Source organism: Mesorhizobium sp. M6A.T.Cr.TU.016.01.1.1 (genome assembly GCF_003952585.1).
Taxonomy (GTDB): Bacteria; Pseudomonadota; Alphaproteobacteria; order Rhizobiales; family Rhizobiaceae; genus Mesorhizobium; species Mesorhizobium mediterraneum.
Genome location: NZ_CP034452.1, coordinates 2,338,011 through 2,452,355, shown reverse-complemented (window position 1 = coordinate 2,452,355; position 114,345 = coordinate 2,338,011). Strand labels below are relative to the sequence as shown.

Annotated in this window: 107 protein-coding genes, 1 tRNA gene and 3 pseudogenes (2 of these 111 running past the window's edge); 63 read left to right on the top strand and 48 right to left on the bottom strand. The window is 63.4% G+C overall.

The annotated features are described in order from the left end of the window. A protein-coding gene (locus EJ075_RS11685) for a LemA family protein (RefSeq protein ID WP_126104448.1) crosses the window boundary here: on the bottom strand, positions 1-210 show its 5' portion. The gene continues 429 nt to the left of window position 1, outside the view; only the first 210 of its 639 coding nucleotides appear in the window; its start codon is at positions 208-210; the stop codon falls past the left edge of the window. A gap of 163 nt (positions 211-373) precedes the next feature. On the opposite strand from EJ075_RS11685, the gene EJ075_RS11680 reads away from it, so the two are divergent. The 6 genes from EJ075_RS11680 (at position 374) to EJ075_RS11655 (ending at position 5,681) form a co-directional block, all read left to right on the top strand. Further along, positions 374-622: a hypothetical protein gene (locus tag EJ075_RS11680; RefSeq protein WP_126107318.1), complete on the top strand. Its 249-nt coding sequence runs from the start codon at positions 374-376 to the stop codon at positions 620-622. A gap of 7 nt (positions 623-629) precedes the next feature. Then, entirely contained in the window at positions 630-1,514 is an 885-nt protein-coding gene (gene pdxY, locus EJ075_RS11675) for a pyridoxal kinase PdxY (protein WP_126104447.1), read from the top strand. After that, the gene (locus EJ075_RS11670; protein WP_126104446.1) at positions 1,511-2,305 is read left to right on the top strand and encodes a DUF429 domain-containing protein; all 795 of its coding nucleotides are present in this window, start codon (positions 1,511-1,513) and stop codon (positions 2,303-2,305) included. The genes pdxY and EJ075_RS11670 overlap by 4 nt, the downstream gene beginning before the upstream one ends. Before the next feature lie 137 nt (positions 2,306-2,442). Next, positions 2,443-3,087 (top strand): carbonic anhydrase, encoded by a 645-nt coding sequence (locus tag EJ075_RS11665; protein WP_126104445.1) that lies wholly within the window; start codon positions 2,443-2,445, stop codon positions 3,085-3,087. A 9-nt stretch (positions 3,088-3,096) separates the two neighbouring features. Continuing rightward, positions 3,097-3,507: a nuclear transport factor 2 family protein gene (locus EJ075_RS11660; protein ID WP_126104444.1), complete on the top strand. Its 411-nt coding sequence runs from the start codon at positions 3,097-3,099 to the stop codon at positions 3,505-3,507. A gap of 119 nt (positions 3,508-3,626) precedes the next feature. Next, positions 3,627-5,681 (top strand): M3 family metallopeptidase, encoded by a 2,055-nt coding sequence (locus EJ075_RS11655; protein WP_126104443.1) that lies wholly within the window; start codon positions 3,627-3,629, stop codon positions 5,679-5,681. 130 nt (positions 5,682-5,811) lie between these two features. Here the strand turns inward: EJ075_RS11655 and EJ075_RS11650 are convergent, their stop codons facing one another. Then, on the bottom strand, positions 5,812-6,126 hold the full coding sequence (locus EJ075_RS11650; protein WP_126104442.1) for a DUF167 family protein: 315 nt from the start codon (positions 6,124-6,126) through the stop codon (positions 5,812-5,814). Between the two features lie 11 nt (positions 6,127-6,137). Further along, positions 6,138-6,428: a YggT family protein gene (locus tag EJ075_RS11645; protein ID WP_023800489.1), complete on the bottom strand. Its 291-nt coding sequence runs from the start codon at positions 6,426-6,428 to the stop codon at positions 6,138-6,140. Between the two features lie 163 nt (positions 6,429-6,591). Here EJ075_RS11645 and EJ075_RS11640 point away from each other — a divergent pair. The 14 genes from EJ075_RS11640 (at position 6,592) to EJ075_RS11570 (ending at position 22,531) form a co-directional block, all read left to right on the top strand. Further along, positions 6,592-6,667 (top strand) — tRNA-Ala (locus EJ075_RS11640). A gap of 36 nt (positions 6,668-6,703) precedes the next feature. Beyond that, entirely contained in the window at positions 6,704-7,375 is a 672-nt protein-coding gene (locus EJ075_RS11635; protein ID WP_126104441.1) for a hypothetical protein, read from the top strand. A 500-nt stretch (positions 7,376-7,875) separates the two neighbouring features. Further along, positions 7,876-9,321 (top strand): carotenoid oxygenase family protein, encoded by a 1,446-nt coding sequence (locus EJ075_RS11630; RefSeq protein WP_126104440.1) that lies wholly within the window; start codon positions 7,876-7,878, stop codon positions 9,319-9,321. Between the two features lie 494 nt (positions 9,322-9,815). Beyond that, positions 9,816-10,754 (top strand): hypothetical protein, encoded by a 939-nt coding sequence (locus EJ075_RS11625; protein ID WP_126104439.1) that lies wholly within the window; start codon positions 9,816-9,818, stop codon positions 10,752-10,754. A gap of 60 nt (positions 10,755-10,814) precedes the next feature. Continuing rightward, a complete protein-coding gene (locus EJ075_RS33520; protein ID WP_126104438.1) occupies positions 10,815-11,561 on the top strand; it encodes a hypothetical protein in 747 nt (248 codons plus the stop codon). Positions 11,562-11,868: 307 nt separating this feature from the next. Further along, the gene (locus EJ075_RS11615) at positions 11,869-12,780 is read left to right on the top strand and encodes a MurR/RpiR family transcriptional regulator (protein ID WP_126107317.1); all 912 of its coding nucleotides are present in this window, start codon (positions 11,869-11,871) and stop codon (positions 12,778-12,780) included. Between the two features lie 73 nt (positions 12,781-12,853). Continuing rightward, positions 12,854-13,636, top strand: coding sequence for an SDR family oxidoreductase (locus tag EJ075_RS11610; RefSeq protein WP_126104437.1), 783 nt, complete (start codon positions 12,854-12,856; stop codon positions 13,634-13,636). Continuing rightward, positions 13,612-15,171, top strand: a complete 1,560-nt coding sequence (locus EJ075_RS11605) for a mannitol dehydrogenase family protein (protein ID WP_126104436.1) — start codon at positions 13,612-13,614, stop codon at positions 15,169-15,171. Before EJ075_RS11610 ends, EJ075_RS11605 begins: the two co-directional genes overlap by 25 nt. 19 nt (positions 15,172-15,190) lie before the next feature. After that, positions 15,191-16,105 carry a sugar phosphate isomerase/epimerase gene (locus EJ075_RS11600; RefSeq protein WP_126104435.1) on the top strand — a complete coding sequence of 305 codons (915 nt, stop codon included), beginning with the start codon at positions 15,191-15,193 and terminating at the stop codon, positions 16,103-16,105. A gap of 84 nt (positions 16,106-16,189) precedes the next feature. Next, complete coding sequence (locus EJ075_RS11595) at positions 16,190-17,224, top strand: ABC transporter substrate-binding protein (protein WP_126104434.1); 1,035 nt, start codon at positions 16,190-16,192, stop codon at positions 17,222-17,224. A 285-nt stretch (positions 17,225-17,509) separates the two neighbouring features. Beyond that, entirely contained in the window at positions 17,510-19,048 is a 1,539-nt protein-coding gene (locus tag EJ075_RS11585) for a sugar ABC transporter ATP-binding protein (RefSeq protein ID WP_126104433.1), read from the top strand. After that, positions 19,045-20,016: an ABC transporter permease gene (locus tag EJ075_RS11580; RefSeq protein WP_126104432.1), complete on the top strand. Its 972-nt coding sequence runs from the start codon at positions 19,045-19,047 to the stop codon at positions 20,014-20,016. Before EJ075_RS11585 ends, EJ075_RS11580 begins: the two co-directional genes overlap by 4 nt. A 168-nt stretch (positions 20,017-20,184) precedes the next feature. Further along, complete coding sequence (locus tag EJ075_RS11575; RefSeq protein ID WP_126104210.1) at positions 20,185-21,315, top strand: IS481 family transposase; 1,131 nt, start codon at positions 20,185-20,187, stop codon at positions 21,313-21,315. A 235-nt stretch (positions 21,316-21,550) separates the two neighbouring features. Next, complete coding sequence (locus EJ075_RS11570) at positions 21,551-22,531, top strand: ABC transporter permease (protein ID WP_126104431.1); 981 nt, start codon at positions 21,551-21,553, stop codon at positions 22,529-22,531. Positions 22,532-22,794: 263 nt separating this feature from the next. Here the strand turns inward: EJ075_RS11570 and EJ075_RS11565 are convergent, their stop codons facing one another. Next, a complete protein-coding gene (locus EJ075_RS11565) occupies positions 22,795-23,529 on the bottom strand; it encodes a class I SAM-dependent methyltransferase (protein WP_126104430.1) in 735 nt (244 codons plus the stop codon). Between the two features lie 43 nt (positions 23,530-23,572). Next, complete coding sequence (locus tag EJ075_RS11560) at positions 23,573-23,944, bottom strand: DUF1127 domain-containing protein (RefSeq protein WP_126104429.1); 372 nt, start codon at positions 23,942-23,944, stop codon at positions 23,573-23,575. A gap of 95 nt (positions 23,945-24,039) precedes the next feature. On the opposite strand from EJ075_RS11560, the gene EJ075_RS11555 reads away from it, so the two are divergent. Beyond that, on the top strand, positions 24,040-24,846 hold the full coding sequence (locus tag EJ075_RS11555) for a helix-turn-helix transcriptional regulator (RefSeq protein WP_126104428.1): 807 nt from the start codon (positions 24,040-24,042) through the stop codon (positions 24,844-24,846). Between the two features lie 356 nt (positions 24,847-25,202). On the opposite strand, the gene EJ075_RS11550 is transcribed toward EJ075_RS11555, so the two are convergent. Beyond that, on the bottom strand, positions 25,203-25,637 hold the full coding sequence (locus EJ075_RS11550; RefSeq protein WP_126104427.1) for a peptidylprolyl isomerase: 435 nt from the start codon (positions 25,635-25,637) through the stop codon (positions 25,203-25,205). Positions 25,638-25,959: 322 nt separating this feature from the next. After that, a pseudogene (locus EJ075_RS11545) lies at positions 25,960-26,151 on the bottom strand (ATP-binding protein); the annotation flags it as partial. Between EJ075_RS11545 and EJ075_RS11540 the strand changes: the two are divergent. After that, positions 26,147-26,574, top strand: a pseudogene (locus EJ075_RS11540) (LysR substrate-binding domain-containing protein); the annotation flags it as partial. The pseudogenes EJ075_RS11545 and EJ075_RS11540 sit on opposite strands and share 5 nt — an antisense overlap. A gap of 94 nt (positions 26,575-26,668) precedes the next feature. On the opposite strand, the gene EJ075_RS11535 reads toward EJ075_RS11540, so the two are convergent. Then, positions 26,669-27,586, bottom strand: coding sequence for a LysR family transcriptional regulator (locus tag EJ075_RS11535; protein ID WP_126104426.1), 918 nt, complete (start codon positions 27,584-27,586; stop codon positions 26,669-26,671). A 103-nt stretch (positions 27,587-27,689) separates the two neighbouring features. On the opposite strand from EJ075_RS11535, the gene EJ075_RS11530 reads away from it, so the two are divergent. Then, entirely contained in the window at positions 27,690-29,150 is a 1,461-nt protein-coding gene (locus EJ075_RS11530) for a hypothetical protein (protein ID WP_206437543.1), read from the top strand. 13 nt (positions 29,151-29,163) lie between these two features. Here the strand turns inward: EJ075_RS11530 and ampH are convergent, their stop codons facing one another. The 3 genes from ampH to betI form a co-directional block, all read right to left on the bottom strand. After that, a complete protein-coding gene (gene ampH / locus EJ075_RS11525) occupies positions 29,164-30,288 on the bottom strand; it encodes a D-alanyl-D-alanine-carboxypeptidase/endopeptidase AmpH (RefSeq protein ID WP_245458142.1) in 1,125 nt (374 codons plus the stop codon). Positions 30,289-30,602: 314 nt separating this feature from the next. Beyond that, complete coding sequence (locus tag EJ075_RS11520; RefSeq protein ID WP_126104424.1) at positions 30,603-32,102, bottom strand: ATP-binding protein; 1,500 nt, start codon at positions 32,100-32,102, stop codon at positions 30,603-30,605. A gap of 138 nt (positions 32,103-32,240) precedes the next feature. After that, entirely contained in the window at positions 32,241-32,861 is a 621-nt protein-coding gene (gene betI, locus EJ075_RS11515) for a transcriptional regulator BetI (protein ID WP_095485011.1), read from the bottom strand. A 105-nt stretch (positions 32,862-32,966) separates the two neighbouring features. On the opposite strand from betI, the gene choX reads away from it, so the two are divergent. From choX to EJ075_RS11500, 3 genes are read left to right on the top strand one after another with little or no spacing between them, the layout of a single operon-like run. Continuing rightward, positions 32,967-33,905: a choline ABC transporter substrate-binding protein gene (gene choX, locus EJ075_RS11510; RefSeq protein ID WP_126104423.1), complete on the top strand. Its 939-nt coding sequence runs from the start codon at positions 32,967-32,969 to the stop codon at positions 33,903-33,905. An 8-nt stretch (positions 33,906-33,913) separates the two neighbouring features. After that, entirely contained in the window at positions 33,914-34,741 is an 828-nt protein-coding gene (locus EJ075_RS11505; RefSeq protein WP_126104422.1) for an alpha/beta hydrolase, read from the top strand. Further along, positions 34,738-36,180 carry an amidase gene (locus tag EJ075_RS11500; RefSeq protein WP_126104421.1) on the top strand — a complete coding sequence of 481 codons (1,443 nt, stop codon included), beginning with the start codon at positions 34,738-34,740 and terminating at the stop codon, positions 36,178-36,180. The genes EJ075_RS11505 and EJ075_RS11500 overlap by 4 nt, the downstream gene beginning before the upstream one ends. 2 nt (positions 36,181-36,182) lie before the next feature. Here the strand turns inward: EJ075_RS11500 and arsK are convergent, their stop codons facing one another. The 12 genes from arsK to EJ075_RS11440 all read right to left on the bottom strand — a co-directional run bounded on the left by arsK (position 36,183) and on the right by EJ075_RS11440 (position 45,434). Next, positions 36,183-37,418 (bottom strand): arsenite efflux MFS transporter ArsK, encoded by a 1,236-nt coding sequence (gene arsK, locus EJ075_RS11495; protein WP_126104420.1) that lies wholly within the window; start codon positions 37,416-37,418, stop codon positions 36,183-36,185. Further along, positions 37,415-38,851, bottom strand: coding sequence for an NAD(P)-binding domain-containing protein (locus EJ075_RS11490; protein ID WP_126104419.1), 1,437 nt, complete (start codon positions 38,849-38,851; stop codon positions 37,415-37,417). Before EJ075_RS11490 ends, arsK begins: the two co-directional genes overlap by 4 nt. Positions 38,852-38,901: 50 nt before the next feature. Further along, positions 38,902-39,222, bottom strand: coding sequence for a metalloregulator ArsR/SmtB family transcription factor (locus EJ075_RS11485; RefSeq protein ID WP_095485005.1), 321 nt, complete (start codon positions 39,220-39,222; stop codon positions 38,902-38,904). Between the two features lie 149 nt (positions 39,223-39,371). Beyond that, a complete protein-coding gene (gene arsH, locus EJ075_RS11480) occupies positions 39,372-40,064 on the bottom strand; it encodes an arsenical resistance protein ArsH (protein ID WP_164547274.1) in 693 nt (230 codons plus the stop codon). Positions 40,065-40,092: 28 nt separating this feature from the next. Beyond that, on the bottom strand, positions 40,093-40,515 hold the full coding sequence (arsC, locus tag EJ075_RS11475; RefSeq protein ID WP_095485004.1) for an arsenate reductase (glutaredoxin): 423 nt from the start codon (positions 40,513-40,515) through the stop codon (positions 40,093-40,095). After that, the gene (locus EJ075_RS11470; protein ID WP_095485003.1) at positions 40,512-41,201 is read right to left on the bottom strand and encodes an MIP/aquaporin family protein; all 690 of its coding nucleotides are present in this window, start codon (positions 41,199-41,201) and stop codon (positions 40,512-40,514) included. Before EJ075_RS11470 ends, arsC begins: the two co-directional genes overlap by 4 nt. A 2-nt stretch (positions 41,202-41,203) precedes the next feature. After that, positions 41,204-41,710 (bottom strand): arsenate reductase ArsC, encoded by a 507-nt coding sequence (locus EJ075_RS11465; protein WP_095485002.1) that lies wholly within the window; start codon positions 41,708-41,710, stop codon positions 41,204-41,206. A gap of 9 nt (positions 41,711-41,719) precedes the next feature. Beyond that, a complete protein-coding gene (locus EJ075_RS11460; protein WP_095485001.1) occupies positions 41,720-42,052 on the bottom strand; it encodes a helix-turn-helix transcriptional regulator in 333 nt (110 codons plus the stop codon). A 151-nt stretch (positions 42,053-42,203) separates the two neighbouring features. Beyond that, positions 42,204-43,178: an energy transducer TonB gene (locus tag EJ075_RS11455; RefSeq protein ID WP_095485000.1), complete on the bottom strand. Its 975-nt coding sequence runs from the start codon at positions 43,176-43,178 to the stop codon at positions 42,204-42,206. Beyond that, positions 43,178-43,636 carry a TonB system transport protein ExbD gene (gene exbD, locus EJ075_RS11450; protein ID WP_095484999.1) on the bottom strand — a complete coding sequence of 153 codons (459 nt, stop codon included), beginning with the start codon at positions 43,634-43,636 and terminating at the stop codon, positions 43,178-43,180. The genes EJ075_RS11455 and exbD overlap by 1 nt, the downstream gene beginning before the upstream one ends. A gap of 15 nt (positions 43,637-43,651) precedes the next feature. Continuing rightward, a complete protein-coding gene (gene exbB, locus EJ075_RS11445) occupies positions 43,652-44,614 on the bottom strand; it encodes a tonB-system energizer ExbB (protein ID WP_095485132.1) in 963 nt (320 codons plus the stop codon). A 28-nt stretch (positions 44,615-44,642) separates the two neighbouring features. Next, positions 44,643-45,434, bottom strand: coding sequence for an ATP-binding cassette domain-containing protein (locus tag EJ075_RS11440; RefSeq protein WP_164547083.1), 792 nt, complete (start codon positions 45,432-45,434; stop codon positions 44,643-44,645). A gap of 231 nt (positions 45,435-45,665) precedes the next feature. Between EJ075_RS11440 and EJ075_RS11435 the strand changes: the two genes are divergently transcribed. From EJ075_RS11435 to EJ075_RS11385, 11 genes are all read left to right on the top strand, one after another. Further along, entirely contained in the window at positions 45,666-47,825 is a 2,160-nt protein-coding gene (locus tag EJ075_RS11435; protein WP_245458141.1) for a TonB-dependent siderophore receptor, read from the top strand. 7 nt (positions 47,826-47,832) lie between these two features. Further along, positions 47,833-48,714 (top strand): ABC transporter substrate-binding protein, encoded by an 882-nt coding sequence (locus EJ075_RS11430; protein WP_245329836.1) that lies wholly within the window; start codon positions 47,833-47,835, stop codon positions 48,712-48,714. A 53-nt stretch (positions 48,715-48,767) separates the two neighbouring features. After that, entirely contained in the window at positions 48,768-50,723 is a 1,956-nt protein-coding gene (gene fhuB, locus EJ075_RS11425; RefSeq protein WP_164547082.1) for a Fe(3+)-hydroxamate ABC transporter permease FhuB, read from the top strand. 286 nt (positions 50,724-51,009) lie between these two features. Further along, positions 51,010-52,089: a LacI family DNA-binding transcriptional regulator gene (locus EJ075_RS11420; RefSeq protein ID WP_126104417.1), complete on the top strand. Its 1,080-nt coding sequence runs from the start codon at positions 51,010-51,012 to the stop codon at positions 52,087-52,089. A 96-nt stretch (positions 52,090-52,185) separates the two neighbouring features. Further along, positions 52,186-53,292, top strand: coding sequence for an ABC transporter substrate-binding protein (locus EJ075_RS11415; RefSeq protein WP_095484994.1), 1,107 nt, complete (start codon positions 52,186-52,188; stop codon positions 53,290-53,292). 70 nt (positions 53,293-53,362) lie between these two features. Next, positions 53,363-54,205, top strand: coding sequence for an ABC transporter permease (locus EJ075_RS11410; protein WP_095484993.1), 843 nt, complete (start codon positions 53,363-53,365; stop codon positions 54,203-54,205). Then, entirely contained in the window at positions 54,202-55,005 is an 804-nt protein-coding gene (locus tag EJ075_RS11405; RefSeq protein ID WP_095484992.1) for an ABC transporter permease subunit, read from the top strand. Before EJ075_RS11410 ends, EJ075_RS11405 begins: the two co-directional genes overlap by 4 nt. Before the next feature lie 42 nt (positions 55,006-55,047). Continuing rightward, positions 55,048-56,055: an arginine deiminase family protein gene (locus tag EJ075_RS11400; protein ID WP_006327249.1), complete on the top strand. Its 1,008-nt coding sequence runs from the start codon at positions 55,048-55,050 to the stop codon at positions 56,053-56,055. Between the two features lie 15 nt (positions 56,056-56,070). Further along, entirely contained in the window at positions 56,071-57,150 is a 1,080-nt protein-coding gene (locus tag EJ075_RS11395) for an ABC transporter ATP-binding protein (protein WP_095484990.1), read from the top strand. 36 nt (positions 57,151-57,186) lie between these two features. After that, entirely contained in the window at positions 57,187-57,861 is a 675-nt protein-coding gene (locus EJ075_RS11390) for an isochorismatase family cysteine hydrolase (RefSeq protein WP_126104416.1), read from the top strand. A gap of 1 nt (position 57,862) precedes the next feature. Beyond that, a complete protein-coding gene (locus EJ075_RS11385) occupies positions 57,863-58,201 on the top strand; it encodes a GYD domain-containing protein (protein ID WP_126104415.1) in 339 nt (112 codons plus the stop codon). Between the two features lie 7 nt (positions 58,202-58,208). Here EJ075_RS11385 and EJ075_RS11380 read toward each other — a convergent pair whose 3' ends face one another. From EJ075_RS11380 to EJ075_RS11370, 3 genes are all read right to left on the bottom strand, one after another. After that, a complete protein-coding gene (locus tag EJ075_RS11380; protein ID WP_126104414.1) occupies positions 58,209-59,156 on the bottom strand; it encodes an LLM class flavin-dependent oxidoreductase in 948 nt (315 codons plus the stop codon). 137 nt (positions 59,157-59,293) lie between these two features. Next, positions 59,294-59,449, bottom strand: coding sequence for a hypothetical protein (locus tag EJ075_RS11375; RefSeq protein ID WP_082982575.1), 156 nt, complete (start codon positions 59,447-59,449; stop codon positions 59,294-59,296). 207 nt (positions 59,450-59,656) lie between these two features. Continuing rightward, positions 59,657-60,001: a hypothetical protein gene (locus EJ075_RS11370; protein WP_245458140.1), complete on the bottom strand. Its 345-nt coding sequence runs from the start codon at positions 59,999-60,001 to the stop codon at positions 59,657-59,659. A 370-nt stretch (positions 60,002-60,371) separates the two neighbouring features. Here EJ075_RS11370 and EJ075_RS11365 point away from each other — a divergent pair, with 370 nt between their 5' ends. Both EJ075_RS11365 and EJ075_RS11360 read left to right on the top strand, forming a co-directional pair. Continuing rightward, positions 60,372-61,625 carry an NAD(P)/FAD-dependent oxidoreductase gene (locus EJ075_RS11365; RefSeq protein ID WP_164547081.1) on the top strand — a complete coding sequence of 418 codons (1,254 nt, stop codon included), beginning with the start codon at positions 60,372-60,374 and terminating at the stop codon, positions 61,623-61,625. 438 nt (positions 61,626-62,063) lie between these two features. Further along, complete coding sequence (locus EJ075_RS11360) at positions 62,064-64,193, top strand: DUF294 nucleotidyltransferase-like domain-containing protein (RefSeq protein WP_245458139.1); 2,130 nt, start codon at positions 62,064-62,066, stop codon at positions 64,191-64,193. Between the two features lie 62 nt (positions 64,194-64,255). Here EJ075_RS11360 and EJ075_RS11355 read toward each other — a convergent pair whose 3' ends face one another. Beyond that, entirely contained in the window at positions 64,256-64,888 is a 633-nt protein-coding gene (locus EJ075_RS11355; protein ID WP_126104411.1) for a hypothetical protein, read from the bottom strand. Positions 64,889-65,190: 302 nt separating this feature from the next. Here EJ075_RS11355 and EJ075_RS11350 point away from each other — a divergent pair, with 302 nt between their 5' ends. The 4 genes from EJ075_RS11350 (at position 65,191) to EJ075_RS11335 (ending at position 68,066) form a co-directional block, all read left to right on the top strand. Continuing rightward, positions 65,191-65,445: a DUF4212 domain-containing protein gene (locus EJ075_RS11350; protein WP_095484984.1), complete on the top strand. Its 255-nt coding sequence runs from the start codon at positions 65,191-65,193 to the stop codon at positions 65,443-65,445. Between the two features lie 14 nt (positions 65,446-65,459). Continuing rightward, a complete protein-coding gene (locus EJ075_RS11345) occupies positions 65,460-67,325 on the top strand; it encodes a sodium:solute symporter family protein (protein ID WP_126104410.1) in 1,866 nt (621 codons plus the stop codon). 107 nt (positions 67,326-67,432) lie between these two features. Further along, positions 67,433-67,741, top strand: coding sequence for a YggT family protein (locus tag EJ075_RS11340; protein WP_095484982.1), 309 nt, complete (start codon positions 67,433-67,435; stop codon positions 67,739-67,741). Positions 67,742-67,745: 4 nt separating this feature from the next. Beyond that, a complete protein-coding gene (locus EJ075_RS11335; RefSeq protein ID WP_126104409.1) occupies positions 67,746-68,066 on the top strand; it encodes a hypothetical protein in 321 nt (106 codons plus the stop codon). A gap of 24 nt (positions 68,067-68,090) precedes the next feature. On the opposite strand, the gene EJ075_RS11330 is transcribed toward EJ075_RS11335, so the two are convergent. Beyond that, a complete protein-coding gene (locus EJ075_RS11330; RefSeq protein ID WP_126104408.1) occupies positions 68,091-69,071 on the bottom strand; it encodes an AraC family transcriptional regulator in 981 nt (326 codons plus the stop codon). Positions 69,072-69,303: 232 nt separating this feature from the next. Here EJ075_RS11330 and EJ075_RS11325 point away from each other — a divergent pair, with 232 nt between their 5' ends. The 3 genes from EJ075_RS11325 (at position 69,304) to EJ075_RS11315 (ending at position 73,006) form a co-directional block, all read left to right on the top strand. Beyond that, the gene (locus EJ075_RS11325) at positions 69,304-69,756 is read left to right on the top strand and encodes a (2Fe-2S)-binding protein (protein WP_095484979.1); all 453 of its coding nucleotides are present in this window, start codon (positions 69,304-69,306) and stop codon (positions 69,754-69,756) included. Positions 69,757-69,759: 3 nt separating this feature from the next. Then, positions 69,760-71,979 carry a molybdopterin cofactor-binding domain-containing protein gene (locus EJ075_RS11320; RefSeq protein WP_126104407.1) on the top strand — a complete coding sequence of 740 codons (2,220 nt, stop codon included), beginning with the start codon at positions 69,760-69,762 and terminating at the stop codon, positions 71,977-71,979. Between the two features lie 142 nt (positions 71,980-72,121). Beyond that, positions 72,122-73,006, top strand: a complete 885-nt coding sequence (locus EJ075_RS11315; RefSeq protein ID WP_126104406.1) for an NmrA family NAD(P)-binding protein — start codon at positions 72,122-72,124, stop codon at positions 73,004-73,006. Between the two features lie 23 nt (positions 73,007-73,029). Here EJ075_RS11315 and EJ075_RS11310 read toward each other — a convergent pair whose 3' ends face one another. The 9 genes from EJ075_RS11310 to EJ075_RS11265 form a co-directional block, all read right to left on the bottom strand. Beyond that, entirely contained in the window at positions 73,030-73,974 is a 945-nt protein-coding gene (locus tag EJ075_RS11310; RefSeq protein WP_126104405.1) for an ABC transporter permease, read from the bottom strand. Then, complete coding sequence (locus tag EJ075_RS11305; RefSeq protein ID WP_126104404.1) at positions 73,971-75,026, bottom strand: ABC transporter permease; 1,056 nt, start codon at positions 75,024-75,026, stop codon at positions 73,971-73,973. Before EJ075_RS11305 ends, EJ075_RS11310 begins: the two co-directional genes overlap by 4 nt. Then, positions 75,026-76,516: an ABC transporter ATP-binding protein gene (locus tag EJ075_RS11300; RefSeq protein WP_126107312.1), complete on the bottom strand. Its 1,491-nt coding sequence runs from the start codon at positions 76,514-76,516 to the stop codon at positions 75,026-75,028. Before EJ075_RS11300 ends, EJ075_RS11305 begins: the two co-directional genes overlap by 1 nt. Positions 76,517-76,792: 276 nt before the next feature. Next, complete coding sequence (locus EJ075_RS11290; protein ID WP_126104403.1) at positions 76,793-77,824, bottom strand: BMP family protein; 1,032 nt, start codon at positions 77,822-77,824, stop codon at positions 76,793-76,795. Positions 77,825-77,985: 161 nt separating this feature from the next. After that, positions 77,986-79,191, bottom strand: coding sequence for a 3-oxoadipyl-CoA thiolase (gene pcaF, locus EJ075_RS11285; protein ID WP_126104402.1), 1,206 nt, complete (start codon positions 79,189-79,191; stop codon positions 77,986-77,988). Between the two features lie 65 nt (positions 79,192-79,256). Beyond that, entirely contained in the window at positions 79,257-80,546 is a 1,290-nt protein-coding gene (locus tag EJ075_RS11280; RefSeq protein WP_126104401.1) for an FAD-binding oxidoreductase, read from the bottom strand. Then, positions 80,546-81,931, bottom strand: a complete 1,386-nt coding sequence (locus EJ075_RS11275) for a glutamine synthetase family protein (protein WP_164547079.1) — start codon at positions 81,929-81,931, stop codon at positions 80,546-80,548. Before EJ075_RS11275 ends, EJ075_RS11280 begins: the two co-directional genes overlap by 1 nt. A 4-nt stretch (positions 81,932-81,935) precedes the next feature. After that, positions 81,936-83,219, bottom strand: a complete 1,284-nt coding sequence (locus EJ075_RS11270) for a glycosyltransferase (RefSeq protein WP_126104400.1) — start codon at positions 83,217-83,219, stop codon at positions 81,936-81,938. Positions 83,220-83,230: 11 nt separating this feature from the next. After that, a complete protein-coding gene (locus tag EJ075_RS11265; RefSeq protein ID WP_126104399.1) occupies positions 83,231-84,169 on the bottom strand; it encodes a GntR family transcriptional regulator in 939 nt (312 codons plus the stop codon). A 240-nt stretch (positions 84,170-84,409) separates the two neighbouring features. Here EJ075_RS11265 and EJ075_RS11260 point away from each other — a divergent pair, with 240 nt between their 5' ends. The 8 genes from EJ075_RS11260 to EJ075_RS11215 all read left to right on the top strand — a co-directional run bounded on the left by EJ075_RS11260 (position 84,410) and on the right by EJ075_RS11215 (position 92,180). After that, positions 84,410-85,474: a spermidine/putrescine ABC transporter substrate-binding protein gene (locus EJ075_RS11260; protein ID WP_126104398.1), complete on the top strand. Its 1,065-nt coding sequence runs from the start codon at positions 84,410-84,412 to the stop codon at positions 85,472-85,474. A gap of 224 nt (positions 85,475-85,698) precedes the next feature. Beyond that, on the top strand, positions 85,699-86,541 hold the full coding sequence (locus tag EJ075_RS11250) for an ABC transporter permease (RefSeq protein WP_126107309.1): 843 nt from the start codon (positions 85,699-85,701) through the stop codon (positions 86,539-86,541). Next, positions 86,534-87,328, top strand: a complete 795-nt coding sequence (locus tag EJ075_RS11245) for an ABC transporter permease (RefSeq protein ID WP_126104397.1) — start codon at positions 86,534-86,536, stop codon at positions 87,326-87,328. Before EJ075_RS11250 ends, EJ075_RS11245 begins: the two co-directional genes overlap by 8 nt. Further along, positions 87,325-88,398: an ABC transporter ATP-binding protein gene (locus EJ075_RS11240; protein WP_126104396.1), complete on the top strand. Its 1,074-nt coding sequence runs from the start codon at positions 87,325-87,327 to the stop codon at positions 88,396-88,398. Before EJ075_RS11245 ends, EJ075_RS11240 begins: the two co-directional genes overlap by 4 nt. Before the next feature lie 17 nt (positions 88,399-88,415). Next, positions 88,416-89,690: a glycosyltransferase gene (locus EJ075_RS11235; RefSeq protein WP_126104395.1), complete on the top strand. Its 1,275-nt coding sequence runs from the start codon at positions 88,416-88,418 to the stop codon at positions 89,688-89,690. Positions 89,691-89,925: 235 nt separating this feature from the next. Further along, a complete protein-coding gene (locus EJ075_RS11225; RefSeq protein WP_126104394.1) occupies positions 89,926-90,276 on the top strand; it encodes a cupin domain-containing protein in 351 nt (116 codons plus the stop codon). Between the two features lie 30 nt (positions 90,277-90,306). After that, positions 90,307-90,651, top strand: a complete 345-nt coding sequence (locus tag EJ075_RS11220) for a cupin domain-containing protein (RefSeq protein WP_126104393.1) — start codon at positions 90,307-90,309, stop codon at positions 90,649-90,651. Positions 90,652-90,671: 20 nt separating this feature from the next. Beyond that, positions 90,672-92,180, top strand: a complete 1,509-nt coding sequence (locus EJ075_RS11215) for an aldehyde dehydrogenase family protein (protein WP_126104392.1) — start codon at positions 90,672-90,674, stop codon at positions 92,178-92,180. Positions 92,181-92,196: 16 nt separating this feature from the next. On the opposite strand, the gene EJ075_RS11210 is transcribed toward EJ075_RS11215, so the two are convergent. The 5 genes and pseudogenes from EJ075_RS11210 to EJ075_RS11190 all read right to left on the bottom strand — a co-directional run bounded on the left by EJ075_RS11210 (position 92,197) and on the right by EJ075_RS11190 (position 96,996). Continuing rightward, positions 92,197-92,958: a glucose 1-dehydrogenase gene (locus tag EJ075_RS11210; protein ID WP_126104391.1), complete on the bottom strand. Its 762-nt coding sequence runs from the start codon at positions 92,956-92,958 to the stop codon at positions 92,197-92,199. A 10-nt stretch (positions 92,959-92,968) separates the two neighbouring features. Next, positions 92,969-93,781 carry an ABC transporter permease gene (locus EJ075_RS11205; protein ID WP_126104390.1) on the bottom strand — a complete coding sequence of 271 codons (813 nt, stop codon included), beginning with the start codon at positions 93,779-93,781 and terminating at the stop codon, positions 92,969-92,971. Continuing rightward, entirely contained in the window at positions 93,781-94,644 is an 864-nt protein-coding gene (locus tag EJ075_RS11200; RefSeq protein WP_126104389.1) for an ABC transporter permease, read from the bottom strand. Before EJ075_RS11200 ends, EJ075_RS11205 begins: the two co-directional genes overlap by 1 nt. A 75-nt stretch (positions 94,645-94,719) precedes the next feature. Beyond that, positions 94,720-95,883 carry a spermidine/putrescine ABC transporter substrate-binding protein gene (locus tag EJ075_RS11195; RefSeq protein ID WP_126104388.1) on the bottom strand — a complete coding sequence of 388 codons (1,164 nt, stop codon included), beginning with the start codon at positions 95,881-95,883 and terminating at the stop codon, positions 94,720-94,722. Continuing rightward, positions 95,864-96,996 (bottom strand): annotated as a pseudogene (locus EJ075_RS11190) (ABC transporter ATP-binding protein). Before EJ075_RS11190 ends, EJ075_RS11195 begins: the two are co-directional and overlap by 20 nt. A 113-nt stretch (positions 96,997-97,109) precedes the next feature. Between EJ075_RS11190 and EJ075_RS11185 the strand changes: the two are divergent. Next, positions 97,110-97,922: a LuxR C-terminal-related transcriptional regulator gene (locus EJ075_RS11185; RefSeq protein WP_126104387.1), complete on the top strand. Its 813-nt coding sequence runs from the start codon at positions 97,110-97,112 to the stop codon at positions 97,920-97,922. Positions 97,923-97,955: 33 nt separating this feature from the next. Here the strand turns inward: EJ075_RS11185 and EJ075_RS11180 are convergent, their stop codons facing one another. The 5 genes from EJ075_RS11180 to EJ075_RS11160 all read right to left on the bottom strand — a co-directional run bounded on the left by EJ075_RS11180 (position 97,956) and on the right by EJ075_RS11160 (position 104,756). Then, the gene (locus tag EJ075_RS11180) at positions 97,956-100,025 is read right to left on the bottom strand and encodes a 3-hydroxyacyl-CoA dehydrogenase NAD-binding domain-containing protein (RefSeq protein WP_126104386.1); all 2,070 of its coding nucleotides are present in this window, start codon (positions 100,023-100,025) and stop codon (positions 97,956-97,958) included. Between the two features lie 265 nt (positions 100,026-100,290). Continuing rightward, on the bottom strand, positions 100,291-101,238 hold the full coding sequence (locus EJ075_RS11175; RefSeq protein WP_126104385.1) for an ABC transporter permease: 948 nt from the start codon (positions 101,236-101,238) through the stop codon (positions 100,291-100,293). A 3-nt stretch (positions 101,239-101,241) separates the two neighbouring features. Next, complete coding sequence (locus tag EJ075_RS11170; RefSeq protein ID WP_095484953.1) at positions 101,242-102,222, bottom strand: ABC transporter permease; 981 nt, start codon at positions 102,220-102,222, stop codon at positions 101,242-101,244. Position 102,223: 1 nt separating this feature from the next. Beyond that, on the bottom strand, positions 102,224-103,693 hold the full coding sequence (locus EJ075_RS11165; RefSeq protein WP_095484952.1) for a sugar ABC transporter ATP-binding protein: 1,470 nt from the start codon (positions 103,691-103,693) through the stop codon (positions 102,224-102,226). 49 nt (positions 103,694-103,742) lie between these two features. Next, on the bottom strand, positions 103,743-104,756 hold the full coding sequence (locus tag EJ075_RS11160; protein ID WP_126104384.1) for an ABC transporter substrate-binding protein: 1,014 nt from the start codon (positions 104,754-104,756) through the stop codon (positions 103,743-103,745). A 208-nt stretch (positions 104,757-104,964) separates the two neighbouring features. On the opposite strand from EJ075_RS11160, the gene EJ075_RS11155 reads away from it, so the two are divergent. From EJ075_RS11155 to EJ075_RS11125, 6 genes are all read left to right on the top strand, one after another. Continuing rightward, positions 104,965-107,376 (top strand): glucan 1,4-alpha-glucosidase, encoded by a 2,412-nt coding sequence (locus tag EJ075_RS11155; RefSeq protein WP_126104383.1) that lies wholly within the window; start codon positions 104,965-104,967, stop codon positions 107,374-107,376. 99 nt (positions 107,377-107,475) lie between these two features. After that, positions 107,476-108,492: a phosphogluconate dehydrogenase (NAD(+)-dependent, decarboxylating) gene (gnd, locus tag EJ075_RS11150; RefSeq protein ID WP_095484949.1), complete on the top strand. Its 1,017-nt coding sequence runs from the start codon at positions 107,476-107,478 to the stop codon at positions 108,490-108,492. 16 nt (positions 108,493-108,508) lie between these two features. Continuing rightward, complete coding sequence (gene zwf, locus EJ075_RS11145; protein ID WP_095484948.1) at positions 108,509-109,885, top strand: glucose-6-phosphate dehydrogenase; 1,377 nt, start codon at positions 108,509-108,511, stop codon at positions 109,883-109,885. A 17-nt stretch (positions 109,886-109,902) separates the two neighbouring features. Then, positions 109,903-110,607, top strand: coding sequence for an ROK family protein (locus tag EJ075_RS11140; protein WP_126104382.1), 705 nt, complete (start codon positions 109,903-109,905; stop codon positions 110,605-110,607). A gap of 148 nt (positions 110,608-110,755) precedes the next feature. Further along, the gene (locus tag EJ075_RS11135) at positions 110,756-111,217 is read left to right on the top strand and encodes a MucR family transcriptional regulator (RefSeq protein WP_095485124.1); all 462 of its coding nucleotides are present in this window, start codon (positions 110,756-110,758) and stop codon (positions 111,215-111,217) included. Positions 111,218-111,490: 273 nt separating this feature from the next. Beyond that, positions 111,491-112,729, top strand: a complete 1,239-nt coding sequence (locus EJ075_RS11125; RefSeq protein WP_126104380.1) for an MFS transporter — start codon at positions 111,491-111,493, stop codon at positions 112,727-112,729. Positions 112,730-112,879: 150 nt separating this feature from the next. Here EJ075_RS11125 and EJ075_RS11120 read toward each other — a convergent pair whose 3' ends face one another. Then, entirely contained in the window at positions 112,880-113,338 is a 459-nt protein-coding gene (locus tag EJ075_RS11120; RefSeq protein ID WP_095484945.1) for a nuclear transport factor 2 family protein, read from the bottom strand. A 208-nt stretch (positions 113,339-113,546) separates the two neighbouring features. Between EJ075_RS11120 and EJ075_RS11115 the strand changes: the two genes are divergently transcribed. Continuing rightward, complete coding sequence (locus EJ075_RS11115; RefSeq protein ID WP_126107308.1) at positions 113,547-114,125, top strand: TetR/AcrR family transcriptional regulator; 579 nt, start codon at positions 113,547-113,549, stop codon at positions 114,123-114,125. A gap of 47 nt (positions 114,126-114,172) precedes the next feature. Next, on the top strand, positions 114,173-114,345 hold the start of the coding sequence (gene fabF, locus EJ075_RS11110) for a beta-ketoacyl-ACP synthase II (protein ID WP_126104379.1). 1,132 nt of this gene lie beyond the right edge of the window; 173 of the gene's 1,305 nt are visible here — the first part of the coding sequence; it begins with the start codon at positions 114,173-114,175; its stop codon lies off the right edge, out of view.

Here is a 114,345-nt window from a genome sequence, read left to right as displayed (position 1 = left end):
GCCCTTGACCGTTTCGACCAGATTGGGAATGAGATCGGCGCGGCGCTGGTACTGGTTCAGCACCTGGCTCCATGCGGCCTTGGCGTATTCCTCCGCCGTCGGGATGGTGTTGTAGCCACAGCCGGCAAGCAGCGGCAGCACGATCGCCATCATCAGCAAGGCTGGCAGGTTGCGGAAGACGAAAGGGGAGGAAAGACGCTGGGCAAGCATGGTAAGATCCCTCAATAAGACTGACAGGCGAAGCATTACCACAATCCGCGCGCAAGAACATGACCTCCGCCCGGAAGCGTTACTGGTTCTTTATCATTCGCTGCAAGGCCCTGTGATTGGCCGGGCGAACGGGTTAAAGTCGCCGCGAAAACAGGACATCGCCATGGCGGGACGCCAGGACAGCGACGACGAATCGCGCCGCATCATCGAGCGCGTGGCACGTGAAACCGACCCGGGCGGCACCTCGTTCATTGCACGGACCGCGAAGGGCGCGCGCGATCACGTCGCAGCAGTGGATGCCGACCAGTCGGACCCGATCGAATATTGGGGCACGCGCATTGGCCGGGCGCTAGGGCTCATTATCGCCATTGGCCTGTTGATCTGGCTCGTGTTTTTCATCACCCAAAGTTAGGAACCTCGTGAGCACCGAAGAACACGACGCGCCGCGCGCGGTCATCGTCATCTCCAGCCATGTCGCGCGCGGCTCGGTCGGCAACCGCGCCGCGGTCTTTGCGCTGGAGACGCTGGGCTTTCCGGTGTGGGCGGTGCCGACCGTTATCCTGCCCTGGCATCCGGGCCATGGACGGGCGACGCGCATCGTGCCGCCGCTCGATCAATTCAAGGCGCTGATGGCCGATCTTGAGCGCGCTCCGTGGCTCGGCGAGGTCGGCGCGGTGCTGTCCGGCTATCTCGGTGAAGGCGGCCAGGCAGAAGCCGTCGCCTCGCTGGTCGGCGCGGTCAAGGCGAAGACGCCGGATGCCGTCTATATCTGCGATCCGGTGATGGGCGATTCGGGCGGGCTCTATGTGCCGGAGGCCACCGCCATTGCCATGCGAGACCGGCTGATGCCGATCGCCGACATCGCCACGCCCAACCGCTACGAGCTGGAATGGATGGCGGGAGCGCCGCTGCCCGACCTGAAAGCGGTGATGACGGCCGCCCTTCATGCCGGGCCACCGACCATGCTGGTCACTTCGGCGCCGGCGATGATGGCCGGCGGCACCGGCAATTTGCTGCTCAACGGCAACCAGGCGCTGCTGGCCGAGCATCGCCTCATCGACAAGCCGCCCAATGGGCTCGGCGACCTGACGGCGGCCGTTTATCTGGCACGCATCCTGTCCGGCCAGCCGGCGATCAAGGCACTGCAGTCGACCACGGCGGCGGTCTACGAGATCCTGGCGCGCACCGCCAAGCGCGGCGGCGACGAATTGCAGCTCGAAACCGACGCTCAGAGCCTGTCGCACCCGATGGCGATGGTGCAGCTTCGCCATCTCCTGCATCCGGGGCGGGACAAAAGAGCGTGACTTCGGACGGCAGCCGCGTCCTTGTCGGTGTCGACGGCTGCAAGGCCGGCTGGATCACCGTCCGCCGCGATCCCGGTTCGACACCTCGTAACCCGGGCGCAGCACCCTCGGTAGCCGTTTTTCCTAGCTTCGCAGCACTGCTCGACGCATTGCCGGCCGATGCGACGGTCGCCGTCGACATGCCGATCGGCCTGCCCGATCTCTCGCAAAAGGGCGGTCGCGGGCCTGAGGCGCTGGTCCGGCCGTTGCTCGGCGCGCGGCAGTCCAGCGTCTTCGCCATTCCGTCGCGTGCGGCGCTTTACGCGCATAGAGATGGCTTCACCACGATCGAGGCCTGGTATGCCGCGCATCGCCAGGCGAGTGAAGTGGCGAAGGCGACCTCCGATCCGCCGCGCGGCGTCTCGATCCAGGCCTTCGGCATCTTTGCCAAGATCCGCGAGATCGATGCCGTGCTGATCGCGCGTCCCGAACTGCGCAGCCGCGTCTTCGAATCGCACCCGGAAGTCGCCTTCTGTCGGCTGAACGGCGATCAGGCGATGCGTTTGCCGAAGAAGATCAAGGGCGCCGTCAACCCGGCCGGCATGGCGGAACGCAAGGCTCTGCTCTGCCGGCACGGCTATATCAGGGGCTTTCTCGACCGGACGCCGCCGCGAGGCGCTTCTGCCGACGACTTTCTCGACGCCGCAGTGATGATGCTGATCGCCGGCCGTATCGCCAACGGTGAGGCAAGGCCGTTTCCGGATCCGCCGCTCGTCGACCGTTTTGGCATCCCTGTGGCGATCTGGGCATGAATTTCCTCGCCCCATCTATCGGCGAGGCAATGCAGCCATCCGCGATTCTGCATTGCTCGCGACCGGCTTTTGCCGCTAGAGCCTTCCTGACTTAAAAAGAGCTGCCGCCTAACCCGGAAAGGCTCCAGACGCCGCCCATGCCTCATCTCCCTGACCATCTGCTCACCGGCTATCGCAATTTCATGAGCGGCCGCTATCTCGCCGAGAGCGGGCGCTATCGCTCGCTCGCCCGCGAGGGCCAGTCCCCCGAAACGATGATCGTTGCTTGCTGCGACTCCCGCGCGGCTCCCGAGGCGATCTTCGACGCTGGCCCCGGCGAGCTCTTCGTGCTGCGCAATGTCGGCAATCTGGTGCCGCCCTATGCGCCCGACGACCAGTTCCATTCGACCTCGGCGGCGCTCGAGTTTGCCGTGCAGAGCCTCAAGGTGAAGAACATCGTGGTGATGGGCCATGGCCGCTGTGGCGGCATCCGCGCAGCACTCGACAGCACCGCCGCGCCCTTGTCGCCCGGCGACTTCATCGGCAAGTGGATGAGCCTGATTGCGCCGGCGGCCGAGACGGTGTCGTCCAGCACCTTCATGACGGCGACGGAGCGCCAGACCGCGCTGGAGCGCATTTCGATCCGCTATTCGATCGCCAATCTCAGGACCTTTCCCTGCGTCTCGATCCTGGAAGGCAAGGGACGGCTGTCGCTGCACGGCGCCTGGTTCGACATCTCGACCGGCGAGCTCTGGGTGATGAACAAGGAGACCGGTGACTTCGAGAGGCCGGAGACGACATAGGAGGATTGCATGGTATGCCGTTCGATCGCTTTGGCCGCAGCGGCGCTGCTGTTTTCAATCGTATCCGCCCGCGCCGACGACGGCGCGCTCATCGGCCGCTGGTATGCGGCGCTGCTGGTCGCCGATCGCACGGAACTGTCGGATCTGCTTGCCGATGACGTCCGGATAAAACTCGACGACCTCGGCGTCGTCCAGACCAAGCAGGAGTTCATCGCCTCGATCGATGAATGGAAAGGCGCTGTCGCCGGAGCCGAAATCCGGCATCGGATCGAGAAGACCGAAGCCGGCGTGACCACGGTGATCGCCTGCTATGATTTTCCCAAAAACGACATGCTGATGCAGGAAACCTTCGCGATCGCCGACAACCGTATCACCGCCAGTTCGCAGGCGGCGATCGCGGAAAACTGCGACGGCTACTGAGCGGGTACTGGCCAGCCGCGATATTGCGTGCGGCAAGCCAGCGCCTTACATCGGTGACGGTCCCGCCCTGCCTCTACAGCCACTCAGCGAAAGCCCTCCCACTCAGCGAAAGATTCTCCATGCCGTCCACAAAAGCCGTCGACCTCGCCGCCCATCCGCTGACCACCTGGCAAGGGCCGCTCGGCCTGCCCGATTTCACCCGCATCGGCGACGGCGATTTTTCTCCGGTTTTCGATGCGGCATTGAAGGCGCATGAGGCGGAGATCGAGGCGATATCGGGCAATGCCGAGACACCGACCGTCGAGAATACACTCGCAGCGCTGGAGCTTGGCGGTGAGGCTCTCGACCATGTATCGTCGATCTTCTGGTGCCGGGCCGGCGCCCATACCAACGAAGCGACCCAGGCGCTGGAGCGCGACATTTCGCCAAAGATGTCGCGGCATTTCTCGGCGATCTCGATGAACGAGAGGCTGTTTGCCCGTATCGACGACCTCTACCAGCGCCGGGAAACCCTGAAGCTCGATGCCGAAACGCTGCGGGTGCTGGAAAAGACCTGGAAAGGTTTCGTCCGCTCCGGCGCCAAGCTCAACGCCGAGGGCAAGAAGCGGCTGGCGGCGATCGACGAGGAACTGTCGTCGCTCGGCACCACTTTCGGCCAAAACCTGCTTGCCGACGAGCGCGACTGGGCGCTGTTCCTCGACGAGGCCGACCTTGCCGGCCTGCCACAATTCCTGAAAAGCGCGATGGCCGAGGCCGCCGAGATGCGCGGTCAGAAGGGCCGCTATGCCGTCACCCTGTCGCGCTCGATCTACGAGCCGTTCTCGACCTTCTCCGAGCGCCGCGACCTGCGCGAGATCGCCTTCCGCGCCTTCACCATGCGTGGCCAGAATGGCGGCGCCACCGACAACAGCGCCGTGGTGCGCGATATGCTGCGCCTGCGCGCCGAGAAGGCGAAGCTGCTCGGCTACGCTTCCTTCGCCGCCCTGAAGCTCGACGACACCATGGCAAAGACGCCGGAGGCGGTGCACACGCTGCTCGACCCGGTCTGGGAAAAAGCCTTGGAAAAGGCCGCAAGCGACCAGACCGAGTTGCAGCGGCTGGCGGCCGAGGCCGGCAGCAACGAGAAATTCGCCGCGTGGGACTGGCGCTTCTATCAGGAGAAGCTGCGCGCCGAGAAATTCGCCTTCGACGAGGCCGAGTTGAAGCCCTATCTGCAGCTCGACCGCATCATCGAAGCCTGCTTCGACGTGGCGACACGATTGTTCGGCATCACCTTCGAGGAAAAGAAGGGCATTGCCACCTGGCATCCGGATGCACGCGTTTTCGTCGTCAGGAATGCCGACGGCAGCGAGCGCGGGCTGTTCCTGGCCGACTATTTCGCGCGACCCTCGAAACGCTCTGGCGCCTGGATGAGCGCGCTGAAATCCGGCTATAAGCTCGGCGATGGCTCCAAGCCTGTCATCTACAACATCATGAATTTCGCCAAGCCGCCGGAAGGCGAGGCCGCGCTGTTGTCGGTCGACGAGGCAAAGACCCTGTTCCACGAATTCGGTCATGCCCTGCATGGCATGCTGACCGACGTCACCTGGCCGTCGGTCGCGGGCACCTCGGTCAGCCGCGATTTCGTAGAGCTGCCCTCGCAGCTCTACGAGCACTGGCTGACCGTGCCGGCGGTGCTGGAAAAGCATGCGCTGCATGTGAAGACCGGCAAGCCGATGCCGAAGGCGCTGGTCGACAAGATGCTGGCGGCGCGCACGTTTGGCGCCGGCTTCGCAACGGTCGAATTCACCGCGTCGGCGCTGGTCGACATGGCCTACCATGCGCGGCCGGATGCGCCGGACGAGCCGCTTCGTTTCGAAGCCGAAACGCTCGAAAAGCTCGATATGCCCGACACCATCGCCATGCGCCATCGCACCCCGCAATTCGGCCACATATTTTCCGGCGACGGCTATTCGGCCGGCTACTATTCCTACATGTGGTCGGAGGTGCTCGACGCAGACGCCTTCGCCGCCTTCGAGGAGACGGGCGACCCGTTCAATCCGGCGCTGGCTGAGCGGCTCAGGAAGAACATCTATGCCGCCGGCGGCTCGAAGGACGCGGAAGAGCTCTACACCGCCTTCCGCGGCAAGATGCCTTCTCCCGAAGCGATGATGGTCAAGCGCGGGCTGGTGTAGAGACGAGTCCGCGACACACGCGGCGCAGACCCTGGGATGACGAAAAGAGGGATGCGTCGCGGAACTAGCCCATCTATCCAGCATTGTCTGGCAGCGTCGTTTTGATGGCTTCAGCGTCGTTCAAGCCAGTTCAAGCGCTGCCGAGCGCCTCGATGCCTTTCGCCAGCGCAGTCGGATCGCCGAGGATACGCAGCGTCTTCAGCCGGGCCGTGCCGCCGGCGACGACCGAAACGGCCGATCGCGGCACTCCCAGCGCCTTGGCGACCAGCCGTTCGAGCGCTTGATTGGCGGCGCCGTTTTCCGGCACGGCGCGGACGCGAGCCTTCAGATGGCTTCGCCCGTCTGCCGAAATCTCGATGCCTTCGAGCTTGTCCATCGCCGCTTTCGGTGTCAGCCGGACGAACAGGTCGACGCCGTCGTTTCGCCAGCGAAACGGCCCAGTCATGGAATGACTGGTCAGACGACCAGCGGCGCCACCGTGGTGAGCAGGAACTGCCGGAGGAAGAACAGGATCAGAAGCAGGATGATCGGCGAAATGTCGATCCCGCCGAGGTCGGGCAAGAAGCGGCGGATCGGCCGCAGCGCCGGCTCGGTCAGCCGGAAGAGCATGTTGCTGACGCTATCGACGAACTGGTTGCGCGAGTTGACGACGTTGAAAGCGTAGAGCCAGGAGAAAATCGCCGAAGCGATGATGATCCACCAATAAATGTCAAGCGCCAGGACAATGGTCTGAATGAGGGCTATCATGCCGGTCTCCGATTGTTGCCGACATGTAGCCATTGCAGGCGAAAGCGGCAAGAGCCGCTGTCCGCGGCAGGCCACGTCGATGGCTCGCCGCGCGACTTTTTTGGGCAAAACGCCGTCTTGACAGGAAACCGCCGCGCCCGATAAATGCGCCCATCCGCTGGACGGGGCTGTAGCTCAGCTGGGAGAGCGCGTCGTTCGCAATGACGAGGTCAGGAGTTCGATCCTCCTCAGCTCCACCAGCGGGATATCCTAACGATCTAAAGATCTGTATTTACTTGCTGCATACCGCTGACGGGAGACACACCGTCACCCTCAGTCGACGGCCCAATTTCCGCGCGAACGAATTCATCCTGCAATTCCATCTCGCGGTGCTCGATGAGACGTGCTTTACAACGATGATGCACATTTTGACACGATTCATCGCCCTTGCCGCCGGTGTGGCGTCGTCTTTGCCTTCCGTGTCTTATGCAGATTTGCGCAACAAGCAGCAGATCGAAGGCGCATGTTACCCCATGGCTGCGGCTAACGAAGCCCTCGCCAAGATGCCCGCTTTTCAGGCGACGTGGAGCCGCGTGATCAAGAGCCATAGACACGTCGTGATCCACAGCGAGTCGGTTTACGAAAATGGCATGATATATCAGCGGAGGGCGCCTTACGCGCCTTGGCGGGGCCGGGCGTATAAGGTCGTTGATGACGCTCGGCGTTCGAATTGTCACCAACTGCGCGAAGAGATGCTGGATGGTGTCAACACGGTGGTTATCTCCTATACGAAGCATCACCCCCCATATGATCCGCGATTCTATCGCTGCACTGTCTGGCTTGAAATTCCAGAGTACAGGAACCGGAAATCGGATTGCGTGAGCGTTGGTCCCGCTGACGTTGCAGAGGTAAAGATACGCTGGTTCTACCGGACGGACATCAAGCCACCAGTAGCGCCACCGGACTGAACGTATGGTTGCCGCCTGGATGACTGCGTAGCTACGCCGCCGCTTAGTTCACCGACATTTGTAGCGATCGGGTCTTGCTCGGGCCTCCGGTTTCCCAACGCTGGGCTTGAGGATTGCCGGCATAGTCGCCAGCAGTGCTGGCCACACGGGTTGCGGAACCTATCCTAACGATCTGAGTTCGACGCCAGCGACCAGTTTCCGTTCGGCTGGGCTGCGGGTCGCACGGCCAGTCATCCCTTGCCCGGTATGGGGGCAGCTTCATAGGGCGGATGACGACGGTCCACGATTGAGGAGACGTGCCGAACCGCATCACAGCGATTCTGCTTCGATCACGGAGCGAATCCGCGACTTGATTCATGGCGAGGCTGATTGATCCCGCTGCGTCAGGAACTTGGCAGGAAGTTGGTCCGGCTCTACGGCTCGGATGCGAAACATCGGCGACGCTGACGCGTTAAACGGCAGGGAGGGCGGAGGCACTAGGCGAAGTGAAGGAGGCTGGAATGCCCGAAGCGGATGGCCGTTACGCACTGGGCTTCACCACACTCGAACAGGAGGTCGATCAACTGCCGTTGCAGGTGGAAGGCGAATTGCCGGCATGGCTGACCGGCAGTCTGATCCGGACCGGGCCTGCGAAATTCGAGGTGGGTCGGCAAGCCTATACGCATTGGTTCGACGGGCTCGCCATGCTCCACGCCTTCGACTTCAGCGATGGCACGGTCCGCTATTCCAACCGCTTCATCCGCTCGCAATCCTATTGCGAGGCGATGGAGAAGGGCCGCATCGCACGCGGCGAATTCATGACTGATCCGTGCCGCACGATCTTTGGCCGCGTCATGGCGATCTTCAATCCGAAGCTGACCGACAATGCGAATGTCAATGTGTCGGTGTTGGCCGGCGAGATCGTGGCGCTGACCGAGACGCCGATGCCGATCCGCTTCGATCCGCACACGCTCAAAACGCACGGACGGCTCCAATTCAGTCGGGCGATCAAGGGGCAGATCTCGACCGCGCATCCGCACAGTGACGGCCAGCGCGGCTACTCCTACGTCATTGAGATGGGGCGCCGCAGCACGTATCGCCTTTTCGTCGACGAGAGCGGCGTGCAGCGTGTCCTGGCCGAATTGCCCGTCGATCGGCCGAGCTACATGCATTCCTTCGGCATGTCGGAACGCTACCTTGTGCTGACGGAGTTTCCGCTTCGGGTGAACCCGCTCAAGCTCGCCTTCTCCGGCAAGCCCTTCATCACGAACTATCGCTGGCAGCCGGAGTTCGGCACCGTATTCACAGTGATCGATAAGTCGACCGGCGCTGTCGCCGCCCGTGCCAGGGCGTCGTCGTGCTTCTGCTTTCACCACGTCAATGCCTTCGAGGCGGACGGCGCGCTGCTGGTGGACCTCCTTGCCTATCCCGATGCGAGGATCATCGACGAGCTGCGCCTCGACCGGCTGCGCGCCGGGGCGCGGGTCAACCCGACCTCGACCTTGGCGCGATACCGCATTCCGCTCGAAGGTAATCCTTCTGCGACTATCGAGATCGAGCCGGAACCGCTCTGCGACACGCGCATCGAGTTGCCGCGCATCGACTATTCCCGCCGCGCAGGCAGACCGTATCGCTGCGTATGGGGAACAGGGCAAAGTGAACCGGACAGTTTCCTCGACACCATAGCCAAGATCGAGCTTGCAGTCGCTGCGCCGGCAACCGTGACGACCTGGGCCGAATCGGGCTGCTATGCTGGCGAGCCTGTTTTTGTGGCGCGGCCAGCGGGCGGAGAGGAAGACGATGGCGTCCTCCTGTCCGTCGTGCTCGATGTCGGCGCCGGCAGGTCGTTCCTGCTTGTGCTAGACGCCGCGACGCTTGCCGAACTCGCCCGGGCCTCAGTCCCGCATCACATCCCCTTTGGCTTTCATGGCAACTATTTTGCGCCCCCGGATCGATCTGCGCGCTGACCGACGCCAAGTGTCGGCCACTGCACAGAACTCCTTCACCGGTGGAATCGGCCGCATCCCGTGTGGCCGTAGATGCGGCTGTATTTATTGACCGTTCTGGGACCTGCATGCTCGGCACACATGGGAACAAAGCAGGCGTCCAGGCCCCTACTTGCGGAATTCGAGGCAACGGCCGCCGCGACGAACTTCACGCCAGGGCGTCGTCGACGACACCGGGCACCTGGCCGCGCGCGGCGCGTCGCTTCATTACAATGAAGGGCGACATTCGCAGGCGTCTACGGGATCATCCTGTCCGGGGGGTAAACAAGGAACATCGCTGATGGCAGCAGTAGGTCTTTACAGATGCTTGGGGAATCCATCTTGGACCCGGTGTGCTGGAAAGGGCGAAAGGCAGCTACTTCGCAGAGAACCTTTACCGCGAAGGTGGCTATCAGCCGGACTTTGACATGTGCCCGTCTCGCTAGGTAAGCGGCGATCTTGAAGAGTCTCTCACCATGAAGATTTCGTCCACATTTCGTTCAGTCGCGGTTGCCGTCATCGCCGCCGCGGGAGTCAGCATTGCCAGCGCCGCGCAACTCAAGGAGGGTGTGCAGACGCCGCCCGGCGAGCATGAAATGGCTTTACGCCGCGAATTGGCCGCAGCACGCGCGGAGCTAGACGTCATGCAGCGCGAGGCACGTGACGCAAGCGCCCATGCACACGCACTGGCGGCTAAGCAAGCACAAATCCTAAAAGAGCAGCAGCAAATAGACGAAGCGCTGGAGACGGCGCAGCGCGTTATCGAAGACTTTAGGGCCGAAGCCATTCTCTGGGACCGCGAGAAGGCCGCCGGAGCGCACCCCTCTATGGAAGCCTCTCAGGTTGCTGCGAAGCAAGCGCTTGATGAGGAGAGGCACAAGGTTGAACTCTTGGAACAAGAACTCACCACGGCTCGCCAAACTATCGACGCTCTTAAGACAGGCGCAAACCTGGCCGCGGTCGAGAAGACCAACGCCATAAAAGACCGATCGGTGGTCGAGACCGCTCTAAAGCAAGCTGGGGAAGCACTCGAACTGGAACGCGAACGAGCAGATTCAGCTGCACGCGACCTCGATATTGTTCGCAAGGAACGCGACGCTTCAAAGCAGATCTCGGCAGAGTTGAGTGCGGTGCTGGAGAAAGAGCGTGAAAGGGCTATCGGTCTAGGCCGCAGCCTCAGTGCCGCGCGTGAGGCGATCGACATCGTCAAGGATAAGCGTCGCACTGCGGCTTTGGCGCGCGCGCCGACATCACGTACCCCACTTGCAAGTACGCTATCGCGTTCGGGCGCCCAACCAGCCCGTAAACCGGGCTTGCCGAAAAAACGGAAAGTGAAGGCAAAAAAGTCACCACATCCTGTTCTGCCGGCAACCATCGCTCTTCCCGCCGCATTGCTCCCGACGCGACCACTGTGAAGCTCGACCTACGCCAGTGAAGACTAGTGAGCGAAATGTATGCCGCAGGGGAGTATGACAATGAAAAAGTACGTCGCAGCCATGTTGACGATCGGGATCGCAATCGGGCCTGCCTCGGCTCTTGACGCAGGTTTAGGCGGTAAGGCCGGCGGTCTCGGGGTCGGTGCTGGAGTGGGCGCCGGTTCGCAAGGCGCATCTGTGGGCGCGAGCGTCGGCGGCCTCGGGGTCGGTGCTGGAGTGAGCGCCAGCTCGCAAGGCGCATCTGTGGGGGTGGGCACGAGCGTCGAAGGTGTGGGTGGAGCAAACATTGGAGCTTCGGTCGGCGCAGGATCACTCGACGCAGGCGTTAGCCCTTCGACGGGTGTCGGCGTGGGCGACGATCCGTCCGCCGAAAACGGAACGAGTACCGCTCCCGGTAGTCCGGCCGCAGTCACGGCAGCCACTGCCTCTGCCAAGACCGGCAAGCAATCGATCGCCCTGCCACCCGCTCTCAGGCCTTCCAAAGCGGGTGAGGGTGACTCCACCAAGGGGTATCCCTTTGGATCTTTGAGACCACTGAAAGCGAAACCCGGTACGCCAGCTGCGGTGGTGCGAGCCTGCCGCGCGGCGATCATATCCGCTGCGACGCCGCTTGGCGCCGTCCGTGTCCACGCGGTAAGCGCAGGCGCCTTGCGTCAACGTCGGGGCGCACTCACGGCGCCGATCGAGGTGCGAATAGACTACGCAAGACAAGGCGGCATCGAAGTTCGGCGGGCGCGGATCGGCTGTCACCTCGATGCGGCGGGCAGGGTCACCGCAGTGAAATAACACCAACAGGCATTTTCGGGTCCGAGAACAATGCGGCGGCAACCAGCGTGATCTGGTCGTCGAGCCGCATGGCCGACCGCCAAGCGTTGGCGCGTCGATCCGTCAGCGATTGCAAAGACCATGATCGAGAACTCCGTTCCGAAGATGTGGAATGCGACTATAAAATTTCCGTCGCCGTTTTCGAACATGATTTCCAATTTTTATTTTGTAAAACGATCGTGCCGCGCTAGCCTAGGAGCCTGTCATGACCTGGGAGGACGGTTCGGGTGACGAGACACAGCTTGTTCGACGCCGCCTTCCCTGTGCCATGAGCGGAGCGCGCAGATCGTCCGACCAAGCTGGCACTGGTGGCAGCGACGTGACCACGACCCGCAAGCGCGGCCGCTCGCTTGCCGCGCTCGGCTATACCAAGCCGCAGACCTACGAAGAACTGCGCGCCGTATTGTCGTCCGGCACCGTCCATTTTCCAAAACGCCTGCGCCAGGTTGCCATCGTCCTGTGGCAGCATCCGAGCGACGTCGCGCTTGGCACGATCGCGCAGGTCGCCGAGCAGGCCGGCGTGCAGCCCTCGACGCTTGTTCGTTTTGCCCAGATCTTCGGCTATGCCGGATTTTCCGATTTCCAGGGTCTCTTTAAGGACCATGTCAAAGGCTCCTGGCCCGAAGGACGGGGGCGCGACGGACAGGAACGGGCGGCCACCGAGCCCAACGCCAATCTGCATTTTCTCAACGGCATGGTCGGCGCCTCGCAGGCTTCGCTCGGCCGCATCGACAATAACTTCGACATTGCCAGCTTCGAGCGCATGGTCGACCTGCTGGCGGCAGCCGACTTGATCTATGTGATCGGCAGCAAACGCGCCTTTCCCGTCACCACCTATCTCTCGCTCACCCTGTCGCAACAGGGCGTGCGCAACGTGCTGGTCGATAATGTCGGTTCCACCGCGCTTGACCAGGTCGGCTGCATCGGCAAGCGCGACGCCGTGCTGGCGGTTTCCTTCAGTCCCTATAACTCGATCACGCCGGACCTTGTCGCTGTCGCCCATGAGCGAAAGGCGCGCATCGTCACCATCACCGACAGCACGTTCAGTCCGCTGGTCAAGCTGTCGGACACATGGCTGGAAGTGGTTGAGTCCGACTTTGCCGGCTTCCGCTCGCTTGCCGCTTCGCTCGCCGTCGGCATGGCCCTTGTCCACGGTGTTGTCGCGCGCCGCACGACCTGAGACGGATACGATTGACTATCGGGAATTGGTGTTCCATATCTAGAAAAATAGAAACTTTATTCCGGGAGGAGGAATGGAGCTTCGGCTAGACGACAAGGTGGTGCTGGTCACCGGTGCGACGCAAGGCATTGGCCGGGCGATCGCCGAGACGCTGGCGCACTCAGGCGCCGGCGGCCTGCTGGTCACCGGCCGCGAGCCGGTGCGTGGCGCCGAAGTCGCCGCAGCGCTTTCAGAGATAGGCACGCCGACCGCTTTCGTCGCAGCCGATCTGGCGGACCCCGAGGCGCCGGCGCAACTGGTGAAGGCGTGCATTTCCCGTTTCGGGCGCATCGACGCGCTGGTCAACGCCGCCGGCCTGACCAGCCGCGCCTCGTTTCTCGATGCCGGCCTCGACGACTGGGCGGCGCTGTTCGCCGTCAACGCGCGGGCGCCATTCTTCCTGATGCAGGCGGCCATCGCGCAGATGATCAAGCAAGGTCAAGGCGGCGCGATCGTCAACATCCTGTCAATCAACGCGCATTGCGGCTCGCCCGAACTGGCGATCTATTCCGCCACCAAGGGCGCGCTCGCCACGCTTACCCGCAACGCCGCCAATGCGCACCGTTTCGACCGCATCCGCGTCAACGGCATCAATGTCGGCTGGACCGACACGCCGGCCGAACGCATCATGCAGGCGCAGACGCTGGGGCATGGCCCGGGCTGGATCGATGCGGCCAACGCGTCGCAACCTTTCGGACGCCTGCTGGCGGCCGACGAAGTGGCAAACCTCGCCGTCTTCCTGCTCTCCGACGCCTCCGGGCCGATGACCGGCGCCCTGATCGACCAGGAGCAATGGGTCGTCGGGGCGAACCGGTGAGCACTTCAACGCCCCCCGAAACGCTCGGCCCAGAACTCATTAGCCGGCTTTCTTCCTCCGTCCAAAAACCATCCTATGATCGGGCCGCACTTGTCCCGGGGATGGCTCATATCGGTGTCGGCGCCTTCCACCGCTGCCACCAGGCGGAATACACCGACGATCTTCTTTCGCGCCGTTTCGATCGCTGGGGCGTGGTCGGCATCAACATCCGCGCACCATACTTGTCGGAAACGTTGGGCAGGCAGGGCGGGCTCTACACGCGCCTCATCCGGCAGGACAGCCAAATCGAGGCGCGAATCATCGGCAGCATTGTCTCGGTCGTTGACAGCCAGGACAGTGCGGCACCAGCGCTCGGCGTGCTGGCTTCCGCCGACATCGACATGGTCACGCTGACCGTCACGGAGAAAGGCTACTGCCACATCCCGTCCAGCGGCGCGTTGGATCTGGCGCACCCGGACGTCGTCCACGATCTCGCCAATCCACTGGAACCGCGAAGCGTGCCGGGCATTCTGGCGCGGGCGCTTGAATTGCGCATGGCCTCGCACAGCCGTCCGGTGACGCTGCTCTCCTGCGACAACATCCCGACCAACGGCATCATCCTGGAGAACGTCGTGCAGGCTTTGGCCAGCCGGCGCGGCAATGGCCTGTCGGACTGGATCGCGGCCAACGTCGCCTTTCCCTCGGCCATGGTCGACCGCATCGCGCCAGCGACCTCTGAGGCCGATATCGAGACCGTGGAGCAGCATTTCGGCTACCGCGATGCCGCTGTCGTCGTCGGCGAGCCGTTCCGGCAATGGGTGATCGAGCAGAAATTCGCCGGCCGCGTGCCGCGATGGGACCTGGTTGGGGCGCGCTTCGTCGACGATGTCACGCCGTTCGAGCACCTCAAGATGCGGGTGCTCAACGGCGCCCAGACCACGCTCGCCTATCTCGGAGTGCCGGCGGGCCTGGAGCACACGTCGGATGCCATCGCCGACCCGCTGCTCGCCGCCTTCGTCCGGCGCATGCTGATCGACGAGACGCTGCCGACCTTGATGCCGATGCCCGGCGTCTCGCCGCTGGCCTATGTCGAGCAAAGCCTCGCTCGTCTGCGCAATACAGCGATCCGCCATCGCAACCACCAGATCGCCACCGACGGCTCGCAAAAGATCGTGCAGCGGCTTCTCAACCCGATCCGCGACCGGTTGCGGCGCGGCGAAAGCATCGCGCTCTTGTCGGTCCCGGTCGCAGGCTGGATGGCCTATCTGATCCGCTCCTCGGCACGCTTCGGCAAGCGCTGGCCGGTGTCCGATCCCTATGCCGACAGAATCGCCCGCATTGCCGACGCGGTCGGCGCCGACACGAGGGCTTTGGCAGCCGCGATCCTCGCCATCGACACGATCTTCGATCCGGAGCTTGCCGCAAATGGCGATTTCCGCAGGGCTATCACATCAGCCCTCGACGGCCTGCTCTCAGACAACCCGATGGCAGTCGTCAGGCGAAGTTTGGAACAACCCGAGGTTGCCCGGTTGAAGCGGCCCGCACAATCGGCATAGTAAGGGGAAGGGAGGCAATATGAAGCTCGGACTGCTCACCGCGCCGTTTGCGGACACCTCGCTTGGCGAGGTTTCCGACTGGGCAAGTTCTGCCGGCTTCGAGGCGCTGGAGATTGCCTGCTGGCCGAAATCCTCCGGCGGCGCCCGGCGCTATGCCGGCACCAGCCATATCGATGCGGCTTCGACGTCAGCCGCGCAGGCCAAGGAGATCGTCGCCTCGTTGGCGGAGAAGAAGCTGTCGATCTCGGGGCTCGGTTTCTACCCCAATCCGCTGCATCCCGATGCCGCCCACCGCAACACCGTCATCGACCATCTGAAGAAGGTGATCGTGCTGGCGAGCCATATGGGCGTGCCTGTCGTCAACACCTTCTGCGGCGGTGACGCTTCAAAAACCATCGACGCCAACTGGCAAGAGGCGCTCAAGATCTGGCCCGCCATAACAGCCCATGCGCGAGACCATGGCGTGAAGCTGGCCTTCGAAAACTGCCCGATGATCTTCAGCTATGACGAGTGGCCGGGCGGGCACAACATCGCCTATTCGCCCTATATCTGGCGCCGCATCCTTGAAGCCTGGGGCGGCGATGTCGGCATGAACTTCGACCCGTCGCATCTGGTCTGGCAGATGATCGACCAGGCACGCTTCATCAGAGAATTCGGTCCGTACGTGCTGCATGTCCATGCCAAGGACCTGATGATCGATCCTGATGGACTTTACGAGCGAGGCATCCTCTCGGCCGGCATAGGCTGGCAGGTGCCGCGCATGCCGGGGCTCGGCGATGTCGACTGGAATGTGATCTTCTCCGGTCTCTATCGCGCAGGGTACGACGGGCCTGTTATCATCGAGCACGAGGACCGGCGGTTTGAGGGGAGCGACGACAAGGTCAAGCGGGGTTTTCTACTCGCCCGCGACGTGCTGCGCCCCTTCGTGAAGTGACGGCGCAAACAGCTTGGCTTTGATCCTGTCTCAGGTCGACAGGATCAGGCCCTGAAACTGAAAACATTGTGGAGGAAGACTGAAATGAAAAAACTTTTGACCATAGTCCCGCTGCTTGCCGGCGCGGCCTTCATGGTTTCGGTGGGCGTCTCGTCCGCTGAAGCCAAATACACGATCGGCATTTCCAACACCGTGCAGGGCAATGGCTGGCGCGAGGAGATGATCTGCGCGATGAAGGCCCAGGCGCTCGCCTCCGGCGAGGTGACCAAGCTGAACATCGCCCACCGCAACACCGACGCTGCCGGTCAGCTCGAGGACATCCGCAACCTGATCAGCGCCAAGGTCAACGCCATCGTCGTCAACCCGGCCGATCCAGCCGGCATCAAGTCCGCCCTTGAGGAAGCCACCAAGGCCGGCATCGTCGTCGTCGCCGTCGACCAGGCGGTCACCGAGCCCTCGGCCTACATCATCTCCAACAACCAGGAGCAATACGCCTATCTCGGCGCCAAATGGCTGTTCCAGCAGATGGGCGGCAAGGGCGACGTGGTCTATATGCGCGGCGCCGCCGGCGCCTCGGCCGACAGCGATCGCGACAAGGGCTTCAAGAAGGCGCTTGCGGAATTCCCCGACGTGAAGGTCGTGCATGAGGTCTTCACCGGCTGGCAGCAGGATCAGGGCAAGCAGCAGATCCTCGACTTCATCGCCACCGGATCGCCGTTCAACGGCATCTGGACCTCGGGCATCGACAATGTGATCGTCGATGCGCTGGTCGAGTCGCAGACGCCGCTGGTGCCGGTGGTCGGCGCCGACAATGCCGGCTTCGTCGGCCAGTTGAACTCGGTCGAAGGGCTTGTCGGGGCGGCGGTGACCAACCCCGGCTCGATCGGCGGCGCCGGCGTGACGCTGGCTCTCCAGATCCTGAACGGCAAGAAGCCGGCGGAACAGACCGTGCTGGTCGAGCCGCAGCTCTGGGAGAATGCCACCGAGGAGGGCAAGGCCAAGCTGAAGGGCGCGGCCGATCCGTCGCTGAGCCCGGAATGGCCGGTCTCGATCTCCATTCCGGACTGGACCACCTACACCAAGGACCAGATCATCGCCTGCAAGGGCCCGGGCGAGTAGTTGCTGCTTTGAATTGCGTAGCGAGGACGGCGGGCTGCCGTCCTCGCTACGCAAAGATTTGATAGACTGGCGCTCTACGGCGCCCCCCTCTGTCCTGCCGGACATCTCCCCCTCAAGGGGGGAGATTGGGCAGTTGCGGTGTCAGCCCTCGTCTTGCGCCGTTTAAAATTGGCGAAAGCCGAGGTGACAGCCAATCTCCCCCCTTGAGGGGGAGATGTCCGGCAGGACAGAGGGGGCGCCGTAGAGCGCCAGCAAGAGAGTTTCTGAATCGAGAGCAACGCGATTTTGACCACCAATCCCCTCCTGGACGCCACCGGCGTCGTGAAGACCTACGGCGCCGTGGTGGCGCTACGCAACGCGTCGCTGTCGATTCTGCCGGGTGAGGTTCACGCCCTGATGGGCGCCAATGGCGCCGGCAAATCGACGCTCGTAAAAATCCTGACCGGCGCCATCCGCGCCGATGCCGGGCATATCCTGATCCGCGGCGAAGCCCGCGACGTGCGCTCGCCCGCCGATGCGCGCCGCGCCGGCCTGCTTCCCGTCTATCAGGAACCATCGCTCATCCCCGATCTCGACGTCGCCTCCAATCTTCGCCTGACCGGCACGCCGGTCGAGCCGTTCCGCGCCTGGGTGCGCGAGCTCGGCATTCCCGACCTCGATATACGCGACATCGCGCGCGACATCCCGCTGGCCGTGCTGCGCGTGCTCGATCTGGCGCGCGCGCTGGCCGTCGAGCCCGACGTTTTGCTGCTCGACGAGATGACCGCGGCACTGCCGGCTAACCTTGCCGAAAAGGTGCTCGAAGTCGTCCGCCGCCAAGGCGACAGCGGCCGTTCGGTGATCTTCATTTCCCACCGCTTTGTCGAGATATCGGCACTTTGCGACCGTGCCACCGTGCTGCGCGACGGCGAGACCGTCGGCGTCGTCGACATCGAGCCGGGCGTCGAGGAGCGCATCGTCGAGATGATGCTCGGCGCCAGGATCGAGAAAACGCGCGTGGCGGCGCGCCAGGCGAGCCAGGCCGCTTCGCCTAGGGATAGCCGTCCGCGCCTCGGCGTGGCGAACCTTCGTGTCGGCACCAAGCTCAACGACGTCTCGTTCGACCTGGCAAACGGCGAAGTCGCGGGCGTCGTCGCGCTTGAAGGCCAAGGCCAGGACGAGCTCTTCGCCGCCCTCGCCGGCTCCATCCGGCCGTCCGGCGGCACCATCGAAGTGGACGGGATGCCAGTGAAGTTCGCGCATCCGGCGGATGCGATCCGCGCCGGCATCGCCTATGTGCCCGGCGACCGCACCGAAGCTTTGACCATGCAGCGCTCGGTGCGCGAAAACATCGCGCTCCCGTTCAGCGCCGCCTTGCGCAATTGGGGGCCGATCAACATGCGGCAGGAAGGCTCCAGGGTCGTCAGTGCGATCGAGCGTCTGCAGATCGACACGCGCGCCCAGCGCGAGGTGCAGCGCCTGTCCGGTGGCAACCAGCAGAAGGTGACGATCGCCCGCTGGATCGCCGCTGAGGCACAGACCATCCTCTGCTTCGACCCGACGCGCGGCATCGATGTCGGCACCAAGCAGGAGATCTACAAGCTGCTGCGCGAACTCGCCGACCAGGGCAAGTCGGTGCTGTTCTATACATCCGAGCTCGAGGAGGTGCAGCGTGTCTGCGATCGTGTCATCGTCATCTTTGGGGGGCGCGTCGTCGATGTCTTCCCCGTCGAGCTCGCCGACGAGCCGGCACTGATGCGCGCCGCTTACGGCTTGCCGCGCGGCGCCAAGCAGGATGTCGGCATCCTTGCCGATATCCATTCAAGCCCGGTGGCGAAACCGTGAGCCGCCTTATCCGCCGCCAGGGCTGGGTCGCCGGCCTGCTTGTCCTGTTCGTGGTCCTGTTGGTGATCACCAGGCTGATCCAGCCGGGCTATGGCAGCGGCGATTTCGGCTCGCTGGTGCGCGCGGTGCTGCCTTACGCCTTTGCCGTGGCCGCCCAGACAATTGTCGTCATCGCCGGCGGCATCGATCTTTCCGTCGGCGCCATGATGGCGCTGACCAGCGTCACCGCCGCCTCGATGATGGACGGCGCCAGCGAGGAATACGCGCTTTTCGTCGTGCCGTTCGTGCTGGCCATGGGCCTGGTGCTCGGCGCCGTCAACGGCATGCTGATCGTCGTCACCCGCGTGCCCGATATCGTCGTCACGCTGGCCACCCTCTTCGTTCTGCAGGGCGCGGCCCTGCTCGTCCTCGGCGCGCCCGGCGGCGCGGTGGCCGAATGGCTGAGGGCGACCATCATCGGCACCGTCCCGATTCCGAGGCTGCCCGGGATCTCTGCCTGGATACCGAAGGCGCTGGTCCTGCTTGTCGTCTGCCTTTGCATCATCTGGATACCGCTCAAGCGCTCGAAGCTCGGCCTCTCGATCTACGCCATCGGCAGCAGCGAGCTGGCGGCATTTCGCAGCGGCGTGCCCGTCGCGCGCACCAAGATCATCGCCTACGCCCTGTCGGGGCTTTTCGGCGCCATGGGCGGGCTGGCGCTGACTATGAGCACTGGCATCGGCGCCCCCATTCCCGGCCCCTATCTTCTTGCCAGCGTGGCTGCGGTGGTGCTCGGCGGCGTCGCACTTGGCGGCGGCAAGGGCGGACTGCTCGGCCCGATCGTCGCCGTCTTCGTGCTGCGCCTGGTGCGCACCGACCTGACGCTGCTCGCCATCGATCCCAACGTCACGGCAATCATCGAGGGCGCGATCATGGTCGCCGTGGTGATGTTCGGCGCCTTCATCACTATGCGGAGCCGCCAATCATGAGCAATGCCGTGACGCTGGCAGATCGGCATGAGCGTAGCGATCCTTCGCGCCCCCCTCTGTCCTGCCGGACATCTCCCCCTCTTGGGGGTGTTTGGACCGGGGACATCGCGAACAGGTGTGCGAGGACATCGCGAACAGTTTGGCGCGCTTTGCGCTGGGGGGTTCGAGATGCCATTCGAGGACACGAGCGTGCTGAAACGGAAGCTGGAGTTTGTGCGGCTGGCTGCGGCGGAAGGAGCGAATATGAGCGCGTTGTGCCGACGCTTCGGGATCGGCCGGACATGCGCTTACAAGTTGCTCGCGCGTTGGCGGGCTATTGGCGAGGCCGGGCTTTTGGAGCGTTCGCGCCGGCCGCAGTCGAGCCCGACGCGCAGCGCACACGAGATCGAGGCGGCAGCGCTTTCGGTGCGCACGACGCATCCGGCCTGGGGCGGGCGCAAGATCGCCCGGGTGCTGGCGCGCCAGGGGCTGGGCAATCCGGCCGCCTCGACGGTGACTGGCATCCTGCGCCGCAACGGCGTCGAGTTGGGTGCGCTGGGTGGCGGCGCCAAAGCGTTCATCCGCTTCGAGCACGCCGCTCCCAACGACCTGTGGCAGATGGACTTCAAGGGCCATGTGCCGTTGCGCGCCGGGCGGCTGCACCCGTTGACCGTGCTCGACGATCATTCGCGCTTCTCGCTGGTGCTGGAAGCTTGCCCCGACCAAACCACCGAAACTGTCAAAACCCGCCTGATCGCCGCCTTCCGGCGCTACGGCCTGCCGTGGCGCATCGCCACCGACAACGGCCCGCCCTGGGGCGACGGCGGCCGCAACAACTTCACCATGCTCGGCGTCTGGCTGATCGAGAACGGCATAACGATCGGCCATTCCAGACCCTGCCACCCACAGACGCTGGGCAAGGAGGAGCGCTTCCACCGCACGCTCAAGGCCGAGGCGCTGCAGGGGCCGCCCTTCGACAGCCTGCAGGCGGCACAGCGCGCCTTCGATGCCTGGCGTCACATCTACAACGCCGAGCGGCCGCACCAGGCCATTGCGGACGCTGTGCCGCTCGACCGCTATCGGGCTTCGGCGCGCGACTTCGCCGATGCCGTCCAGCCATTCGAATACGCGCCCGGCGACCAGGTCCGCAGAATCCAGCAGAAGGGCACAACTTCGCTGTTCGGACACGCCGTCAAGATCTGCAAGGCGTTTGCCGGCAAGGCCGTCGCCTTCCGCCCTACCGAAACCGACGGCGTCTTCGACGCCTACTTCCGTCATCAGAAAATCCAAACCATCGACCTCAACGCAAGCCAACGATAAGATGGGAAACTGTTCGCGATGTCCTCGCACACTTGTTCGCGATGTCCCCGGTCCAAACAGGGGGGAGATTGGCCGTCGCTACGGTTTTCGCCAATCTCCGAAGGTGCAAGAAGGGCGCCGAGTGTGAAGCTGCCAATCTCCCCCCAAGAGGGGGAGATGTCCGGCAGGACAGAGGGGGGCGCCGTAGAGCGCCATCCTCTCCAGGCCTCGGGCAAAACCAATCGCGAGCAATCTCATGAGCATATCAGCGATCCAACCCGTACCCTTCGGCCGCCGCCTCAAGCGCTTCATGGCCGACCGGCCGCTGATCCCGCTGATCATCTTGCTGATCATCCTGGTGGTGGTCCTGCAGATCCTGCGCCCGGGCATCGTCAACGAGCGCTGGCTCGCCAACACGGTCAAGTTCGCCATCCCGCTGGCAATTCTTGCCGGCTGCCAGACCATGACCATGCTGACCGGCGGCATCGACCTGTCGGTCGGAACCGTGGCGACGATGAGCGCCTTCATCATGGCGACGCAGGTCGTCAATCATGACCCTGCGGTGGCGATCCTCATCGCATTGGTGCCGGCGGTGCTCATCGGTCTGGTCAACGGCATCGGCGTCGGCGTCTTTCGCGTGCACCCGCTGATCATGACGCTCGGCACCAGCCTGATCGGCACCGGCTGCCTGCAGGTCTATCAGCGCACCGTCATCGCATCGGGCGCCAAGATTCCGCCCTTCCTGGCCTGGCTGGGCACCGGCCTCACCTATGGCGTGCCCAATGCGCTGCTGCTGTTCGTGCCCATCGCCGGGCTCATCGTCTTCACCTTGAACCGCACCGGCTTTGGCCGCCTGCTGTACGCAGTCGGCGACAATGAAGGGGCGGCACGCCTGTCCGGCGTCCGCTACTGGCAGGTCATCACTGCGCTCTACGTCATCTCGAGCGTGCTCGCAGGCATCACCGGGCTGCTCTATATCGGCCTGATCAAGGCGCCGTCGCTGTCGCTCGCCGAGCCGCTGGTGCTGCCTTCGGTGGCAGCCGCCGTGATCGGCGGAACCTCTATCTTCGGCGGCCGCGGCGGCTACACCGGCACGATCATCGGGGCGCTGATCCTCACCGTGCTGACAACGCTGCTGACCATCTTGCAGATGCCCGAAGGCGCGCGGCGGATTCTGTTCGGGCTGATCGTGTTGTTCGTGACGGCGGCTTATTTGCGGATTATCGAGGATAGGTAGGGGGAGGCGCTTAAGCCGGGGCTGCTTTTGACCGAAGCAGACTCTCGCAAACGGAGCCGTGCATGAAAGCTTTGCGCCTATGTCGGTCGTTGGGCTGGCTTCAACAGATCCTGAAAGCGGACACGCCAACGATAAAGCCAAGATGCAGGAGATGCTCTCGTTGCCTGCTGCGTGTGAACGGAAGCAGCGGCATGGCGTTGAAAGCGGCCGGCTTCCCATCGACGCGTTGCGGACGAGGGTGATGACGCTTCGCTCCACGCGTCCTAACCTTCAACCTTCTGCCAGACGGAGACATGTTTATCGCTGACCTGCGTGAACAGCTCCTTTTTCCAGCCGCCCCAACGCTCTTTGAGCCTTAAACCAGCCAGTCGCGCCATAAGATCGAATTCAGCTGGCCAGGCATAACGAAACGGTACTGAGAATCGCTCATAGCTTCCGTCACGGAGCCAGATGTGATGGGACGAGAAATTCTGGTTCACCACGTCGTACTCGTCGACGCCCCAATGCGTTTCGCCGTGGTCGAACGCCAGGATCGTCTCGCCGACCGGCAGCCGCTGAAGCGGTGGCACGCCGACCTCAATCAGGAAGTGTCCACCAGGTTCGAGATGCGCGGCTGCGTTCCGGAAGCAGGCGAGCTGAGCGTCCTGCGATGTCAGGTTGTTTATCGTATTGAAAACCAGATAGACGAGTGAGAACCGTCTCGCGACATCCGTCGTTACCATATCGCCGATCGCTACCGAGATCTCCGCGCCTCCTTCTTTAGCGCGAAGGCGAGACACCATCGGCCTCGAAAGCTCGATGCCCTCCACCTGCACCCCTTTCCGCGCGAGAGGAAGTGCGATGCGTCCGGTTCCGATCGCGAATTCCAAGGCGCGCCCGCCTCCTGCGAACTCGGCCAGGAGATCAACGGCCGGCTCAATCACCTCTGGCGCAGAGATGCCTTTATCATCATCGTAGGTCGCAGCGATCTTCTCGTCGAAAAGCCCGTCATCATGCATTCTGTCTGCCTCTCTGGTAACGCTTGTTTCAAAACCGGCGGCGCTATCGCGTTGACCGCGGCTTCGTGGACATCGCATTAATTCGTGAGCCGTCGCGAAAGGGATCAGCTTCCACCCATCCGCTCGGGGCATGGGATTCCCCGCAGGCAAGCGCATCCATGGCCGCGGCCGGTGATCTGTTTCGTCGCTCGTTGGCTGCGACGGTGCCAGTCCAAGCGAACTCGCGAATATCGCGACGCGCAATACCTATGTCCGCCAGATCACGATCCGATAGTCGGTGTAGTGCGTGTTCGGTCTCGCTCCGTTGCCACCAGCCCACAACGACGGAGGCTCCGAACCTCAAAGCTGGTAGCTTCGTCAGAAGGCCGCGGGCAAGGCGATCCGGGATTTCGGCTATTTGGAATTCCAGTGTCATGACTTTCGTCCAAGTTGTGCTGAGTTAATGCCAACCTAGTGAATTGCCGTCAGACGTGTTATCGGCAGTCTGACAAATTATGTCTCTGAGCCGCCATGATTGCCCGCGACAACCTGATCAACGTTCATTTGCCGGAAGACGGGTTCGGAGATTATCCGCATACCGCTGTCGCTCAGGGCGGAGCAGAGCCCGCCGGGCGGACCTACGCTTTTCATACGCACCACCGGGCGCAGCTTTTCCAGATCGTGCGGGGTTCGCTGAGGCTGGAGACCGAGCGGGGTTACTTCATCATCCCGCCCGAACGCGCCGTGTTCGTGCCGTCCGGGGTCCTCCACGAGGTGACCTACCTGCAGGAGACGGAGCGCAGCTATCTCTTTTTCCGCCCCGACGCGGTGGCGAGCCTGTCACCGGAAGTCTCCGTGATCGGTACGACGCGGCTCCTGCGCGAGCTAATCCTGGCGTTTCTGGAAATACCTCGCGCGGACGCGGGCAGCCTCCGCGCCGAACGACTTGTGGCAGTCATTCTCGACCAGCTCCAGACGAGTCCGGTCGCACCGTTGTCTCTCCCGTTGCCGGCATCCGAACGCCTCCGGGACATCGCCGCAGACATGCGGAATGAGCCGGGCGCAGATTGGCCCCTCGATGAGCTTGCGTCACGTGCGGCCATGTCCCCACGTAGCTTCCAGCGTCACTTCCAATCTGAGACAGGGATGAGTTTCCGCGCCTGGCGACAGCAGGCGAAATTGCTGAAATCGGTGGAGTGGCTCGCCGGTGGCCGAAGCGTCGGCGACATCGCTTTCGCACTCGGCTACTCAGGCCCCAGCGCCTTCATCGCGGTTTTTCGGGCGGCCTTCGGTGCCTCTCCCGGAAAATACTTCCAAGACACGCCTCTGGAGCTGTGATTCACCGGATGCCCGGCGCGGCTTACCGCGTAAGTCTGCCTTCTTGGCCTCGCTCTCCAGAACCTGCCAGTCCCCTTCCGGCCCAAATGTAGCCGTTCAACACGCATCATTGGAACGTCTGCTTGTGGCGCTACCTGTGCATTCCGGAACGAGAAATTCGAAGGCTGGCCGCTGACATCCATTGAGCGGCCGGAAAGTCGCATTAGATGCAGTGTCGAACCTTACGAATGTCGGCACGGTTTTGGCGATCGCCTAAGCGCGGAAAGCAGAGCGGCAGGTGGCACAAACCGCCGAAACCTCCGGCGGAAGTCCGTCACCCGAAATCATAGCCACCACGGCCTTGGCCGCATGGATACCTACGCCGCCTGAACGATCTCGACCAGTTCAACGTCGAACACCAGATCCTTTCCGGCTAGCGGATGATTGCCGTCGAGCTTGACGCTGGCGTCGTCGACGCCGACGACCGTCACCTGCATGGGGCGCCCTTCGGTGGTTCTGGCCTGCAATCGAGTACCGATATCGACATTGATGTTGTCCGGCACCCTGGCGCGGTCGACGGTCATGACCGCTTCGGGGCGGTGGGGGCCATAAGCGGCGTCGGCGGGAATGGTGACGGTGCTTTTCGCGCCGACCTCCATGCCCTCGACATGGGTCTCAAGGCCGGGGATCACTTGCCCTTCACCGAGCTTGAATTGCAGCGGTTCGCTGCCGGAAGAATCGAATTGAGTGCCGTCGGCTAGACGTCCAGTATAATTGATGCGCACGGTGTCGCCATTCTTGGCCTGTGTCATGGCAGTCATCCTTTGGGAGTTTTTGAGGGACCGGCCAGAGTTCACGGGTCCCGTTTTCGATCATTCACGCACTAAGGTGCGCGGCGCGAAACTCTAAAACTAGGGACTTGGCGGCCGATGTAAACCCACATTGCCGATTGAGCCACCTGCGTTAAAGACAGGTCGCGAAGACAGACTGGGATCTGTTCGCCAAGGGCGGGCATTTTTCGAGCATGTCGTGGCGACAGAGATTGCGAAGACTCTGATCGACCACCCACCCGGGCGGCTTTTAGCGCTTTGCTGATGTTGAGCCACGTCAGCTTTCGCCCAAACCGCATCAGCCTCACACCGCCAAGCTCCCCTGCTCCACCTCCGCGGCACCGGGATCCCCCGGTGCCGTCGCCCAGGCCAATTCCACCAGCGTCACCGTCCGCCGGCCAACCCCATCAAGCTGGCACACGATCAGCCCCTGCTCCTCGATATAGGTCAAGAGCCGCCGGGCGCGGCGCAGCGAGTGCGAGCCATAGGCGCGGGCGTTTCTCCGCGACCGCCTGGTCGTCGTGGCGAGCCCGAATGTTCCTCGCACGACCGGTGGACGCGCCGCTCCTGCCGTTGGACGCGGCGCAGGCGATCGGCAAACATGGCACGTGAAGACACCCGGTGGCCGGTCAACAATTAGAATCGAGCCGGTCCTCGCTTTGTCAACGCTCATCATGGTCCGGGATGCGGTGCGAGCCGGCGTCGGTGCAAGACGTCTTCCCATTTCGTTGGTGAGCCACGGCTTGGCTGACGGCACACTGGTAAATTGGGGGATATCGACGGCCCCGAGATCGCTCTCTGGACGCTCTACCCATCTCGGCGGCTGCTCAGCGCGCGGGTGTCGGCGTGCTTGGACTTTCTAAAACAAGCCTTCCCAAATGGAACGCCGGACGAACTAGCCGCCTATATTGGCAGGTGATGACCGAAACCGCTTTCGGGCGCAGAAAGTCCTATGCAACAAAAAACAACGAAAGCTGAGAAGCGCTTTGCCAGCGTCATGGATAAGCCCCACGTCACATGCCAGCCTGTTTAGCAAAATGTTCTGGAACTATGCCTGTCGTCTCGCGCACGATATCGAGGAATGCCTTTAGCACAGGCGAAGGCTGTTCGCGCCGATAGATGATAGACGTATCGATCGACAGGTTTCGGCCCCGAATAGGTCGATAGACCACGCCGGATCGCTGCAGATTCTCGAGACAGGCAGGCAGCAGCGAGACGCCAAGCCCAACGGATACAAGTCCGATGATCGTTTGCTTGGGCGTTGCTTCCCGCACGATCCTCGGGCTGAAGCCGGATGAACGGCACAGCCCGACAATCTCGTCATAGAGGGACGGATTGATGCTGCGCGGGAACTGGATCAGCGCTTCCTGAGCCAAGTCAGCCAGCGCGATCTCGGTCTCTGAGGCTAACCAATGTGTTTCCGGCAAGGCCACGATCAGTGGCTCAACCAATATGCTTTCGGCTCGAAGAGCCTTGTGAACGACGGGAGGATGGACAAAGCCAATGTCGAGCTGCCGTTCGGCTACCAGTTTTATCTGATTGGGAATGCGCAGATCGGTCAGGCTCAACTCGACCTCGGGATAGTGTTCGGTGAACCGCTGAACGACAGCTGGCACCACGCTGTAGATGGCGGCATCGATAAATCCGACTGACAGATGGCCGGTTTCGCCGCGACCGGCTTTGCGGGCAAGCTCGACGGCTTGCCCTGTCTGATGAAGGACTGCTCTCGCCTCATCGAGAAACACCCGGCCGGCCTCGGTCAGTTCGACCTTGCGTTTTGTGCGCTCCAGCAGGCGCACGCCTATCACCTGTTCCAGTTGCTGGATCTGCTTGGTGAGAGGGGGTTGGGAGATATGCAGGCGCGCTGCGGCGCGCCCGAAATGCAACTCTTCGGCGACAGCCACGAAGGACTGCATCAGCTTGTGATCCATCTCTTAATTTCCAGAATCGAATTAATCGCTCTCCAATCAATATTGGACAGAAAATATTGAAAATCGCAAAGCTTAGACAGTCACAAATCTGGGAGATGTGCTCTTGAGGAATGCCGAGATTTCCCGCCGCCAGATGTTGAAGGTTCCACTTGTTGGTGCGGCGATTGCCACCGCATCTCAATCCGGTCTTGTCTGTGAGGCGCTTGCACAGCCAGTTCCTGCTGCCTCGCCGGCGCCCCCTGGCGCCTTCGCCCATCATGTCGAAGCAATCGGCTATACCGATCTCGATCATCGCCCTGCCTTCAAGATGGCGATCCGGCACGTCGGCGAGCGCTGGTATCTTTATACCGGACACTTCTGGCACTCTGGCTGGAGCATCGTCGACGTGACCAATCCGGCGAAGCCTGAGGTCGTCAAGTTCGTGCCCTATCCGGGCACGAACACCTGGACGCTGCAGATCGATTTGTCCGGCGACACGATGGTGACGGCCCTCGAAAAACCTTTCGCGAATTTCGGCGGTGACCCCGACGCGGCTTTTGGCGAAGGGGTCCTGATCTGGGATATCGCTGATCCCGTCAATCCGAAACAACTCGGTCATTACCGGACCGGAGGCAACGGCACGCACCGCAACCTCTATCCCGGCGGGCGTTATGTTCATCTTGCCGCCGGCATGCCCGGTTACAAGGGTAACATCTACGTCATTCTCGATATCTCGGACCGCTCCAATCCACGCGAGGCCAGACGCTGGTGGGTGCCGGGCCAGCACGAGGCCGGCGGGGAGAGCTTCCCATCGGCCGAAGCCGTAGCAGGATCACAGGAGGCGTCGGACCGCTACCGGCTACGACTGCGGCCGCAATGCATGTGCGGCGCCTTCTGCGCCAGCACGGGCGAGGACATATCGCTGCATGGCCCGCCCTACGTCGTCGGCGATCTTGTCTATCTGCCTTATGGTGCGGCTGGGATCATCGTGCTCGACATCAGTGACGTCTCGCAGCCGAAGCAGATCAGCAGCCTGAGCTTCAGTCCGCCCTTCCATTCCCGTTTCGGTGTGCACGGCGTGCTGCCGATACCCGAACGGGGCATCGCCTTCGCCAATTCGGAGAACGTCACTTATGGACGCGGCCCTATGCATCACGCGTCGATCGTCGATATTTCCGATCCTGCCGAACCGTTCTTGCTGTCGCTGTTGCCGGAGCCCGTGCCGCCCGAAGGCGCTCCCTATTCGGACTTCACCACGCGCGGCGGCTGGCGCGGGCCGCACAACATCAACCACCACCAACATCATCCCGACGTCGAGAAACAGGGCGATTTGTTCTACATCGCGCATTTCAACGCCGGGCTCAGAATTTACGACGTTTCGAACACACGGCTCCCGCGTGAGGTCGGCTATTTCATTCCACCGGAACCCACCCGGCGCTACGGGCCAATGCCTGAGGATAAGCTGGTGCTGCAGACCGAGGATGTCGTCGTGGATCGTCGCGGCTTCATCTACATCAGCGACAAGAACCAGGGCCTCTGGATACTCCGCTATACCGGCCCAAAGCCGGAGGGGGCCGCGCCATGAAGCAGCGCGAAAATCAGCGTGGAGCGATCTCTGCGACGAGATCGTTCGTCGTCTTGACCCCAGCCATGAAGCCGGCGGCATTGAATTCGTTCATGACGAAGAAAGCGCCGACGCCGCGTGTCGGTGCAATCGCAACATAGAGAAACATCCCTTGCAGGCCGCCGCTCTTCTGGAGGATGAGCGGGCGATGCTCGTTGGGGAGCATGATGACCCATCCGAGACCCATGGCGTCCATCGGGCCGCCGTCATCCAGCCCCACCACCGACGCGAGCCCGTCCCGGTACAAAAAAGCCGCGTGGTTCAAAAGCCGCAACTCGGCGTCGGCCGCGGAAGGCTTGTTGTCCACATGCCAGTTCATCCAGCGCAGCAGATCGTCCGCGGTCGAGTACAATCCACCGGCGCACTCCATGGCTGTGCTCGTCGGCACGATGGGCAGGGGGCTGCCGCCGAAGTTATGGCCCTGCATCAGGCGCGGCTCGTCCGCCGGTCTTGGGTTGAAAACCGTGTCTTTCATGCCGAGTGGATCGAGGACACGCTCCCGCAGGACCTCGGCATAGGGCTTTCCAGAGACATTCGCGAGCGCCGCCCCGAGGAGGTCGTATCCGAAGTTCGAATAGAGAACGGCGGTGCCCGGCGCGAATAGCAGCGGATTGTCCTTGAGGGCGGCAATCTGCGCCTCTTTGGTGTTCGTCGAGAAGGGGTCGGAGGGGGGCGCCTCGGCCACTGGCACCTCCCGCGGAAGGCCGGAAGCTTGCGCGACGAGATCGATCAGGCGGAGGGCGCGGCCATCCTTCTCAGGGAGCGTGACGTCCCAGCCAAGGCGATCCTGCAGCCGGTCGGTGAGCTGTACCTTGCCGTCGATCGCCAGCGAGGAAAGCACGCTGCCGCAGAACACTTTGCTCACGGACGCGATGCGGAACATTGTGTCGCCGTCCGGCACTTTTTCACTCCCGTCGGCAATCTTGCCGAAACCGGCCAAGGCCGTCTCGCCGTTGCGCACGGCGCCGAAGATCAGGCCAGGCACCTCGGTGGAGAGATACAGGATCGTGCCGTTGAACTGCACCGCTTCTGTCAGCAGTCTGTCCTCGGCATGTCCATAAGAGGGAACGGCTGCGATTGCCGTCAAAGCGACGGCCATAAGTCGGCGCGATCGAGACAAACGCATTGCCGAAATCCTTTGATAAAGCTGCAGAATAAAATCTTCGGAAAAAGGGCCGCCGCGTAGTATCTTACCATCTCTCCAGAAGCAGGAGATGTCAACAGAATGAACCGAAGGGGTAATCGGCGGCGGCAGCGTAGTTTCGGCAGATATTTGCGCTACAGTCCTGCCGTATTTCTTGTACTTCGTCAGTTGATCGGGGCTGAGTCTCTAAAAGACTCGCCGCTGTACCTACCGCTTGGTCATACATCGCCTTGACGCGTGGCATTCCCCTTGCACGCTAGACCACCCCCTCACACAGCCAAGCTCCCCTGCTCCGCTTCCGCGGCACCGGGATCCCCCGGTGCCGTCGCCCAGGCCAATTCCACCAGCGTCACCGTCCGCCGGCCAACCCCGTCAAGCTGGCAGACGATCAGCCCCTGCTCCTCGATATAGGTCAGCAGGCGCCGGGCGCGGCGCAGCGAGTGCGAGCCATAGGCGCGGGCGATCGCCGCGTCGCTCGGGCAGGGCCAGCCCTCCTTCGCGGCGCGGGCGATCATCATGAACACGCCTTGCATGTCCTCGGGCAGCAGCGAGGCGCGCACCGAGACATCCTGCCACGCATCATCCCCTGCCATGTCGGAGCCCAGCCCGGCGCGGGCGCGCGTCAGCATGCGGCGGAAGGCGGGCAGGTCCGGCACAACCGAGGCGAGACCCTCGATCCGGCAGCGGACCACGAATTCCTGGTAAAGCACGCCGATGACACGGAAGCCCGCATCGGGTTGCGCCAGCACGGCGCGCAGGACACGGTCCACGCGCTCCCGCCGCTCCGCCAAATCCTCGGCGCTGATCGGCGGCTCCACCGGTTCGGGGCGGATTTCCAGCGCCGCCGATTTCGCCGCCATCAGCTGATCGAGCAGGTCCGGCGACGACCGGCGCTGCGGCCGGACAGTTTCCGGCGGCGGGGCTGCCAGGATGATCGCGCGGGCATCCTCCAACGCCGATTCCGGCAGCGGCATCAGGCGCGGGGTGCCATTGCGCGGGCTTGTGTCGGTCGGGCCGATGCGCAGCCCCAGCGGACGGCGCGACAGCGCCGGGCCCAGCGCCATGAATTGCCCGCGCTCCAGGTCGCGAAAAGCCTCCGCCTGTCGCCGCTCCATGCCGAGAAGGTCGGCGGCGCGCGCCATGTCGATATCGAGAAAAGTTCGACCCATGAGGAAATTGGAAGCCTCGGCGGCGACGTTCTTGGCGAGCTTGGCCAGTCGCTGGGTGGCGATGATGCCGGCAAGCCCGCGTTTGCGGCCACGGCACATCAGATTAGTCATGGCGCCGAGCGAGAGTTTGCGCGCCTCGTCCGACACCTCGCCCGCCACGGCCGGTGCGAACAGCTGCGCCTCGTCCACCACCACCAGCATCGGATACCAGTGGTCGCGGGCGACCTCGAAAAGCCCGCCGAGGAAGGCGGCGGCGCGGCGCATCTGGTTCTCGGCGTCGAGCCCCTCGAGATTGAGCACCGTGGAGACGCGGTGGATGCGCGCGCGCTCGCCGGCGCTCTGCAGGCCGCGCTCGGTATGCTCCTCGGCATCGATCACCAGATGACCGAAACGGTCGCCCAGCGACACGAAGTCGCCTTCGGGGTCGATGATGGTCTGCTGCACCCAGGGCGCGCTCTGCTCCAGCAGCCGGCGCAGCAGATGCGATTTGCCGGAGCCCGAATTGCCCTGCACCAAAAGGCGGGTCGCCAGCAGCTCCTCAAGATCCAGCGCCGCCGGGGCGCCTGCGGTCGTGTGGCCCATCTCGATCGCAACGGTCATGTCTCGACTCTCCTTGGGGAGAGGGCTTATCAACCGCATCGCGGCCCGTCGAGCGCGCATGGCCGACCGCTCGCTGTTGCGCACAAGCTGGACGAATGCGGATGGAGCGCAACCATCAGGCGCCGGCTAGCTGGCCTTCTAGGCGCCAACCGATGCAGGCCGCGTGGCCGGCGGCAATTCAGCGCTTGCCAGTCGCGCGGCGACATAGTCCTTGACTTGGCGCAGTGCATAGTCGCGCGAAACGCTGCCGGGTTGCAGGCCAAGCCGCAGCCATAGCCCGTCGATCAGCGTGGTGATGCCGAAAGCGATATCGTTTGCGTCAGCTTCGACAACAAGGCCACGCAGGCCGGACAGCAAATTCGACCGCATACGGCTGTGGATCACGCGCTGAATGCGTTTCAATTTTTCGTCGCGCGGCACCTCCGCGCATAGCGAGAGCCACGCATGACAAAGCGACGGCTGGAAGAAATGCGGCTCGAAATTGCCGTCGATTACAGCGTCGAGCCTTTCCATAGGCGTATGCGCGCCTTTCAGCCGTGCCACCACCGCATCCCGCAGCACCAGATTCGACTCGCGCATCGCGTGTTCGAACAGCTCTCGCTTATCCCTAAAATAATGCAGGACGATGCCCTTCGACGCGCCGGCCTGCGCCGCGACCTTCTCGATCGTCGCCCCGGCTATGCCTTCCCGCTGAAGCACGGCGAATGCTGCCTGGCGCAGCTCCTTGCGGCGGATGTCGCTGAGGCGAGTGAGTTTCATGATTGTTCCCGATGCAAAAGCACATTGACATTCCAGTCCGCCGAGATCAACAATTGACCGGTGGGACAATAATCAGACTAAATGGTCAACACGGGAGATATCACAATGCTTCGCACCTTTCTTCTCAGCATGCCCCTGTGTGCTCTGGCGCTTGCGCCGCAGGTGAGCCAGGCCGCGGAACCGGAACAATGCAGAACCGTCCGGATGGCCGAGCCTGGCTGGAACGATCTCGCCTTCACCACCGGTGTCGCCTCCGTCCTGTTCGACGCCCTCGGCTACAAGCCGCAGAGCACCCTGCTTGGCATAGACGTCATCTATGCCGCTCTGAAGAACAATGATCTCGACGTCTTCCTCGGCTATTGGGACCCGGCCATGGTCGCCAATTTTGGCCCGTACAAGCAGGATGGCTCGGTCGAGACTGTGCGCATCAATCTCGAAGGCGCCAAATACACATTTGCCGTTCCAACCTATGTCTGGGAAGCAGGCGTCAAGGACGTGGCCGACCTCAAGAAGTTCGCCGACAAATTCGGAAACAAGATGTACGGCATCGAACCTGGATCGAACCAGTTGATGATGGACGCCATCGCCGATCCGAGCCTGGGTCTGAACGGATGGGAAGTCGTCGAGTCGAGCGAAGCCGGCATGTTGTCGGAGGTCGGATATCGGATAAAGGAAAAGAATTTTGTCGTCTTTCAGGGGTGGGCGCCGCATCCGATGAACACGATGTACGACTTCAAATATCTGACCGGCGGCGACAAATTCTACGGGCCCAATTTTGGCGCGGCGACCGTCAGCACCCAGGTGCGCAAGGGCTATCTGGAAGCCTGTCGGAACGCAGCGCAGCTCTTGAAGAACCTCAGCTTCGACATCGAATTCGAGAATACCGGCATGGGCTACCTGATCAATGACGGCATGGCGCCGCTCGATGCCGCCCAGAAGGCAATTTCGGAAAATGAGGGAAGGCTCGACGCCTGGCTGCAAGGCGTTACCACCTTCGACGGCAAGCCGGCACTCGATGCCGTGAAGGCAAAGCTCGGCCTGTGAACTCAGTAATGCAGGACGGATGGGCCGGCCGCAAGCGAAGTGTCGCTATCGGCGGGACCGCCATGGCCTATATCGAGATCGGCGGCGCCGAGCCGCCGCTTGTCCTCATCCACGGCTTTACCGACACGAGCCGCAGTTTTTCCCTGCTCGTCCCTTATCTGGAAGGCCGCCGCCTTATCATCCCGGACCTGCGCGGGCACGGCGCCTCGCAGGCCGGGACGAGCGGCCTCGGGCCGGCCGATTTCGCCGAAGACCTTGCCGCGCTCATTGCCAGGCTGCAGCTCGTTCGGCCGGTTCTGGTGGGACATTCGCTGGGCAGCATAATTGCCATCGAAACGGTCTCACGGCATCCGGCTTTGGCCGGCGGGCTGGTGCTGCTTGCGGGCACGCTGCAGCCCGCAATCCCCGATGCCCATCCGATGGTCGTCGGGGTGCAATCGCTGCGCGACCCGATATCGCCGACGGACCCGTTCTATGCCTATTGGCACGCCTGCAAGGCGGATGTTCCAAGCGACTTCCTCGCAATGGCGGCGGCGGAGGCGTCGACCATGCCAGCGCCGCGCTGGCGCGCCATACTGGAGCAGGTGCGCCGCACCGATCTGACGGTGGCTGCGCAAGGCGTCAAGGTCGATACGTTGATCGTAAACGGCGGGCGCGACCCGCTGTTCGACAGTATGCATCGGCAGCGGCTGGTGGAAGCCTTTCCCACCGCCGCAGTCGTCGAAACCGCCGATTGTGGCCACAACCCGCACTGGGAGAATCCGGCTCTGATCGCCCAGCTGATCTCTGCACATTTTCCGGCACACAAAGAGCCGAGGCAAATGAGCCAGCCATGAAACTGCAGGAATATGCGGCGCTCGACGCCGTTGCGCTGTCCGAACATGTTCGCTCCGGCGACCTGTCCGCCACTGAGGTGGTCGAGGCGGCAATCGAGGCGACTGCAAAGATCAATCCTGTCCTCAATGCAGTGACCCTGGTCGATGCCGAAGGCGCTCGTTCCGGCGCAAGGAGCCTGGACCGGAACTCACGTTTAGCCGGCGTTCCTTTTCTCATAAAGGATACCGGTATCCACACGGCGGACTGGCCGACAACGCATTCCTCCGCCTATTTCAGGGATGCCGCGCCCAAGCCCGATAGCGAGATCGTTCGGCGATGGCGGACGGCCGGCCTGGTCTTCCTGGGAAAAACGAACACGCCGGAATATGCCAACGACTTCGTGACCGAGCCGGCCTTCCGCGGGTCGACACTCAATCCCTGGGATCTGACGATCACGGCTGGCGGGTCAAGCGGCGGGGCTGCCGCCGCCGTCGCGAGCGGCATGGTGCCGGTAGCGCATGGCTCCGATATCGGCGGATCGATCCGCGTGCCGGCGGCCTGCTGCGGCTTGTTCGGCCTAAAACCTTCCCGCGCCCTTAATCCTGTCGGCCCTTACCGCAGCGAGGTCGGAGCCGGGCTCCATGCCGAAAACGTGCTTTCGCGTACGGTCCGCGACAGCGCCGCCATGCTGGATATGACCGCCGGCCCGGAACTGGGGGCGCCTTACCGCGTGTCCAGATCCGTGCCCTCCTATTTCGACTGGCTGCGCACGCCGAGCGAACGCCTGCGCATCGCCTGCTTGGGACGGCGACCAGACGGCACTGACATCGCGCCCGAAATCAAGGCCCGGTTTCTGGAAGCCATGGCGCTGCTCGAGGAGCTGGGGCACGACATGGAGGAAGCATCGTTCCCAACCGAGGTCGATTGCGGCGACGGCTGGAGCCTCCTTTGGATGTCGGAGATTGGCCTGACCATCCGGGAACGAGCCGGTGAGATCGGCCGCATGCCGGAAAACGGTGAAATCGAGCGACTGAGCCGCCACGCGCTGGAACGCTTCGAACAAGCCTCGGCGGCCGATTACCTCGATGCGCAGAGTTGCGCCCATCGGGCATCCTTCGCCATGGCGAGGAAATTCGATCGGTTCGATCTGATCATGACGCCGACCACGGCCGAATTGCCGCCCCGCCTGGGCGAAATCAACGGCAACGGCGCGCATTTCGACTATGAGGAATGGGCAAACAGGGCCTACGGATTCGCGCCCTTTACCGAGATCTTCAACGTCACCGGGCAGCCCGCCGCCAGTCTTCCGCTCTTTCAGTCCGAGGGCGGCGTGCCGATCGGCATCCAGCTCGTTGCCCGCCAGAATGAGGATCGCCGGCTGCTTCGCATTGCCCATGAGCTGGAGCAGGTAACGCAATGGCCGACGCGGCATCCGCCGATCTGGGCGGGGGAGTGTTAGGATCAGCTGCTATTGGCGTTCACAAGAGGGATCGCAGCCCCAAGAGGCTGCCGCCTGATCAGAATGATTGCCGAGAAAGCCAGTATGCCGAGCATGCCGACCGCTGCGGCCAGCCAGAGCGATGGTTGGACGCCCATGCCTGCCATCGCCATGGCGAGGGCAAATGGTGCAAGTGCCGACGAGAACTGACGCGCCGCCGTCACCCAGCCGAGCCGGGCGCCGTAACGCTCCCGCCCGAACAATTCCAGGGGCAGCGTGCCGCCGACGATGCTGGCGAGGCCCGAGCCCAATCCAAACAGGATGACGAAGGCGATGGCTCCAGGCACCGATGGTGTCGTCGCCAGCAGCACGACAAGGCCGAGCGGCAGCAAGGTCGCGCCGATGACCGCGAGCCAGGTCTGCGCCAGCCGGCCGCCGAACAGCATGTTGATGAGCCGGCTCGCCACCTGGGACGGCCCGAAAAGCGTGGTGACGACGAGCCCGGCGGAGCCAAGCCCGAGCGCCGTCGTCAGCGGCACCATGTGAACGAGGATCGAGGACAGCACGAAGCCCTCGAGCGCGAAGCCGCCAAGCATGAGCAGAAACACTCTGCTGCGGTCGCCCGAGGCAATCGCACCGCCTGCCGGCCCGATCGCCGCAGGTGTCGCCGAAGCGCTTTCATCTGTCCGATGCGACAGCCGCGCCAGCCAGGCATGGATGGGCAGGCAGATGGCGACATTGATGCCGGCAAAGACCAGGTAGACCTCGCGCCAGGTCAGGTATTCGTGCAGTGCCGCCGTCAACGGCCAGAACAGCGTGGAGGCGAAGCCGGCGATCAGCGTCAGATGGGTGATGCTGCGCTGCGCCTTGGCTCCGCCGATCTGGACAATCGCGACGAAAGCGGCGCTGTAGAGCACGAAGGCGGACGCCAGCTCCATCGTCATCAGCGCCAAAACGAAGGTCACCCGACCGGGTGCTACCGCGCAAGCGACAAGCGCTGCCGCCGCGGCTGCCGAGCCAAAGGTCATCACCCGGCCGGCGCCGAAACGATCGGCCCAGCGCCCGGCTGTCGGCGCAAACAGGCCACCCACCAGCAGCGACGCCGACAAGGCGCCGAAAACCCATTGCTCCGGCCAGGCGAACTCGAGCGCGATCGACGGCACCAGGATGCTGAAACTGTAATAGAGCGTGCCGTAGCCGATGATCTGCGTCAGCCCCAACGCCCAGAGTGCCGCAGCCGGGATCTTCCGGTCGTTCATTGAGCGGCATCCGCGATCTCGAGGTCGCCGCTGCGCGCGGCGATCTCTTGCGTGCTGCCGCAGCCGCACCCAGACTTGCCGCTCGCTTTTGCCTTGGCGTCGTCGACACAGCAGGCGTCGACAGAAGCCGGCGCCGGTCCGCCGCAGCAGCCCTGGGACGACGTGCCTGAAAGTGATACCGGCACGGTGCAGACGCCGGTCTCGGGCAACACCAGCTGCACGGCATCGGCCGCAGCCATATCGCCGGCGAGCGCCGCGGCGACCGAGCGGACCTGCTCGTAGCCAGTCAGCAGCAGGAACGTCGGCGCCCGGCCATAGCTTTTGACGCCGACCGTGTAGAAATCGGGCTCGGGGTGGCTGAGCTCCCGGTGACCATGCGGCGGGACATCGCCGCAGGAGTGTTCATTGGGGTCGATGAGCGGCCCGAGCGCCTTGACGCCTTCGAGCCACGGATCGAGGTCCAGCCGAAGCTCCCGGGTCAATCCGAGATCGGGGCGCTGACCGGTCGCGGCGATAATCCGGTCGACGGGGCCGAGCGTGCGCAATCCGTCTTTTGTCTGCCCTTTGACCACCAGACGGCCGTCGATCTCGCGAATGGCAACTGTGGCAAAGCCCGTCGCCAGCCGCACGCGTCCGCTCTCGGCGAGATGCCGGACATCCGAACCAAGCTCGCCCCGCGCCGGCAGGGCGTCGGCATCGCCGCCGCCATAGATGCGGACAAGATCGGTGCTGCGCGTCACCCATAATGCCGAGGTGCCCGGCTCGGTTTCCGCGAGCCTGTCCAGTTCCAGCAGGGCGTTAGCGGCGGAATGGCCGGCGCCCACCACCAATGTCGTGCGACCTGCATAGACGTGACGGTCGCGGCCGAGAACATCCGGGATGCCGTAGGCGATGCGATCTCCGAATTCCCTCTCACCTTCGGCCGGCAAGCCGCCGGCACCGACCGGATTCGGCGTCTGCCATGTGCCGGACGCGTCGATGACGGCACGGGCGCTGTCCCGACGCGTGCCCGCACCCGTTTCGACCAGAAGCATGAACGGCCGCGTCTCTCGCGCTCTGCTCAGAACCTTGTCGGCTCCCCACCGGGAAATGGCGACAACGCGGGCATTGGTCTCGATCGACGGCGCCAGTTCGGAAAGCTTTGCGAGCGGCGCGAGATATTGGTCGACGATCTCATCGGCGGTGGGGAATGCCTCGGGCTCCGGCATTTGCCATCCGTGGCTCTCGAGAAGTTTTCGGGCGACCGCATCGACACAATAGCGCCACGGCGTGAAAACCCGCACATGGCCCCAATCCAGAAGGTTCGAGCCGACCGCGGAACCCGCCTCGTAAACCCTGACCGGAAGGCCGCGGCTGACAAGTTGGGCCGCTGCGGCCAGACCGACAGGTCCGCCGCCGATGATGGCGACCGGGAGATTACTATTGGGAGCCATGACGCACCTTCTATGCTTCTAGGACTATAGAAATATTGGCCAAAAAAGAGTTACGCAGCCGCCTCGCCGACCGCCGGACCGCATGCAGCGTCGGCACAACATTCGTCGGCAAGAAAGCCGAGCAGATCGTTCATGACGGGGTAATTGGCACGGCAGATCAAGGTCGTTGCCTGGCGCTCCTGGGTGACCAGGCCGGTCAGGATAAGCCGGTGCAGATGGTGCGACAGGGTCGACGCAGCGATGCCGAGGGTTTCCTGCAGATAACCGACGGGTCGCCCGGTTTCGCCTGCCCTCACCAGCGTGCGATAGAGATTCAACCGCGTTGGATTGCCGAGCGCCTCGAGCTGTTTTGCTGCTTGTTCGAGTTTCATGGAAATAAGGTAGCGCCGGAAATACGTGGCGTCAACCCTATTTCGAAAATTCTCGAATTAGTCGTATACCGGTATCCAACCACGATCGCTTGTGAGACCGATCAGGATAATCCTGCATCCGGCTACGACGCCGAAGAGCGGCAATCACCTCAGATCGACCGCTGACTGACCCGTTTGGCAACCTCTTCAGCGCTTTCGACGCGCTCGGAATAACGGTCCGTGAGATAGGCGGATCGATCACGCAGGAGCAGCGTGAACTTCATCAGCTCCTCCATCACATCGACGATCCGGTTATAGTACGGTGACGGCTTCATGCGGCCAGCCTCGTCGAACTCATTGAAAGCCTTGGCCACCGACGACTGGTTGGGGATGGTGACCATCCGCATCCAGCGGCCGAGGATACGAAGCTGGTTGACGGCGTTGAAGCTCTGCGAGCCGCCGGAAACCTGCATCACCGCGAGCGTGCGGCCTTGCGTCGTCCTGACGCCGCCAGCCGAGAGCGGCAGCCAATCGATCTGCGCCTTCATGACTCCCGTCATCGAGCCATGCCGCTCGGGCGAGCACCAGACCTGCGCTTCCGACCAGACCGACAGGTTTCGCAGCTCCTGGACTTTGGCGTGGTCGGCCGACGTCGAATCCGGCAGCGGCAGGCCAGCGGGATTGTAGATGCGCACCTCGGCGCCCAGGCGACGCAAGATGCGAGCGGCTTCCTCCGTCGCCAGCCGGGAGTAGGACCGCTCGCGCAGCGAGCCGTAGAGCATCAGCACGCGAGGCTTGTGGATCGACCGCGGCACGTCGAGCAGCGCCTGCAGGTCGATCGGCCGGAACTGGTCTTCGTCCACGTTCGGCAAGGAATCTTCGGGTATCTGGTCAGGCAACGCGCTTGCCCTGCTCGTCGATGACGACTTCGCCGTCTTCCTTGGTGAACGGCCCGATATCCGGGTTGGGCAGGATGTCGAGAACCGCTTCGGACGGCCGTGCGAGCATGGTGCCGAGCGGCGTGACGACAATCGGCCGGTTGATCAGGATCGGATGCTTCAGCATGAAATCGACGATCTCGTCGTCGGTCCATTTGGGATCGCCGAGATTGAGCTCGGCGTACGGCGTGCCCTTCTCGCGCAGCAATTCGCGCGGCGTCATCCCCATCGCCGCGATCAGCTCGACCAGCCGTTCGCGCGACGGCGGGTTCTTCAGATACTCGATCACCTCAGGCTCTTCACCCGACTGCCTGATGATGGCGAGCGTGTTGCGCGAGGTGCCGCAGTCGGGGTTGTGATAGATGGTGATAGTCATTTCGCGGCTCTCATCTGTCTGATTGGTTTAGGCTCGGTGAGCAGCCATCCTGCCAAGGCCATGGCAAGCAGCGCGCCCAGAAGTTCGGCGACGATAAACGCCGGCAAATCCATCGGCCGGATGCCCGCGAATGTGTTGGAAACCGCCCGCGCAATGGCGACCGCTGGATTGGCAAACGACGTCGAAGCCGTGAACCAATAGGCCGCGGTGATGTAGAGCCCGACGAGCCAAGGGATGGACTCCGAACGGAAGCGAAGGCCCGCAAGAATGGTGAAGACCAGACCAAAGGCGGCCACCAATTCGGCAATCCATTGTCCGTTTCCGGTCCGCACGGTTTGGGAGATCTGAAAAATCGGCAGTTCGAACATGGCGTGCGCCAGCAACGTTCCAGCGACGCCGCCGACAATCTGGGCCACGATATAGGCCAAAGCCGTGGTCGCGTCGATTTCGCGCCTCAGCGCAAAAACCAGCGTCACTGCCGGATTGAAATGCGCCCCGGAAATCGGTCCGAGTATGGTGATCAGCACCACCAGGATCGCTCCGGTCGGCAAGGTATTGCCGAGCAAGGCAAGACCCGCATCATCCGTCAGCCTGTCGGCCATGATGCCGGACCCGACGACCGTCGCGACTAGCATTGCCGTGCCGAGCGCTTCCGCGACAATGCGACGGGGCAGGTCAGCCGCCATGGTTAGCCCACTTTCGGCAGATCGCGGCCAATTTCATCCAGCCGTTTCTGCAGGGCGAGCTTGTCGATCGTGTTCATCGGCAGGCTGACAAAGATCGAGATCCGATTGTTGAGCATGCGGTAAGCTTCGGCAAAGGCCAGGTGCTTTTCGGCGTCCGTGCCGTCCACGGCGGCCGGGTCGGGCACGCCCCAATGCGCCGTCATCGGCTGCCCCGGCCAGACCGGGCACGATTCATTGGCCGCGTTGTCGCAGACGGTGAAAACGAAATTCATCTCGGGCGCACCGGGAGCTGCGAATTCCTGCCAGTCTTTCGAACGGGCGAAGGACGTGTCGTGGTTGAGGGTTTTCAAAAGCTGGAGCGCGTAGGGATGGACCTCTCCCTTCGGGCGCGATCCGGCCGAATAGGCCCTGAACTTGCCGGCGCCGACACGGTTCAGAATCGCCTCGGCGAGGATCGACCTTGCCGAATTGCCGGTGCACAGGAAAAGAACGTTGTATGGCTCACTCATGGCGTCCTTCTAACAGTTGCAGGTCACCGCCTGGATGACCGGCTGGCAGAGCTCCGGCGCACCGTTGCAGCAATCCTCCATGAGATAGGCAAGCAGATCGCGAAAGCCGGTCATGTCGGCGACGTAGCGGATTGTCCGGCCGTCGCGCTCTGCGCGCACGAGGCCGGCATGGTCGAGAACCTTCAGATGCGCCGACATTGTGTTTTGCACCGTACCGAGGCGCGAGGCGATCTCGCCAGCGGGAACACCATCTGCGCCCGCCCGGACCAGCAGGCGAAACACTTCGAGCCTGGTGTCCTGGCCAAGCGCTGCCAATGCGAGAAGAGCGGTGTTCTTGTCCATGTATCCTAGAATCCGGAATTATGGATGTATATGGCCGGCATATGACAGTGAGATGACGATTGATAGTCAAAAATCGTCTTTGCGGACTGCAATGGTCCGCATCCGGCAAAGACGACCTGGATCCGGAAGAACCGGTCCTCGGTCGTGCTGCCTAGTTGCGCAGGTTGAACACGAAGGGCGCCGTGCGACTTATCCGCGAGCCGAGTTCTGGCGGCGGCGTCGGCACTTTGGCACCTTGCAGCGCGCTGAGCGCCGCACGATCGAGGTCGGCATCGCCGGAGGAACGAGCCAGCCGGGCGGATAGGACTCGGCCGGATCCGTCGACCGTAAAGGTGACTTGCGGACTACCCTCCGCGCGCCGGGCTTTCGCCGCCCTCGGATAATCCGTGTGCCGCCTGATCCATGCACCCAGGCGCGAGTCCCACTTGGATGAGTCGCCGCGTCTCGAGGCCGCCGCTTTGGCCGATTTCGGTGCGGCCGCCCTGGTTGCGGGCTTCGCAGCGACACTGGCCGTTGTCCGGGGCGGTGCGGCTTTCTCCTTTTTCGGGCGCTGTCTGGCCTCTTTGACTGGTTTCTTCGCCTTGACCTCAGCCGGCTCCTTCACCTTCGCCTGCTTCTTTGGCTTGGCCTCGACGGGTTTGTCGACCGGTTTCGGCTGAGGCAGCGGAATGACCACGTCCGGCGTGACGGCCTCGGCAATATCAGGCACGACCTCCTCGAGCGGCGGCTGGTCGACCCGTTCCGCCACGGTCGGCGGGGTGGGCTCGATTGCATCGGCCGGAGCGGTTTCCGACGGCTCGACGACCGGCTCTGCCTGCTCGACGGGCGGTTCGGGCGGAGGCTCCGTTTCGGCTATCTCGGGCTCCTCGGCCGGATCCGGCTGATCGGGCGTCACCTCGTCCGGTATCGGGGCCGGCATGGCCGGCGTGAACGCCATCGGCGACAATTCGATCAGCTGCGCCTGCGGCGGCCCGCCATCGGGCGCGGCCGGCCGCCAGCCCTGCATCGCATAGCCGATAGCGGCATGCGCCACCAGAACCAGCGCAGCCGCGCCCGCCCACCATGCCATCTCACGCATGCCGAAGCGGCGCTGATCGGCCATAGGCAGGGCGGCCGCCGGCGACATTATTGGCCCGTTCCGTCTTGCGGCGCCGCGGCATCGCCGGGCAGCGTCTCGAGGCCGACCAGCGCGATCTTCAGATAGCCGGCGCCGCGCAAAAGGTTCATCACCTCCATCAGATCGCCATAGCCGACCGCCTTGTCGGCACGCAGGAAGATGCGCGTCTGCCTGTCGCCTTTTGTCCTGCCGACGAGCGTGGCGGCGAAAGTTTCGCGCGGCACGGTATCGTTGCCGATTGCCAGGCTGAGATCATCTTTTAGCGTCAGGAACAGCGGCGTCTCCGGCCGGGGAGCCGGCGTCGCGGTCGAGCCGGGCAGGTCGACATTGACGTCCACCGTCGCCAGCGGTGCCGCGACCATGAAGATGATCAGCAGGACCAGGATCACGTCGATGAACGGCGTGACGTTGATCTCGTGGTTTTCCTCGAGATCGCCGTCGATGTTCTCTCGAATTCTAGCCGCCATGGCGTCGCTCCGTGTTCATTCCGCGGCCATCGACTTTGCCGGCGCGACCGTGCGGAAATCGAGATCCCGGCTGACCAGCCGTTCGACCCCCGCCGACGCATCGGCAAGGATCTGCCTGTAGCCGGCTATCGATCGCGCAAAGACGTTGTAGATGACCACCGCCGGGATCGCCGCGACAAGGCCCATCGCGGTGGCCAGCAAGGCCTCTGCAATGCCCGGGGCAACGACCGCGAGATTGGTGGTCTGCGCCTGCGAGATGCCGATGAAGGCGTTCATGATGCCCCAGACGGTGCCGAAAAGGCCGACAAACGGCGCGGTCGAGCCTATCGTCGCCAGCACGCCGGTGCCGCGCGACATGCGCCGCGCCGCCGCCGCCTCGATGCGCGACAGTCGCGAGGTGACCCGTTCCTTCAGCCCGTCGCCGGACACATGGTCGAGCGAGCCGGCCGAAAGCGCTGCCTCTTCCTCCGCCGCCCGCACCAGCAGGGCGCCAGGACCACCATTGTGGCCAAGCGCGCGCCCGGCCTGGTTCAGCGTGGCGGCATTGCCGATGGCTTGTGCCGCGCGGCGTGCGCGCAGCTTGCCGCCAAGGATCTCCAGCGACTTGGCCAGCCATATCGTCCAGGTGACGAAGGACGCGAATGCCAGCCCGATCATCACCGCTTTCACGACGATGTCGGCTGCCATGAACATGCCCCATGGCGACAGATCATGCGGCAGGGTCAGGGACGTCGCCGCCGAAGGACCAGTCTCGATGGGTGTGGTCTGGGTGGGCGTGGTCACGCCGGGCTGCGTCACCTGCGGCACGACGGCGTTTGGCGCGGCCTCCGCCGGCGGCGCGGGAGCGGGCGCCTCGATCGCCGGAGCCGCGCCCGGTTGCTCCTGGGCGGCCGTGCCCGGTTGCTCCTGGGCGGCAGTGCCGCCGGCCGACAGGATGACGGATGCGACCAACGCGGCGAACAAACCATGTCTGGACAAGGGCTTCTTCCTCATTCTCACAGTGGCCTCATTGCACATAGCCGATGGGCTGGCCGGTGACGGGGTGCGCGAACACACCCATTTCGACACCGAAAATTCCTTTGAGCACGTCGCCCTGCATGATCTGGTCCGGCGTGCCGCGCGTCAGCAGCCTGCCATCCTTCAGCGCGATCAGTTCGTCGCAGTAGCGCGCCGCCATATTGGGATCGTGCAGCACCACGACGACGCACAGATCGCGTTTGCGGCTAAGAGCCCTGACCAGCCCCAGCACCTCGACCTGATGGGCGATGTCGAGCGCCGAGATCGGCTCGTCGAGCAGCATGACGCCGGCATTTTGCGCCACCAGCATGGCCAGCCATGCGCGCTGGCGCTCGCCGCCGGACAATTCGTCCACCAGCCGGTCGGTGAAGTCAGCCATGTCGGTCAGGACAAGCGCCTCGTCGACATGGCGCCTGTCCTCATGCCCGAAGCGGCCGAGCGCGCCATGCCAGGGATAGCGCCCGAGCGTCGCCAATTCGCGCACGGTGAGACCGGTCGCCGCCGGCGTCGTCTGCGGCAGATAGGCGAGCGCGCGGGCGAGCTCGCGCGCGCCCCACTGCACCAGCGGCCGCTGCGCGAAGGTGATGCCGCCCGAGCTTGCCGGCTGCTGGCGCGCCAAGAGCTTGATCAGCGTCGACTTGCCCGAGCCGTTGTGCCCGATCAGCCCATAGACGCGCGAGCGTTGCAGCTCGAGTGTGACAGGACCGAGCAGCGTCCGCTCGCCGACAGCAAAGCGCACCGCATCGACATGGAAGGCAGTCTGGGCATGTGTTCCAGCCACGGTGTTGGCCTCTCTTCGGCTTCGCGCGCGCATTTCCGAAATCGGTTTCGGCAATCCGGTTTTCGGCGCCGATGCCCGGTTGACTATGAAACATGACTTTACTAGTCAACAATGAAGATGACTTTTTGAGTCAACAAAATGTCGTGACGCGCCGGATCTGCGTCGAAATTCGAAAAAGTAGGGCTGGCCGAGATGGTGAGTGGTTCTGGTCGCGGAAGAATCCGGTATGAAATGCCTGCGCGCCGAAACCTGCTGATCGCGGCGATGTCGCTGCCTGTGCTGCTTGGCGGCGGCCATGCCGTCGCGCAGGAGGCGACCACCACTCTCGACCCGATCAATGTCCAGGAACGCGTCGAAAGCGCCTTTGGAACGGTCGACGGCTATGTCGCCACCCAGGGCTCCACCGCCACCAAGACCGACACCCCGCTGATCGAGACGCCGCAGTCGATATCGGTCGTCACCAGAGACCAGATGGAAGCGCAGGCGGTGGACAGCCTGAACAGCGCGCTGCGTTATACTCCAGGCGCCAGCGGCAATCTCTACGGCACCGACAATCGTGGCCACGGCTTGCAGATGCGCGGCATTTCGAACTCCAGCGGCGTCTTCTACAAGGACGGGCTGCAGCTCAAAGAAAGCAATTTCACGCTGTTCACCGCGCTCGATTCCTACGGCGCCGAACGCTACGAAATCCTGCGCGGGCCGGCGTCGGTTCTTTACGGCCAGGCAAGTCCTGGCGGCATCATCAATTACGTCAGCAAACGCCCGACCGAGGAGAACCTCCGCGAGGTCGAGTTCGGCGCCGGGAGCTTCAACCGCTATGAAGGAAAGTTCGATTTCAGCGGCGCAGTCAACGCCGACAAGTCGCTGCTGTTCCGCCTCACCGGCGCCGCCCATATGGGCGACACCCAGACAGATTTCGTCAAGGACGACCGCATCTTCATCGCCCCGGCGCTGACCTGGCAGCCGGATGCCGATACCAGCCTGACGATACTCGCTAATTATCAGCGCGATCGCTCCGGCTGGGCGATGCAGTACCTACCGGCATACGGCACGATCAGGCCGGGTAAGGACGGGAAATATCTGCCGAACAGCATGTTCGTCGGCGAACCGGACTTCGACACCTACAACAATGACCAGGCGTCGATCGGTTACGAGTTCGATCACCGCTTCAACGAGACATGGCAGGTTCGCCAGCATGCCCGCTATGTTTATCTGAAGCACTATGAGGAAGGCGTCTTCGGAGGCGGGCTTCTGAATGATGAGGGCGACTATTCCCGCTATGCCGATGCCGGCGGCACCAGGCTCAGCGGCGTGACCATCGACAACCAAGCGCAAGCCGATTTCGATACCGGGCCGCTCGCCCACACGCTGCTCATTGGCCTCGACTACAAGCGCTACACCTATCGCGACGATGCCTCCAGCAACGATATGATCGGCGACGATTTCAATATTTTCGACCCGGTCTATGGCTACCCGGTCGGCGAAATGACGCCCTATACAGACACCGACACGACTCAATCGCAGGTCGGCCTCTATGCGCAGGACCAGATCAAGCTGGGCAACTGGCGGCTGACGCTCGGCGGACGCCAGGACTGGGCGGACTCGAAAGTCTACGACAATCTGGCCGGCGCTTTCGATCCCCGCCAGAAGGACAACGCCTTCACCAGCCGCGCCGGCCTGCTTTATCTCGCCGACAACGGCCTTGCCCCTTATGTCAGCTATTCCGAATCGTTCCAGCCGGTGTCCGGCCCCGACAGCAACGGCAATCCCCTCGTCCCCGAAACCGGCAAGCAGTACGAAATCGGCCTGAAATATCAGCCGGTCGGCTGGAACTCCTTCGTCACCGTTTCGGCCTTCGACCTGACCCGGCAGAATGTCGTGCGCTATGACGGCGTTGGCCGACCCGACGACATCTTCCAGACCGGCGAGATCCGCTCGCGCGGCATCGAGCTGGAAGGCGTTGCGAGCCTTGATTCCGGCTTCGACCTCAGGGCGGCCTACACCTATCTCGACACCGAGATCACCAGTCCGACCAGCATCAACGGGGATGGAACGAGCAACCAGGGCAACACGCCTTTCGGCGTGCCGACACACGCGGCCTCGCTGTGGGCGAACTACACTGTCGGCAGCGGCAGGCTGGAGGGCCTCGGGCTCGGCGCCGGCATCCGCTATGTCGGCTCGACCTACGGCGACGACGCCAATACGTTCAAGGTGCCGGCCGTCACGCTCGTCGATGCCGCGCTCCACTACAAATGGCAGAGCGCCGAGCTGAACCTCAATGTCAGCAATCTGTTCGACAAGCGCTATGTCGCCTCCTGCTTCGCAGAAAGCTTCGGCTGCTTTTATGGCGAGGGGCGCCGGATCAAGGGCTCGGTGAAGTACACATGGTGACCCTCGCGTGCAGGCCCGGACCCAATTGGCACCCCTGACGCGGCGCCGATGCCTTGCCGGCCTGGCCGCGACGAGCCTCGGTCTGCGCGGCGATCTGGCGCGTGCGGCACCGCCGCCGCGGATCGCCTGCCTCGAATGGACCTCGGCCGAGATGGTCATCTCGCTCGGCATCGGGCCAGTCGCGGTCGCCGACGTCAAGGGTTACCGCGACTGGGTCGTGGGTCCGGCTCTTCCCGCCGGCTGCATCGATCTCGGCTCGCGCGGCGAGCCCAATCTCGAGCTGCTCCTGGAACTCAAGCCCGACCTGATCACCGGCGCCTATGGCTTCGGGCTCGACGAAGCTCCGTTCAAGCGGATCGCGCCAGTGCACACCGTGCCCTTCTACGACGGTGCCGAAGCGCCTTATCGCCAGGCCGAAATTGAAACGCTGAAGCTTGGCTCGCAGCTCGGCCGCGAGGCTGAGGCGCAGCGGCTTATCCAGGAGACGGCGGCGGCAATCGCCCAGATCAGGGCACAATTGGCAGGACGGGCAAAGCAGCCGCTCGCTGTGGTCAGCATGTTCGACGACCGCCACGTCCGTGTTTACGGCAAGGGCGGTCTGTTCCAGGACGTGCTCGACAGGCTGAGCCTCACCAATGCCTGGACGGCGCCGACCGATGGTTGGGGGTTTTCCATGCTGGGCATCGAAGAGCTGGTTGCGATCGGCGAGGCTCGCGTGATTTCCCTCGATCCGATCCCGCCGCATGTGAAGATCAGGATCGACCAAAGCAGCCTCTGGGCGAATCTTCCCTGCGTCAAAGCCGGCAACGTAAGGACAATCCCGCCGGTATGGCCGTTTGGCGGACTTGCCGCCGCTGCCCGTTTTGCAAATTTGCTGGTCCGGGCATGACCGTCATGCAGTCCACGGCCGGCCCTCGTGCTCGTTTCGTGGCAGGCGGCTGGATGCTCGTCGCCCTCGTCGGCGTGCCGGCGGTGCTCGCGGCATATCTCACCGCAGCCGGGCTTTTGCGCCTGTTGCCCGCCGACATGTGGTGGCAGTCGCTCGGGGCGACGGACTTTGCCGATCCGCGGCAGCTGCTTTACCGCCATGCCTTTCTGCCGCGTCTGGCGATCAGCCTGCTGGCCGGCGCGGCGCTCGGCCTGACCGGCACGCTGCTCCAGCAGGTGCTGCGCAATCCGCTCGCCGAGCCGACGACCATCGGCACCAATGCAGGCGCGACCGTCGCCCTGACGATCGCCACGCTCTACGCGCCGTGGATGCTGGAGCAAGGTCGCGAATGGGTGGCGCTCGCCGGCGGCGCCCTGTCGACGCTGGCGGTTTTGGCGCTGGCTCAGGGCCGGAGTTTCTCGCCGGTCGCGATCATCATTTCCGGCCTGGTGGTCAGCCTGACATGCAGTTCGGCGAGCGCTCTGCTGATGGCAGCCAATCGCGAATATTCCGAGGAGCTTTTCATCTGGCAGAGCGGTTCGCTGATCCAGAACGGCGACGCCGTGGTGCTCGGCTTCGCGCCATGGCTCGCGGTGGCCGGCATTGCTGCCTTCGTTCTGCTCCGGCCGCTACGGCTTCTGGACCTGAGCGACGAGGGTGCGGAAAGCCTCGGCACGAAACCCGTGGTGACACGGCTGGCCGGGATGACTGTCGCCGTCGCGCTGAGCAGCATGGTGGTCGCAGCCGTCGGCGTCATCAGCTTCGTGGCGCTTGCGGCGCCGGCGCTGGTCAGGCTCGCCGGCGCACGGACCTTGCGCCAGCGCATGATCTGGGCGCCCCTAGCGGGCGCCGCGCTGTTGTGGCTGACCGACCGGCTGGTGCAGGTCGTGCCGTTCACCTCCGAAATCCCGGCAGGCGTGGCGACTGCTTTCCTCGGTGCGCCGCTGCTGTTTCTTCTCCTGCCGAAATTGCGCACCAGCCCGGATCGGGACGGCGCCATGCTGTCTTCCGTGCGCAGGCGAAGCGGGTGGGTCTATCTGCTGGCCGGCCTCCTCGCGATGGCGCTTCTTCTCTGCGCCGCGCTTGTTGTCGGGCGAGGCGCGGCCGGCTGGCCCGTGGCCTCGGCCGCCGAACTTGCCGACCTCCTGCCGCTCAGGGCGCCTCGCATCGCCGTCGCAGTTTCCGCTGGCATGATGCTGGGCGTGGCCGGCACGCTGATGCAGAGGATGACCGGCAATCCGATGGCGGCGCCCGAGGTGCTGGGTGTTTCCGGCGGCGCCTCGCTAGGCATCCTGCTGCTCTTCGTCGCGACTTCTGATGTCAGCCGCCCGGCAATGATCGCGGCCGGTCTCGTCGGGGCTCTGGCCAGCCTGGCGATGATTTCGCAGACCGGCCGCCGGCAACCCATCGCGAATGATCGGCTGCTGCTTTCCGGTGTCGCCGTGGCGACGATGGCATCGGCATTCTCGGCGGTGCTGCTCGCCAGCGGCGATCCTCGGCTCGATACGCTCATCGGCTGGCTATCCGGCTCCACCTACCGGGCCACCGCCGCCGATGCCACAATCGCAGCTGTGACGGCAATTGCTCTGCTGGCCGTCGTGCCCCTCACAATCCGCTGGCTGGAAATCCTGCCGCTTGGAGAAGCCGCCTCGCGCGGGCTCGGGCTTAGCCTCTTTCGCGTTCGGGTCATCCTCCTGGTGCTTATTGCGGTGCCGACGACAGTAGCCACGCTTGTCATCGGACCGCTGAGCTTCGTCGGATTGATGGCGCCGCACCTGGCCCGCATGCTCGGCTTCCAACGCGCCTTGCCGCCGCTTTTCGCATCCGCGATCGTTGGCGGGATGATCCTTGTTTTGGCCGACTGGGCCGGCCGGACGCTCATTTTCCCATGGCAGATTCCGGCGGGCCTGCTGGCTGCCCTGGTCGGAGGGCCTTATTTCATGGTGCTGATGTGGAAAGGCCGGCAATGAGCGCTGGCCTTCGCACCGTCAAGCGCTACCGGCTGGCGGCCAGATAGCGTCGGAAGATCCCACTGTTAGCCGGCTCCGTTAGGGATCAGCACACGACCACGCCCTGCCGCGAATTTTAGTGGCGGCACCACCCTATGTTTCCGAAGACAGATCGCAAATTCACGAAACCGGTTTAGTAAAGCGGTTTACAAACCCTGTTGCCTATGCTGAACTCTCGGCTGTTGGGAGAAGTCGATATGAGGGCCGCAGACGTTTGCACTGTTGAAGGAATGTGGCCGAGCCTCCGATGAAAAAGCCCGCTGCATCGACGATCAGGAATGTGGCGCACGCGGCCGGCGTCTCGGTCACCACCGTGTCACGTCACCTGAACGGCCGTATCAAGCTGCCCGCGGAAACCAGCGAGCGCATCAGAGCCGCCGTGGCGAAGCTGGAGTATCGCCCCAACGCCATCGCGCGACGCCTCAGCAAAGGCCGCAGCGAAACCATCGGCCTGATCGTTTCCGACATCTCCTACCCATTTTTCGCCGCCATCGCGAGTTCGGCGGAAGAGGAAGCGAGCCGTCTCGGCTATAGCCTGGTGATGTTCAACAGCCGCAACATCGCCGCCAAGGAACTGGCCTTCCTGTCGCGCATCGACGACGCACAGGTGGACGGCATCCTGCTGATGACCAACCATCCGGACGATGGCGCGCTCGTCGAGAAGATCAATGCCTGCAGCAACGTCGTCCTGGTCGACGAGGATGTTCCGGGCGCCATGGCGCCGCGACTGTTTGCCGATAACCGTCTCGGCGCCCAGCTTGCCACCGATCATCTTCTGGCGCATGGGCACGAGACGATCGCCTTCGTCGGCGGCCCGCCGGCGCTGCTCAGCAGCAGGGAACGGTTCGGCGCCTTCAAGGACAGTCTCAAGAATAGCGGCCTGAGGGTGAATCCCGATCACGTCTTCTTCGGCGACTACGACGAACAGTCAGGCCTGCGTGCCATACTGCAGTTCGCCGCACTCGACAATCCGCCGACCGCCATCTTCGCCTCCGCCGACATGCTGGCGCTGGGGATTTTGCAAGGCTGCCGCAAGCTCGGCATCACCGTGCCGGCCGAGCTGTCGCTGGTCGGGTTCGACGACATCCGCAATGTCGATCTTCTCGATCCGCCGCTGACGGCCATCCACCAATCCGCCGAGGAATTCGGGCGCCGGGCGGTTGGCCTGCTGATCGACCACATCAACGGCGCCGAGATTCCGGACGTGGCGCCGGTCGCGGTGAAGCTTGTCGTGCGCCACTCCGTGGCCGCGCCGCGCAAGGCGCATTGGAGACTGGCAGGAAACGCCTCAGCGGAAAATCGACCGCCGGCAAGAGTGGGAATCTAGGCCATGATCCCGAAAAGATCATGGCCAAGAAAGACAACAGAGACGGATTAAATCCGCGAAGACATGCAGTCACCATCAACAATGGGAGAATGAAAAATGACAATCTCGCATTTCGCACAAGACGCGGCGCAGATCGCGCTGGAAAAATTCAACCGCGGTGAGATCGATCGCCGATCTTTCCTCTTTGCCCTCGGCGGCCTCGGACTTGCGGCCGCCTTCAAGCCGGGTGTTGCCCAGGCCGACGCCTCCGAAATCGTCGTCTGCAACTGGGGCGGTGCCGCGGCGGACGCCTTCGCCAAGGCCTATGGCGACCCCTTCACCAAGAAGAGCGGCATGAAAGTGGTGATCGACGGGGCCGGGCCAGCGGTCGGAACAATCAGGGCCATGGTCGAGTCCGGCAAGGTCATCTGGGACGCCACCGACGGCGGCATGATCGACTCGCTGACACTGGGCAAGGGCAATCTGGTCGAGCCGATCGACTACACGATCGTCGACAAATCGCAGGTGCCCGAGAATTTCGCCGGCGAGTTCGGCGTCTCGAACTATGTCTATTCGAACGTGCTCGCCTATGACGCCGAGGCGACCAAGGGCACAGCACCCACCGGCTGGGCCGACTTCTTCGACACGGCGAAATTCCCCGGCAAACGCACCATGTGCAAATGGATCCAGGGCCAGCTCGAATTCGTCCTCATGGCGGACGGCGTCGCGCCCGCCGACCTTTATCCGCTCGATGTCGACCGGGCGTTCAAGAAGCTGAAGCCGATGCTTGCCGACATCATCTTCTGGGAAGGCGGCGCGCAGACACAGCAATTGTTCCGCGAGGGCGAAGTCGTGATGGGCAACATCTGGCACACCCGCGCCAACCTGCTCAACAAGGAGACGCCCGACAAGTTCAAATGGATCTGGGAACAGAACATCCTTTCGGCCAGCGCATGGTCGGTTCCCAAGGGCAATCCCGCCGGCAAGAAAGTGTTCGATTTCATCAATTCGACACTCGATCCGGCAGGCCAGCTCGTGCTGCTGCAGATCATGGGCAACGGGCCTTCCAATCCCAAGACCCTGGCCTTGATGACGCCGGCGGACGCCGCCGTGAACCCGACGACGAAGGAGAACGCGGCCTCGCAGATCATGCTCAACCCCGCCTATTACGCGGAACACGAGACCGAGCTCCAGAACAAGTATCTGGATTTCATCTCGAGCTGATTGACGAGCCAACAGGGAAGGGCTGCCGCCGGCAAGGCGGCGGCCCCTCATCCGATGCGAATTTGATCCGATGCGCAATTTCAAGACAACAGCTCTGCTGCTGACCGTTCCCGCCAGCCTGGTGGCGATCGGCCTCTATGCAGCGCCGATCCTGCAGGTTCTGGCATTGAGCCTGACCGAGCCGAAGTTCGGCCTTGCCAACTACCAGAGCCTGTTCGCCAACGCAGCCGTGGGCCGCGTCGTCATGACGACGCTCAAAGTGTCTCTGATGACGACGGTGCTGACCGTGCTGGCGAGTTACGTCGTCGCCTTCGCCATCATCCATATGTCGGCAGGCTGGCGCCGCATCTCGCTGTTCCTGGTGCTGGTGCCGTTCTGGATATCGGTGCTGGTCAGGGCATTTTCCTGGATCACCATCTTGCGCCGGCGCGGCGTTCTCAACAGCGCTTTGATGGAGATGGGCGTCATCTCGAGCCCGCTCGACCTCGTCTATAATCTCTTCGGCGTCACCATCGGCATGGTGCACTACATGATGCCGTTCGCCATCCTGCTGCTCTATGCCAATTTGTCGGACATCGACCGCCGTATCATGCAGGCGGCGCGCTCGCTAGGCGCACGCCCGGCCACGATCTTCTGGCGCGTCTGGCTGCCGCTCAGCCTGCCCGGCATCGCGCTTGCGACTCTGTTCGTCTTCGTCTTCTCACTCGGCTTCCTGGTCACGCCTGCTCTGCTCGGCGCCGGCAAAACCCTGATGATCGCCGAATACATCTCGGTTCAGATATCGAGCACCTCGCGCTGGGATCTGGCAACATCGCTGTCGACGATGCTGCTTCTGGTGGTCGGCATTATTGTCTTCGCTGCCATGCGCAGCCCGGCGCTGCGCGCCGCCTTCGTCGCGAGGCCGCAGCAATGAGGCTTCGGCGCATCATAGAAGTCGGCCTGCCGCGCCTGCTCGCCTGGTGCCTGCTCGGCTTCCTGTTCGTTCCGATCCTGGTGGTGATCCCGGTCGCGCTCACCGACCGCGATTACCTGTCGCTGCCGCAGGACGGCATTTCGATGGAGCATTTCGCGGCACTGACCGACTGGAGCAAGGGCTGGCTGCCAAGCATGCTGACCAGCGCCGGCATCGCGCTGGCCTGCGCCGCGATCGCCACGGCTCTCGGCGTCGCCTTCGCCGTCGGCGCCTGGGCGGCGGGCGGCTGGTGGCCGTCCCTGATGCGCATCCTCCTGCTGTCGCCGATGATCGTGCCGCCGATCATCTACGCGGTCGGCATGGTCAAGCTCTGGGCGCGGCTGTCGCTGCTCGACAGCTACACCGGCGTCGTCCTGGTGCATGTCGTGCTGGCCCTGCCGCTGACCGTGCTGGCCATCGGCGCGTCGCTCTCCAACCTCGACCAGCGGCTGGTGCAGGCGGCGAGAAGCCTCGGCGCCAGGCCGATGACCGTGTTCGGCAAGGTGATCCTGCCGAATATCGTTCCCGGCGTTGCCGCCGGCGCCCTGCTCGCCTTTGTCGCGTCCTGGGACGAGATCACGGTGACGCTGTTCATCACCGGACGCGCCGTCGTCACGCTGCCGCGCCGCATCTGGACGAGCATCCAGGATGCCGTCGACCCGGCGCTGGCGGCGATCGCCACCGTCCTGCTCGTCGTCACCGTGCTGGCGCTGGTCGCACGAGCGCTGATCGAACGCAGGCAACGGCAACGGAAATTCTAAATTCAAACACCTCGGAAACAGATCGAAAGGAAAGGAATACCCATGAGCACCGCGATGAGCGACAACGAATACCGTGAGAACAAGTTCTTCAGCATCTTCGGCTCCGTTCCGGAACCGGGCTTCGACACCGCTGAGGAGCAGATCCCGGTATGGGGCCGCCATTGGGGCTGCTCGAACGATGTCGGCAAGCTGCGCGCCGTCCTGATGCATCGCCCCGGCGACGAGCTTTCCGTCGTCGAGAACAAGCCGATGCCCGAAGTCGGCGGCTTCGGCGATCCGGAAAAAGGCTGGTACTGGATGGGCCGCACCATGCCCGACCTGCCCGCCATGCAGCGCGCCCACGACGAATTCACCGGTTTGCTGCGTTCGGAAGGCGTCGACGTCATTCTCGTCGACAAGGCCGCTCCCGGCGCGATGAAGCAGATCTACACGCGCGACAGCGTCATCGGCATTCCGGGCGGCGCCATCGTCACCCGCCTGGCGCGGCGGGTGCGCCGCGGCGAGGAACTGCCGGTGACACGGGCGCTGGCCAAGGCCGGATGCCCGATCCTCGGCACCATCCACGGATCGGCCGTCTTCGAAGGCGGCGGCTTTGCCTTCATCGATGCCAAGACCGCCGTCTGCACGGTCTCAATCGCCTGCAACCCGGAAGGCGTGCGGCAGGTCGAGAGCATCCTCGCCGGCCTCGGCGTGACGCTGATCAAGGTGCCGATGCCCGGATACCGTATTCACATCGACGGCGCTTTCATTATGGTCGACGTCGAGACGGCGATCGTCAATGTCAACGAACTGCCCTACCCGTTCATTGAATATCTGGAGAAGCGCGGCATCAAGATGATCGAACTGCCTCCCGAGGACAGCGCCATGTCGCTCAACTGCCTGGCCGTCGCGCCCGGCCGGGTGATCATGCATGGCAGCCGCTCGAAGCGCCTGGCCGACAGGCTCGACGCGGCCGGGATCACCGTGCTGACCTGCAATTACGAGACGGTCGAACTCGGCGGCGGCGGCCTGCATTGCTCGACCGCACCGCTGATCAGGGACCCGATCTGATATGGTCTCGAACTGATGGCATTGCTGGTCATCGACGATCTCGAAAAGACTTATGACAAGGTCACCGCCTTGACCGGGATCGACCTCTCGGTCGAGGCGGGAGAGTTCGTCACCTTGCTCGGGCCCTCGGGGTCCGGCAAGACGACCTTGCTGATGTCGCTGGCCGGCTTCACCACGCCGAGCAAGGGGACGATCCGCCTCGACGGCAAGGACATCACCCATGTCGACCCCGAGGACCGCAATTTCGGCTTCGTCTTCCAGGGTTATGCGCTGTTCCCGCATCTCTCCGTCGCCAACAACATCGCCTTCTCCCTCCGCGTCCGCAAATGGGAGAAGCCGAAGATCGCCGCGCGGGTGGCCGAAATGCTGTCGCTGGTCGGCCTCGACAATCTGGCCGAGCGCAAGCCGCGCGAATTGTCGGGCGGCCAGCAGCAGCGCGTTGCCATCGCCCGCGCCCTGGCCTTCGGGCCGCGCATCCTTTTGCTCGACGAGCCGCTTTCGGCGCTCGACCGCATGCTGCGCGAATCCATGCAGAAGGAACTGAAACGGCTGCATCGCGAGACCGGGGTGACCTTCGTCTACGTTACCCACGATCAGGAGGAGGCGATCGCCATGTCCGATCGCATCGCGGTGTTCAATCATGGCCGCATCGTCGAAATCGGGCTGCCCCGCGACCTCTACAAAAAACCGTCGACGCGCTTCGTCGCCGGTTTTCTCGGCGAGAACAATTTCCTGTCCGGCCATCGTGCCGATGATGACGAGACGATGGTCGAGGCGTTCGGCACGCGCTTCGGTTCTGCCCCCGTCAAGGGCCGCCGTGAGCGCCCCGGCGACACACTCACTGTCTGGGTGCGCCCCGAGGACATCCGCATCGGGCAGGCAACGGACGACGAGATCGGCTTTCGCGCGACGGTCGTCGAGAATTCCTTTGTCGGCGCGCTGGAACGCATCCTGCTCAAGACGGCGACCGGCGAACAGATGGTTGCGACGCTGCGCTCGGAAGCAGCCGTCGCGGCCGTTCCCGGACAAGTCATCGACTGCCGCATTGACCCGTCCGCTATCGGCGTCCTGCCGAACGAAACCCGGGGGTCTTGAGCCGACGAAACATATCTCGCTGGAGAAGAGAGAAAAATGATCAAGGCGACGCCTTTCGATTTTCCCTACGACGGCAGGCTGGTGCCTGGACATACTGCTCTTGTCGTCATCGACATGCAGGAGGATTTCCTGTCGACATCTGGCTATTTCGCCAAGCAGGGATACGATCCGAGCCCGCTGCGAGCCATCCTGCCGACGGTCAACCGCCTGATCGCGGCCGCCCGCGCGGCAGGCCTGAAAATCATCCACACTAGGCAAGGCTACCGGGCCGACATGGCCGACATGACGCCTTATGAGAAATGGCGCCGCAAACGGGCCGGCCTTGAGGGTACCGACATCCTGCTGCGTTCGAGCCCCGGCTTCCAGATCGTTCCCGAGATCGACGTCGCGCCTGAGGACATCATCGTCGACAAGACCTGCAATGGCGCTTTCACCTACACCGATTTCGAGCACGTGCTGCGCGCGCAGGGCATCACGCATCTGCTGTTTTCAGGATGCACGACCGATGTCTGCGTGCACACGACCTTGCGCGAGGCCTGCGACCGGAATTTCCAGTGCCTGACGATCACGGATGCTTGCGCCAGCGGCGACAGATATGCGCATGAGGCTGCACTCCACATGGTGACGGTCGAAAATGGGATTTTCGGCGCGCTGACCGATTCAAGCGCCGTTATCGCGGCGCTGTCGCTACTCTCCGGCAAGGCGCACTGATATGCCCGAAGATACTGCCGACACACCCGCCGCAGCCAAGACCGGCCGGCTTTACGTCTCGCTGATGCGGTTGACCGACAAGGGGCTGGCTGAGCTTGCCGGCAGCCCCAATCGCCGGAAAATCAGCGAGGGGCGGGTTGCCGCACTTGGCGGCAAATCCGTCGCCTTCTATGCCACGCTCGGCGCCTATGACTTCGTTCAGGTTTTTGAAATGCCTGATAACGAGGCCATGATGCAGTATGTGCTGACGGCCCGGCGCGACGGCTTCGTCGAGCCTCTCATTCTGCCGGCGTTCGACCCGCCGACCTTCGGCGACATTGTCGAACGCGTCTTGAAATAGCCAGCGTTCAGCCTGCGGCACGTGTTTCCCGGACCACGCGGGACGCAAACGCCTCGGGCTGCGGGGCATCGGCCTCGCGACGCGCCAGCGAGTTGCGCAACAGCGCGATCACCTCGCGGCCAGCCGTCGCGATTTCGCGCGGCCTGTCGACGCCAACGATCATGAATTCCTGGATTCCCAAGGCCGCATAAGGAAGCAGCGCCAGCGCGACCTGCGCCGGAGGCCCGGCAATTTCGACCGCCTTCTGACAGGCGGCGTTGTCCTCCGAACGGATCCGGACGGGAAGCGCGAAACGCAGCTTGCCGGCCCGGCCGTGTTCGGCGGCGGCACTGCGCACCCGCTCCATCAGCTGCCGGATCTCATCGAGCGAACCTGGCGTCAGCTCGAAGACATCGGCATGCCGCCCGGCGACCCTGAGCGCCGTTCCGGACTGTCCGCCCATGCGGATGGTCATGTCGGCGCCATGCGGTCCCTTGCGCGGCACATAGCCGGCCCTGACGCTGTAGAAGGCGCCCTCATGATCGAACGGCCTGTCGTTCGACCATAACCGCTTCAGCAGCACCAGATATTCGTCGATCCGCTGCCAGACCACCGTATCGCCGACCGGACGTGCCTCGGCGTCGTCGTCGCTCAGCGGCTCGCTGAGCATCCTGAGCGACAGCCGACCGCCACTTTCTGCGTCGAGGGCCGCCAATTGCCGCGCCGCCACCGTCGGCTCGATCACACCCGCCCAATGTGCGAGAACGACCTCCAGCGATGAGGTGCGGCTCAGCGCCTGGGCGGCAATATCCATATTGGTCAGCAGCCCAGCCGGATCGTCGACGACGATCTTTTGGAAACCGATGTCCTCGACCAGCGACAGCTTTGTCGCGGTTTCCGCAAAATCGTAGAAAAACGGCACGGTTGAGTCGGCGGGGTGAGCTTTACCGGGAACATGCGTGAACTCGATCGGCATTGCCATCTCCTCCATCACGTTGGGATCACGGACGCGCAAAGGCGCACCTGAATTCGGTTCATTCAACTCCGGTATTCTGAAAGCGGCAGGTCGCTACCCCCTGATCATCCAGGACCCGACGGCTCGGGACTTCATGGTCAAGGGATAAGGCCCAGAACAACCGCTCCGGTGAACACAAACGCAAGGGCAAAAACGAGGTAGGCAAAGGCGCCTGCATAGGCCGGCCGCCAAGTCTGGTCAGAACCAAGCCTTTGGCCTTTGCGGGCAGTCCGGGCGTTCTGGAAATAGGACATATCGACCTCCGTCTTCGGCGGTTAATCTATAAAATCAGTAGACTTTGTCGAGTGCTATTTTCCAGCGATTCTTAGAATATTTTTCTCAATTCTGATGATAATTTGGTTTGTTTTCTGCTTAGAGCTATGCTTCCGAGCCTGATCGGCCAAGTGATAAAAACCCCGGGCTCCTGCAGGCGGAGGGACGGGGATGGGCGGAGCGGCCTCCTATTTGCTGGGCGGCCTGTAAGCTTCCAGACCGAACAGCATCAGCACGAGCGACACCAGGAAGAAGCCGACCGCAACGCCGAGCGCGATCCGGGCGTAGAGTTTGTAAACGTCGCTCATGATGGTGCCAAACACCCGTCGCGCCGGGACATCGGCTGGGCGCGATTTCTCGTCGAGATAAAGCCAGACTTCGGTGTGCTTGGGATTCTTGCTGCCTGCGGTCGTGGCTTTCCACATCAGCGCCAAAACCATGGTCAGCGTGAGGAACGCGCCGGCGCGGAAGGCGGATACCGGGTTGAAGGAGAAGCCGATCATGACACAGCCGATGGCAAGCGATCCGAACATTACGGCGCGCCCGATGCATCCCACAGCAACCCGCCTGATCTCGTCCATCGGCTGCCTCGGCAACAAACTGGCCGACAATGTGCGAGCGCTTCGACCGTATCAAATCACTTTAAGGCGAATATGCCGCCTGGACGGATGAACCTCCGGGATTCGGATGACGTGCGGGCGCAGCTCTGGACCGACCGGCGCACTTTGCGAGCGCCACAGCCTCGAATTTGGCCATCGACGCGGCCCGGCGGCGCTGGCGAACCGGAATGCGCTCGGCCAGTCGGACGGAATCGGCGGTGCTGGACTCATTGCCATGGACAGGGCTTAATGCTGCGCGGGGCTGGCGAGATTGCCGGGGGCGATTATGAGATCACCGCAGCAAATGACTGACGGCGGCGATGTTCTCGATGCTGTCGTCATCGGGGCCGGCTGGGCCGGCCTGGGTGTCAGCTATTGGCTGGCGCGACAGGGCCTGCGCCACAGCGTATTGGAGCGGGGCCGCATAGGAGAGGCCTGGCGCACACAGCGATGGGATTCATTTCGGATGAATACTCCCAACGTCCAGACCGTCATGCCGGGTGATTGCTATGACGGTCCGGATCCGGATGGTGCTCTGACGCGCGATCAGTTCGTCACTCTCCTTGAGGATTTCGCCGGGCGCAACGCGCTGCCGATCGAACCGGATACTGCGGTAAGCGAACTCACACACGAAAATGGCGCCTATCGGCTGACCACCTCACACGGCACGCTTTGGGCGCGCAATGTGATCGTTGCAAGCGGCAGCCTGAATTGTCCGGTGCGCCCGGTCTGGGCCACCGCGTTGTCGCCAGCTCTCCACCAGATCGACGCCTCCGGCTACCGCAGCGCTGCCGATCTGCCCGATGGAGCGGTGCTGGTGGTCGGAGGCGGCCAATCTGGTGTTCAGATCGCGGAGGAATTGGCGAACGTGGGTCGAACGGTCTTCCTTGCGACCAGTCGTGTCGGACGGCTCCCACGGCGCTACCGGGGTCGCGACATCATGGTCTGGCTGCTCGAAAGCGGGTTTCTCGACGTGCGCCGGGAGGAAGTCATTCGATTTGCGGGACGCATCCCGCCGCGTGGTGTGCTCGGGTCGATGCATACGATAAGCCTTCAGGCGCTGAGCGCCCAGGGTGTCGTGCTTCTTGGGCGCCTCACCGGCATCGAGGATGGCGGCAGCCTCTCGTTCGCCGACGATCTCGAAGCGAATGCCCGCTTTGCGGATGAAGCCTCCGAAAATGTCAAACGCCATGTCGACGACTATATCAGCCGCGCCGGGATCGATGCACCCGTTGCGGAGCCCGACCCGGCGGAGACGGTCGCGATGCGTCAGCCGAACCCGACGATCGGTTCGCTCGATCTCTCCCGCTCCGGCGTAACGAGCGTGGTGTGGTGCACGGGTTTTAGGGGCGATTTCAGTTGGATGAGGCTTCCCGGTGCGCTCGACAGCGCGGGACAGCCTGTTCACGCGGATGGCGTGGCCGCCCTGCCGGGCCTTTACTTCGCAGGGCTGGACTTCGCCTCCACACGCAAGTCAGGCATCATCTTGGCGATCGCCGAGGAAGCACCTCGCCTTGTCGAACATATCGCAAGGCATTCGTGGCCGCCTTTGGCATAGTCAAGAAGCTCCTGACAGTCAGGGCCGGGATTAGTGTCAGAAGCCGGCAGATCGCCAGCCACCGCCTTGCGCCGCCATCAGGGTCACGTCTCGCCCCTTAGCGACGTTCCCACTGAGCGAAGGCAAAGGCCCCCAACGATCAGCCAATAACTTCGCTCCTGCATGACTGAATGTCTGCTATGATTACCGCTGGAAGCGATCGGTCCCACTTCCGGCCCGAGCTAGTCGAAGATAGGCGAGGACCCAAATGACCGCTTGTGGCGCATTACAGCCGACATCGCGGCCGCCCTCCACTTGCGCGGCGTTCAACGTCTTTTCGCGGTCCGCGCTTCTCTCCAGGATCGGCTATGCTGCAGGGCAAGCAAGATCGACCTTTCCGGCATCGACAGAGCGCTGTCTCGGCAAGCCGGGACATCCGGCAGAGGAATGCTATCGGCTATGCCGAAGGGGACGAAATTGAAGCCGGCTACCGGCGCGACACCGCTGATAGCGATTGCGGCTGCGGCCGTCGACACCGAAACAACCGGGCCCGACGCCACAAAGGCACGCGTGATCCAGATCGGCGCGGTCGGCATCGCGCATGGCAAGGTCGTCCGGGAACGTCAGCTCGATCTCCTCATCGATCCCGGCGAAGCGATCCCGTCCGAGGTCTCGCTCGTCCACGGCATCACGGATGCCGATGTTGACGGGGCCGGGAGCTTCCTGGACGCATGGGCGCAATTCCAGGAGTTCGTCGGGGACCGTATCCTCGTCGGCCACTCGATCGGCTTCGATCTGGCGGTATGGGAGCGCGAATGCCGACGCGCCCGTTTGCCCTGGAAAAAGCCTCGGGCGCTGTGCGTCCGGCTTCTTGCAACCATAGCAAATCCCAATCTGGCAGACCATTCGCTGGAAACGATCGCCGCCTGGCTTCGCCTGGAGATAGTTGGCCGCCATTCGGCTCTGGGCGATGCGATCGCGGCGGGAGACATCTTTGCCGCGCTGATTCCGGAGTTGCGCAAGCGCAACATCCGAACACTCGGAGAGGCAGAGGTCGCCTGCCTTGCCCTTTCGGACGCTCTCGAAGCCGGCCATCGCGCCGGCTGGGCCGAGCCGGTGTCGCGACCCCAGGCTCCCGCGTTTCAGCCGGTTGATCCCTATGCCTATCGCCATCGCGTCGGCAGCCTGATGAGCGGCCCCCCGGTCGTGGTGAAGTCGACTAAGCCGACAAGGCAGGTCATCGACCTCATGGTGAAGCGCAAGATCAGCTCGGTCCTGGTGTCCGACCGAGGAACGCCGGATCAGCCGATTGAGGACTATGGCATCGTTACCGAGCGTGACCTGCTGCGCCGCATATCGTCCGACGCCGAGCGCGCCTTTGACATGCCGGTCGCAAGCATCGCAACGCGACCGCTGATAAGCATCCGCGCCGCCGCCTTCGCTTATCGGGCGATCGGCCGCATGGATCGGCTGAAAGTCCGCCACCTCGCCGTCCGCGATGACGGCGGCATGCTGGTCGGCGTGCTTTCGTCGCGTGACCTGCTGAGGCTCCGCGCCGCCGCTGCCATCGATCTCGACGACACGATCGAGCATGCCAAGGACGCCGCCGAGCTGGCGGCCACCTGGTCGATGCTGCCGGGCGTGGTGCGTTCGCTGATCGGCGAGGCGATCGACCCGCGCGTGGTGGCGGAAATCATCAGCGACGAACTTTGCTCCCTTACCCGCCGCGCCGCCGTGCTTGCCGAACAACAGATGCTAATCGAAGGCCACGGCCCGCCGCCCTGCGCCTATGCCATGCTCGTGCTCGGCTCGGGTGGCCGTGGCGAAAGCCTGATGGCCCCAGACCAGGACAACGCAATCGTCTTCGCAGATGGCGAGCCGGATGGGCCCGAAGACAGCTGGTTCAAAATTCTCGGCGCCAAGCTCGCCGACATGCTCGACATATCAGGCGTACCGTATTGCAAAGGCGGGGTAATGGCTGCGAACGCCGCGTTCCGCGGAAGTCTCGACACCTGGAAAGCGCGCGTCGAAGATTGGGTTCGCCGCCTACGGCCGGAGGACCTGCTCAACGTCGATATCGTCTACGATCTGCGGCCGGTTCACGGCGACACGACGCTGGCCGCACAGTTCATCGAATATGCATATGAGCGTGGCCACGCCGAGCCGGTGTTCGCAAAGCTTCTCGGCGAGCAGATGACAACCGGCAATCCCTTCACTGTTTTTGGCGGCTTTCAGCTTGAAGATGGCCGGCTGAACATCAAAAAGCATGGGCTTTTTCCGATCGTCGCGACCGCACGCACGCTTGCAATTCGCCATGGCATCCGCGAGCGGAGCACACGTGCCCGGCTCGAGAAACTAATCGCGCTGGATATTGGCGGCGAGCGCGACATGAAGGCGATGCTGGCTGGTCATGCCATGCTGATCGGCTTGCTGCTCGCTCAGCAGACGCATGACATCTACGCCGGTATACCGGTATCCAACCGCATCGAGGTCAATGCCCTGACGCGCGAGCAGCAAATAGAGCTCAAGAGCCTCATCAAGCGCCTTCAGTCGGCACCCGACCTGGTGCGGGACCTGATGTTCGCATAGCCGGCGACGCTCGGACAGTGCAAGGCCGAAGGCGAAGCCCTGGATATCGGCAGGAACAAAGCTCAGATGCGCGCGGCACCAAGCAGTTCGTCGACGAGGGCGCTGCGGTCAGCCTGCTCTAGGAAATCCTCATTCGCACGCAGCAGATTCATTCTCAGGAAGTTGAAAATGTAATCGTAGTCGTTGGTCAGGAGATTGGGGTGGATCGGGACCATCTCGAAAACCGTTCGCGCCAGCGGCTCGGGGATCTCGCGCACCGGCCGCGGCGGGCCGATCTGCGTGGCGGCGAGGCGCTGACGTGTGAGCTCGGCGGCGTCCTCCCAGAAAGTGGCGGGCGAGCCCTCCGGAACGGCATATTTGGAGAAGCTTGCCAGGGCCACTTTTTCCAGCGCCGCTGGCAGACCCCGCTGGCGCAAGCCGGCAGTTTCGCGCAGCGCGCCCTCCACCATTTCCGCCACGATGGCATAGCACGCAGGGTAGGCGCGCCAGCGTGAATGGTTGAGCGCCGCCTGGAACTCCTTCTCGCTGAACAGCTTCTGCCAGTAGACCCCTGCCCTGACGCGGCAGAACTCGACGATGCTTTTCTGCGCCAGGAAGGCGGCGCGGGAATCCATGAAGTCAGCCAGTTCGCCGACGCTGCCGATCGGCTGCGGCTTGCGCAGGAACTCGGGCAACAAATCGTTCAGCAGGCCCATGGCGCTCTCCCTTCGGTTTTGTTTCCAACCGATGCTAACCGTTTAGCCTCCGCGACGCCGCACCGCCAGCCCTCTTACGCACCAAGTTCCTCTCACCGATTCTCCAGTCCTCCCACCGATTCTAAAGTCGTATGAACAGCAGCGGCAAGAAGTGTTACTCCTATAAAGTTACGGTCGGCTGATTCTATACCTGGCCGCAACATATGCCGGAGGACTTCCGTGCTAGCGGAAGAGGCAAGCTTTAAACGGCGCCTTGCGCTCGAGACGGTTCGCAAGCTGCCAACCAAGGGAGGTTCAACGCTATGGCGACGCCAGACCGCGTAAGTTATTGGAACAAGACCAAGAGTCTCATGTTCGTCATGCTGGGACTGTGGGTGTTCTTCGGTTACGTCATCCACATGTTCGTGGAGCAACTCAACACCATCGTCATTTTTGGCTTTCCGCTCGGCTTCTACATGGCCGCTCAGGGCTCGCTCATCGCCTTCGTCGTCATGCTGTTCTGGTTCGCACGGCGCCAGAACGCGATCGACGAAGAGCATCATGTCAATGAAGAATGATTGGGGGGACTTCAATGGCTAACACGACAGCGACTACGGCAGGCGGAGGCGATTTCACCTCCAACCTCGGCCGCATCTACGGCATCTACACCGGCGGCTTCATAGCCTTCATCATCCTGATGGCTATCTTGAGCGCCTTGGGTGTCGAAAACGTTGTAATCGGCTACCTGTTCATGGGCTTTACCATCGTCATCTACGCGGTGATCGGCGTCCTGAGCCGCACCATGCATGTTGGCGAATATTACGTCGCCGGGCGGCGCGTGCCGGCGCTCTACAACGGCATGGCGACCGGCGCCGATTGGATGTCGGCGGCTTCCTTCATCGGTATGGCCGGTTCGCTCTACCTGCTCGGCTATGACGGCCTCGGCTTCGTGCTCGGCTGGACCGGCGGCTACGTGCTCGTGGCCATCCTCGTTGCACCCTATCTGCGCAAGTTCGGCGCCTACACGGTTCCCGACTTCCTGTCGGCGCGCTATGGCGGCAATCTTGCCCGTCTGATCGGCGTGGTCGTTCTGTTCTCCTGCTCGTTCACCTATGTGGTCGCGCAGATTTTCGGCACCGGGCTGATCTCGGCCCGCTTCCTGGGAATCGACTTCAACGTCGCAGTCTATGTCGGCCTCGCCGGCATTCTGGTCTGCTCGATGCTCGGCGGCATGCGCGCCGTCACCTGGACGCAGGTCGCACAGTACATCGTGCTGATCATCGCCTATCTCATCCCTGTCATCTGGATGTCGACGGTGAAGACCGGCGTGCCGATCCCGCAATTGATGCAGGGCCAGGCGCTGGCGAACATCACCGCGCTTGAGACGGCGCAGGGCATCACGGTGCACCACATCACGCCATTCGTGCATGGTGGCTATGATGCCAAGAACTACTTCCTGCTGATCCTCTGCCTGATGGTCGGAACGGCGTCACTGCCGCACGTCCTGATGCGATACTTCACCACCCCGTCGGTGCGTGAGGCGCGCGTTTCGGTCGCCTGGTCGCTGCTGTTCATCTTCATCCTCTACTTCACGGCGCCCGCCTATGCGGCGTTCGCCAAGTGGACGATGCTCGACCTGGTGGCGTCCGGCCTGACGCCTGAAAACATCTCGGAGAAAGCCGGATGGATGATGCGCTGGGCCGCTGCCGACAATACGCTCGTGCAGATTTGCGGCAAAGCGGCGACAGACACCGCGGCGATCGTCGCTGCCTGCGCCGAAAAGGGCGTGACGGCACTTTCGTTTGCCGATATCAACCTCAACGCCGACATGATCGTGCTGGCCACGCCGGAAATGGCCGGCATGCCTTACGTCATCTCGGGCCTCGTCGCCGCCGGTGGTCTTGCCGCCGCGCTGTCGACGGCGGACGGCCTGCTGCTGGCCATCGCCAACGCGCTCAGCCACGACATCTACTACAAGATGATCGACCAGAACGCGCCGACGTCGCGGCGTCTGATCGTGTCGCGCATCTTGCTGGTTATGGTCGCGGTGCTGGCTGCTTACGTCGCATCGACCAAGCCGTCGGACATCCTGTCGATGGTGTCGTGGGCGTTCTCGCTTGCAGCCGGCGGGCTCTTCCCAGCCCTGGTGCTCGGCGTTTGGTGGAAGCGGGCCAATTCGGCTGGCGCTGTCGCCGGCATGATCGCTGGCTTCGGCATCACCATCTTCTATCTCGTCATGACGCAGTACGGCGCCGACTTCGACAAGGCGACGCCCAATATGGAACTGTGGTGGGGCGTGAAGAACATTTCGTCGGCGGCCTTTGGTCTGCCGGTGGGCTTCGCCGTGATGATCATCGTCAGCCTTCTCACCAAGGCGCCGTCCCGGGATATGCAGGATTTCATCGAGGAAATCCGTGTGCCTCGCGGCAAGCAGATGATGGAAGAAAAGATCGCCTGATCTCGCATAGCGATCGGCGCTCGAGGCGGGGTCCGGCGACGGACCCCGCTTTCATTTCGGGGGCGTCGCTGGCATAACGCGGCGCCGCCGCTCCTTGGAAAATCCACATGAACGATTTCTGGTCTTACTGGTATTTCCACCTACCGAATTTCATCCTTGCCGCGGTGATGTACACGCTGATGGGGCGTCTCCTGCTCGGCCTCTTCGTGCCCGAAAGCTGGGACAACTACATCTGGCGCTTCTTCAAGACCGTCACCGACCCATTCCTGCGGATCGTGCGGACCGTCACGCCGTCGATCCTGACCCAGCCGGTTGTGATCGTCTTCAGCGTGCTCTGGCTTATGGCCTTGCGCATCAGCTATCTCGTCTTGCTGATCAATTTCGGCATCGCGCCGATGACTTCACAGGGGGGTTGAGGCGATGGACAGAAACGCTCTTGTGCCTGTCATGGCGGTCGCAATCGTCAACGGTATCTTTTCGCCTTGGGTGCTGATGGTGTTCCTGTTCTATCCGGTTTGGTATCCGGCCTGGGCGCCCCCCCTAAGTCAGATCGTCTACATGGCAAGTGCGCTGATCCTGTCGACGATAACCATCATGCTCGCCGGCGTGCCGGCCGCGCTCTATGAGCGCTGGTCGGCGCAGCCCAGAAGCATCGTCGTTTCGTCTATCTGGCTTGCCGGCACGGTTTTGTTGACGCTGCCGGCGCTGCCGAATGTGGTGCGGGCGCTAAGCGGCGGCTGAGATTTCCCTTCGGCTCGGGTCGGATCAACCGGCTTTCAGCCAGCGGGCAGCGGCCGTGTCCTCTGGGCGCGTGTTGAACGTTGAAGGGGAAGCGGGGTTCCGGCCACGGCCATATTGCCGTGGTGTGCAGTTCATGACCCTCTTGAAGGCCGTGCTGAAGGCGCTTTCGGATTCGTAGCCGAGCGACAGGGCAATGACGGAAATTGGGTCGCTGGAATTTGCCAGCCTGTCCCCCGCCAACAGCATTCGCCAGTTCGTCAGGTACTCCATCGGCGACGTCCCAACCATCTCCTTGAATTTCAGGGCAAAGGTCGATCGCGACATGCCGGCACGCTCCGCCAGCTCCTGCAACGTCCAGCGATGCGCCGGATCGTCGTGCATGGCGTTGATCGCAGCAGCCATCTGTCTATCTGCCAGCGCGAAGAACCACCCAACGCCACCTCCCAGCCCTTCCGCCAGATGCAGGCGCAAAGCCTGAACCAGCATCATGTGGGCGAGGTGTTGCGCGACCAGGAAACCGCCCGGCTGCGGCTCGTGCAGTTCCTGCATCATCCGCTCCACCGACCAGCGCAGCGCCGCCTGATCCGTTTCTTTCCGGATATGCACGATGGGCGGCAGCATGCCCAGCAGCATGCCGGCATGATTGCCACTGACAGCGAAGCGGCTACCGACAAGAAAGAAATCACCGCCGCCATTATACGTCACGACGCCGCCAGCCCGCGCGGGGGGAAAAATCGTGCCGGCTCCGACAGGCGTCAAAGTCATGTCGCTTGCGAGGCGGAAAGGCCGCCCGCTCGGCAGCACGAAGCAGTCCCCCTTCTCCAGCCGCACCGCATCGGCAACACCTTCCACGGTGAGCCAGCACCCGCCGGAAACCACAGCGTAGCATTTGATAAGTTCGTGCTGATCGGAGAACTGGATTGACCAGTTTCCCCCTGCATCGAAGCCGGCGGACACATAACTGCGTGGCTTAAGCAGCGACAGCACATCTGAGAGCGGATCCATGGGCCTCCCGGACGATTGCGAAGATAATACGGACTTTACAGCATAGATCGCATTTCCTCAACAGGCTATTTTATAACAACGTCTCCGACAATGTGGAAACATCTGAAGTAATAATCAAATTCTTGAAATATTCATGATGGCATAGTCGTGGATGTCTACGGATAGAGCGGATAACGTTGCCATCATCACTGGAAGAAATCCGATGATTGCGCCGGTTAAGGGAACAATAGCCATGACAGCGTTCACGATCAATGGACGGGCGGTGGATCTCGCCGCCGAGCCAGATACCCCGCTTCTATGGGTGATACGAGAGCATCTGAAACTCACCGGCACCAAATTCGGTTGCGGCATCGCGCAATGTGGCGCCTGCACCGTTCATGTCGACGGCGAGCCGACGCGCTCCTGCATAACGCTGCTTCAGGACGTGGCCGGAATGGAGGTGACGACAATCGAGGGCCTGTCGCCGGATGCCAGCCATCCGCTGCAGCAAGCCTGGATCGCCGAGCAGGTGCCGCAATGCGGCTACTGCCAGTCCGGGCAGATCATGCAGGCGGCGGCACTCCTCAAGAGCAACCCCAACCCCACCCGCGATCAGATCGTCGAACACATGGACGGCAACATCTGCCGCTGCGGGACCTATGTGCGAATCATCAGCGCCATTCAACGCGCCGCACGGGAGGCCTGAGCCATGACCGAGACATTGCAGCTGCACACCAGAACGTTGTCGCGGCGCAGCTTCCTCATCACCGTTGGCGCCACCGGCATCGCAGTTGCGTTCGGAGGCCTGCTCCAGGATGCCTCGGGCGCCAGCATTGCGCCGACGGTCGAGGGCAGTTACCGGCCGAACGCCTGGCTGACCATCGCCGCCGACGGCACCGTGACCATCATGTCACCCGCATCCGAGATGGGCCAGGGCATCGTGACGACGCTGCCGCTGCTCATCGCCGAGGACATGGACGCCGATTGGCACAAAGTTCGCGTCGTCCAGGCTCCGTCCGACGCGGAGAAATACGGCAACCCTGGCTTTTACGGCGTGCAGCTCACCGGCGGCAGCGAATCCACGCGGGGCTATTACAAAATGTTGCGCCTGGTCGGCGCCCAGACCCGCAAGATCATCCTGGCAAGTGCCGCCGACATGCTCAACGTTCCGGTGAGCGAACTCACCACGGAGCCCAACCGGGTCGTGCACGCGCGGTCGGGCCGCCAGCTGGAGTATGGCGAGGTCGCCGCGGCCGGCGCGCTTCCGGATCTGCTGCCGCAGGCGACCGACGCCGATCTGAAGCCGAGCGATCAGTGGCGCTATATCGGAAATCTGACGGTGCCGCGTATCGACATACCCTCGAAGGTCGACGGCACCGCGATCTTCGGCATCGACGTGCAGCTTCCGGACATGCTGTACGGAGCGGTGCTGCGGGCGCCCGTTCAGGGCGAGCAGCCGGCAACCATCGACGATGCCGAAGCCAGGACCGTGCCGGGCATCACGCACATCGTGCCGCTGCCTTACGGCGTCGGCATCATCGGCGAAACGGTCGAGGCGACGAAGCGGGCCAAGGATCTGCTCAAAATCGTGTGGACCACGTCGTCGCGGATCCGCAATTACACCAGCGATCGGCTGTTGGAAGAGTATCGCCGCATTGGCCGCGACCTCGCCCAAACCGGCGTCAGCGCTGCCGCGGAGGGCGACGCACAGGCCGCGATCTCGAAGGCCGCAACTCTCATCGAGGTCGATTACATGAGCGACCATGTTCACCATGCGACCATGGAGCCGATGAACGCCACGGCGCTCGTGGCGGGCGATACGGTTGAAATCTGGGCGCCGACGCAAGGCCCAACAGGCACCCAGGGCTTTGCCGCGGAGGTGGCCGGCACCACCCCTGACAAGGTCAAGGTGAACACCACCCTGCTCGGTGGCGGTTTTGGCCGCAAAGCCGAGGCCGACTTCATCATCGATGCAGTGTCGCTCGCCAAGGCGGTGCAGGGCCGCCCGATCAAGGTCATCTGGAGCCGCGAAGACGACGTCCAGCACGGCAAGTACCGGCCGCTCGAAGCGCAACATGTGCAGGTCGGGCTCGACGGCGACGGCAACATTATCGGCTGGCGGCATCGCATCGTGGCGGATTCCATTTTTGCCCGCACAATGCCTCAACTGTTCGAGAGCGAAGGCGGCCACGACAGTGTGGTGACCGAGGGCGCCCATTTCAACTATGCCGTCCCTGCGCATCAGATCGAGTACATCCGTAGGGATAACGGCCTGGACATAGGCTTCTGGTTCGGGGTCGGGGTTGGCTACACCAGGTTCGGCATCGAATGTGTCATCGACGAAATCGCCACCGCCAAGGGGGTCGATCCTGTGGCGCTTCGGCTGGAGCTCCTGAAAGACCAGCCGCGGGCGCGCAAGGTCATCGAGACCGTCGCCCAGATGGCCGAATGGGACCGCCAACGCGACGGGCGGGCGCTGGGCGTCGCCTATTCCGATGCCTTTGGCTCCCACTGCGCTCAGATCGCCGAGGTCTCGCTTGACCGCGAGACCGGCGAGATCCGCGTGCACACCGTGTGGTGCGCTGTCGATCCGGGGACAGCGGTACAGCCGCGCAACATCGAAGCGCTGATGATTACCGGGATCACAGGCGGCGCCAGCCATGCGTTGTTCGAGCAGATCAACATCGTCGATGGCGAGGTGCAGGAAACGAACTTCGACACCTATCGGGTGATACGCATGTCCGAGGCGCCCGATATCCAGGTCACCGTGATTCCAACGCCCGAGAATCCGATCGGGGGCATCGGCCAGGTCGGCCTCCCGCCGATCGGTCCGGCGATCGCCAACGCGGTGGCGCGGCTCACCGGCGGCGTACGGCTCCGGCACTATCCGTTCCTGCCGGAGCGGGTGCTGGCGGCGCTCAACGCCTGAATTGGGAGGTGCTCACCCTCGCCCTCGTTGCGCTCATGGCGGTCGTCTGGATGATTCAAGCGACCGCCATCGACCGGGAACGCGAGGGCGATCTATCCCGTCGATCGCGAAATGCGGTCACGACACGAAGTGAGAGATCCATATGATCGTCGTCACCACACCTACAGGCAGCATCGGCCACCAAGTCCTCGAGATTCTCCTCGGCAGCGGCGAGCCTATCCGGGTGATCGCGCGCGACCCCTCCCGTCTGTCCTCGCACACACGCGAGCGCGTCGAGGTGGTGCAGGGGTCGCACGGCGACATCGGCATCGTCAACGAGGCGTTCGCTGGCGCCGACGCCGTGTTCTGGCTGGTGCCCCCAAACGTCCACGCCGAGAACGTCGAGGCAGCCTATGTGGATTTCAGCCGGCCGGCATGCGACGCGATCAAGAGCCGGGGAGTGAAACGGGTGGTCGCGGTGTCGGCCCTTGGCCACGGGACGGCGGTGGCCGGGAAGGCCGGACATGTGTCGGCGTCGCTGGCAATGGACGATCTGATCGCGAGCACGGGCGTGAGCTACCGGGCGCTGACGATGCCTTCGTTCATGGACAACATCTTGCGCCAGGTGGTGCCGATCAAGAACCAGGGCATGTTCTTCTGGCCAATCTCCGGGAACCGCAAGCTCCCTACCTGCGCCACCCGCGACATTGCCGCTGCCGCCGCCAAGCTGCTGCTCGACCCCACCTGGAGCGGACAAGACCGTGTCCCAATCCTCGGCCCAGAGGACCTGTCCTTCAACGACATGGCGCAGATCATGTCGCAGGTGCTGGGAAAACCAGTACGCTTTGAGCAGGTCTCCTTCGAGGCATTCAGAGCGGGTTTCATCGAACGCGGCGCCTCCGAGGCTTTCGCGCAGGCCATGGTCGACATGCTGGAGGCCAAGAACGAGGACCTCGATACCGCCGAGCCGCGTACTCCTGAGTCCACCACACCCACCAGCTTTCGCCAATGGTGCGAGGAGGTACTGAAGCCCGCAGTCGCCAGCTAAGGACCCCGCATTTCGCCTGGCTGTCAGCGTTCTTCCCGGCGAAACGGTTTGAGCAACGCCGAAGGAGCGACGGCGTTGCGAGACATCACCGCCATGGCGACGATGGTGAAGATGAAGGGCAGCATCAGGAACGTCTCATAGGGGATATGGCCGAGTCCGCTCGCCTGCATGCGCAACTGCAAGGCATCGACGAAGGCGAACAGCAGGGCCGCCCCTGCCGAACGCCAGGGATCCCAGCGGCCGAAGACGACGAGCGCGATCGCCACCCAGCCGCGCCCTGAAACGAGGCCGAAGGTGAAGGCGTTGAACTGCACCATCGACAAGAAAGCCCCGGCCAGCCCCATCAAGGCGCCGCCGAGAATCACCGCCTGGAAGCGTGTCGCAATGACGCTGACGCCGGCCGAGTCGGCGGCGCGCGGATTTTCGCCGACCATGCGCACCGACAGGCCCCACGGTGTGCGGTAGAGCACGAAGGCAGCCAGGGGAACGGCAAGGATCGCCATGTAGACCAGCGAAAACTGGTTGAACACCGCCGGCCCGAGCACCGGGATGTCGGAGAGAAAAGGAATCGGCAGCGTTTCGAAACTCTTGATGCTGGGCGGCACCGATTGCTGGCCGAAGATCAGCCGGTAGAGGAAATAGGCAAGCCCCGATGAGAACAGTGTCACGCCGATGCCGCAGACATGCTGGCTGAGGCCGAGCGCTACCGTAAACAGCGCATGCACGGCACCCATCAGCGCACCGGTGACAACTGCCGCCAGCACGCCGAGCCACAGGCTGCCGCTGAGGCTGGTCGCGGTGAAGCCGGTCATCGCCGACAACAGCATGATGCCTTCGATGCCGAGATTGAGCACGCCGGCCCGCTCGGAGAACATCTCGCCCAACGTCGCAAAAGCCAAAGGCGTGGCGATGCGGATGATCGCGGCGAGGAAGCCGACCTGAAAAATCTGCTCGAGCACCACGCTCATTTGGCTGTCCCCACGCGGCGGATGCGGTAGGCGGTGAACAGCAGTGCCACCAGCATGGCAAGCAGCGCGGTTCCCTGGATGACGTCGCTGAGGAAGGCCGGAACGCCGGTGGCCCGCGACATCGCCTCGGCACCGGTCATGACGGCGGCGAGGAAGAGCGCCGCCGGTATCACGCCAAGCGGATTGAGCCTCGCCAGCATGGCGACGACGATGCCGGAATAGCCATAGCCCGGCGAGATGTCGCTCATCACCTGGAAATGCACGCCGCCGACCTCGCCGACGCCGGCAAGGCCGGCGAGCGCGCCCGACAGCAGCGCCGTCGAGATCAGCACGCGCTCGACATGGATACCGCCATAGCGCGCCGCTTCGGGGTTCTCGCCGATGATCCTGATCCTGAAGCCGAGCGTCGTGCGCGCGATCAGGAACCAGATGACCGGCGCAGCAAGGAACGCCGCCACGACCCCAAGATGCAGCCGCGTGCCTTCGAGCAGTACCGGGAAATTCGCCGAATCCTCGATCGGCGGCGAGATCGGGTAGCCGCTGAAACTGTCTTTCCACGGACCCTCGATCAGCGCCATCAGGGCATAGAAGATGACCGAGTTGAGCAGCAGCGAGCTGACCACGTCATCAACCCTGAATTTTACGCGCAGCGTCGCGGGAATAAGCGCGACCGCAGCGCCGGCAGCCGCGCCCGCCAGGGCCATCAGCAGCATGGCGAGCAGCCCCGGCATCGGGATGGCGCCGACCGCGCAGCTCGCCACCGCGCCGGCAAGCAACTGCCCCTCGGCGCCGATGTTCCAGAATTTGGCGCGGAAGGCGACGGCGACGGCAAGTCCGGTGAAGATCATCGGCGTTGCGCGCACCAGCGTTTCGGTGATCGCATAGCTGTCGCCGAGCGACGCCGAAAACATCACGCCATAGGCCTCGATCACGCCGGCGCCGGCCAGCGCGATCAGACCGCTGCATAACACCAGCGCTGCCCCGATCGCCAGCAGCGGCAGAGCGAGATTGAACCAGGCGGGCGTGTTGGTGCGGGCTTCCAAGCGGAACATCAGCCGTGACCCTCCGCCCCGGTCATCATCAGGCCGAGCCGCGCGATGGTGGCGTCGGCGCTGGCGAGCGTGCCGACGATGCGTCCCTCGTACATTACCGCGATGCGGTCGCAGAGCATGAGCAGCTCTTCGAGATCCTCGCCGAGGACGATGATACCGCAGCCCTTGGCGCGCATGTCGAGGAACTTTTCGTGGATGAAGCGCGCCGCGCCGATGTCGAGACCGCGCGTCGGCTGCGACACGATCAGCACCTTTGGGTCGAAGGCGAGCTCGCGCGCCAGCAGCGCCTTTTGCAGATTGCCGCCGGACAGCGCTCCGGCCCGTGTCATCGGCCCGGGGCAGCGTATGTCATAGGCCTTGATCTGCGCCTCGGCGAAGGCGCGGATCGCGTCGGGCCTGAGCAGGCCGTTGCGGCTGAACGCGTCGGTGCCGATGCGCGGCAGCACCATCGAATCGGCGAGCGGCAGGTTGGTGACCAGCCCGGTCGTCATGCGGTCTTCCGGAATGCGCCCGAGACCGAGCGCCTGCACCTCGCGCGGCGAGAACCGCGAGACAATTTTGCCGGCTATGGTCATCCGGCCGGCATCGGGCGCACGAACGCCGGAGATCACCTCGGCCAGCGCCCGCTGGCCATTGCCCGAGACACCGGCAATGCCAAGGATCTCACCGGCTCGCACAGCAAGCGACACGTCACGCAGCGCCATGCCGGAATGCCGCGACGTCGAGATATCGTCGAGCGTCAGCACCGCGGCACCCGGCGTCGATGGTCCCCTGGCCGGCGGAACGATCTCGTGGCCGCACATCAGCCGCGCCATCTCCGAGGACGTCGTGCTGGCAGGCGCGTCGACACTGCCGGCAACGCGGCCATGCCGCAGCACCACGCAGCGATGGGTCAGCGCCCTGACCTCGTTGAGCTTGTGCGAGATGAAGATGATGCCGAGGCCCTGGGCCGCCATCGACCGCAGTGCCGAAAACAGCCCGTCGACCTCTGTCGGCGCCAGCACCGCCGTCGGCTCGTCGAGGATCAGCAGCCTTGCGCCGCGAAACAGCGCCTTGACGATTTCGAGACGCTGCTGCTCGCCGACCGAGAGTGCCGAGACGGGAAGGTCCGGATCGAGCGTGAGCCCGTGCTGCCGGCCGATCTCCCCCAGCCGCGCCAGCCCGCCGGCGCGATCGATCCGGCCCGACTTTCCGGGAATGCCGATCAGCAGGTTTTCCAGCACCGAAAGCCGCGGCGCCAGATGGAAGTGCTGGTGCACCATGCCGATGCCGGCGGCAAGCGCATCGGCCGAACTGTTGATCGTCACCGGACGGCCCTGAACCAGGATCTCGCCGGCATCGGGCGCATAGGCGCCGAACAGCACGTTCATCAGCGTCGTCTTGCCGGCGCCGTTTTCACCCAGCAGCCCGAGAATTTCACCGGGTGCCACGCTCAGATCGACGGCTTCGTTTGCCTTGACGGCGCCGAAGCTCTTGGAGATGCCGCGCATTTCGATGAGTGGGGCGGGCCTCGGCACGGGTGCTCCTGATCGGAATTGGCTCTACGATTCAGCTTTGATCGACGGGATGCGCCGCACCCCCCTCTGGCTTGCCGGCCATCTCCCCCTCAAGGGGGGAGATTGGATGTCACTTCGGCTTTCGCAAATCGTCAACGCTGAAGAAAAGGCGCTGTCCGCGAAGCTGCAAATCTCCCCCCTTGAGGGGGAGATGGCCGGCAGGCCAGAGGGGGGTGCGACAAGCGCCAGATCCCCAAAAAAGACAGCGCTCTAATCCGAAACCGGCGTGTTCTCGTCGACATCGACGCGGAAATTGCCGTCTAGGATTTCGGCCTTCCTCTTCTCGACCAGCTCCTTGACGTCAGCAGGCAGCGTCTTGTCGAACTTGTGGTAGGGCGCCAGAAAGGAGCCGCCCTTGGCCATGCGCGAGAAATCGCCGTAATCCTGCGCGGTGAAGACACCCGCCTTGACCAGCTTGATCGCGTGCTCGACCGTCGGATACATGTCCCAGACCGGGCCGGTGATCACCGTGTCCGGGCCGAGGCTCGACTGGTCGGACATGTTGGAGATGGCGAGGATTTTCCTCTCGACCGCCGCTTCGATGACGCCGAAGCGTTCGGCATAGATCACGTCGACGCCGGCGTCGATCTGGGCGATCGCCGCTTCCTTTGCCTTCGGCGGATCGAAGAAGGAGCCGATGAAAGCGACCTTCCTCTTGATATCAGGATTGACCTCCCTGGCACCGGCAAAGAAGGCGTTGACCAGCCGGTTGACCTCAGGAATGCCCATCGCCGCGACGGCGCCGATCGTGCCTGATTTCGACATCTTTCCGGCGATCAGGCCGGAGAGATAGGCCGGCTCGTGGATCCAGTTGTCGAAGACTGCGAAATTCGGCTCGGCCGGCCCGGCGCCGGAGCCGAACAGGAAGGCGACCTTCGGGAACTGCTTGGCGGTTCGGCGGGATTCGCGCTCGGCGGCGAAAGCATCGCCGAGAACCAGCTCATAGCCGCCTTGCGCATATTCGCGCATGACCCGGCTGAAATCGGCCGATTGCACCTTCTCCGACCATTTGTATTCGATGCCGAGTTCCTTCTCGGCCCTCTGCAGGGCGACATGGATCTGGTGGTCCCATGGCTCCTCGATCGGCGTGGCGAAGATCGCCGCCACCTTCAGCTTCTTGTCCTGCGCCAAGGCACTGCCCGGCAGCATGGCTGCTGCCAAGCCTAGCGCGCCCAGCTCCAGCACATTGCGTCGCGAAAGTCCTTCGCGTTTCGATTGGATTTTGCTCTTCCCATTTTCCATTGCATGCCCCTCTGATTGACGCCGTGTCGAGCCGGCTGTTTCTTTGAATTATCAGCGAGGGAACTATGGAACGGCGTCCGACCTTTGTCCACATGGTCAAATTTGCCGGGAAGCTGCAGCTGGCCGCGCCTCGTGGCGGCGACCGTTGATTGCAGTTTGTTTTACAGCCTTTCCAGCGCCACGGCGATGCCTTGGCCGACGCCGATGCACATGGTGGCGAGCGCATAGCGGCCGCCGCGCTCGCGAAGCTCCAGCGCCGCGGTGCCTGATATGCGCGCACCCGACATGCCGAGCGGGTGGCCGAGCGCGATGGCACCGCCATTCGGATTGACGTGCTCCGCGTCCTCGGCAATGCCGAGTTGGCGGAGCACGGCGATGCCCTGGGAGGCAAAGGCTTCGTTGAGCTCGATGACGTCGAAATCTGTTGGCTTCAGGCCGAGCCGGGCACACAGCTTCTGCGTCGCCGGCACAGGACCGATGCCCATGATACGTGGCGCCACGCCGGCGGCCGCGCCTCCAAGAATGCGGGCGATCGGCGTCAGGCCGTATTTCTTCACCGCGGCTTCCGAGGCAACGATCAGCGCAGCGGCGCCATCGTTGACGCCCGAGGCATTGCCGGCCGTGACCGTGCCGTCTTGCCGAAACGGCGTCGGCAATTTCGCCAGCGCCTCGAACGTCGTACCGGCGCGGGGATGCTCGTCCTTCGAGACGATAACCGGATCGCCCTTGCGCTGCGGGATCGTTACGGGAGTGATCTCTTTCGCCAGCCGGCCATTGGCTTGCGCGGCGACCGCCTTGTCCTGGCTGCGCAGGGCGAAGGCATCCTGGTCCGCGCGGGAGATGGCGTACTCTTTTGCGACATTCTCACCGGTCTCCGGCATCGAATCGACGCCATACTGCTTCTTCATCAACGGATTGACGAAACGCCAGCCGATGGTGGTGTCGTGGATCTCGGCATTGCGCGAAAACGCCGTCTCCGCCTTGGGCATGACGAAGGGAGCGCGGCTCATCGATTCGACGCCGCCTGCTATCATCAGCTCCGCCTCGCCCGCCTTGATGGCGCGCGCGGCGATGATGACGGCATCCATGCCCGAACCGCAGAGGCGATTGACGGTCGAACCCGAAATCTCCTTGGGCAGTCCGGCGAGCAGTAGCGCCATGCGCGCCACATTGCGATTATCCTCGCCGGCCTGGTTGGCGCAGCCATAGACGACGTCGTCGATACCAGCCCAGTCGATGCCGGGGTTGCGCTCGACCAATGCCCTTAGGGGTATCGCGCCAAGATCGTCGGCTCGGACCGACGCCAACTGCCCACCAAAGCGCCCGATCGGCGTGCGGATGTAGTCGCAGATATAGGCCTCGGCCATCTATGCAGCTTTCTCTTTTCCGGTTTCCTTATACGCCGCCCTGCTACGGTCCCGCCCGCTTTCGCTCAGTGCTTGATACGGTCGCGCATCGCATACCAGAGCATGCCGAGCACATAAAGCGGACCGCGCAGCGCCGTGCCACCAGGAAACGGCATTGGCCTCAGCGTCGAAAACAGATCCAACCGCGAAGCGTCGCCGGTGATCGCCTCGGCGAGCAGCTTTCCCGACAGCGTCGACAGGATCACGCCCTTGCCGGAATAACCATGCGCAAAATAGACCTCGCCATAGTGGCCGACATCCGGCAGGCGCGATGTCGTCACCGAGACGAGCCCGCCCCAGGCATGGTCGATGCGGCGACCGCGCAATTGCGGAAAAGTGTTTTCCATATGCGGCCGCACGAAGCCAGCAATGTCGGCTGGCGGCGACGGCGTGTAGCGCTCGCCGCCACCGAACAGCAGGCGGCCATCCGCCGACAGCCGGTAGTAGTTGACCACGAAGCGCGTGTCGGAAACGGCCACATTGCTTGGGATGACGTCGCTCGTGTCGTCCAGCGGCTCGGTCGCGATGATGTAGTTGCCGACCGGCATGATGCGGCTGTTGACGCGCGGCTCGAGCCCCTGGAGCAGGGCGTCGCCAGCCAGCACGACATGCCTAGCCCGGACCGAGCCCTTGGCCGTCGAAACCCGGATGGAAGGTTGCCGCTCCAGCCGCAGCGCCACCGAATTTTCGTGGATGGTGACGCCCGCCGCTGCCGCCGCGCGGGCAAGACCCAGCGTATAGTTCAGCGAATGCATATGGCCGCCGAGCTTCTCGTACATCGCGCCGTGATAGGGCGTGTTTACCATTCCGCGCGCCTGCGCTGCCGACAGCATCTCGATGTCATGAAAATTTATCACGGTGGCAAGGCACTCGGCCTCTTCTTCGAGGTCGCGCAGGTCGGAGCTATTGACCGCACCGGCGAGGTGGCCGGTCAGCCGGAGGTCGCAATCGATGGCGTGGCGCTCGATCAGGTCGAGCACCAGCCCGCGCGCCTCGAAGGCGAGGTCGAACAGCGCCCGCGCCCGTTCGGGCCCATAAAGCTTGACCAGACCCTTGGCGCCCTTGCGCAGGCCGGGGATGATCTGGCCGCCATTGCGCCCGGACGCGCCCCATCCGATCTTGCCGCCCTCCAAGAGCACGACCTTCAGCCCGCGCTCGGCGGCATGAAGAGCCGCGGACAGGCCGGTGCAGCCGCCGCCGACCACCACCAGATCGGCGTCAACGTCGCCTTGCAGCGCCGGATGATCCGGAGCCGGATTGGCCGTCGCGACATAATAGGACTTGCCGATATCCAGGCCGGAGTTGAAGCCCATCATCAAACCTTGAGCAGCAGATGGTCGCGTTCCCAGCTCGTGACGACGCTCTGGAACAAGTCGAGTTCGACGCTTTTGACGCGCAGATAGGTCTGGAAGAAATCCTCGCCGAGCAACTCCCGGACCGGACTGCACGCGGCGAAACGGTCGAGCGCCTCCTCCATGGTTTTCGGCAGCGTGCTCTTGCTGCGATAGGCGTTGCCCGATGCCTCTGGCGAGCGCGAGAGCTTTTCCTCGACGCCGAGATAGCCGCAGAGCAGCGAGCCGGCCATCGCCAGATAGGGATTGGAATCGGCGCCGGGCAGCCGGTTTTCCACCCGACGGGCGGCGCGCCCACCGGCCGGCACGCGCAGGCCGCAGGAGCGGTTGTCATGCGACCACTCGATGTTGGCCGGCGCGCTGTGGTTCGGCCGGATGCGGCGGAACGAATTCACGTTCGGTGCAAACAGCGGCATCACCTCGGGAATGTATTTCTGCAGGCCGCCGATGAAATGCCCAAACATATCGGTGTCGGCATCATCACGCCCGGCAAACAGCGTATTCCCGGCCTCGTCGATGACCGACATGTGGAGATGCATGGAGCTGCCGGCTTGTGCTGCGATCGGCTTGGCCATGAAGGTTGCATGCATGCCGAATTCCTGTGCGGCCTGGCGCGTCAACCGCTTGAACAGCAGCACCTTGTCGGCCAGCGGCAGCGCGTCGCCATGCAGGAAATTGATCTCGAGCTGCGCCGTGCCCGATTCATGGATCAGCGTGTCGAGCGGCAGCCCGGCCTTTGCGGCGTAGTCGTAGAGTCGCTGGATCACCGGCTCGAACTCCTCCAGCGCCGCCATGTCGTAGGGGTGCTGCACGGTTTCGGAGCGGCCATTGCGCCCGACCGGTGCTGTCAGCGGCCGATCAGGATCGGGATTGGGCGCGGTCAGGTAGAATTCGAGCTCAGGCGCCACCACCGCCCGCCATCCGCGCTGGCGATAGAGATCAAGCACGGCCCTTAGGACATGACGCGGCGAGGCCATCCACGGCCGATCGTCCATGTGAAACGCATCGGCAAAGACATAGGCTCTGCCTGCTCCGGCGCCAGGCGCAAGGCAGAGCGTCGCAACATCCGGCACCATCCGCATATCGGGGTCCTGGTAGCCAAAACCCTCGTCGTTGGAACCGGAATAGCGGCCGTCGATGCAGACCAGGAAGGCGCTGCTCGGCAGATAGAGCGCGCGATCCTCGAGTGACTTCAGCAGCTTGGCCGTCGGCAAGGTCTTGCCGCGCAACACGCCATTCACGTCCGGCACCAGGCACTCGACTTCCCTGATCCCCTGCTGCTCCAGCCATCCTTTCGGATCCTCCATTGGGGTCATTTCAGGTGCATCCGTTGTTGTGGTCTTGAGCATCAGGTCACGTCCTTACAAGGGCGAGAATGGCTTCGGCGGCGGCGTCCGTTCCCGGCGCCCGTGCCATGGTGGCGGCATTCTCCTTGAGACGAAAGCGCATTTCGCCGTCGGCCATTAGGCCAAGGATGGCATTTTCAAGTTCATCGTCGCTCCAGCCATCGCGGCTGAGGTGGCGGCCGACGCCGGTTTCCTCGGCACGTTGCGCATTGTCGTGCCCGTCCCAGCAATAGGACATGATCAGCGACGGCACGCCGAAACGCAGCGCTTCGCAAAAGCTGTTGTTGCCGCCGTGATGGATGAAGAGGTCGGATTTCGCAACAACCGATGGCTGCGGAAACCAGGCATCGAGATAGACATTGTCCGGAACCGCGCGATAGGTGTCGCGCAGACCGCCGACATTGACGATGAAGCGGGCCGGAAGCCGGTCGAACACGGCGAGCATGCGCTCGATCAGCCCGACATCCATGGCGCCCAGGCTGCCGAAGCTGAGATAGACCAGCGGCCCGTCATTACGCGGAAACACCGGCACATCGAACGGCCCTTCCGAGCGGACGCAGCCTTCGAGATAGACGAAGCGGGCCGGGTCGAGCGGCTCGGCGCGTTCCCGCCGCACGATCGTCGGGGTCAGCAGCAGATTGAGGTCGGGCGAAGCTTCGAGAAAAAGACCCTTCGGCAAGGACGCAAGATCGGCATCCGCCCGAAGCCGGTTGAACCGGTCATGGGCCGGAGCGACCGCTGCCAGATAGCGGGCCTCGAAGGCCGCGCGGCTCGGATCGTCGGCGGCGAGACCGGACAGATAGGGAGGCACATCGGGGTCGGGCAACTCGGTCTCGGCGCAGGAGACGACGCGCACCCATGGGCAGCCGGCGGAAGCCAGCGCCGGAAACATGATGACATTGTCGAGCACGACCGCGTCCGGCTTCAGCCGCGCCAGCAATTGGCGCAGCGGCGCCTCGGCATTGACGGCGGTGTCGACAATCGCTTCCCAGGTCGGGGCGACGTAGGTCTCGAGCTGGTCGATCGGGCTCAGCCTGAAATGCGGCAGATGCCGGCGCACGAAAGCCTGCCAATAGCTCTGGCGTTCGCTGTCGGTCAGCGGCTCGTCGGTCGGCAACTGGTATTCCTGAAAACCATAGTCGGCAAACACGCCGGAGAAGCCGGCATGGCAGATGAACACCGGCCGGGCGCCACGAGCGCGCAAGGCCTGCGCGATGCCGACGCAATTGAGCGCCGCGCCAAAGCTCGCTTCGGGAAACAGCGCGATGGTCGGGCTGGCTTTGCGCGTCACTATGGTCCTCGTCAAGCCGGCCGGCTGATCATGCCGAACAATGCGGGGGCCCCGCGACTGGCCGCCTGCGGCCGCTGGCTGCGGGAAAGCCGCAAGTGGACGCGAAGCAGGTCGGCCGCAACCTCATACTGCCGGCTTTCCAATTGGTCGAGTATGGTCAGGTGCTCGCGCAGCGACTGCTTCAGCCGGAAGACGTTGACGCCGGCATAGGTCCCTGGCAGCCGGCGCAGCCTGAGATGGTCGGACAGCGCGTCGGTGACGAACCGGTTGGCGGCGCCATCGGCGATTAGGCCGTGAAAGTCGATGTCCAGGCGCTGGAACTCTTTGGTGTCGAATGCGGCATCGGGCAGCGACAGCAGTGCTTCCATGCCCTGGCGCAATGCCGCCGCGCGGGTCCCGTCCAGCCGGAAGCCAGGCGCCAGAATGGCGGCAGGTTCGAGCAGCAGGCGGAACTCGTAGCTTTCCCCTTGTGCCTCCGGATCATCGGGCGCCCGCCTGAACAGCCAGGACTGACCCGGCGCGCGGTCCAGAAGATTTTCATCTGTCAGTTTCTTTAACGCTTTTAGTACCGTCTTCCGCTCGGCATCATACCGCCGCATCAGCGCGCCGATGGTCACCGTCTGATCCAGCCGGCGCGCCGACCGATCACGCAGGATCATCTCCGCGAGCTCGTCCTCCTCGGTAACAGGCAGATCGGTGGCAAGAGTCGCCTGGCTGGTTAGGTCCACCGCAAGGCGGTAGCCCGATTCAGCCTCCCAGCGCACGACGCCTTTTTCGGTGAGCAGGCGCAATGCGGCCCGCACCGGAGTCCGCGAAACGTTGCAGAGAGACGCGATCTGCTGTTCCGGAAGATGAGCACCGGCTTCGAAGCCGCGTTGCCGGGCCACATCCAGGATGCGCTGAGCGAGATCGAGATGGTTGGTGCGCGGTCGTCTGGCAGCGGCTTGCATGGCGATTTCTCATGAACGGACTTGACCGCTGCGGCTTGACCGATCGCCCTTGCAGACACAATCGGCCAGGTTTCGCAGCGATTTTCCAAATTATGGATTGACGTACTTTTTTCTGCAATAGTACTGTCAGGTCAATCGGCAATAAAAAGACCGGGGAACAGGATCGAAGCGGCGGCATGGTCGCAAGCGCTGGTCCGACGATTGATTGAATTCGACGATCAACCAGAATGGGAGTCTGTCATGACCGCCTCAACCCGCCTGCGCCATCCGTTAAAGATATCTTCGATTGCGCTTGGCCTCGCCCTGGCGCTGTCGGCGCCGGCTTCTGCCGCCGACCTCGTCATTTCCAACTGGGATGGCTACATGGCGCCGGATGCCATGGCCGCCTTCAAGGCCGCGACCGGCGTTTCCGGTGAGGTCGTCGTCCACGCCACCAATGAGGAGATCATGGGCAAGCTCGTCGCTTCGGGCGGTAAGGGCTATGACGTGGTCTTCGTCTCCTCGCCCTTCGCCGAAGTGCTGAACAAGCTCGGCCTGATCGAGACGATCGACCACGCCAAGATCCCCAACCTCGCCAATCTTTATCCCGAGGCGGCGAAGCTGCCGCACGACGCCGGCAACAATTTCTCCGTGCCTTACACCTGGGGCACCACCGGCCTCTGCTACCGTTCGGATCTGGTCAAGACCGAGCCGGCGAGCTGGAACGATCTTCTCGCCCCATCCGATGCGCTCAAGGGCAAGACCACCATGCTGGCGACCGACCGCTGGCTGCTTGCCGCCGGCCAGCTCGCCAAAGGCTATTCTGTCAACGAGACCGATCCGGCCAAACTCGCCGAGGTCAAGGACCTGCTGATCTCGGCCAAGAAGACCTTGCTCGCCTATGACGACACCACCTTCTATTCGAAGCTGGTCTCGGGCGAGGCGCTGATGGTGCAGGCATGGGATGGCTGGTGCAATTATGGCATCGCCGAGAAGCCTGAGATCAAATACGTCATCCCCAAGGAGGGTTCGGACCTGTGGGTCGACACGATGGTGGTGATGAAGGCGTCAGCCAACAAGGACGCCGCGTTCCAATTCATCAACTTCATGCTGGACGCCAAGAACCACGCCTGGGCGGCCCAGAACATCGACTACAAGGTGCCAAACAAGCCGGCCATGGAAAGCCTGCCGGCCGATTTCCTTGCCAAGTTTCCCAATATGGGCATGCCGGTGGCCGAGCTCGTCAAGTTCGAGCAGTTGCGTGACGTCGGCGACGCCCAGCGCGACTATTCAAAGATCGTCAGCGAGATCAAGGCCGCGCAGTAAAATCGATTACTGGAAGTCAACTTGCGTTCCTTCACGCCCCCCTCTGGCCTGCCGGCCATCTCCCCCTCAAGGGGGGAGATTGGCTGTGGCGTCGCTTTCGCCAATCTTCAATATTTGAAGGTAAGCGAGAGGTTGGAACTGCTAATCTCCCCCCTTGAGGGGGAGATGGCCGGCAGGCCAGAGGGGGGTGCGACTTGACGCAACCTTCCCGCTCCTCGTTGCTGATGGCGCCTGCGCTGGCCTGGCTCACTGCCTTGATGGTGGTGCCATGTGCGCTGGTGCTGGCGCTCGCCTTCTTCCGGCGCGGCATCTATGGCGGCATCGAATACACCTTCACGCTGGAGAATTTCGGGCTGGTGTTCGACCCGCTCTATGCCGGCATCTTCCTCAACTCGGCACGCATCGCCGGCACGGCAACCCTGATCGCGGTGGTGATCGGCTATGCCGCTGCCTATGCGATCGCGGCAGCACCGCGCCGGTGGCAGCCGGTGTTCCTGTTCTTCGCTGTCTTGCCGTTCTGGTCCAACTACCTGATCCGCACCTACGCCTGGATCGTGCTGCTCAACCGCGAGGGCCTGATCACCCAGCTCTTGCGCTGGCTTGGCTACACCGGCGAGCCGCCGTCGATGCTTTATACCGAAGGCGCCGTCATCGCCGGTCTGGTTTACAATTATTTACCCTTCGTCATCCTGGCCTGCTACGCGCCGCTGTCGCGGCTCAACCCGGAGCTCGCTGAAGCCTCGCGCGACCTTGGCGCTTCGGCCATGACAACATTTCGCCGGGTCATTCTGCCGTTGACGGTGCCGGGTATCGCCGCCGGGGCGGTTTTCGTCTTCGTGCTGTCGATCGGCAATTTCGTCACGCCGGCGCTGCTCGGCGGCGGCCGCTTCCAGATGATCGGCAATCTCGTCTACGACCAGTTCCTGACCGCCAATGACTGGCCCTTCGGCGCGGCGCTGGCGATGGCGCTGATCGCTATAATGCTGCTGGTGCTGACCGCGCAGGCTTTGGCCGCAGATCGCGCCGCTGGCCGTATCGCCGAAGCGAAAGGAGGCGCCGATGGCTGAGCGTTCCCCCGCCACGCGTCGCACGCTCTGGCTCGTGCTTTCGTTCGTCTTCGCCTTTCTCTACATCCCGATCGCCGTGCTGGTGGCGCTGTCCTTCAACCAAGGCGGGCTGCCGACCGTCTGGTCGGGCTTTTCGCTGAAATGGTATGCCTCGCTCGCCGGAAACGCCGCGATCCTTTCCGCCGCCCTTAACACGCTGATCGTGGCGCTTGTCTCGACGGCAATCGCCACGCTGCTCGGCACGCTGCTGGCCATCGGCGTCGAAATGCGCCGGCAGTATGGAAGAGGCCTCGAGGCGCTGATCTTTGCGCCGATGATCATTCCCGACATCGTGCTGGCGATCGCGCTGCTCAGCTTCTTCTCCATGCTCGATTTCACCCTGGGCCTGCACACCATCATCCTCGCCCATGTCGTGTTCAACCTCGCCTTCGTCTGCTCGGTGGTGCGCGCCCGGCTGAAAAGCTTCGACTGGTCGATCGTCGAGGCGTCCGCCGATCTCGGCGCTACCGCGCTCACCACCTTCAGGCGGGTGACATTGCCGGTCATCCTGCCGGCGGTGGTCGCCGGCGCGCTGCTCGCCTTCACCCTGTCGGTCGACGAGTTCATCATCGCTTTCTTCACCGCCGGCGCCGGCCGCGCCTCGACCACGCTGCCGATGCAGATCTATTCGATGATCCGCTTCGGCATCACGCCGGAGATCAATGCATTGGCGACTATCGTCATGGCGGTCTCGATCACCGCGTTGACCCTGTCGCAGCGGCTCAACCGCGGGGTCATCGGCCAATGAACGAGCCCCGCACGCTGCTGGCGATCGACAAGGTGTCGAAGAACTTCGGCCGGGTGACCGCCGTCGACGGCATATCGCTCGACATCCGCGAGAACGAGTTCTTCGCCCTGCTCGGACCTTCGGGCTGCGGCAAGACCACGTTGCTGCGCATGCTGGCCGGCTTCGAGACACCCAATGAAGGTCGCATCCTGCTCGACGGGCGCGACATCGCCAGGACCCCGCCCAACAAACGGCCGGTCAATCTGATGTTTCAGTCCTATGCGCTGTTTCCGCATATGAGCGTCAGGGCCAATGTCTCCTACGGCCTCGAAATGGAACGCTTGCCGGCAAAGGAAATCCGCTCCCGTGTCGACGCCATCCTGGCGACGACCGAGCTCGTCGCCTTCGCCGACCGCAAGCCGGAGCAATTGTCGGGCGGGCAGAAACAGCGGGTCGCGCTTGCCCGAGCGCTGGTCAAGCGGCCGCGGCTGCTGCTGCTCGACGAGCCGCTCGGCGCGCTCGATAAGAAATTGCGCGGCGCCATGCAGCTGGAGCTGAAGCGCCTGCAGCACGAGGTCGGCATCACCTTCGTCATCGTCACCCATGACCAGGAGGAATCGCTCGTCATGGCTGACCGCATGGCGGTGCTGAGGGACGGCAAGCTGCTGCAATGCGATACACCGCACGCGGTATACGAGTATCCGGCCGATCGTTTCGTTGCCGACTTCATTGGCGTTATGAATTTCGTGCCGGGCAAGGCCGCCAGCGACGGCGTGTTGGCAGCGGATGGCACACGGATCGTCGGCACAGTTCCCGCAACACTTTCGCCCGGCGCTGCGGCGGTTGCTTCGGTGCGGCCCGAACGCATCCGGCTGTTCCCGTCGCCAGAAACGGCCAACCGTGTTGCCGGCACCGTCGAGGCGTTGGCCTATCAGGGGCTCGACCTGCAGCTGCATGTCCGCACCGCTCTGTCGCCAAAGCCGTTCCTGGTGCGCGTCACCGCCGACGCCGCTGACCGGCGCCCGGTCTCGTCAGGCGATGCAGTCGAGCTCGGCTGGGATGCCGCCGACGTCAGAATTTTCGCAGATTGATCGAAGGAGAAGCTTTCATGGCGCAGAAGACGATCGCGTTTTTTCCGGAAGCGGCCTATGGCCCGGCGCTCAATTCCGTCGGCATCGCCCAGGCAGTCGAGGCGCGCGGCCATAGAGCGGTGTTCCTGTCGGATCCCGGCTTTATCGACGTCTACAAGGGCTATGGCTTCGAAGCCCATCCGGTGAACCTTTCCGAGCCGATGCCGCCCGAACAGATGGCCAAGTTCTGGGAAGACTTCATCAACGGCCATATCCCGAACTTCCGCAAGTCGCCCTATGACCAGGTCGACAATTACGTGAAGGATTGCTGGACGGCGATCGTCGACAGCGCCAAATGGGCTGAGAAGGACCTGCCCGGTGTGCTTGCGACGATCAAGCCCGATGTCATCTGCGTCGACAACGTCATCCTGTTTCCGGCGATCAAGCAGTATGGCAAGCCGTGGGTGCGCGTCATCTCCTGCTCGGAGAACGAGATCGAGGACGAGGACATCCCGCCGCATCTGTCCGGCTGCGGCGAGAACGACCACGCCTGCCATCAGCGCTATCGCGACCATTTCAACACGGTCATCAAGCCGATCCACGACGACTTCAACGCGTTCTTGATTGCCAACAACGAAGCGCCTTATCCGATCGGCCAGTTTTTCGAGGCCTCGCCCTACCTCAATTTGCTGCTCTATCCCGAGGCGGCAAAGTTCAAGCGCCGCCATCCGCTCGACCCGGCAAAATTCCAGTATCTGGAAGGCTGCGTGCGGCAGGAGAAACCCTACACGGTGCCGACTTGTACGAAGAATAACGACGGGCCGCTGCTCTATGTTTCCTTCGGCAGCCTTGGCGCCGGTGATGTCGACCTACTGAAGCGCATTATCGCGACGCTAGGCAAGACGCGCTACCGGGCGCTGGTCAATGTCGGCGGCTACAAGGACCAGTACGCGCAAGTGCCCGAAAACGTCATCGTCGAGAGCTGGTTTCCACAGCCCTCGGTCATCCCGCAGGTCGATGCGGTGATCCACCATGGCGGCAACAACTCATTCACCGAGTGCCTCTATTTCGGCAAGCCGGCGATCATCATGCCCTATGTCTGGGACGGCCACGACAACGCGACGCGGGTCGAGGAAACCGGCCACGGCTTCGGCATGCCGCGCTACGACTGGAGCGACGCCGCGCTGATCGCGAAGATCGAAACCTGCCTGACGGACCCCAAGATGAAGGCCAAGCTGGCGAAAACCTCGGCGCAGATGCAGTCGCAGAACGGCCCGGAGAAAGCGGCGGGGCTGTTGGAGCAACTTCTATGAGCGCGATGTTTGACGTGCGGAGCCAAGGCACCCCCCTCTGGCCTGCCGGCCATCTCCCCCTCAAGGGGGGAGATTGGATGTCACCTCGGCTTTCGCCAATCACCAACATCGCAGGAGTGAACAGGGCGCCGAAGCTGCTAATCTCCCCCCTTGAGGGGGAGATGTCCGGCAGGACAGAGGGGGGCGCCGTAGAGCGAAGCCATCTCGAAAATGAGCGTCGAACCGGAGCACCCGCATGACCTGCTCCGCGCCGCATCTCCACCAGGCCTCGACCCGCACCGACCTTGTCGACTGGGGCGCACAGCCGGATATGCTGGAAGGCGCGTCCCACTCCACCGGCAGGCTCGCCCACAAGGGACCGAACAACCAGCCGGAATCCGGCATTTGGGTCTGCACGCCCGGCCGCTGGCGTCTGGCGATTCCGCGCGACGAATTGTGCCATTTCGTTGCCGGCCGCGCGACCTACAGATCGGACGACGGCGAGGTGATAGAAATCTCCGCCGCCACGCTTGTCATGTTCCCGGCCGGTTGGACCGGCGAATGCACCGTCCATGAGACCATCCGCAACGTCTACATGCTGGCCTGACTCACGCCTGCCGCACTGGAGCTTCACGAAATGCCAACGCCAATCATGAAATCGCCGCTCGCCATCACCGACCTCGTCGACTGGGGCGTTATCCCCACCATGATCGCCGGCGAATCCCGCACCTCCGGCAAGCTGCTGCACAAGGGGCCGGAGGGCCGCTCCGAATGCGGGCTGTGGGTCTGCACCCCAGGCAAATGGCACTGCCATGTCACCCGCGACGAGTTCTGCCATTTCCTCGAGGGCCGCTGCACCTATGTCCACGAATCCGGCGAGGTGATCGAGATCGAGCCGGACACGGCGGCGTTCTTTCCGCAGGACTGGAAGGGCGTCTGCACCGTCCATGAGACCATCAAGAAGGTCTACATGATCCGCTGAGCGGGGTTGAAAGGAAGACCATGGAATTCTCCGCTGACCGGCCGGCCTTCTTCGTCAATCCGGATTATCGGCCGATGGCCGGCACAAGAAAGCCGGTGATCGACCCGGCGACGCTCGAAACCGTCGGCGCGATCGCGACTGCAACCGATGGCGAGATCGACGCCGTGCTGACCGCGGCGACCAAGGCGCAAGCGGCATGGAAAAAGCTCGACGCCAAGAGCCGTGCCAGACATCTGCATGCAGTAGCCAATGCCATCGAGGCGGCCGATTTCACGCGTTGCGCCGAGCTGATGGTGCGCGAGATGGGCAAGCCTTATCCGGAAGCAATTGGCGAGATCGCCAATTGCGCGCCGATCTTCCGCTACTACGCCGAGATGGCGCGTGACGATGCCGGCAAGATTGCCGGCACGACGCAGGCCGGTTCGTTCCAGTACGCGCGCTACGAGCCTTACGGCACCTCGGTGCACATCATGCCCTACAATTTCCCCATCCTGTTGATGTGCTGGACCGTCGCCGCTTCGCTCGCCGCCGGCAATGCCTGCGTGATCAAGCCGGCCGAAGCGACGACATTGTCGACGCTGGATTACATGGCCGTGTTCCGCTCCTTGCCGGAGGGCCTGGTTTCCTGCCTGCCGGGCGGGGCGGCCACCGCGCAGGCGCTGATCGCTTCGGACCGTACCCACGCGGTCGCCTTCACCGGCTCGGTCGCCGCCGGCAAGGCTGTCGCCGTCGCCTGCGCCGAACGCATGAAGCCGTGCGTTATCGAGGCGGGCGGCAGCGATCCGCTGATCATCAGCCAACACGCTCCGCTTGATATAGCGGCGGCCGGCAGCGTCACTGCCGCGTTCCATCTTACCGGCCAGGTCTGCACCTCGGCCGAACGGTTTTTCGTCGTTGATGCCGTTCACGACCGTTTTGTCGAGCTGTTTGCGCGGAAGACACGTGCGCTGCGCATCGGCAACGGCTTGGACAAGACCGAGATCGGGCCGCTGGTCAGCGAGGCGGCGCGGGCGAAAGTCATGCGTCTGGTCGACGATGCGATCCGCAGCGGCGCCAAGGCGGTCACCGGCGGGCGCATTCCGCCGGCGCACAATGTCGGCTGGTTCTACGAGCCGACGATCCTGACCGGCGTCACATCAGACATGGCGATCGTGCGCGAAGAGTGTTTCGGACCGGTCGCCGCGATCTGCCGGGTCAAGGATTTCGACGAGGCGATAGAACTTGCCAATGACAGCCCGTTCGGGCTCGGCGCCTCGGTCTTCACCACCGACCTTGCCGAGGCGCATGAGGCCGCGGAACGGCTCGAAGCCGGCATGGTCTGGGTCAACAATCCGCTGATCGACAATGACGCGCTGCCTTTCGGCGGCTGGAAGGCGTCGGGCCTTGGCCGCGAGCTTGGACGCCAGGGGCTCGATGCCTTCCGCCGTTCGAAGATGGTGATCATCGACCATAAGCCGGCGATCCAGGACTGGTGGTATCCTTATCCCGACAGCTGGTTTCGCGAGGCCGGCGGCCGCAAGCACGTATGAGGTGCGAACGGCTGCGTCAGCCGATGCTCTCGCCGCCGTCGATCACCAGCGCCTGGCCGGTCATGAAGGACGAACGATCGGAGACGAGGAACAGGATCGCTTCGGCTATTTCTTCCGCCGCGGCCCAGCGCTGCATGGGAATCTTGGTGCGGACATAGCGCTCGATCGCATCCCGCCCGCCCATCTGAGCGATGAACGGCTCGTTGAACGGCGTGTCGACCCAGCCCGGACAGAGCGCGTTGATGCGGACATTGTGCTTGGCATAGTCGAGCGACATCTGCCGGGTCATCGCCACCACGGCATGTTTTGAGGTTGCGTAGGCGATCATCTCGCGGTCATAGAACACACCCGAATTCGAGGCCGTGTTCACGATGACACCGCCGCCCTGTTCGATCATCGCCGGCATGACGAGCCTGGCGGCGAGGAACTGCGCCCGCACGTTGATCCGCCACGAGGCATCCATGCCGTCGACGCCGACTTCGGTCAGCGTGCCGCCGACCTGGACGCCGGCGTGATTGTGCAGGATGTCGATCCGACCATGTTTACCCAGCGTTCCAGCGATGAGCTGCTCGACCGCCGCGTCGTCGCCGACATCGGTGGCGACCGCCTCGGCCCGTCCACCGGCGGCACGGATGTCGAAAGCCGTGGCTTCGCCGGCAGCCTGATCCCTGTCGGCGATCACCACCACCGCGCCTTCCCTGGCCATGATCATGGCACCGGCGCGCCCGATGCCCGACCCGGCGCCGGTCACCACGGCGATGCGATCTTTCAGAATCATGATGCGACTTTCAGTTTGATGGTTTGCGTTGGCGCAATTGCCATTGGGCAAGCACCACAAGCAGAACGGAGGCGACGAGGACGATCGTCGCGATGGCGTTGATTTCCGGCGTCACGCCGCGCCGGATCGAGGCAAAGACATAGATCGGCAATGTCGTCTGCGCGCCGGCGACGAAGAAGGCGACGATGAAATCGTCGAAGGAGAAGGTGAAGGCGAGCAGGAAGCCGGCGATCACCGCTGGCATGATCTGCGGCAACACGATGCTGCGGAACGTCGTCAGCGGAGTGGCGTAAAGATCGCTCGAGGCCTCGACCAGATTTCGGTCGAGGCTGCCGAGGCGTGTGCCGACGATCATCGCCACCAGCGCCATCGAAAACAGGCCGTGCGCGGCGATGATCGAGCCGTAGCCGAGCGCCAGGCGTGGCGGCTGGTCATTCGGCCACAGCGACGCGAGAAACGGATTGAGGACCCCAAATAGCTGGACGAGCGCGACCAGCGTCGAGATGCCGATGACGACGCCCGGAACGACGATCGCAGCACCCAGGAGCGCATCGAAAACGGCGCGTGTCCGCGCACCGACACGCGCCAAGCCAAGCGCCGCCGCCGTGCCGCACAGTGCTGCGAGCAAGGCGCTGGTGGTGGCAATGAACAGGCTGTTCTTCAGCGCTTCGACCAGGAACGGGTTCGACAGCGCCTTGCCATACCATTGCACCGAGAAGCCGGTGAACTCACTGGCGTGGCGGCCCGCATTGAAGGAGAACAGCACCACCAGCGCGATCGGCAGGTAGAGAAATGCGAAGACCGCGACGACGAAGGCGCGCATCAGATCAGGTCCACCCGGCGGGCACCCGAAAGCCGGGTCGAAATGCGGTTGGCGACAAGCAGCACCACCACCGAAACCAGAACCAGCGTGATCGCGATTGCCGATCCGAACGGCCAGTTGCGTGATTGCAGGAACAGATCGACCAGCGCGTTGCCGATGAAGAAGACCTTGCCGCCACCGAGCAGCGTCGGGATCAGATATTCGCCGAGCAGCAGGATCATGACCAGCGAGAAGCCGGTCATCACACCTGGCAGCGACAGCCGCAGCGTCACGCCTAGGAATGTCGAGATCGGCGTGGCGCCGAGATCCGCGGAGGCTTCCAGCAGCCGGCGATCGAGCCGCTCGAGGCTGACATAGATCGGCAGGATCATCAGCGGCAGATAGCCATAGACGATGCCGAGCAGGACCGCGCCCGGCGTGTTGATCAGCCGCACATCGTCAAACCCGACATAGGCCAGCAATGCCGGGATGCCGCGCCCGCCCAGAACATACATCCAGGCGTAGGTTCGCATCAGAAGGCTGGTCCAGAACGGGATGACGACGAGCGCAAGCAGGATCAGCCGCCACCGCTCCGGCGCGCGCAAGGCGAGGTAATAGGCGACCGGATAGGCGACGAGGAGACAGGCCAAGGCGCCTGCCGGCGCCAGCACCATCGTGTTCCAGAAGGCAGTCGCCCGTGCCGGAAGATTGGCATATTGCGCAAAGGTGAAAGCGGCCTGATAGCCGCCTTCAGGCGCCCGCTCGCCGACGCTGAAGACGGCGATCGCGACAAACGGCAAGACCAGAAACACCACCAGCCACGCGGTTGCTGGACCGAGCAGCAGCGCGGTCAGCAGATTATGACGAAGGACATTGCTGCGCATTGAAAACCGCCCCGGTGCCGGCGGACATCTGCCCGCCGGGTGAGTTGTCTGCATCGGACCTAGGGCCCGCCCGGTTCAAGCCGACTTGAAGCGGGCCATCAGTTCGGCCCGGGCCGGATCGGTCAGCGTCGCAGCCGCACCGAACTCCAGCGGAGATAATAGTTCGGCCGCCGGGTAGAGGATCGGATTGTCCAGCACCTCCTTAGGCAGCAGCGCATTGACCCGCGCGTCGGTGGAAGGCGCGCCGTTGGCCAGGTGCTCCTTGACCGCGACTTTCGGGTCCATCAGGTAGTTGAGCAGGGCATAGCCGGCGGGCTTGTTGGGCGCATCTTTCGGAATGGCGTAGAAGTCGGTCCAGATCTCGCCGCCCTCCTTGCCAAGCACATAAGCGATCTCGGGAATGTCGCGGTGGAGCTGCGCCCCGTCATTGGTCCAGCACATCGTCATCCAGGCGTCGCCGGCACGCATCGACGGCTGATAATCGCTGGAAACCGCGAACAGATGCGGCTTGACCTTCAGCAGCAATTCTTCCGCCTTGGCGAGCTCGTCCGGCTTCAGCGAGTTGAACGAGAAACCGAAATATTTCAGCGCATTGCCGATCGTGGTGAGCTGGTAGTCATGGACCATGGTCCGGCCGTCGCCGGCCGCCATGGCCGTGTCCCAGAATTCCTTCCAACTCGTGATCGGCTTGGTCAGCTTCTTGGTGTTGACGGCAAATCCGGTGGTGCCCCAATTCTTCGGCACAGCGTAGGTCGCGCCGTCGATCGTGCCTTCCCCAGTGAAGCGCGCGTCCTGTTGCGAGCCGTCGAAATTGGAAAGCTTGGCCATGTCGAGCGCTTCGATGATGTTGAGCTTCTTGTAGGTGGAGATCGTGTAGTTGGTCGGCACGAAAAGGCTCCAGCCCGAGGCGCCAGCCTGCAGCTTGGCCAGCATCTCCTCGTTTGACCCGAACACATTGACCTCGACAGCAACGCCGGTCTCCGCCTTGAAATTCTCGAACGTCGCCGGGTCATGATAATTGGGCCAGGTGGCGATCGACATGCGGTCGCCAAGACCCTCCTGGGCGAAGGCGGGCGAGGGCATGATGCCGAGTTCGCGGGCCATCACCGCCGTTGCCACGCCAAGACCGGTGAGGCCAAGGAACTCACGGCGGCCGATCGAACCGCGCTTGAGGCGCATCAATTGGTCGACGAATTTTTCGGGGTTTATCGGCAGTCCGTCACGATATGATTTCGACATGTTTGTTTTCCCTCTGGTTGGTCCCGTTGTTCTTGGGGTCCGGGAACGCGAGCGGCGTTCCTGATGTAAAGCCGATGGCGACGGGTTCACCCGGCTTGAAGAGATTTCGACCGCCGATCAGGTGATCGGCCTTGGCGAGCAGCGTTCCGATACCGCCGACCTCGATCGCATATTCCGCGGTCGAGCCAAGAAAGATCCGGTTGCGGACAATGCCGTTCAGCCGACCGCTTCCCGGCGCGCCGAGGCTTAGGGCTTCAGGACGCAGGCTGACGGCAACGGCTTCGTCCTGGCGCAGCGAAGTCCGTTTGCGCGCGGCAATGACGGTGCCGTCGGCAAGCGCCACCTCGACGAGGTCGCCCGAGTGCCCGGCGACCTTGCCGTGCCGCTCAACAGATTGGTCTTGCCGACGAAGTCGGCGACGAAGAGGTCGGCGGGCTCGTCATAGATTTCGCTTGGCTGCCCGATGCGCCCGCCATTCATGACGCAGACGAAATCGCTCATCGACAGTGCTTCTTCCTGATCGTGCGTGACAAGGACGAAGGTGATGCCGATCTCGCGCTGCAGGTTCTGCAGCTCTATCTGCATGTCGGTGCGCAGCTTCTTGTCGAGCGCCGCCAGCGGCTCGTCGAGCAGCAGCACCGCCGGCTTGTTGACCAGCGCGCGCGCCAGGGCGACACGCTGCTGCTGGCCGCCGGAAAGCTCGTGGATCTTGCGGCGGCCGTAGCCGGCAAGCCGCACCATGGCGAGCGCCTCGCCTGCCCTCAGGCTGATCTCCCGCGACGACAGCCGCGGCCTTGCCTGGCGCAGCCCGTAAGCGATGTTGTCCTCGACATCCAGATGCGGAAACAGCGCATATTGCTGGAACACCATGTTGACCGGCCGCCGGTAGGGCGGCGTGCCGGCCATGTCGCGGCCGCGGATGAACACCGCGCCTTCGCTCGGCTGTTCGAAGCCGCCGATCATGCGCAGGCAGGTTGTCTTGCCGCAGCCGGACGGCCCGAGCAAGGCAACAAAGGCAGACGGCGGGATGGCTAGATCGATGCCGCTGACCGCAGTCACGCTGCCGTAGCGTTTGGTGACCCCGCGAAACTCGATATCTGGCACTGCGGTCAAAGCTGCGGGCTCCAGCGAAGGCGATTTTCAAGACGCTATCAGAGCCAACGGTGACTAGTATATACCTCGCAGGTGGTATATTTGGTCTATTTTCTCGTTTAAAGGGGTATAAATTGAGCGGATCGCGCGGCGACGAATACAATCAGCTCGCTGCGCTCATCGCGGCGACACGGGAGACGAGCGGCGAGCTTTTCGGCAAGGCGATGGTCGCTTGGCTCCGGCGGCATGTCAGCTTCGATCACTGTGTGATCTTCGGCTATCGCGGCGCCTCGCGCCCGCCGCTGCTGTTCGAGACGTTCTCGCCGGCCGAAAGCCACGTCTTCGTCGCGCTCTACCAGGAAGGGCCTTATCTGCTCGACCCGTTCCACCACGCGGCGGTCGAGCGCAAGGAAGGTTTTTGGCGCATGCGCGAGCTGGCGCCGGACCGCTTCTACGCCAGCGAATATTATCGCTCCTACTATAGCCAGACCAAGCTGGCCGAGGAGGTCGGTTTCTTCGTGCCGCTTAAGGGAAAGGACGCGCTGGTGGTCTCGCTGATGCGACTGCATGCTTCGGGACCATTCGGAACCGCCGATGCCAGGTTGCTGCGCGACATGGCGCCGGCGGTGATCGGTCTCGCCAGGCTGCGCTGGCCGGCCCTTCCGGCCGACGAACCGGCAGCGACGAAGCAGGACGAGGCGATTGCGCCGGTCAACGAGTTCGAGCGTGCTCATATCTGGAAGAGCCTTTCGCTCACGCCGCGCGAAAAGCATGTCGTCGATCTGGTGCTTCAGGGCCATTCGACGGAATCGATAGCCAGGGCGATGCGCATCGTGCCGGGAACCGTAAAGGTCCACCGCCGCAACATCTATCGCAAGCTCAAGATCAAATCGCAGGCTGGTCTCTTCGCGCGTTTCGTCGAGATCATCGACGCGCGGATTCGGTAATCCACGATTTCGAAATGGCCTCGCTCAAGCAGTTTAGCTGGCAGCGCCTTCCCAGGAGCCGGTTTCAGCCATCTGCCTGAGCAGGGGGGCCTGCTTGAAAACGTCCTTGCCGGTCCGCTCGTGCCAGTGGTCCAGCCGTCCGATGATCTTGTCGATCCCTTCGAGACCGGCCCAGAACATCGGCCCGCCCTTGCCCACAGGAAAACCGTAGCCGTTGACCCAGACAACATCGATATCGGAGGCACGGGCGGCGATTTTCTCCTCGAGGATCTTCGCGCCTTCGTTGACTAGGGGATAGAGCGTGCGCTCGATGATCTCGTCAGCACCAATCGTGCGCGGGGCGATCCTCTTTTCGGCGGCCTTGGCACGGATCAGCGCTTCGACATCCGGGTCGGGAACCGGTACGCGTGAACCGTTCTCGTAGAGATAAAAACCCCGGCCGGTCTTTTGGCCGAAATGTCCCTGCTCGCATAGCGCATCGGCGATCGCGGCTGTCTGGCCCCGCGCCTTGCGGTTGCGCCAACCAATATCGAGGCCGGCGAGATCGCCCATCTGGAACGGGCCCATTGGCCAGCCGAAATCGGTGAACACCCGGTCGACCTGCTGCGGTGTTGCCCCTTCCAACAAAAGCGCCTCGGATTCCGACCCCCGCGCGGCCAGCATGCGGTTGCCGACGAAGCCATGGCAGACGCCGACGACGACCGGCACCTTGCCGATCCGCCGCGCCAGCTCGACGATTGTCGCCAGCGCATCGGGCGCGGTCTTCTCAGCGCGCACGATCTCCAGCAGCTTCATGACGTTGGCCGGCGAGAAGAAATGCATGCCGACGACATCCTGCGGGCGCGATGTCGAGGCGGCGATTTCGTTGACGTCGAGATAGGAGGTGTTGGTGGCCAGGATCGCGCCTGATTTGGCCACCGCATCGAGCCTGCCGAACACCTCGCGCTTGACCGCCATCTCCTCGAACACGGCCTCGACGATCAGGTCGCAATCGGCAAGGTCGCCATAGTCGGTGGAACCCTTGAACAGGCCGAGGCGCTGACGCTTGGCGGCTTCGCTGAGGGAACCGCGTGCGACGGAGACGGCATAGTTCTTCTCGATCGTCGCCAGCCCGCGTTCTAGTGCCTCCTGCGTCGTTTCCAGCAGGGTCACAGGAAACCCGCCATTGGCGAACGCCATGGCGATGCCGCCGCCCATCGTGCCGGCGCCGATGACGCCGACCCGCGCGATCTTGCGCCTGACGATATCTTTAGCCCCAACCTTCGTCGCCTCGCGCTCGGCGAAGAACAGATGGCGCTGAGCGCGCGATTGGTCACCAGCAACGAGTTTGACGAACAGTTCGCGTTCCGCCGCCAGCGCCTCGTCGAATGGCAGCGTGATGGCGTTGCGAACCGACTGCGCGCAGGCGATCGGCGCTTCGAGCCCGCGCACCTTTTTGGCAAGCTCCGCCGCTTGCCTATCGAATTCAGGCAATTCGGCCCGGTCGAGACGGCCGTCACGGTCGCGTACTGGCGTGAACGGTCCGCCCCTGCCAACCATTTCGCTAGCGAAACGAACTGCCTGCGCAGTCAGGCCATCCTCGAAGACGGCGTCCACCAGCCCGGCGGCGAGCGCCTCTGCCGCACCGATCGGCGTGCCCGAAACGATCATGCTGAGCGCCTTCAGCGCGCCAACGAGACGCGGCAGCCGAACCGTGCCGCCACCGCCCGGCAGCAAGCCGAGCTTGACTTCCGGCAGGCCGAGCTTGGCGCCGGTATCCGCAACGCGAAAATGGCAACCAAGCGCCAGTTCCAAGCCACCGCCGAGCGCAGTGCCGTGGATAGCGGCGACCGTTGGCTTGGCAATGGTCTCCAGCACGGCAATGATGGCGCGCAGATCCGGCTGCTGCACCGGCTTGCCGAACTCCGTGATGTCGGCTCCGGCAACGAAGGTCCGCCCGGCGCAAGCGATGACGATGGCCGCGACATCAGGCTCGTCGCGCAAGGAGACAAGCGCCTGCATCAGCGGCTCGCGAACATGGAAGCTCAGCGCATTGACCGGCGGATTGTCGATGGTCACGACGGCAATGCGGCCATCCCTTGTAACGCTCACGAAATCGGACAAGCAAACCTCTCGCAATGATGACGCCGACAATGCCGAGGGATTTACAGGGCCAATGCCTGGATGGGAACCGGATGTTTTCGCGGAAGACCGCCGCAGCGATCGTCATCTTGGGGCGGAGCAAGGGGCGAAGCGACGCGGCGCAGACCCCAGGATCCATGCCGTGACATCAGAGCGCCGCAGCGGTGCAGAATCCGTACCCGCCGCAATCTTCGGCGAGGGTCACGGCAGGATCCTCGGGTCAAGCCCGAGGATGACGAAGGTGTGATCAGCGCAGCGCTTTCTGGCCGCCCGCGGCGGTGATGACGCCGACGATGATCAGTCCGGTCAGCAGCAGCCGGACGCCGGCGCTGACGCCGAACGTGTTGAGCATGGTCAGGAGCAGGACCAGGAACAGCGCCGCGCCCCAGACACCCGGCACATTGGCCTTGCCGCCGGCCACCGACGTGCCGCCGATGACCACGACCGCAATCGAGGCCAGCAGGTATTCGTTGCCGATATCGACATTGGCCCCGCGGAAATAGCCGGCAAGCAGCGCCCCGTCGAGGCCGCCGAGCGCGCCCGAGAGCGTGTAGGTGAGGAAGCGGATGCGGCCGACATTGATACCGGCCAGCCACGCGGCGCGGATGTTCTGGCCGATCGCCAGCACCGAACGGCCATAGATCATGCGCTGCAGCGCAATGGCAGCGCCGATGGTGAACAGCACGGTGAGGATCGCCAGCACCGGAATGCCCAGAATCTGCCAGTTGGTAAAACTGGCGAAGCCCGGCGGCGGCTTGATCTGCAAGCCGCGACCATAGCTGATGTCGATCGACTGGATAATGAAGCTCGCCGACAATGTGGCGATGATCGGCGGAATGCGCAACGCCCAGATCAAGAGATAGTTGGCGGCACCGACCGCCATGCCGCAGGCCAGCGCCGCCAGAAGCCCGACGGCGATCATCGAATCATTGCCGTCCATCACCTTCATGGCGACGGCGCTGGCGAGGCCGATGTTGGCCGGCAGCGACAGGTCGACATTGCCCGGTCCGAGCGTGATGACGAACATCTGGCCGACACCGACGATGACAGTGAAGACGGCGAGCGAAAGTGCGGCCGTGATCATGCCGCCGCCGCCATATCCGCCGGTGAAGGCAATCGTCGCCAACCACACCAGCAGCGCGCCGATGAAGGACCAGATCCACGGTTTGGCGAGCAGCAATCGCAACGATGCCATCGCTCACCTCTCCCTGCGGCTGATCAGCACCCGGGCCGCCAGCACGATGATCAGGATGGCGCCATTGGCGGCCACCTGCCAATCGGGCGGAATGTGCATGAAGGTCAGCAGTGGCGACGCGGCCAGCGCCAGCGTCAGCGCGCCGATCACCGCGCCGATCGGCGACACCCGGCCGCCGACGAATTCGCCGCCACCGAGGATGACGCCGGCGATCGAAAGCAGCGTGTAGCCATTGCCGATATTGGCGTCGGCCGAGGTGGTGATGCCGATCAAGGCCATGCCGGACAGCACCCCGAACAGGCCGGCGAGTGCAAACAGGATGATCTTGGTCTTGAGCAGCGACCAGCCGGCACGGCTGAGTGCCGCGGCATTGCCGCCCGATCCGCGCAGGATCACGCCATAGGAGGTGCGCATCAGTCCGAAATAAACGACCGCCGCGATCAGCAGCGCGGCAATGATCGGAAAGGGAATGAAAGGCGGCTTGAAAGCCATGAGCGACAGCAACCAATCCGGCGCCTTGCCGCCGGGCTTCGGCAGGATGAGGATGGCGAGCCCCTGCCAGACAAAACTCATGCCGAGCGTCACCACGATCGAAGGCAGGTTGCGCAGATGGATCAGCGCGCCGAGCAGCGCGTAGACACCGATCGAGCCGAGCAGGATCAAGATGCCGACCAGTGGCGCGTCCTTCAGCCACGTCGCCGTGACGCAGCCGACGAAACCGACGAAGGTGCCGATCGACAGGTCGAGCTCGTTGCCGGCGATGACGAACATCTGCGCGATCGTCGCCAGGGCGATCGGGATCGCCAAATTGAGCATCAGGCTGAAGCCGAAATAGCTGATGGCGCGCGGGTTGAGCCACGCGATCGCCAGCAGCACAAGCACCAGCGATAAAGCCGGCAGCAGGCTGCGCAACAGGCGCGCCCGCGCTAGCCTGTCACGCTCGGCGGAACCTTTGAGGCCGGTCTCGACAGGTGCTGCCGTCATCTCAGGCCGCGTCGCCGAACGAGGACTGGATGATCTTTTCCTCCGTCAGCTCGTCGCGCCCAAGATTGGCGACGATCCGGCCGTTCTTGAAGACGTAGATATGGTGGCAATTGTCGAGCTCTTCGGTTTCCGTGGTGTACCAGAGGAAGGTGCGGCCGCGGCCAGCTTCTTCGCGCACGAGGTCGTAGACCTCGAGCTTGGTGCCGATATCGACCCCCCGCATCGGGTCGTCCATCAGCACGATCTTCGCGTCGGAGCCGAGCGCCCGGGCAAACAAGGCCTTCTGCTGGTTGCCGCCGGACAGCGAGAAGATGTTGTTGTTCATGTCCGGAGTGCGGATGCCGATTTTCCCTCGCCAGAAGTCGGCGAGCTCGGCTTCGCGCTGCGGCGAGATCAGCAGGCCGTTGCGCAATCGCTTCAGCGAGCGGATGCCGATGTTTTGCGCAATCGACCATTGCGGGAAAATCCCGTCCGACTGCCGGTCACCGGCCACTAGCGCTACCGGCGCGGTGACCTCTATGCCGGTTTTAGAGCGCGCCGCAGCGGCGAAGATCGCCAGCAGCAGGTCGGTTTGCCCATGGCCGGCCAGCCCGGCAAGGCCGATGATCTCGCCCGCATGCGCGACAAGCTCGTTGCCGTCCTGCTGCCGCGCTGGGCGGGCCCGGACCCGCAACGGGCCGGTCTCCGGCTTTTGGGTCGCAATTTCGGCCGCGATCTTCTCACGCGCTTCCGCCCCACCCATGGTCGTCACCAGCCTGTCGCGATCGAAAGCCGTTGCCGCATCTGACGCAACGACCTTGCCGTCGCGCATCACCACGATGCGGTCGGCATTCCCGAGCACCTCGCCAAGGACATGCGAGATCAGGATGCAGCTCTTGCCTTCGGCGACAAAGCGCCGGACGAATGCCAGCAGCTGGCCGGCCGTATGCGCGTCGAGCGACGATGTCGGCTCGTCGAGGATGACCAGTTCGAGCGGATCCTGCGTCACAGTGAAGGCACGCGCCACCTCGACCATCTGCCGCCTGCCGATGGAGAGGTCGCCGGCGATATCGGAGGCGGAGATGCTGTGGTCCGGGAAGATCTCGTCGAGCTTGGCCGTGATGAGATCGGCAGCCTTGCGTCGCCAGCCGAGGCCGCGCAATGCCGGGTGGTTGATACGCGTGTTCTCGGCAACGCTGAGGTTCGGGCAGAGCGAGAGTTCCTGGAACACGCAGCGTATGCCGAGCTGTTGGGCGCGCGGCACCGAATAATTGTTCTCGATGCCGCCACGCACTGCGATCTGGCCGCTGTCGGGCACTAGCGTGCCCGCCACCATATGCATGAGCGTCGACTTGCCCGCACCATTGTGGCCGACGAGACCAACGCATTCACCGGCACCGACGTGGAAATCGACGCCGGCGAGGGCACGGACGGCGCCAAAATGTTTTTCGGCGCCGTCCAGCCGGATGATGTCTGCGCCGGCCTCGGGCATCCCTAGCGATATCCGGTCGGCAACGCGTGCGGCATTGGATGTGCCATGCTCACTTGATGTTGGCTTTGATCGCCGCGATGGCGTCTTCCTGTGTGTATTCGTGGCTGGCGACACCACCCTTGGGGATTTTCGGCAGCGCGGCCTCGAAATCATCTTGGGTGAACGCGAGGTATGGCACCAAAAGATCATGCGGGATGTCGGTGCGGCCGTCGAGCACCTGCTGCGCTACCCAGAAGGCCAGCGACGATACGCCCGGCGCGATGGAGGCCGACCAGGTCTGGTAGCCGTCCTTGTCCTTTTGTTCCTTCCACCATTGCAGCTCGTCCTGACGATTGCCCATGATGATGGTCGGGCGCGGCTTGCCGGCGGCGGCGAAGGCTTGTGCCGCGCCATAGCCGTCGCCGCCCTGATCGACGACGCCGACGATTTCCGGCAGCGACGGCAGGATCGTCGCGACCGCCTTCTGTGCTGTGGTCTGATCCCAGTCGCCGGTCACCGAACCGACGATCTTGAACTCGGGATGAGCGGCGACGCCTTCCAGAATTCCGGCATGGATGGCGTCATCGATCGACGTGCCGGCAAGGCCGCGGATTTCCAGCAGATTGCCGCCCTTGGGCTGGAACTTGGCCATCTGCTCGACTTCCTGCTTGCCCATGTCCTTGAAGTCGACGACCACGCGGTAGGCGCAAGGCTCGGTGACAATGCCGTCGAAGGAGACGACGACAATGCCGGCGTCGCAGGCCTGCTTGATGGCGCCGTTAAGCGCGTCCGGCGAGGCGGCGTTGATGACGATGGCGTCATAGCCTTGGAGGATCAGGTTCTGGACCTGGGCCGCTTGGGTCGGCACTTCCTTGTCGGCCGTCGTGAAGATGTCCGCAGCGGCGACCACCTTGTCTTCGACCGCCTTCTTGGTGACGATGGCGTAGCTGTCGAGCATCGCCTGGCGCCACGAATTGCCGGCATAATTGTTGGAGAAGGCGATCTTCTTGTCGCTGGTATCGGCCAGTGCGGTGCCTGACGCGAGCATCGCCGCGAATGCCCCCAAAACGAGCATTTTCTTCATGTCATACTCCTCCCTGAGTTTTTGATCTTTGTTGACTGCTGATGGTTGTTAAAATTCGCGTCCCTGTTTTTTATCTATTGTCAGACAAATGCAGATGGCTCGCAAGCTGTCAACTGCAATCCACGCAGAGTTGGTGATCAACTTGCGGTGCAATGATTGAAAAGCCTTTGGGTCATGGGCTAGGGAAGGGTCTGGAGGCCGAAATCGAATGGCAGTGACGCCGACTGATGCGCCGGGCGCACCCGGAATTGCGGCGCGCTGGACCTCGAGCGCCAAGAGCGGCGTCGGCACCGCGCTTTCGCCGGCCTGCCCTATCTGGTTCACGGTCAGCCACGGCATCCTCAACGAGATCTACTATCCCCGCCTGGACAGCGCCTGCACGCGCGACATGGGGTTGGTCGTCACCGGACCGGGCGGCTATTTCTCGGAAGAGAAGCGCGATGCCGAACACAGCATCGAGCCGTTCGAGGACGGCGTGCCCGCCTACAGGTTGGTCAACACAGCGGCTGATGGCACCTACCGGATCGAAAAGCGGATCATTACGGATCCGGAACGTGCCGTTTTGCTGCAGGAAATCAGCTTCACGCTGCTGAGAGGCACGGTTGCCGATCACCGCGTCTACGCGCTGCTGGCGCCGCATCTGGTCAACGCCGGCATGGGCAATACCGCCTGGGTCGACGAATACGAGGGAAAGCCTGTCCTGTTTGCATCGGGGCGTGGTGTTTACTTGGCGCTCGCCTCGTCGCTGCCTTGGGGAGCCTGCTCGGCCGGCTATGTCGGCGCCTCCGACGGCTGGCAGCGACTCCATTGTGACGGCCGGTTCGATCCGGCTTATCAAAGGGCAGAGAACGGCAATGTAGCGCTGACAGGGGAGATTGGCTTTTCGGCCGAGAACCCAAATGTCTTGCTGGCGCTGGGTTTTGGGGCAACACCGCAAGAGGCGGCGGGGGTTGCTTCCACCAGCTTGAAGCAAGGCTTCGATGCCGCTGCCGAGGTCTATGTCGAAAAATGGCGCAAATGGCAGAAAGGGTTGCTTCCGCTCGACCGCCATGCAGAGTCCGGGATCAACACCTATCGCGTCAGCACGGCTGTTTTGGCAGCGCACCGGTCGTCCGCGAAATCCGGCGCAGCCGTCGCCAGCCTGTCGATCCCATGGGGCTTCAGCATGGGCGACGACGATCTTGGCGGCTATCACCTGGTCTGGCCGCGCGACCTGGTCGAAACCGCGGGCGGCTTCCTGGCCGCCGGCGATCCGGCGCAAGCGCTTGAGATTCTCGCCTATCTCCGTTCCATCCAGCAGCCTGACGGCCATTGGCCGCAGAATGCCTGGCTCGACGGGTCAGCCTATTGGCCCGGCATTCAGATGGACGAATGCGCCTTTCCGCTGCTGCTCGCCGACGCGCTGCGCCGCGCTGGGCACCTGACAAACGCCGCGTTGCTCTCCTTCATACCGATGATCGAGCGCGCTGCTTCCTATGTCGTGCGCAATGGTCCCGTCACCGGCGAGGACCGCTGGGAAGAGGATGCCGGTTACAGCCCGTTCACGCTCGCCGTCGAGATCGCAGCGCTGCTCGCCGCGGCCGATATGCTCGACGTTTGCGGCAAAGCAGAGCCGGCAAACTATCTGCGCGAAACCGCCGATGTCTGGAACGATCAGATCGAGCGCTGGACCTATGTCACGGGCACTCCGCTGTGCGAAGAGGTTGGCGTCAAAGGCTATTACGTCCGCATTGCGCCGCCCGACACCGCCGGCGCGGCGTCACCGAAGGACGGCTATGTCCCAATCAAGAACCGGCCGCCTGGCGATAGCGACCGGCCGGCCGAGGCGATCGTCAGCCCGGATGCGTTGGCGCTCGTCCGCTTCGGCCTCAGGGCCGCCGACGATCCGCGCATCGTCGACACGATCAAGGTCATCGATGCGCGGCTGCGCTGCGACCTGCCGCAAGGGCCTGTCTGGTATCGCTATAGCGGCGACGGCTATGGCGAACACGCCGACGGCGCGCCCTTCGACGGGACCGGGCAGGGTCGCGCTTGGCCGCTGCTCACCGGCGAGCGCGCGCATTACGAGCTGGCGGCGGGGCGCAAGGACAGAGCGGCGAGCCTGCTGAAGACGTTCGAGGCCTCGGCCGGGTCTGGCGGCCTGCTGCCCGAGCAGGTCTGGGACGGTCCCGACATGCCGGAAAGGGAATTGTGGCGCGGCCGACCATCGGGCAGCGCCATGCCGCTGGTCTGGGCGCATTCGGAGCACATCAAGCTGCTGCGTTCGCTGAGCGACGGCGCCGTCTTCGACATGCCGCAGCAAGGCGTGAAGCGCTACATCGAGGACAGGACCGTGTCGCCGCGCCGGACATGGCGCTTCAACCACAAGGTCCGCATCCTGCCCGCCGGCAAGATGCTGCGCGTCGAGCTGCTGGCCCGAGCGGTGGTGCATTGGAGCAGCGACAATTGGGCGACCGCCCATGACGCCGAGACGACCGAGAATGCCTTCGGCATCCATCTCACGGATCTGCCCGTTGCCGATGTTTCGCCGGGCAATACGATCGTCTTTACTTTTTTCTGGTCCGATGCCGGCCGTTGGGAGAATGTCGACTTTTCCATCGGTATCGACAAGCTGGATTAGAGCATGATCCCGAAAAGTGGAACCCGGTTTTCGGAAAAGACCATGCTCCAACAATAGAGCCAATAGGTCTTCTATCCCTCAAGAATCAGGACGAGAAACATGCAGATCGGAATGATGGGACTGGGCAGGATGGGCGCCAATATGGTGCGGCGCCTGCTGCGCGATGGTCACGAATGCGTGGTCTACGACATCAACCCGGCCAGCGTCGCAGCCCTTGTGACGGCAGGCGCGATCGGAGCGGCGTCGATGGAGGAGTTCGTCGGCAAGCTGACCAAGCCGCGCAGCGCCTGGCTGATGCTGCCGGCGGCGATCACCGGCCGAATCGTCGATCAGGTGGCCGCATTGATGGAGCCGGGCGACATCATCATCGATGGCGGCAATTCCTATTATCACGAGGCTGTCGACCATGCAGCGCGTCTGGCCTTGAAAGGCCTGAGCTATGTCGATGTCGGCACCAGCGGCGGCGTCTGGGGCCTCGAGCGCGGCTATTGCCTAATGATCGGCGGCCCCGACAGCGCGGTCCAGCATCTCGACCCGGTCTTCGCGACCCTGGCGCCGGGCACCGATGCCGGGGCACTTGCTCCGGGAAAGGATGCCGGAACGGCCCCGTTCGGTTATCTCCACTGCGGACCAAGCGGCGCCGGCCACTTCGTCAAGATGGTCCACAACGGCATCGAATACGGCGTCATGGCCGCCTATGCCGAGGGCATGAACATTTTGAAGTCGGCCAATGCGGGCAAGCGGCAGCGGACGGCCGATGCTGAAACCAGTCCATTGGAAAATCCCCAATATTACCAGTTCGACATCGATATCGCTGAGGTGGCCGAGGTCTGGCGGCATGGCAGCGTCATCGGCTCCTGGCTGCTCGATCTGACGGCGGGCGTGTTGAAGGCCGATTCGGGGCTGACGCAGTTCGGCGGCCGGGTTTCGGATTCTGGCGAAGGCCGCTGGACGCTGAAGGCGGCCATCGACACCGGCGTGCCGGCGCCGGTTCTGTCCTCAGCCCTGTTCGACCGCTTCTCCTCGCAAGGCGAATCCGAGTTCGCCGACAAGCTGCTATCCGCCATGCGTTACGCTTTCGGCGGCCATGTCGAAAAGCCGAAGGCCGGCTCGTGACGGGGGAGACACGCTCATGAGCCTGGAACGGTCCGATACGCTGGTGCTTTTCGGGGCAACCGGCGATCTCGCCCACAAGAAGATCTTCCCCGCACTTTACGCCATGGTCGCCAAGGGCACGCTAACCGAGCCGGTGATCGGCGTCGCTTTCGACGCCTGGGACCTGCAGCAGTTGCAGGCGCGAGCCCGCGACGGCATCGTCAAGGCGACCGGCAAGGTCGACGAAAAAATCTTCGCGAAACTCGCCTCGCTGCTTCGCTATGTCAGCGGCGACTACCGTGGCGCTGCGACATTCGAGAAGCTGAAAAGCGTGCTGGGGACCGCGCAGCATCCCCTGCACTATCTGGCGGTTCCGCCGACCATGTTCGAGACGGTCATCCAGGGGCTGGAGCAGTCGGGTGCGGCCCAGGGTGCGCGCCTGATGGTGGAAAAGCCCTTCGGCCACGATCTGCAATCGGCGCGCTGGCTGAACCGGGTGCTGCATCTGGTATTCGATGAGCAGTCGATCTTCCGCATCGACCATTATCTCGGCAAGGAGGCGATCCAGAACCTGCTCTATTTCCGCTTCGCCAATTCCTTTCTCGAGCCGATCTGGAACCGCAATTTCGTCGAAAGCGTGCAGATCACCATGGCCGAGGATTTCGGCGTCGAAGGCCGCGGCCGCTTCTACGACGAGGTCGGCTGCATCCGCGACGTCATCGAGAACCATTTGCTCAACATCCTGTTGCTGCTCGCCATGGAACCGCCCGTTGGCCGCTCGGCTGACGATCTGATCGACGAGAAGGTGCAGGTTCTGCGGGCAATCCGGACACTGACCAAAGACGATGTCGTGCGCGGCCAATTCAAAGGCTATCTCCAGGAGCCCGGGGTGGCGCCGAATTCGCCGGTCGAGACCTTCGCGGCGGTGCGTTTCTTCGTCGACACATGGCGCTGGCAGGACGTGCCCTTCTTCATCCGCGCCGGCAAATCGATGCCGGTGCACGCCACCGAGGTAATCGTGCGGCTGAAGCGGCCGCCGCTCGACGTCTTCGACCCGATCAAGCCCGACGACGCCAACCACGTGCGCTTTCGCATCGATCCGCAAGTAGCGATCTCGATCGGCGCCCAGCGCAAGGCCGCCGGTGACGACATGATCGGCGAGCAGGTCGAGCTGACCGCGCTCGACGACAGCAAGGACGACATGCCGCCCTATGAGCGCCTGATCGGCGATGCCATGAACGGCAACGGCCAGTTGTTCACCCGCCAAGACGCCAGCGAGCTTGCCTGGCGGATCGTCGGCCCGGTGCTTGGCGACACCACGCCGCCCCCGCTTTATGAGCCGGGGACATGGGGGCCTGCCGATGCGATGGCCGGGTTTGGACCGCCGAACGGCTGGATCAATCCGGCGAAATGAATTGGAGAGGCGACGCAATGGCCAAGGTGGCGAAAAAGCCGGCACAGGACAGCGAAAAGATCGTGCTTGCGATCGATATTGGCGGCTCCCATGTCAAGATCCTTACCAGCGCCGGCGGCGAGGAGCGCAAGGCCGATTCCGGACCCGGCCTGACGCCGCAGCAGATGGTCGCAGCCGTGCAGGCGCTCGCCGATGGCTTGCCCTACGACGTCGTCTCGATGGGTTATCCCGGACCGGTGCATCACAACAGGCCGCTGACCGACCCGGCCAATCTCGGCAAGGGCTGGGTCGGATTCGACTTTGCCGCACAGTTCGGCAAGCCGGTTAAGGTGATCAACGACGCACTGATGCAGGCCGTCGGCAGCTACGAGGGTGGGCGCATGCTGTTCTTGGGTCTGGGAACAGGCTTGGGTGCTGCGATGATCGTCGACAACGTCGCCCAGCCGATGGAGCTCGCGCATCTTCCTTACAAGAAGGGCCGCAGTTTCGAGGACTATGTCGGCGAACGCGGCCTGGAGAAGCGCGGCAGGAAGAAATGGCGCAAGCACGTCTTCGACGTCATCGAGCGGCTTCGCGCCGCCATGCAGCCTGACTATGTGGTCATCGGCGGCGGCAATGTCGACGAACTCGACGAGTTGCCTGCCGGTTGCAGGCGCGGCGACAACACACGCGCCTTCGAAGGTGGGTTTCGACTGTGGCGCGACAAATCCCTGATTATCTGATATTATGGCGGTTTGGGGTCAGACCTGTTGAACCGACCCTGCCGTTAGTATTGTTATTCAAAATAATGTGCGACGTGGCTCGGCGTCATTGCGTTACGCAGATTTGCCGACTAGGAACTCTATGACCCCCACGGACGGAGAAAATAGATTGACCGACGACAGCAACAAGGCCCGCAAGGACATCGACCTTCTCGAGCTGACCGCTCACATCGTGTCCGCCTACGTCGAGAAGAACCGCTTGCCCGCTTCCGGCCTCGGCGATCTCATCGCGAGCGTCAGCGCGTCGATAGGTGGACTCGGACAACCCGCCGTTCCGGTGGCAGCGCCGCTGATCCCCGCGGTCAACCCCAAGAAATCGGTGACGCCGGACTACATCGTCTGCCTTGAGGACGGCAAGAAGTTCAAATCCCTGAAGCGCCATATCGGTGTTCATTTCGGGCTGACACCGGACGCCTACCGCGCCAAATGGGGCTTGCCGGCCGACTATCCGATGGTTGCCCCCAACTATGCGGCCTCGCGCTCGCAACTGGCGAAGGCAATCGGCCTCGGCCGTAAGGCCGCCCCGCCGGCGCCCGTCAAGAAGACCAGGAAGCCCAAGGCCACGGTCTGACACGCCGTTCGAAGCCCGGCAGACATCTCCCTGATCGCTTCAGGTTTGCGCTGCCCCTCATCGCCCTGCCGGGCACTTCTCCCCGTATAGTGACGGGGAGAAGGACGCCTTCGAAAAGTATTTCGCCAATCTCACCTGGAAACCCTTGATCCAGAGCCGATTTTTGCGCGCGCCCCGCACCGAACTGCGCTAAAAAGCGCTGTGGTCGGACCAGCACCCATCGTGGAAGAGCCCCGCCGGCCGATACACAGTCTCTCCGGGGCCATTCACAAAATGACAGCCGAACAAACATCGCCCGACCAGCGCTATGCCGCCTTCCGCCACAAACCCTTCCTGAGCTATTGGGCGGCGCGCTTCCTCTCCACATTCGCCACCCAGATCGTATCCGTCGCCGTCGGCTGGCAGGTGTATGACCTGACCCGTGATCCGTTCGATCTCGGGCTTGTCGGCATTGTCCAGTTCCTGCCTTCGCTGCTGCTGGTGCTGGTCACCGGGGTGGTCGCCGACCGTTTCGGACGCCGTCTGATTATGGCGCTGACGGTCCTGCTGGAGGCGATCTGCGCGCTGGCTCTGCTGCTGCTGACGCTGCGCGGCCTTAGCGGACCGGGCTTGATCTTCGGCGTGCTCGCCATGTTCGGCATCGCGCGCGCCTTCTTCGGACCGGCCGCAGCGTCGCTGTTCGCCAATCTCGTGCCACCAGAGGATTTTGGCAACGCAATCGCCTGGAATTCGTCAGCCTGGCAGACGGCAACCATCATTGGACCCGTCGCCGGCGGCCTGCTCTACGGGCTTTCGGCCGAAGCGGCATACGGCACGGCTGCCGTTCTGATGCTTGTCGCCGCGGTGTTGATCTTCACCATCCCGAAGCCTGCCCAGCGCAGCGAGACCGACAAGCCGACGATGCAGACCCTGTTTGCCGGCTTCGGCTATATCTGGAGCGAGAAGATCGTGCTCGGCGCCATTTCGCTCGATCTGTTCGCCGTGCTTTTGTCCGGCGCCACAGCACTGCTGCCGGTCTACGCGCGCGACATCCTCGAACTCGGCCCGTGGGGCCTCGGACTGTTGCGCTCGGCACCGGGCATCGGCGCCATCTGCGTTGCCATCTGGCTGGCCGGACATCCGATCCGCAACCACGCCGGCCTAGTGATGCTCGGCTTCGTCGCGCTGTTCGGCACCTTTACCGTGGTGTTCGGCCTCTCCACCATCACCTGGCTGTCGATCGCAGCACTCGCCTTGCTCGGCGCCACCGACATGTTCAGCGTCTATATCAGAGAGACGCTGATCCAGCTGTGGACCCCGGACCAGGTGCGCGGTCGCGTCAACGCCGTCAACCAGGTCTTCGTTGGCGCCTCCAACGAGCTCGGCGAATTCCGCGCAGGCACCATGGCGGCGTTGATCGGCACCGTGCCCGCGGTGGTGATTGGCGGCGTCGGCGCAGTCATTGTCGCCGGGTTGTGGGCGGTGCTGTTCCCGCAGCTGCGCAAGGTGCGCCACCTCAACGGGCGAAACTGATCCAGAGCGCACTGATCCGGGCGCAGCAGACGGCAGAGGTGATCGAATTCGGGCGGATGGGTCGTCTGCGGGCGATGCCCAGCGAGGACCGCGCCAACGACGAAGGCGACCCCGCGGCGTCACCGTCGAGGTGCCCGTCCAAGCGAGCTGCTAGCTCACAATTTGTTCGGCGGCAGCTTCTTCGAGGCCAGCTGCCGCTTGGGCGGCAAGACCGCGGGCCGCTGCTTGTGAATCGTAAAATTCCTCGAGTGCATAGACCCTGCCCCACCGCAGGGTGAACACGTGGAGACCACGGTTGACGTACGACGCGTCGCCGTTGAGCAGCGTTGCGGTGCCGTCCCATTGGGCAAATACGGTGGTATGCCACGGCCAGCCCTTCACCCAGATATGGTTGACCGTGAGATGGAGATTGGGCAGGACGCGGCCGAGGCGCTCAAACCAGCGGCGCACGGCTTCTTTGTCGTGGCGCTCACCGCCAAGCGCGTGGGCGCCGGAAACGCGGTGACGGACACGCGGCACGAGTGCTTTCACCGCCTCATTCCAGCGATGGTTGTTGACGTGGTCGAAGCTCTGTCGGATCGATTTCTCGACAAAATAACTGTATAGCATTTGACCTCTCCTCCAAACTTATTCGATGGCGTGATCGAGGGCACCGTGTGGCGCTCCCGTCCGGTGATTTTTGACGACGTTCGCCGCCACGCCCGCCAGCAAGATGGCGGGTCTGTTTTTCATGCCCATCGCCTCATCTCGAAATAGATTGCGTTCGTCCTCTATAAGGGTTATAGATTACGAATGCAATCTAAAAAAGGAGATGATGATGCGCGTGAGTCGCATGCAGGCCGCGGAAAACCGTGAAACCGTGATCAATGTGGCAAGCCGCCTTTTTCGGGAGCGCGGCTTTGACGGCATCGGCCTTAAAGATCTTATGAAGGGAGCCGGTCTGACCCAGGGCGCCTTTTACAAGCAGTTCGCATCAAAGGAGGACCTGGCGGCGCAGGCGTCCAGGCGGGCGATGGAGAGCGCCACTCACCGATGGTCGGCCGCGACTGCGGCAAAGCCTGAGGATCCGCTCGGCGCGGTGATCGCATTCTACCTCAGCATGGGCCATCGCGGAGAAAAGATGGACGGCTGCCCGGTCGTGGCGCTCGGCTCGGATGCCGCCAGACAGGGTGCCGAGGTCAAGGCGTCATTCGAGGCCGGGATCAGGGAATACCTTGAGATGCTCGGCAGTTGGGTTAGCGAGGCCGACGGCGAGGAGGCTGGCGGCAAGACCATGGCCATTCTCTCGACAATGGTCGGCGCGGTGCTGCTCTCGCGCGTCGTCAACGACCCCGATCTCGCGCAGGCTTTTCTGGATGCGGCGACCGATCAGGTTCGCGAAGCAGTCGCCGCTTGAACGGCGTAGGCAACGCTGGCGGCGCACCCAAATTGATAGGAGAGCAGATGCGACGAATTGTCGTTACAGGCATGGGAGCGGTCACGCCCCTTGCTGCCAATGTCGAAGCGTCCTGGTCACGCCTCCTGGCCGGTCGCTCGGGCATTCGTAGACTTTCGGACGATGTCGTGGGAGACCTGCCGGCGAAGATCGGCGGCGTGGTTCCCTCCTTGGAAGAAGA

What these genes read in the sequence shown, in the direction of transcription:
- EJ075_RS11395 (WP_095484990.1), top strand. Translation starts at nt 56,071, where the DNA reads ATGGCATTGCTGGTCATCGACGATCTCGAAAAGACTTATGACAAGGTC.
- EJ075_RS11505 (WP_126104422.1), top strand. Translation starts at nt 33,914, where the DNA reads ATGCAGGACGGATGGGCCGGCCGCAAGCGAAGTGTCGCTATCGGCGGG.
- EJ075_RS11355 (WP_126104411.1), bottom strand. Translation starts at nt 64,888, where the DNA reads ATGGGCCTGCTGAACGATTTGTTGCCCGAGTTCCTGCGCAAGCCGCAG.
- EJ075_RS11410 (WP_095484993.1), top strand. Translation starts at nt 53,363, where the DNA reads ATGCGCAATTTCAAGACAACAGCTCTGCTGCTGACCGTTCCCGCCAGC.
- EJ075_RS11650 (WP_126104442.1), bottom strand. Translation starts at nt 6,126, where the DNA reads ATGACTGGGCCGTTTCGCTGGCGAAACGACGGCGTCGACCTGTTCGTC.
- EJ075_RS11555 (WP_126104428.1), top strand. Translation starts at nt 24,040, where the DNA reads ATGATTGCCCGCGACAACCTGATCAACGTTCATTTGCCGGAAGACGGG.
- EJ075_RS11215 (WP_126104392.1), top strand. Translation starts at nt 90,672, where the DNA reads ATGGAATTCTCCGCTGACCGGCCGGCCTTCTTCGTCAATCCGGATTAT.
- EJ075_RS11625 (WP_126104439.1), top strand. Translation starts at nt 9,816, where the DNA reads ATGAAGATTTCGTCCACATTTCGTTCAGTCGCGGTTGCCGTCATCGCC.
- EJ075_RS11660 (WP_126104444.1), top strand. Translation starts at nt 3,097, where the DNA reads ATGGTATGCCGTTCGATCGCTTTGGCCGCAGCGGCGCTGCTGTTTTCA.
- EJ075_RS11595 (WP_126104434.1), top strand. Translation starts at nt 16,190, where the DNA reads ATGAAAAAACTTTTGACCATAGTCCCGCTGCTTGCCGGCGCGGCCTTC.
- EJ075_RS11195 (WP_126104388.1), bottom strand. Translation starts at nt 95,883, where the DNA reads ATGTCGAAATCATATCGTGACGGACTGCCGATAAACCCCGAAAAATTC.
- EJ075_RS11460 (WP_095485001.1), bottom strand. Translation starts at nt 42,052, where the DNA reads ATGGACAAGAACACCGCTCTTCTCGCATTGGCAGCGCTTGGCCAGGAC.
- EJ075_RS11535 (WP_126104426.1), bottom strand. Translation starts at nt 27,586, where the DNA reads ATGGATCACAAGCTGATGCAGTCCTTCGTGGCTGTCGCCGAAGAGTTG.
- EJ075_RS11115 (WP_126107308.1), top strand. Translation starts at nt 113,547, where the DNA reads ATGCGCGTGAGTCGCATGCAGGCCGCGGAAAACCGTGAAACCGTGATC.
- gnd (WP_095484949.1), top strand. Translation starts at nt 107,476, where the DNA reads ATGCAGATCGGAATGATGGGACTGGGCAGGATGGGCGCCAATATGGTG.
- EJ075_RS11275 (WP_164547079.1), bottom strand. Translation starts at nt 81,931, where the DNA reads ATGCTCAAGACCACAACAACGGATGCACCTGAAATGACCCCAATGGAG.
- EJ075_RS11360 (WP_245458139.1), top strand. Translation starts at nt 62,064, where the DNA reads ATGCCGAAGGGGACGAAATTGAAGCCGGCTACCGGCGCGACACCGCTG.
- EJ075_RS11350 (WP_095484984.1), top strand. Translation starts at nt 65,191, where the DNA reads ATGGCGACGCCAGACCGCGTAAGTTATTGGAACAAGACCAAGAGTCTC.
- EJ075_RS11365 (WP_164547081.1), top strand. Translation starts at nt 60,372, where the DNA reads ATGACTGACGGCGGCGATGTTCTCGATGCTGTCGTCATCGGGGCCGGC.
- EJ075_RS11665 (WP_126104445.1), top strand. Translation starts at nt 2,443, where the DNA reads ATGCCTCATCTCCCTGACCATCTGCTCACCGGCTATCGCAATTTCATG.
- EJ075_RS11165 (WP_095484952.1), bottom strand. Translation starts at nt 103,693, where the DNA reads ATGCCCGAGGCCGGCGCAGACATCATCCGGCTGGACGGCGCCGAAAAA.
- EJ075_RS11240 (WP_126104396.1), top strand. Translation starts at nt 87,325, where the DNA reads ATGAACGAGCCCCGCACGCTGCTGGCGATCGACAAGGTGTCGAAGAAC.
- EJ075_RS11485 (WP_095485005.1), bottom strand. Translation starts at nt 39,222, where the DNA reads ATGAAACTCGAACAAGCAGCAAAACAGCTCGAGGCGCTCGGCAATCCA.
- EJ075_RS11335 (WP_126104409.1), top strand. Translation starts at nt 67,746, where the DNA reads ATGGACAGAAACGCTCTTGTGCCTGTCATGGCGGTCGCAATCGTCAAC.
- EJ075_RS11290 (WP_126104403.1), bottom strand. Translation starts at nt 77,824, where the DNA reads ATGGAAAATGGGAAGAGCAAAATCCAATCGAAACGCGAAGGACTTTCG.
- EJ075_RS11160 (WP_126104384.1), bottom strand. Translation starts at nt 104,756, where the DNA reads ATGAAGAAAATGCTCGTTTTGGGGGCATTCGCGGCGATGCTCGCGTCA.
- EJ075_RS33520 (WP_126104438.1), top strand. Translation starts at nt 10,815, where the DNA reads ATGAAAAAGTACGTCGCAGCCATGTTGACGATCGGGATCGCAATCGGG.
- EJ075_RS11345 (WP_126104410.1), top strand. Translation starts at nt 65,460, where the DNA reads ATGGCTAACACGACAGCGACTACGGCAGGCGGAGGCGATTTCACCTCC.
- EJ075_RS11570 (WP_126104431.1), top strand. Translation starts at nt 21,551, where the DNA reads ATGAGCATATCAGCGATCCAACCCGTACCCTTCGGCCGCCGCCTCAAG.
- EJ075_RS11490 (WP_126104419.1), bottom strand. Translation starts at nt 38,851, where the DNA reads ATGGCTCCCAATAGTAATCTCCCGGTCGCCATCATCGGCGGCGGACCT.
- EJ075_RS11315 (WP_126104406.1), top strand. Translation starts at nt 72,122, where the DNA reads ATGATCGTCGTCACCACACCTACAGGCAGCATCGGCCACCAAGTCCTC.
- EJ075_RS11310 (WP_126104405.1), bottom strand. Translation starts at nt 73,974, where the DNA reads ATGAGCGTGGTGCTCGAGCAGATTTTTCAGGTCGGCTTCCTCGCCGCG.
- EJ075_RS11405 (WP_095484992.1), top strand. Translation starts at nt 54,202, where the DNA reads ATGAGGCTTCGGCGCATCATAGAAGTCGGCCTGCCGCGCCTGCTCGCC.
- EJ075_RS11375 (WP_082982575.1), bottom strand. Translation starts at nt 59,449, where the DNA reads ATGTCCTATTTCCAGAACGCCCGGACTGCCCGCAAAGGCCAAAGGCTT.
- EJ075_RS11300 (WP_126107312.1), bottom strand. Translation starts at nt 76,516, where the DNA reads ATGCGCGGCATCTCCAAGAGCTTCGGCGCCGTCAAGGCAAACGAAGCC.
- EJ075_RS11435 (WP_245458141.1), top strand. Translation starts at nt 45,666, where the DNA reads ATGCCTGCGCGCCGAAACCTGCTGATCGCGGCGATGTCGCTGCCTGTG.
- EJ075_RS11645 (WP_023800489.1), bottom strand. Translation starts at nt 6,428, where the DNA reads ATGATAGCCCTCATTCAGACCATTGTCCTGGCGCTTGACATTTATTGG.
- EJ075_RS11615 (WP_126107317.1), top strand. Translation starts at nt 11,869, where the DNA reads ATGAGCGGAGCGCGCAGATCGTCCGACCAAGCTGGCACTGGTGGCAGC.
- EJ075_RS11415 (WP_095484994.1), top strand. Translation starts at nt 52,186, where the DNA reads ATGACAATCTCGCATTTCGCACAAGACGCGGCGCAGATCGCGCTGGAA.
- EJ075_RS11265 (WP_126104399.1), bottom strand. Translation starts at nt 84,169, where the DNA reads ATGCAAGCCGCTGCCAGACGACCGCGCACCAACCATCTCGATCTCGCT.
- EJ075_RS11390 (WP_126104416.1), top strand. Translation starts at nt 57,187, where the DNA reads ATGATCAAGGCGACGCCTTTCGATTTTCCCTACGACGGCAGGCTGGTG.
- EJ075_RS11605 (WP_126104436.1), top strand. Translation starts at nt 13,612, where the DNA reads ATGGGTCGTCGGGGCGAACCGGTGAGCACTTCAACGCCCCCCGAAACG.
- EJ075_RS11125 (WP_126104380.1), top strand. Translation starts at nt 111,491, where the DNA reads ATGACAGCCGAACAAACATCGCCCGACCAGCGCTATGCCGCCTTCCGC.
- EJ075_RS11420 (WP_126104417.1), top strand. Translation starts at nt 51,010, where the DNA reads ATGAAAAAGCCCGCTGCATCGACGATCAGGAATGTGGCGCACGCGGCC.
- EJ075_RS11610 (WP_126104437.1), top strand. Translation starts at nt 12,854, where the DNA reads ATGGAGCTTCGGCTAGACGACAAGGTGGTGCTGGTCACCGGTGCGACG.
- EJ075_RS11400 (WP_006327249.1), top strand. Translation starts at nt 55,048, where the DNA reads ATGAGCACCGCGATGAGCGACAACGAATACCGTGAGAACAAGTTCTTC.
- exbD (WP_095484999.1), bottom strand. Translation starts at nt 43,636, where the DNA reads ATGGCGGCTAGAATTCGAGAGAACATCGACGGCGATCTCGAGGAAAAC.
- EJ075_RS11630 (WP_126104440.1), top strand. Translation starts at nt 7,876, where the DNA reads ATGCCCGAAGCGGATGGCCGTTACGCACTGGGCTTCACCACACTCGAA.
- EJ075_RS11370 (WP_245458140.1), bottom strand. Translation starts at nt 60,001, where the DNA reads ATGTTCGGATCGCTTGCCATCGGCTGTGTCATGATCGGCTTCTCCTTC.
- EJ075_RS11175 (WP_126104385.1), bottom strand. Translation starts at nt 101,238, where the DNA reads ATGGCATCGTTGCGATTGCTGCTCGCCAAACCGTGGATCTGGTCCTTC.
- zwf (WP_095484948.1), top strand. Translation starts at nt 108,509, where the DNA reads ATGAGCCTGGAACGGTCCGATACGCTGGTGCTTTTCGGGGCAACCGGC.
- EJ075_RS11560 (WP_126104429.1), bottom strand. Translation starts at nt 23,944, where the DNA reads ATGACACTGGAATTCCAAATAGCCGAAATCCCGGATCGCCTTGCCCGC.
- EJ075_RS11575 (WP_126104210.1), top strand. Translation starts at nt 20,185, where the DNA reads ATGCCATTCGAGGACACGAGCGTGCTGAAACGGAAGCTGGAGTTTGTG.
- fhuB (WP_164547082.1), top strand. Translation starts at nt 48,768, where the DNA reads ATGCTCGTCGCCCTCGTCGGCGTGCCGGCGGTGCTCGCGGCATATCTC.
- ampH (WP_245458142.1), bottom strand. Translation starts at nt 30,288, where the DNA reads ATGGCCGTCGCTTTGACGGCAATCGCAGCCGTTCCCTCTTATGGACAT.
- EJ075_RS11680 (WP_126107318.1), top strand. Translation starts at nt 374, where the DNA reads ATGGCGGGACGCCAGGACAGCGACGACGAATCGCGCCGCATCATCGAG.
- EJ075_RS11280 (WP_126104401.1), bottom strand. Translation starts at nt 80,546, where the DNA reads ATGATGGGCTTCAACTCCGGCCTGGATATCGGCAAGTCCTATTATGTC.
- EJ075_RS11500 (WP_126104421.1), top strand. Translation starts at nt 34,738, where the DNA reads ATGAAACTGCAGGAATATGCGGCGCTCGACGCCGTTGCGCTGTCCGAA.
- EJ075_RS11170 (WP_095484953.1), bottom strand. Translation starts at nt 102,222, where the DNA reads ATGACGGCAGCACCTGTCGAGACCGGCCTCAAAGGTTCCGCCGAGCGT.
- EJ075_RS11155 (WP_126104383.1), top strand. Translation starts at nt 104,965, where the DNA reads ATGGCAGTGACGCCGACTGATGCGCCGGGCGCACCCGGAATTGCGGCG.
- EJ075_RS11235 (WP_126104395.1), top strand. Translation starts at nt 88,416, where the DNA reads ATGGCGCAGAAGACGATCGCGTTTTTTCCGGAAGCGGCCTATGGCCCG.
- EJ075_RS11250 (WP_126107309.1), top strand. Translation starts at nt 85,699, where the DNA reads ATGGCGCCTGCGCTGGCCTGGCTCACTGCCTTGATGGTGGTGCCATGT.
- EJ075_RS11600 (WP_126104435.1), top strand. Translation starts at nt 15,191, where the DNA reads ATGAAGCTCGGACTGCTCACCGCGCCGTTTGCGGACACCTCGCTTGGC.
- EJ075_RS11200 (WP_126104389.1), bottom strand. Translation starts at nt 94,644, where the DNA reads ATGCGCAGCAATGTCCTTCGTCATAATCTGCTGACCGCGCTGCTGCTC.
- EJ075_RS11340 (WP_095484982.1), top strand. Translation starts at nt 67,433, where the DNA reads ATGAACGATTTCTGGTCTTACTGGTATTTCCACCTACCGAATTTCATC.
- EJ075_RS11455 (WP_095485000.1), bottom strand. Translation starts at nt 43,178, where the DNA reads ATGTCGCCGGCGGCCGCCCTGCCTATGGCCGATCAGCGCCGCTTCGGC.
- EJ075_RS11550 (WP_126104427.1), bottom strand. Translation starts at nt 25,637, where the DNA reads ATGACACAGGCCAAGAATGGCGACACCGTGCGCATCAATTATACTGGA.
- EJ075_RS11520 (WP_126104424.1), bottom strand. Translation starts at nt 32,102, where the DNA reads ATGACCGTTGCGATCGAGATGGGCCACACGACCGCAGGCGCCCCGGCG.
- EJ075_RS11380 (WP_126104414.1), bottom strand. Translation starts at nt 59,156, where the DNA reads ATGCCGATCGAGTTCACGCATGTTCCCGGTAAAGCTCACCCCGCCGAC.
- EJ075_RS11385 (WP_126104415.1), top strand. Translation starts at nt 57,863, where the DNA reads ATGCCCGAAGATACTGCCGACACACCCGCCGCAGCCAAGACCGGCCGG.
- betI (WP_095485011.1), bottom strand. Translation starts at nt 32,861, where the DNA reads ATGAAACTCACTCGCCTCAGCGACATCCGCCGCAAGGAGCTGCGCCAG.
- EJ075_RS11120 (WP_095484945.1), bottom strand. Translation starts at nt 113,338, where the DNA reads ATGCTATACAGTTATTTTGTCGAGAAATCGATCCGACAGAGCTTCGAC.
- pcaF (WP_126104402.1), bottom strand. Translation starts at nt 79,191, where the DNA reads ATGGCCGAGGCCTATATCTGCGACTACATCCGCACGCCGATCGGGCGC.
- EJ075_RS11320 (WP_126104407.1), top strand. Translation starts at nt 69,760, where the DNA reads ATGACCGAGACATTGCAGCTGCACACCAGAACGTTGTCGCGGCGCAGC.
- EJ075_RS11465 (WP_095485002.1), bottom strand. Translation starts at nt 41,710, where the DNA reads ATGAGTGAGCCATACAACGTTCTTTTCCTGTGCACCGGCAATTCGGCA.
- EJ075_RS11245 (WP_126104397.1), top strand. Translation starts at nt 86,534, where the DNA reads ATGGCTGAGCGTTCCCCCGCCACGCGTCGCACGCTCTGGCTCGTGCTT.
- EJ075_RS11225 (WP_126104394.1), top strand. Translation starts at nt 89,926, where the DNA reads ATGACCTGCTCCGCGCCGCATCTCCACCAGGCCTCGACCCGCACCGAC.
- choX (WP_126104423.1), top strand. Translation starts at nt 32,967, where the DNA reads ATGCTTCGCACCTTTCTTCTCAGCATGCCCCTGTGTGCTCTGGCGCTT.
- arsK (WP_126104420.1), bottom strand. Translation starts at nt 37,418, where the DNA reads ATGAACGACCGGAAGATCCCGGCTGCGGCACTCTGGGCGTTGGGGCTG.
- EJ075_RS11330 (WP_126104408.1), bottom strand. Translation starts at nt 69,071, where the DNA reads ATGGATCCGCTCTCAGATGTGCTGTCGCTGCTTAAGCCACGCAGTTAT.
- EJ075_RS11205 (WP_126104390.1), bottom strand. Translation starts at nt 93,781, where the DNA reads ATGCGCGCCTTCGTCGTCGCGGTCTTCGCATTTCTCTACCTGCCGATC.
- EJ075_RS11565 (WP_126104430.1), bottom strand. Translation starts at nt 23,529, where the DNA reads ATGCATGATGACGGGCTTTTCGACGAGAAGATCGCTGCGACCTACGAT.
- EJ075_RS11260 (WP_126104398.1), top strand. Translation starts at nt 84,410, where the DNA reads ATGACCGCCTCAACCCGCCTGCGCCATCCGTTAAAGATATCTTCGATT.
- EJ075_RS11470 (WP_095485003.1), bottom strand. Translation starts at nt 41,201, where the DNA reads ATGGCGGCTGACCTGCCCCGTCGCATTGTCGCGGAAGCGCTCGGCACG.
- EJ075_RS11220 (WP_126104393.1), top strand. Translation starts at nt 90,307, where the DNA reads ATGCCAACGCCAATCATGAAATCGCCGCTCGCCATCACCGACCTCGTC.
- EJ075_RS11140 (WP_126104382.1), top strand. Translation starts at nt 109,903, where the DNA reads ATGGCCAAGGTGGCGAAAAAGCCGGCACAGGACAGCGAAAAGATCGTG.
- EJ075_RS11655 (WP_126104443.1), top strand. Translation starts at nt 3,627, where the DNA reads ATGCCGTCCACAAAAGCCGTCGACCTCGCCGCCCATCCGCTGACCACC.
- EJ075_RS11305 (WP_126104404.1), bottom strand. Translation starts at nt 75,026, where the DNA reads ATGTTCCGCTTGGAAGCCCGCACCAACACGCCCGCCTGGTTCAATCTC.
- EJ075_RS11325 (WP_095484979.1), top strand. Translation starts at nt 69,304, where the DNA reads ATGACAGCGTTCACGATCAATGGACGGGCGGTGGATCTCGCCGCCGAG.
- arsC (WP_095485004.1), bottom strand. Translation starts at nt 40,515, where the DNA reads ATGACTATCACCATCTATCACAACCCCGACTGCGGCACCTCGCGCAAC.
- EJ075_RS11210 (WP_126104391.1), bottom strand. Translation starts at nt 92,958, where the DNA reads ATGATTCTGAAAGATCGCATCGCCGTGGTGACCGGCGCCGGGTCGGGC.